At 66.0% G+C, this 115343-nt stretch carries 107 protein-coding genes (2 of these 107 cut by a window edge); 55 read left to right on the top strand and 52 right to left on the bottom strand.

The features are described 5' to 3' along the window. The 4 genes from ACE37B_RS06185 to ACE37B_RS06200 all read right to left on the bottom strand — a co-directional run. Positions 1–869 carry the 5' portion of an NAD(P)/FAD-dependent oxidoreductase gene (locus ACE37B_RS06185; protein ID WP_409922401.1) on the bottom strand. It extends 610 nt beyond the left edge of the window, so the window shows 869 of its 1479 coding nt (coding positions 1–869); the start codon lies at positions 867–869; the stop codon falls past the left edge of the window. Continuing rightward, a complete protein-coding gene (locus tag ACE37B_RS06190) occupies positions 862–996 on the bottom strand; it encodes a hypothetical protein (protein WP_409922402.1) in 135 nt (44 codons plus the stop codon). Before ACE37B_RS06190 ends, ACE37B_RS06185 begins: the two co-directional genes overlap by 8 nt. Before the next feature lie 79 nt (positions 997–1075). Then, positions 1076–1270 (bottom strand): hypothetical protein, encoded by a 195-nt coding sequence (locus tag ACE37B_RS06195; RefSeq protein ID WP_409922403.1) that lies wholly within the window; start codon positions 1268–1270, stop codon positions 1076–1078. A gap of 65 nt (positions 1271–1335) precedes the next feature. After that, positions 1336–1812 (bottom strand): Rho termination factor N-terminal domain-containing protein, encoded by a 477-nt coding sequence (locus tag ACE37B_RS06200; RefSeq protein WP_409922404.1) that lies wholly within the window; start codon positions 1810–1812, stop codon positions 1336–1338. 152 nt (positions 1813–1964) lie between these two features. On the opposite strand from ACE37B_RS06200, the gene ACE37B_RS06205 reads away from it, so the two are divergent. Then, entirely contained in the window at positions 1965–2417 is a 453-nt protein-coding gene (locus ACE37B_RS06205; protein ID WP_409922405.1) for a MarR family winged helix-turn-helix transcriptional regulator, read from the top strand. 12 nt (positions 2418–2429) lie between these two features. On the opposite strand, the gene ACE37B_RS06210 is transcribed toward ACE37B_RS06205, so the two are convergent. The 5 genes from ACE37B_RS06210 to ACE37B_RS06230 all read right to left on the bottom strand — a co-directional run bounded on the left by ACE37B_RS06210 (position 2430) and on the right by ACE37B_RS06230 (position 7041). Then, a complete protein-coding gene (locus tag ACE37B_RS06210; RefSeq protein WP_409922406.1) occupies positions 2430–3191 on the bottom strand; it encodes an SDR family NAD(P)-dependent oxidoreductase in 762 nt (253 codons plus the stop codon). Positions 3192–3208: 17 nt separating this feature from the next. Beyond that, complete coding sequence (locus ACE37B_RS06215) at positions 3209–3676, bottom strand: hypothetical protein (protein WP_409922407.1); 468 nt, start codon at positions 3674–3676, stop codon at positions 3209–3211. Further along, positions 3673–4704 carry a phosphotransferase family protein gene (locus ACE37B_RS06220; RefSeq protein ID WP_409922408.1) on the bottom strand — a complete coding sequence of 344 codons (1032 nt, stop codon included), beginning with the start codon at positions 4702–4704 and terminating at the stop codon, positions 3673–3675. Before ACE37B_RS06220 ends, ACE37B_RS06215 begins: the two co-directional genes overlap by 4 nt. 162 nt (positions 4705–4866) lie before the next feature. Beyond that, positions 4867–5604, bottom strand: a complete 738-nt coding sequence (locus ACE37B_RS06225; RefSeq protein WP_409922409.1) for a pirin family protein — start codon at positions 5602–5604, stop codon at positions 4867–4869. Positions 5605–5655: 51 nt separating this feature from the next. Further along, positions 5656–7041: an FAD-dependent oxidoreductase gene (locus ACE37B_RS06230; RefSeq protein WP_409922410.1), complete on the bottom strand. Its 1386-nt coding sequence runs from the start codon at positions 7039–7041 to the stop codon at positions 5656–5658. A gap of 92 nt (positions 7042–7133) precedes the next feature. On the opposite strand from ACE37B_RS06230, the gene ACE37B_RS06235 reads away from it, so the two are divergent. Together ACE37B_RS06235 and ACE37B_RS06240 are read left to right on the top strand one after the other, a co-directional pair. After that, positions 7134–8861 (top strand): SDR family oxidoreductase, encoded by a 1728-nt coding sequence (locus ACE37B_RS06235; RefSeq protein WP_409922411.1) that lies wholly within the window; start codon positions 7134–7136, stop codon positions 8859–8861. Positions 8862–9172: 311 nt separating this feature from the next. Beyond that, positions 9173–9760 (top strand): hypothetical protein, encoded by a 588-nt coding sequence (locus tag ACE37B_RS06240; protein ID WP_409922412.1) that lies wholly within the window; start codon positions 9173–9175, stop codon positions 9758–9760. A 39-nt stretch (positions 9761–9799) separates the two neighbouring features. On the opposite strand, the gene ACE37B_RS06245 is transcribed toward ACE37B_RS06240, so the two are convergent. Then, positions 9800–9982, bottom strand: coding sequence for a hypothetical protein (locus tag ACE37B_RS06245; RefSeq protein WP_409922413.1), 183 nt, complete (start codon positions 9980–9982; stop codon positions 9800–9802). Between ACE37B_RS06245 and ACE37B_RS06250 the strand changes: the two genes are divergently transcribed. Continuing rightward, the gene (locus ACE37B_RS06250) at positions 9981–10298 is read left to right on the top strand and encodes an STAS domain-containing protein (protein ID WP_409922414.1); all 318 of its coding nucleotides are present in this window, start codon (positions 9981–9983) and stop codon (positions 10296–10298) included. The two genes, ACE37B_RS06245 and ACE37B_RS06250, sit on opposite strands and share 2 nt — an antisense overlap. A gap of 136 nt (positions 10299–10434) precedes the next feature. Here the strand turns inward: ACE37B_RS06250 and ACE37B_RS06255 are convergent, their stop codons facing one another. Together ACE37B_RS06255 and ACE37B_RS06260 are read right to left on the bottom strand one after the other, a co-directional pair. Next, positions 10435–12192 (bottom strand): SpoIIE family protein phosphatase, encoded by a 1758-nt coding sequence (locus ACE37B_RS06255; RefSeq protein WP_409922415.1) that lies wholly within the window; start codon positions 12190–12192, stop codon positions 10435–10437. A gap of 66 nt (positions 12193–12258) precedes the next feature. Then, on the bottom strand, positions 12259–12459 hold the full coding sequence (locus ACE37B_RS06260) for a hypothetical protein (protein WP_409922416.1): 201 nt from the start codon (positions 12457–12459) through the stop codon (positions 12259–12261). 66 nt (positions 12460–12525) lie between these two features. Here ACE37B_RS06260 and ACE37B_RS06265 point away from each other — a divergent pair, with 66 nt between their 5' ends. From ACE37B_RS06265 to ACE37B_RS06290, 6 genes are all read left to right on the top strand, one after another. Then, positions 12526–12702 (top strand): hypothetical protein, encoded by a 177-nt coding sequence (locus tag ACE37B_RS06265; RefSeq protein WP_409922417.1) that lies wholly within the window; start codon positions 12526–12528, stop codon positions 12700–12702. 54 nt (positions 12703–12756) lie between these two features. Next, a complete protein-coding gene (locus ACE37B_RS06270; RefSeq protein ID WP_409922418.1) occupies positions 12757–13056 on the top strand; it encodes a hypothetical protein in 300 nt (99 codons plus the stop codon). Between the two features lie 4 nt (positions 13057–13060). After that, complete coding sequence (locus tag ACE37B_RS06275; protein WP_409922419.1) at positions 13061–14077, top strand: YihY/virulence factor BrkB family protein; 1017 nt, start codon at positions 13061–13063, stop codon at positions 14075–14077. A 122-nt stretch (positions 14078–14199) separates the two neighbouring features. Next, complete coding sequence (locus ACE37B_RS06280; protein ID WP_409922420.1) at positions 14200–15591, top strand: NAD-dependent succinate-semialdehyde dehydrogenase; 1392 nt, start codon at positions 14200–14202, stop codon at positions 15589–15591. 459 nt (positions 15592–16050) lie between these two features. Continuing rightward, positions 16051–16752 (top strand): MgtC/SapB family protein, encoded by a 702-nt coding sequence (locus ACE37B_RS06285; protein WP_409922421.1) that lies wholly within the window; start codon positions 16051–16053, stop codon positions 16750–16752. 112 nt (positions 16753–16864) lie between these two features. Beyond that, a complete protein-coding gene (locus tag ACE37B_RS06290) occupies positions 16865–19663 on the top strand; it encodes a PAS domain S-box protein (protein WP_409922422.1) in 2799 nt (932 codons plus the stop codon). A gap of 63 nt (positions 19664–19726) precedes the next feature. On the opposite strand, the gene ACE37B_RS06295 is transcribed toward ACE37B_RS06290, so the two are convergent. From ACE37B_RS06295 to ACE37B_RS06305, 3 genes are all read right to left on the bottom strand, one after another. Continuing rightward, positions 19727–21103: a trehalose-6-phosphate synthase gene (locus ACE37B_RS06295; protein WP_409922423.1), complete on the bottom strand. Its 1377-nt coding sequence runs from the start codon at positions 21101–21103 to the stop codon at positions 19727–19729. A gap of 223 nt (positions 21104–21326) precedes the next feature. Next, a complete protein-coding gene (locus ACE37B_RS06300) occupies positions 21327–21845 on the bottom strand; it encodes a DUF421 domain-containing protein (RefSeq protein ID WP_409922424.1) in 519 nt (172 codons plus the stop codon). Between the two features lie 69 nt (positions 21846–21914). Then, positions 21915–22073: a hypothetical protein gene (locus ACE37B_RS06305; protein ID WP_409922425.1), complete on the bottom strand. Its 159-nt coding sequence runs from the start codon at positions 22071–22073 to the stop codon at positions 21915–21917. 352 nt (positions 22074–22425) lie between these two features. On the opposite strand from ACE37B_RS06305, the gene treY reads away from it, so the two are divergent. Beyond that, complete coding sequence (gene treY, locus ACE37B_RS06310) at positions 22426–25083, top strand: malto-oligosyltrehalose synthase (protein WP_409922426.1); 2658 nt, start codon at positions 22426–22428, stop codon at positions 25081–25083. A gap of 131 nt (positions 25084–25214) precedes the next feature. Here treY and treZ read toward each other — a convergent pair whose 3' ends face one another. Genes treZ through glgX form a run of 6 tightly spaced genes read right to left on the bottom strand, consistent with a single transcriptional unit; the run spans position 25215 to position 38705 of the window. Further along, positions 25215–27035 (bottom strand): malto-oligosyltrehalose trehalohydrolase, encoded by a 1821-nt coding sequence (treZ, locus tag ACE37B_RS06315; protein WP_409922427.1) that lies wholly within the window; start codon positions 27033–27035, stop codon positions 25215–25217. Next, positions 27025–29019 carry a 1,4-alpha-glucan branching protein GlgB gene (gene glgB, locus ACE37B_RS06320; protein WP_409922428.1) on the bottom strand — a complete coding sequence of 665 codons (1995 nt, stop codon included), beginning with the start codon at positions 29017–29019 and terminating at the stop codon, positions 27025–27027. The genes treZ and glgB overlap by 11 nt, the downstream gene beginning before the upstream one ends. Next, entirely contained in the window at positions 29016–30830 is a 1815-nt protein-coding gene (locus ACE37B_RS06325) for a 4-alpha-glucanotransferase (RefSeq protein ID WP_409922429.1), read from the bottom strand. Before ACE37B_RS06325 ends, glgB begins: the two co-directional genes overlap by 4 nt. Next, entirely contained in the window at positions 30827–34249 is a 3423-nt protein-coding gene (gene treS, locus ACE37B_RS06330; protein ID WP_409922430.1) for a maltose alpha-D-glucosyltransferase, read from the bottom strand. The genes ACE37B_RS06325 and treS overlap by 4 nt, the downstream gene beginning before the upstream one ends. Continuing rightward, the gene (locus tag ACE37B_RS06335; protein ID WP_409922431.1) at positions 34246–36459 is read right to left on the bottom strand and encodes an alpha-1,4-glucan--maltose-1-phosphate maltosyltransferase; all 2214 of its coding nucleotides are present in this window, start codon (positions 36457–36459) and stop codon (positions 34246–34248) included. The genes treS and ACE37B_RS06335 overlap by 4 nt, the downstream gene beginning before the upstream one ends. Next, positions 36456–38705 (bottom strand): glycogen debranching protein GlgX, encoded by a 2250-nt coding sequence (gene glgX, locus ACE37B_RS06340; protein WP_409922432.1) that lies wholly within the window; start codon positions 38703–38705, stop codon positions 36456–36458. The genes ACE37B_RS06335 and glgX overlap by 4 nt, the downstream gene beginning before the upstream one ends. A gap of 202 nt (positions 38706–38907) precedes the next feature. On the opposite strand from glgX, the gene ACE37B_RS06345 reads away from it, so the two are divergent. The 3 genes from ACE37B_RS06345 to ACE37B_RS06355 are packed head-to-tail and all read left to right on the top strand — an operon-like array spanning position 38908 to position 40138. Beyond that, on the top strand, positions 38908–39111 hold the full coding sequence (locus tag ACE37B_RS06345) for a hypothetical protein (protein WP_409922433.1): 204 nt from the start codon (positions 38908–38910) through the stop codon (positions 39109–39111). Next, complete coding sequence (locus tag ACE37B_RS06350; RefSeq protein ID WP_409922434.1) at positions 39108–39686, top strand: PRC-barrel domain-containing protein; 579 nt, start codon at positions 39108–39110, stop codon at positions 39684–39686. Before ACE37B_RS06345 ends, ACE37B_RS06350 begins: the two co-directional genes overlap by 4 nt. Before the next feature lie 20 nt (positions 39687–39706). Next, positions 39707–40138 carry a PRC-barrel domain-containing protein gene (locus ACE37B_RS06355; protein WP_409922435.1) on the top strand — a complete coding sequence of 144 codons (432 nt, stop codon included), beginning with the start codon at positions 39707–39709 and terminating at the stop codon, positions 40136–40138. 138 nt (positions 40139–40276) lie between these two features. Here the strand turns inward: ACE37B_RS06355 and ACE37B_RS06360 are convergent, their stop codons facing one another. After that, the gene (locus ACE37B_RS06360) at positions 40277–41464 is read right to left on the bottom strand and encodes a phospholipase D-like domain-containing protein (RefSeq protein WP_409922436.1); all 1188 of its coding nucleotides are present in this window, start codon (positions 41462–41464) and stop codon (positions 40277–40279) included. Between the two features lie 124 nt (positions 41465–41588). Here ACE37B_RS06360 and ACE37B_RS06365 point away from each other — a divergent pair, with 124 nt between their 5' ends. Further along, positions 41589–42017, top strand: coding sequence for a hypothetical protein (locus tag ACE37B_RS06365; protein ID WP_409922437.1), 429 nt, complete (start codon positions 41589–41591; stop codon positions 42015–42017). A gap of 236 nt (positions 42018–42253) precedes the next feature. Here ACE37B_RS06365 and ACE37B_RS06370 read toward each other — a convergent pair whose 3' ends face one another. From ACE37B_RS06370 to ACE37B_RS06385, 4 genes are all read right to left on the bottom strand, one after another. Continuing rightward, a complete protein-coding gene (locus ACE37B_RS06370; RefSeq protein ID WP_409922438.1) occupies positions 42254–42427 on the bottom strand; it encodes a hypothetical protein in 174 nt (57 codons plus the stop codon). Then, entirely contained in the window at positions 42424–42870 is a 447-nt protein-coding gene (locus tag ACE37B_RS06375) for a PA2169 family four-helix-bundle protein (protein WP_409922439.1), read from the bottom strand. The genes ACE37B_RS06370 and ACE37B_RS06375 overlap by 4 nt, the downstream gene beginning before the upstream one ends. Positions 42871–42955: 85 nt before the next feature. Then, positions 42956–44107, bottom strand: coding sequence for an AI-2E family transporter (locus ACE37B_RS06380; protein ID WP_409922440.1), 1152 nt, complete (start codon positions 44105–44107; stop codon positions 42956–42958). A 160-nt stretch (positions 44108–44267) separates the two neighbouring features. Next, positions 44268–45371: a Vms1/Ankzf1 family peptidyl-tRNA hydrolase gene (locus ACE37B_RS06385; protein ID WP_409922441.1), complete on the bottom strand. Its 1104-nt coding sequence runs from the start codon at positions 45369–45371 to the stop codon at positions 44268–44270. Between the two features lie 173 nt (positions 45372–45544). Between ACE37B_RS06385 and ACE37B_RS06390 the strand changes: the two genes are divergently transcribed. From ACE37B_RS06390 to ACE37B_RS06425, 8 genes are all read left to right on the top strand, one after another. Continuing rightward, a complete protein-coding gene (locus ACE37B_RS06390) occupies positions 45545–45928 on the top strand; it encodes a hypothetical protein (RefSeq protein ID WP_409922442.1) in 384 nt (127 codons plus the stop codon). A gap of 78 nt (positions 45929–46006) precedes the next feature. After that, the gene (locus ACE37B_RS06395; RefSeq protein ID WP_409922443.1) at positions 46007–47032 is read left to right on the top strand and encodes a universal stress protein; all 1026 of its coding nucleotides are present in this window, start codon (positions 46007–46009) and stop codon (positions 47030–47032) included. Positions 47033–47037: 5 nt separating this feature from the next. Then, positions 47038–47952, top strand: a complete 915-nt coding sequence (locus ACE37B_RS06400) for a mechanosensitive ion channel family protein (protein ID WP_409922444.1) — start codon at positions 47038–47040, stop codon at positions 47950–47952. 115 nt (positions 47953–48067) lie between these two features. Next, the gene (locus ACE37B_RS06405; RefSeq protein ID WP_409922445.1) at positions 48068–48892 is read left to right on the top strand and encodes an SDR family oxidoreductase; all 825 of its coding nucleotides are present in this window, start codon (positions 48068–48070) and stop codon (positions 48890–48892) included. Positions 48893–48944: 52 nt separating this feature from the next. Continuing rightward, positions 48945–51314, top strand: coding sequence for a phosphoketolase (locus ACE37B_RS06410; RefSeq protein WP_409922446.1), 2370 nt, complete (start codon positions 48945–48947; stop codon positions 51312–51314). Positions 51315–51340: 26 nt separating this feature from the next. Then, entirely contained in the window at positions 51341–52510 is a 1170-nt protein-coding gene (locus ACE37B_RS06415) for an acetate/propionate family kinase (RefSeq protein WP_409922447.1), read from the top strand. Continuing rightward, complete coding sequence (locus ACE37B_RS06420; protein ID WP_409922448.1) at positions 52507–52911, top strand: hypothetical protein; 405 nt, start codon at positions 52507–52509, stop codon at positions 52909–52911. Before ACE37B_RS06415 ends, ACE37B_RS06420 begins: the two co-directional genes overlap by 4 nt. Before the next feature lie 68 nt (positions 52912–52979). Beyond that, on the top strand, positions 52980–53384 hold the full coding sequence (locus ACE37B_RS06425) for a hypothetical protein (RefSeq protein ID WP_409922449.1): 405 nt from the start codon (positions 52980–52982) through the stop codon (positions 53382–53384). Positions 53385–53465: 81 nt separating this feature from the next. Here the strand turns inward: ACE37B_RS06425 and ACE37B_RS06430 are convergent, their stop codons facing one another. Then, positions 53466–54395, bottom strand: coding sequence for an aldo/keto reductase (locus tag ACE37B_RS06430; RefSeq protein ID WP_409922450.1), 930 nt, complete (start codon positions 54393–54395; stop codon positions 53466–53468). A gap of 165 nt (positions 54396–54560) precedes the next feature. On the opposite strand from ACE37B_RS06430, the gene ACE37B_RS06435 reads away from it, so the two are divergent. The 3 genes from ACE37B_RS06435 (at position 54561) to ACE37B_RS06445 (ending at position 58163) form a co-directional block, all read left to right on the top strand. After that, positions 54561–54812 carry a hypothetical protein gene (locus tag ACE37B_RS06435; RefSeq protein ID WP_409922451.1) on the top strand — a complete coding sequence of 84 codons (252 nt, stop codon included), beginning with the start codon at positions 54561–54563 and terminating at the stop codon, positions 54810–54812. Between the two features lie 76 nt (positions 54813–54888). After that, on the top strand, positions 54889–56211 hold the full coding sequence (locus ACE37B_RS06440; RefSeq protein WP_409922452.1) for a hypothetical protein: 1323 nt from the start codon (positions 54889–54891) through the stop codon (positions 56209–56211). After that, a complete protein-coding gene (locus ACE37B_RS06445; RefSeq protein ID WP_409922453.1) occupies positions 56208–58163 on the top strand; it encodes a glycoside hydrolase family 15 protein in 1956 nt (651 codons plus the stop codon). Before ACE37B_RS06440 ends, ACE37B_RS06445 begins: the two co-directional genes overlap by 4 nt. A gap of 228 nt (positions 58164–58391) precedes the next feature. Here ACE37B_RS06445 and ACE37B_RS06450 read toward each other — a convergent pair whose 3' ends face one another. The 3 genes from ACE37B_RS06450 to ACE37B_RS06460 all read right to left on the bottom strand — a co-directional run bounded on the left by ACE37B_RS06450 (position 58392) and on the right by ACE37B_RS06460 (position 59309). After that, a complete protein-coding gene (locus tag ACE37B_RS06450) occupies positions 58392–58667 on the bottom strand; it encodes a hypothetical protein (protein ID WP_409922454.1) in 276 nt (91 codons plus the stop codon). Continuing rightward, positions 58667–58792: a hypothetical protein gene (locus ACE37B_RS06455; protein ID WP_409922455.1), complete on the bottom strand. Its 126-nt coding sequence runs from the start codon at positions 58790–58792 to the stop codon at positions 58667–58669. Before ACE37B_RS06455 ends, ACE37B_RS06450 begins: the two co-directional genes overlap by 1 nt. A 211-nt stretch (positions 58793–59003) precedes the next feature. Then, a complete protein-coding gene (locus tag ACE37B_RS06460) occupies positions 59004–59309 on the bottom strand; it encodes a hypothetical protein (protein WP_409922456.1) in 306 nt (101 codons plus the stop codon). Between the two features lie 451 nt (positions 59310–59760). Here ACE37B_RS06460 and ACE37B_RS06465 point away from each other — a divergent pair, with 451 nt between their 5' ends. After that, complete coding sequence (locus ACE37B_RS06465; protein ID WP_409922457.1) at positions 59761–59988, top strand: hypothetical protein; 228 nt, start codon at positions 59761–59763, stop codon at positions 59986–59988. Between the two features lie 111 nt (positions 59989–60099). Here the strand turns inward: ACE37B_RS06465 and ACE37B_RS06470 are convergent, their stop codons facing one another. Both ACE37B_RS06470 and ACE37B_RS06475 read right to left on the bottom strand, forming a co-directional pair. Then, positions 60100–61725, bottom strand: coding sequence for a PQQ-binding-like beta-propeller repeat protein (locus ACE37B_RS06470; protein ID WP_409922458.1), 1626 nt, complete (start codon positions 61723–61725; stop codon positions 60100–60102). A 174-nt stretch (positions 61726–61899) separates the two neighbouring features. Beyond that, a complete protein-coding gene (locus ACE37B_RS06475) occupies positions 61900–62889 on the bottom strand; it encodes a Ku protein (protein WP_409922459.1) in 990 nt (329 codons plus the stop codon). A 159-nt stretch (positions 62890–63048) separates the two neighbouring features. On the opposite strand from ACE37B_RS06475, the gene ACE37B_RS06480 reads away from it, so the two are divergent. Then, entirely contained in the window at positions 63049–63537 is a 489-nt protein-coding gene (locus ACE37B_RS06480; protein WP_409922460.1) for a hypothetical protein, read from the top strand. A 72-nt stretch (positions 63538–63609) separates the two neighbouring features. Continuing rightward, positions 63610–65091: a lyase family protein gene (locus ACE37B_RS06485; protein ID WP_409922461.1), complete on the top strand. Its 1482-nt coding sequence runs from the start codon at positions 63610–63612 to the stop codon at positions 65089–65091. Positions 65092–65152: 61 nt separating this feature from the next. Here ACE37B_RS06485 and ligD read toward each other — a convergent pair whose 3' ends face one another. After that, positions 65153–66070: a non-homologous end-joining DNA ligase gene (ligD, locus tag ACE37B_RS06490; RefSeq protein WP_409922462.1), complete on the bottom strand. Its 918-nt coding sequence runs from the start codon at positions 66068–66070 to the stop codon at positions 65153–65155. A 521-nt stretch (positions 66071–66591) separates the two neighbouring features. Between ligD and ACE37B_RS06495 the strand changes: the two genes are divergently transcribed. Then, positions 66592–67011: a hypothetical protein gene (locus ACE37B_RS06495; protein ID WP_409922463.1), complete on the top strand. Its 420-nt coding sequence runs from the start codon at positions 66592–66594 to the stop codon at positions 67009–67011. A 55-nt stretch (positions 67012–67066) separates the two neighbouring features. On the opposite strand, the gene ACE37B_RS06500 is transcribed toward ACE37B_RS06495, so the two are convergent. Beyond that, positions 67067–69910 carry a cation-translocating P-type ATPase gene (locus tag ACE37B_RS06500; RefSeq protein WP_409922464.1) on the bottom strand — a complete coding sequence of 948 codons (2844 nt, stop codon included), beginning with the start codon at positions 69908–69910 and terminating at the stop codon, positions 67067–67069. Positions 69911–70230: 320 nt separating this feature from the next. Here ACE37B_RS06500 and otsB point away from each other — a divergent pair, with 320 nt between their 5' ends. Both otsB and ACE37B_RS06510 read left to right on the top strand, forming a co-directional pair. Beyond that, positions 70231–71970: a trehalose-phosphatase gene (otsB, locus tag ACE37B_RS06505; protein ID WP_409922465.1), complete on the top strand. Its 1740-nt coding sequence runs from the start codon at positions 70231–70233 to the stop codon at positions 71968–71970. Further along, positions 71967–74393 (top strand): glycoside hydrolase family 65 protein, encoded by a 2427-nt coding sequence (locus ACE37B_RS06510; protein ID WP_409922466.1) that lies wholly within the window; start codon positions 71967–71969, stop codon positions 74391–74393. The genes otsB and ACE37B_RS06510 overlap by 4 nt, the downstream gene beginning before the upstream one ends. A 131-nt stretch (positions 74394–74524) precedes the next feature. On the opposite strand, the gene ACE37B_RS06515 is transcribed toward ACE37B_RS06510, so the two are convergent. Next, positions 74525–74788, bottom strand: a complete 264-nt coding sequence (locus tag ACE37B_RS06515) for an SDR family NAD(P)-dependent oxidoreductase (RefSeq protein ID WP_409922467.1) — start codon at positions 74786–74788, stop codon at positions 74525–74527. Here ACE37B_RS06515 and ACE37B_RS06520 point away from each other — a divergent pair. The 3 genes from ACE37B_RS06520 (at position 74760) to ACE37B_RS06530 (ending at position 76144) form a co-directional block, all read left to right on the top strand. Further along, on the top strand, positions 74760–75140 hold the full coding sequence (locus ACE37B_RS06520; RefSeq protein WP_409922468.1) for a pyridoxamine 5'-phosphate oxidase family protein: 381 nt from the start codon (positions 74760–74762) through the stop codon (positions 75138–75140). The genes ACE37B_RS06515 and ACE37B_RS06520 overlap by 29 nt on opposite strands. Before the next feature lie 84 nt (positions 75141–75224). After that, a complete protein-coding gene (locus ACE37B_RS06525; protein WP_409922469.1) occupies positions 75225–75806 on the top strand; it encodes a helix-turn-helix domain-containing protein in 582 nt (193 codons plus the stop codon). A gap of 38 nt (positions 75807–75844) precedes the next feature. Continuing rightward, positions 75845–76144: a helix-turn-helix domain-containing protein gene (locus ACE37B_RS06530; RefSeq protein WP_409922470.1), complete on the top strand. Its 300-nt coding sequence runs from the start codon at positions 75845–75847 to the stop codon at positions 76142–76144. Between the two features lie 4 nt (positions 76145–76148). On the opposite strand, the gene ACE37B_RS06535 is transcribed toward ACE37B_RS06530, so the two are convergent. After that, positions 76149–76472 (bottom strand): hypothetical protein, encoded by a 324-nt coding sequence (locus tag ACE37B_RS06535; RefSeq protein WP_409922471.1) that lies wholly within the window; start codon positions 76470–76472, stop codon positions 76149–76151. A gap of 126 nt (positions 76473–76598) precedes the next feature. After that, a complete protein-coding gene (locus ACE37B_RS06540) occupies positions 76599–77735 on the bottom strand; it encodes a tyrosine-type recombinase/integrase (RefSeq protein ID WP_409922472.1) in 1137 nt (378 codons plus the stop codon). A 1055-nt stretch (positions 77736–78790) separates the two neighbouring features. Between ACE37B_RS06540 and ACE37B_RS06545 the strand changes: the two genes are divergently transcribed. Then, positions 78791–80623 (top strand): peptidoglycan-binding protein, encoded by a 1833-nt coding sequence (locus ACE37B_RS06545; RefSeq protein WP_409922473.1) that lies wholly within the window; start codon positions 78791–78793, stop codon positions 80621–80623. 975 nt (positions 80624–81598) lie between these two features. On the opposite strand, the gene ACE37B_RS06550 is transcribed toward ACE37B_RS06545, so the two are convergent. Next, on the bottom strand, positions 81599–81868 hold the full coding sequence (locus ACE37B_RS06550) for an ArsR/SmtB family transcription factor (RefSeq protein WP_409922900.1): 270 nt from the start codon (positions 81866–81868) through the stop codon (positions 81599–81601). Between the two features lie 209 nt (positions 81869–82077). Between ACE37B_RS06550 and ACE37B_RS06555 the strand changes: the two genes are divergently transcribed. Further along, a complete protein-coding gene (locus ACE37B_RS06555; RefSeq protein WP_409922474.1) occupies positions 82078–82614 on the top strand; it encodes a hypothetical protein in 537 nt (178 codons plus the stop codon). Positions 82615–82687: 73 nt separating this feature from the next. On the opposite strand, the gene ACE37B_RS06560 is transcribed toward ACE37B_RS06555, so the two are convergent. Continuing rightward, complete coding sequence (locus ACE37B_RS06560) at positions 82688–83854, bottom strand: NlpC/P60 family protein (protein ID WP_409922475.1); 1167 nt, start codon at positions 83852–83854, stop codon at positions 82688–82690. A gap of 463 nt (positions 83855–84317) precedes the next feature. Here ACE37B_RS06560 and ACE37B_RS06565 point away from each other — a divergent pair, with 463 nt between their 5' ends. Continuing rightward, positions 84318–84590 carry a hypothetical protein gene (locus ACE37B_RS06565; protein WP_409922476.1) on the top strand — a complete coding sequence of 91 codons (273 nt, stop codon included), beginning with the start codon at positions 84318–84320 and terminating at the stop codon, positions 84588–84590. A 37-nt stretch (positions 84591–84627) separates the two neighbouring features. After that, positions 84628–85521 (top strand): alpha/beta fold hydrolase, encoded by an 894-nt coding sequence (locus tag ACE37B_RS06570; RefSeq protein ID WP_409922477.1) that lies wholly within the window; start codon positions 84628–84630, stop codon positions 85519–85521. 154 nt (positions 85522–85675) lie between these two features. Here the strand turns inward: ACE37B_RS06570 and ACE37B_RS06575 are convergent, their stop codons facing one another. From ACE37B_RS06575 to ACE37B_RS06590, 4 genes are all read right to left on the bottom strand, one after another. Further along, the gene (locus ACE37B_RS06575) at positions 85676–86503 is read right to left on the bottom strand and encodes a hypothetical protein (RefSeq protein ID WP_409922478.1); all 828 of its coding nucleotides are present in this window, start codon (positions 86501–86503) and stop codon (positions 85676–85678) included. A gap of 83 nt (positions 86504–86586) precedes the next feature. Further along, positions 86587–88251, bottom strand: a complete 1665-nt coding sequence (locus ACE37B_RS06580; protein WP_409922479.1) for a copper resistance CopC/CopD family protein — start codon at positions 88249–88251, stop codon at positions 86587–86589. Further along, complete coding sequence (locus ACE37B_RS06585) at positions 88248–88994, bottom strand: DUF1775 domain-containing protein (protein WP_409922480.1); 747 nt, start codon at positions 88992–88994, stop codon at positions 88248–88250. Before ACE37B_RS06585 ends, ACE37B_RS06580 begins: the two co-directional genes overlap by 4 nt. A 41-nt stretch (positions 88995–89035) precedes the next feature. Then, positions 89036–89944: a hypothetical protein gene (locus tag ACE37B_RS06590; RefSeq protein WP_409922481.1), complete on the bottom strand. Its 909-nt coding sequence runs from the start codon at positions 89942–89944 to the stop codon at positions 89036–89038. A gap of 152 nt (positions 89945–90096) precedes the next feature. On the opposite strand from ACE37B_RS06590, the gene ACE37B_RS06595 reads away from it, so the two are divergent. The 10 genes from ACE37B_RS06595 (at position 90097) to ACE37B_RS06640 (ending at position 99774) form a co-directional block, all read left to right on the top strand. Beyond that, entirely contained in the window at positions 90097–90804 is a 708-nt protein-coding gene (locus tag ACE37B_RS06595) for a DUF305 domain-containing protein (protein WP_409922482.1), read from the top strand. A 213-nt stretch (positions 90805–91017) separates the two neighbouring features. Further along, positions 91018–91656 carry a DsbA family protein gene (locus ACE37B_RS06600; protein ID WP_409922483.1) on the top strand — a complete coding sequence of 213 codons (639 nt, stop codon included), beginning with the start codon at positions 91018–91020 and terminating at the stop codon, positions 91654–91656. 43 nt (positions 91657–91699) lie between these two features. After that, entirely contained in the window at positions 91700–92332 is a 633-nt protein-coding gene (locus ACE37B_RS06605; RefSeq protein WP_409922484.1) for a vitamin K epoxide reductase family protein, read from the top strand. Beyond that, positions 92329–93186, top strand: a complete 858-nt coding sequence (locus ACE37B_RS06610) for a cytochrome c oxidase assembly protein (protein WP_409922485.1) — start codon at positions 92329–92331, stop codon at positions 93184–93186. Before ACE37B_RS06605 ends, ACE37B_RS06610 begins: the two co-directional genes overlap by 4 nt. 216 nt (positions 93187–93402) lie before the next feature. Further along, entirely contained in the window at positions 93403–94620 is a 1218-nt protein-coding gene (locus tag ACE37B_RS06615; RefSeq protein WP_409922486.1) for a peptidoglycan DD-metalloendopeptidase family protein, read from the top strand. A gap of 57 nt (positions 94621–94677) precedes the next feature. Then, a complete protein-coding gene (locus ACE37B_RS06620; protein ID WP_409922487.1) occupies positions 94678–95628 on the top strand; it encodes an undecaprenyl-diphosphate phosphatase in 951 nt (316 codons plus the stop codon). Between the two features lie 85 nt (positions 95629–95713). After that, positions 95714–96409: a CPBP family intramembrane glutamic endopeptidase gene (locus ACE37B_RS06625; protein ID WP_409922488.1), complete on the top strand. Its 696-nt coding sequence runs from the start codon at positions 95714–95716 to the stop codon at positions 96407–96409. Between the two features lie 514 nt (positions 96410–96923). Continuing rightward, the gene (locus ACE37B_RS06630; RefSeq protein ID WP_409922901.1) at positions 96924–97919 is read left to right on the top strand and encodes a zf-HC2 domain-containing protein; all 996 of its coding nucleotides are present in this window, start codon (positions 96924–96926) and stop codon (positions 97917–97919) included. Beyond that, positions 97916–99259, top strand: coding sequence for a tetratricopeptide repeat protein (locus ACE37B_RS06635; protein ID WP_409922489.1), 1344 nt, complete (start codon positions 97916–97918; stop codon positions 99257–99259). Before ACE37B_RS06630 ends, ACE37B_RS06635 begins: the two co-directional genes overlap by 4 nt. Before the next feature lie 80 nt (positions 99260–99339). Beyond that, the gene (locus ACE37B_RS06640) at positions 99340–99774 is read left to right on the top strand and encodes an FAD:protein FMN transferase (RefSeq protein ID WP_409922490.1); all 435 of its coding nucleotides are present in this window, start codon (positions 99340–99342) and stop codon (positions 99772–99774) included. 204 nt (positions 99775–99978) lie between these two features. Here ACE37B_RS06640 and ACE37B_RS06645 read toward each other — a convergent pair whose 3' ends face one another. From ACE37B_RS06645 to ACE37B_RS06670, 6 genes are all read right to left on the bottom strand, one after another. Beyond that, a complete protein-coding gene (locus ACE37B_RS06645; RefSeq protein WP_409922491.1) occupies positions 99979–100623 on the bottom strand; it encodes a cation diffusion facilitator family transporter in 645 nt (214 codons plus the stop codon). Continuing rightward, positions 100620–101552 carry a phosphatase PAP2 family protein gene (locus ACE37B_RS06650; protein WP_409922492.1) on the bottom strand — a complete coding sequence of 311 codons (933 nt, stop codon included), beginning with the start codon at positions 101550–101552 and terminating at the stop codon, positions 100620–100622. The genes ACE37B_RS06645 and ACE37B_RS06650 overlap by 4 nt, the downstream gene beginning before the upstream one ends. 35 nt (positions 101553–101587) lie before the next feature. Then, a complete protein-coding gene (locus ACE37B_RS06655; RefSeq protein ID WP_409922493.1) occupies positions 101588–104149 on the bottom strand; it encodes a heavy metal translocating P-type ATPase in 2562 nt (853 codons plus the stop codon). 72 nt (positions 104150–104221) lie between these two features. Next, positions 104222–106240: a cytochrome c oxidase subunit I gene (ctaD, locus tag ACE37B_RS06660; RefSeq protein ID WP_409922494.1), complete on the bottom strand. Its 2019-nt coding sequence runs from the start codon at positions 106238–106240 to the stop codon at positions 104222–104224. 79 nt (positions 106241–106319) lie between these two features. Beyond that, positions 106320–106556 (bottom strand): hypothetical protein, encoded by a 237-nt coding sequence (locus ACE37B_RS06665; protein WP_409922495.1) that lies wholly within the window; start codon positions 106554–106556, stop codon positions 106320–106322. Further along, positions 106556–107257, bottom strand: a complete 702-nt coding sequence (locus tag ACE37B_RS06670; RefSeq protein ID WP_409922496.1) for a zf-HC2 domain-containing protein — start codon at positions 107255–107257, stop codon at positions 106556–106558. The genes ACE37B_RS06665 and ACE37B_RS06670 overlap by 1 nt, the downstream gene beginning before the upstream one ends. Before the next feature lie 68 nt (positions 107258–107325). Here ACE37B_RS06670 and ACE37B_RS06675 point away from each other — a divergent pair, with 68 nt between their 5' ends. Together ACE37B_RS06675 and ACE37B_RS06680 are read left to right on the top strand one after the other, a co-directional pair. Further along, positions 107326–107847: a sigma-70 family RNA polymerase sigma factor gene (locus tag ACE37B_RS06675; protein ID WP_409922497.1), complete on the top strand. Its 522-nt coding sequence runs from the start codon at positions 107326–107328 to the stop codon at positions 107845–107847. 77 nt (positions 107848–107924) lie between these two features. Continuing rightward, positions 107925–109271, top strand: a complete 1347-nt coding sequence (locus tag ACE37B_RS06680; RefSeq protein WP_409922498.1) for a peptidoglycan DD-metalloendopeptidase family protein — start codon at positions 107925–107927, stop codon at positions 109269–109271. 18 nt (positions 109272–109289) lie between these two features. On the opposite strand, the gene ACE37B_RS06685 is transcribed toward ACE37B_RS06680, so the two are convergent. Continuing rightward, positions 109290–109994: a M23 family metallopeptidase gene (locus tag ACE37B_RS06685; protein WP_409922499.1), complete on the bottom strand. Its 705-nt coding sequence runs from the start codon at positions 109992–109994 to the stop codon at positions 109290–109292. Between the two features lie 326 nt (positions 109995–110320). Here ACE37B_RS06685 and ACE37B_RS06690 point away from each other — a divergent pair, with 326 nt between their 5' ends. Both ACE37B_RS06690 and ACE37B_RS06695 read left to right on the top strand, forming a co-directional pair. Continuing rightward, positions 110321–110890 carry a hypothetical protein gene (locus ACE37B_RS06690; protein WP_409922500.1) on the top strand — a complete coding sequence of 190 codons (570 nt, stop codon included), beginning with the start codon at positions 110321–110323 and terminating at the stop codon, positions 110888–110890. Positions 110891–111223: 333 nt separating this feature from the next. Next, complete coding sequence (locus ACE37B_RS06695) at positions 111224–111421, top strand: metal-sensitive transcriptional regulator (RefSeq protein WP_409922902.1); 198 nt, start codon at positions 111224–111226, stop codon at positions 111419–111421. A 62-nt stretch (positions 111422–111483) separates the two neighbouring features. On the opposite strand, the gene ACE37B_RS06700 is transcribed toward ACE37B_RS06695, so the two are convergent. Beyond that, positions 111484–112803 (bottom strand): multicopper oxidase family protein, encoded by a 1320-nt coding sequence (locus tag ACE37B_RS06700; protein ID WP_409922501.1) that lies wholly within the window; start codon positions 112801–112803, stop codon positions 111484–111486. Between the two features lie 321 nt (positions 112804–113124). Between ACE37B_RS06700 and ACE37B_RS06705 the strand changes: the two genes are divergently transcribed. Further along, positions 113125–113769, top strand: coding sequence for a DUF305 domain-containing protein (locus tag ACE37B_RS06705; RefSeq protein WP_409922502.1), 645 nt, complete (start codon positions 113125–113127; stop codon positions 113767–113769). Between the two features lie 190 nt (positions 113770–113959). Here ACE37B_RS06705 and ACE37B_RS06710 read toward each other — a convergent pair whose 3' ends face one another. Then, complete coding sequence (locus ACE37B_RS06710) at positions 113960–114592, bottom strand: methyltransferase domain-containing protein (RefSeq protein ID WP_409922503.1); 633 nt, start codon at positions 114590–114592, stop codon at positions 113960–113962. Positions 114593–114799: 207 nt separating this feature from the next. On the opposite strand from ACE37B_RS06710, the gene ACE37B_RS06715 reads away from it, so the two are divergent. Further along, positions 114800–115343, top strand: partial view of a M23 family metallopeptidase gene (locus ACE37B_RS06715; protein WP_409922504.1) — the 5' portion only. The gene runs 38 nt beyond the window's last position; the window shows 544 of its 582 coding nt (coding positions 1–544); its start codon is at positions 114800–114802; its stop codon lies off the right edge, out of view.

Here is a 115343-nt window from a genome sequence, read left to right on the forward strand (position 1 = left end):
ACCGGAACCATGTACTGCCGAATGCGCTTGAGCAGCGGTTTGTCCGCGTTGGTGCCGAGCACCGCCTGCGCGCAGCGGATGTTGCCGAGCGGCGTCGAGATCAGTACACCTCGGCCATCTTTCTCCACCGACGTCGCCTTGGTGTGTTCGTAGATCCGCACGCCGAGGTCGGTCGCGACTCGCTTGAGTTCCCAGGCCAACTTCGCCGGGTCGACGAGTGCAGCTCGACCGGGCCGCGACAACCCGCCCACGTAGGTCGGCGAGTGGATCTCGGCGCGCATCGCCTCTTGGTCCAGCCACTCGACACGCTGGCCGAGCGAGCGAAGCAGGTCGTGCTCTTCACGCAGTTCGTCGACGTACGACGAGGGGTGACGCGTGTGTGCGACGTCGATCACGCCTGTGCGTTCGTAATCGCAATCCATCTCGTAGCGCTGGATCGACGCTTCGATCTCGTTCAGGTTCGCGATGCCGAGATCTTCGAGCACGTCGATCTCGTCGGCATGTCGGGCCATGCCGTTGCCGACACCGTGGGTCAACGACGATTCCATGAAGCCACCGTTGCGACCGCTCGCCGCTCCGCCGACCTCTCCCTTGTCGATCAGGATGACATCGCGCCCGGGATCGCGTTCTTTCGCGATGACCGCCGACCACAGGCCCGTGTACCCCGCGCCCACGATGCACAGATCGCAGTGTTCGTCACGGACGAGTGTCGGATTCGACTCGGGGATCTCGACGCTCTCGGTCCAGTACGGGTACGGCTCGGCATCGGCGATCGCATCGAGCGCTCGCCGGGACAACGCGGTGTCCGACCAGCCCTCGGGACTGGCCGACGCGGGCTCGACGTCGTCAGCAGGAGTCGAGTCAGACATCGTCGGCCGCCAACGCCAGCAGGACCGACGTGTCGCCGGACGCGCTGGTCACCACGGTCATGCTGGTCGCGGTGTCGCGCCCGTGCGTACGACACACGGGCATCGGAACGCATCTGGTTGACGTCACGTTCGAGAAGGTAGCTGATCAGCAGCGGTCACGGGCTGGCGTTGCCAGCGAGCGTCCGCACCAGCGACGACGGCCGTCGTCAGTCGTCGAGGGCGGGTTGTTCGACGTCGAAGTTGAGGTTGCCCGGCTGTTCCACATTGGTATCGATGCCGTCGTCGACCGTGACGTCGAAAGGCACCTCGGGATCGGGCGGGTTCTCGACATCGGGCTCGTCGTCGGAACCGCATCCGGTGCTCACTGCGAGCGACGCCGCGATCGCGACGACGGCAGCCACCGATCGCACCGTCGAGCGAGGGGCGGTCACGGATCGGGAATCGCGCCGGTGGCAGAGACGATGATTCACGACTGCGACGCCACTGCGGCTCGGAGCTGCGACTTGTTCATCTCACTGCGACCGTCCACATCGAGTTCCTGCGCTCGTTCGTAGAGTTCAGCCTTGGTCAGCGTTGCGAGGTCGATCGGTTCGGTCGCTGCCACCGCATCGGCAACCGCGTCGTCCATCTCACTGCGCGTCGACTCCGCTGCTCGGGCACCCTGAGCGCGCGCCTGACCGATGGTTTCACTGACGCCTCGGTCTGCAGCGTCGATGGTCCGCTGCGCAGCGCTGCGCGCTTGTCCGGCTGTCGTCGACATTCCGGTCTGCGCGCTGTGCCCGGAGACACCTGCGACATCGCTCAGGCGACGTCCGACGGCGCTGGCGATGTCGTTGGTTCGATGCACGGTCGCGCGCCCGAGACGAACCAGGTTCGACGGGAGCGACGGAAGAGAGGTCTCGAGATCGTCGAGACGACGGGTGATGTCCTGTTGAACGCTCATGTGGAGGGAGTACCCCAACCGGGTAGCCGGCAATCCTCTCCGGCAATCCTCTCTATCGACGAGACCATCGACGAGACCATCGACGGAGTTGCTGCACTCGTCGCCGACTGGCTTGCCGCGCGCTGCCAGCGCCCACCGCTAGTTTCGCGTCCATGACCACGACCGACGCGGTCGCCACGTGGGAGCGGCTGGTGCGCTTCCATCGCCTCGCGACCCGAGCGATGGACGATCACCTCCGCGGCCGTTTCGGCTACTCGCTCGACGAGTACGACGTGCTCCACCAGATCGGAGCACACGGCGAACCGATCCAGATGGGCCTGCTTGCGGAGCGACTCCTCGTGGCGAACAGTTCGTGCAATCGAATCGTCGGGCGGCTGGTCGATGCCGGCCTCCTCCGGCGGCTGACCGCCGGCGACGACCGGCGACGCGTCCTGGTCGAACTGACCCCCTCCGGTCGCCGGCTCCGGACCCGGATGGCCGCGGTACACACTCGCGACATCGAGCGGTGGGTGGGCGAGCCCCTGTCGCGCGAGGCAATCGCCGGGCTGGACGAGGCGCTTCGGCGACTGGCGCCCGAGGACCCGCCAGCGACAGAGTGGGTCTGACCCACTCTGTCGTCAGAGTTGCAGGCCGGACGTGGCCCCGCCGTCGACCAGCAGGTTCGCGCCGGTGATGAAACTCGCTCGCGGGCTGGCGGTGAACACGACGAGGTCGGCGACCTCCTCGGGGGTCCCGAGCCGGCGGAACGGGTTCTCTCGCACGATCGCATCCCACAGCTTCGAGTTCTCCCGCTGCACCTGCTCCCAGGTTCCACCAGGAAAGATGATGTCGCCCGGTGACACCACGTTCGCACGGATACCTCGCCGAGCGACCTCACGCGACAGTGACTTGATCATGCTGACCGTGGCCGCCTTGACAGCTGCGTAGGCAGCGATCCGGGGAGCCGCCACGTTCGCCGCTCGCGATCCGATGCAGACGATGTTGGCGTCGACGTGATCGTCCATGTGCGCGAGTGCGGCGCGGAGGAGTTCGTTCGTGCGGACGAGGTCGAGATTGGTCGAGGCTTCCCAGTCCGGTCCGGCCATCGCCGACACGTTCGAGACGACGATGTCGAGCCCGCCCATCGACTCCGCCGCCCACGCGACGAGCGCGGTCGGCTCCCCTTCGACGGCCAGGTCCGTGGGCCGATGATGCACCACACCACCGAGCGAGAGTCCACCGAGCGAGCGCTCGGCGGCCGCCGCTGCGAGATCGTCGGCGTTGCGGGCGCAGACCGCGACGGTGGCGCCCTCGTCGACGAAGGTCTTCGCGATGGCTCGACCGATGCCCTTGCTCGCACCGGTCACCAACACGCGCTTGCCGGACAGCCCGAGATCCATTCGGCAAACGTAGGCGGTCAGCCGCGGCCGACGAGACGCCAGTTGGCGCGCACGACGAGCTCACGCTCGGAACGCCGAGTCTGCAGGATGCCGATCGCCTCGGCGAGCAGGTCGGCCCGATCGGGCTGCCCCATGCACGCTTCGATGGCGCACGACAACGCTGCCGACATGCGGTTGTAGTCGTCGCACATCGACTCGAGCGCGAGCGATCCGCTTGCTTCGTGCCGTGCTGCCCGGAGTGCCGCTGCGGTCGGTTCGTCGCCGGTCCGGTCGATCACCCGCCCGGCGAAGTCGTCGATCTCGGCGATCTCCTCGCCCATCCATGCGATCTCGTGATCGGCGCGCACCGCGCACTGTTCGAGGATGATGTCGATCTGCTCGAGCGCCACGCGGGCGGTTGCGGTGGTGACCTCGGGCGCAATCGTCTCCACCAGTTCGTGGCGCACGTCGCGCAGCAACTGGCTCGTGGTGGGTCGGACCATCATGACGGAGCTCCTCGTACCTCGAGTGCGGCCTGCAGACCGGCGATGGCGGCGAGGTTCTGCTCGTGGCCGTACATGAGCGATCCGACTTGCATCGCAGTCATCACGCCGGAGTTCTCGCCGAGCGCGAAGCGGTCGAGTTGCTCGCTGATCGTCGCACCGACCTTGACCCCGGCGAGGATCGTGAAGTAGCCGACCGTCCACTGGTTGACCTCGGCCTCACCGAAGCCGGTGGCCGCTCGGTACGCCTGCAAGAAGGCCTCGGGGTCGTGGGTATAGAGGTTCGGGCCGGCCGCCGAGGAGTAGATGTTGTACCAACCGAGGTCCTCGCGCGGGTCGCCGATCGAGGCGAACTCCCAATCAAGCAGCAGGTACTCGCCCTCGGCGTCGATCATGACGTTCGGCGCCTGCGGATCGCCGTGGGTGAGCCGCAACGGCAGCGGCGGCGGCTTGTTGGCACTCAGCCACGCAGCCGTGTAGCGCGACACCGGGTCACTGTTGACGCTGCGCTGCTCGACGGTCCGCCACATCTCGATGAGGTCGTCGATGCGCTGGTCCCAGCTCGAAGGTCGCGGCATCGCCGCTGGCAGTTGGTCGGACTCGACCGAGTGAACCAGGCCCCACAACTCCGCCAGACGGGTCGGGTGATCGCCGTAGTCGTCGCTGCGTTCCAACAGCGACTGCAACGAACCGCCCGCCACGTGATCCATCACGATCGCCTTCGTACCGAGGTGTCCTCCGGTCGCGTCGTAGTACCGAGCGGCGGGAATCGGGATCGCTCCGAGTTCGGTGAGTGCCTCGAGCACCATCCACTCGTGGTCGCGGTCGGTCTCGATCATGGCGTGGCCTGCGGGCGGGTCCCCGCGCAGCACGACCGTTTCCTCCAGCATCACCTCTCCGGATCGGTAGCGAACGCGAGCACTCGCCATCGACCGGCTGTAGCCCCCGGCCATCGGGTCGTACGAGACGACCTCGATGTCGTCGACGTCGCTTCGATGGAGCTTGAGGAACGCGGCAACGCGTTCGGGCATCAACGCTCGTTCGTGCACATCCAACCCCCGTTTCGATGTCGACCGAACCGTAGCCGAGCCGACGAGTCCTGCGCCCACTTCTCGGTCGGCAGCGACCCGGTCGATCAGTCGACGGCCACACCGCTCGAGCGCCGGCCGAGCGCAGGTGTCGAAGCCAGTCGGTCAGCCCATCGGACCGGTGGTCCAGATCAGCACTTCGGCTCCCTCGGCACCGGCCGACAAAGCCAGGCCGTCGACACCCGACAGGCGGGCGGCGTCGCCGGTGGCGAGTCGACCCGACGCTTCGAGTTCGACGTCGCCGCGGGCGACGAAGACATGCCCGAACGGTGCATCGGGAACCTGCACGCGCTCACCGGGTTGCAGCCGAGCGCCCCAGAGAACCGCATCGCGCTGACGGATCGAGATCGCCGCGTCATGTCCTTGGCCCGATGCGATCGGAACGAGCCCACCTCGGCCGAGCTCGTCGTCGATGTCGAGTTGCTGGTAGCCGGGATCGACCGCTTCGGTGTCGGGAAGCACCCACATCTGGATGAAGTGCACGTCCTGGTCCGGGCTCCCGTTCTTCTCCGAATGCCAGATGCCTCGGCCCGCGCTCATCCGCTGGGCCAACCCGGGATAGATGAGCCCGCGGTTGCCTTCGGAGTCCTTGTGTTCGAGTTCACCGTCGAGCACCCACGTGACGATTTCCATGTCGCGGTGCGGGTGCGTCTCGAAGCCGGTGCCACCCGCCACCCGATCGTCGTTGAGGACGAGGAGCTGGCCGTGGTTCGTGTTGTCCGGCGAGTGGTGCGGTCCGAAGCTGAACGAATGCTTGGAGTCGAGCCACCCGGCGCGGGTGTGGAATCGATCGGCGGACCGACGGATGTCGACGGCGGGGGTCACGGCGGGGGTCACGGTCATGTCGAGGACAACCAGCGTGGTCGGCGCTCTATTTCCGTTCGGAAATATTCGTCATTCGTTCGGGGGCGCTTCCGACAATCGCTGGTGCAGCTCGTTCCATGCCGGACCGAGAATCTCGCCGATGGTCGGGAACGGTTGCATCGAGTGTCGGAGCCGAGCAACCGGCACCCGGCCGTCGATCGCGACCACGATCGCGTGGACGATCTCGTCGAACGACGGTCCCACGCCGGCGGCTGCGATGACCTCGCGAGTGCTCCGGCGTGCGGCAACCCACAGATGCCCGTCACCGAGGCGGTCCGTCGACCACCGCGGGATGCTCGACAGGTCGACACCGACCGACACGACGTCGTCGTCACCGTCGAGTTCACTCCATGACGGTCCGACCTGGATGAAGGGCGGCGTCGTGAACATGCAGCTGCTCAACACGACGTCGTCGAAGCGCCGCGAACCGGCACCAGCACCGGCACCAGCACGGAGCCGGTCGGCGACCACGAGCGCATGGTGCGACGCAAGATGGGTGTATTCGCCTCGGCCGGCGACGTCGCCGATCGCCCAGATCGAGCCGTCCACTCGAAGCCGCCCGTGGTCATCGACCGGCAACGGCTCGTCCGGGTCGATGCCGATCGACTCCAACCCGAGATCGTGTGTGTTCGGGGTGCGCCCGACCGCGACGACGACCCGATCCGCTGCGATCGACGTCCCGTCGGAGAGTTCGACGACCACCTGATCTCGCTGCCCCTCGCGGCGCTCTGCCGGACGAAGCGCCGTTGCCTCGGTTCCCCAGCGCAGGTCGATCCCGCGCGACGTCAACGCCCCCGCGACGATGTCGCCGAGCACAGGCGGGGCGGTGGCGAGCGAGCGATCGATGGGATCGACGACGACCACGTCGGTCCCGAAGTGACGGAACATGTCCGCCGTCTCGAGACCGATCACACCGGCGCCGAGGATCACGACCCGGTCGGGCTGGATGGTCGCTCGATACACGTCCTCGCTGGTCCACACGCCGTCGAGGCGTTCGCCCCGGTCGTCGTCGATGCCGTCGATCGACGGCACCACCGCGCTGGCCCCCGTTGCCAACACGATGTGGTCGACGTGGTAGCGCTCGCCGTCGGCTTCGATCGTGTCGACATCGACGACGCTCGCCCGGGCCCGAACGAGTTCGATACCGTTCGAGCGCAACCCCTCGACGTGGCGCTCGTCGCTGAGGCCATCGGTGACCTGGCGGCGGTGTTCCACGGCGTCGTTCCAGGAGTGCCCGACTCGCCCGTCGTGCAGCATCGTCTTGCTCGGCATGCAGGCGACGAACGGGCACTCGCCACCGACGAGGTCGGACTCGAACACGATGACGTCGAACATTCCCGCCAGCTCGGCGGCCAGCGCTTCGGCTGCCGATCCGCCTCCGATGATGCCGACCCGATCGGACTGCTGTGCACCCATGGGCTCGGAGGTACCCCCGTCGCGTCGGATCTACACGAATCGGCTGAACACGTTCACGGTTGAACACAGCTCGAGGTGGGAAACCCCCGGCGATGAACCACGGAGCGCGCACCCCGTTCGAGCCCGATGACACGCACTCCCTCACCCGCCAACACGAGGCCGCGCACGATGCCGCGACAGTCGCCGACGGCGGTGACACACCGATCGGTCGTGACGGTCGTGACGGTCGTGACGGTCGGGGCACGGTGCTGGTGTTGGGTGCGTCCGGGTATGTCGGCGGTCGACTCGTCCCCGAGCTCGTGCGCGGCGGCTGGTCCGTTCGCTGCATGACGAGGTCGCCGGAACGTCTCCGGGAGGTGCCGTGGGCCAGCGACGTCGAGATCGTGGCCGGTGATCTCGACGACCCTTCGACACTCCACGCCGCATTCGCCGGTGCTCGCCAGCTGGTCTATCTCGTTCATTCACTCGGAGACGAGGACTTCGAAACAGCAGAACGAACCGCTGCGCAGCACGCGCGCCTCGCCGCGGAGCGAGCCGGGGTGCAGCACATCGTCTACCTGGGCGGGCTCGGCGACGAGTCGACCGAGCTGTCACCCCACCTGCGGTCACGACACACCGTCGGCCGTGAACTCGCAGCCGGTGCGACTCCGGTGACGGAGCTCCGAGCGGCGATCGTCATCGGCGCTGGCTCGGCGTCGTTCGAGATGATGCGCAGTCTGGTCGAGGTGCTCCCGGTGATGGTGACGCCGCGCTGGGTGTCGAGCACGCTGGTGCAACCGATCGCCATCGCCGACGTCTTGGCGTGGCTGGTCGATGGGCTGGCGCGCGACCTGTGCGACACCGATCGTCACGCCGGTGGGAGCCACGATGTCTTCGAGATCGGCGGCCCTGACATCGTGACCTATCGCGAGTTGATGGACCTCTACGCCGAGGTCGCCGGGCTTGCGAGACGGTGGGTGCTCTCGGTGCCGGTCCTCACCCCACGGTTGTCGTCGCACTGGGTCAACCTGGTCACTCCGCTTCCGGCGCAGCTGTCGCGCTCCCTGATCGGCAGTCTGTCCAACGACGTCGTCGTCACGACCGGCCAGGCTGGTCTGGCTGGTCTGGCTGACCTGGCTGGTCTGGCTGGGCGTCGGCGCCCCCTGTCGATGCGCGCGGCCATCGAGATGTCGATCGCTGCACTCGACGACCTCGACATCCCCACTCGATGGTCGGGCAGCACCCCTCGGCTTGCCTCGGCACAACCGCGTCCGTGGGACGCCGACTGGTCGGGCGGCACCGTCGTCGAAGACCGACGCGAGCGGACGACCGATGCGTCGGCAGCGACCTTGATGCGAACGGTGAAGGGCATCGGCGGCGCTCGCGGCTGGTACGGATTCGGATTCCTCTGGTCGATCCGCGGCGTGATCGACTCGCTCGTCGGCGGCGTCGGACTTCGACGCGGCCGACGCCACCCCGATGAGATCCATGTCGGCGAAGCGTTGGACTTCTGGCGGGTCGAACACGCTGATGACCGTCTGTTCCGACTGCGCGCCGAGATGCGCCTCCCGGGAATGGCATGGCTCGAATGGGAGATCCTCGACGAACCCGACGGCGAGCAGACCGGCACCCAGCACGACGAGCGGGTGCAGCGACGGATGATTCAGCGAGCGCGCTACGCGCCGGCCGGATTGCTGGGCCGGATGTACTGGTGGCTTCTCGTCCCGTTCCACCTGGTGATCTTCCCGCTCATGCTGCGACGAATCGTGTCGGCGGCCGAGGCCGCCGAGGCCTCGGCTGCTGTAGCGCCAGCGACGTTTCGCTCGCCGACACTCGGGTAGTCCTCGCTCATGAACGACCGCCTCACCCTCGACGCTTCGTGCCATGACGCTTCGCGCTTGGTCCGACGTCGGTCGGTGCGGTCGCCCCTCGTCCTCGAGACATCCCTCCCTCCCGGGGGTTCGTCTCGCTGGGCCGTCTCGGTGGCGGCGGACTCGCGCCATCCGCCGCTGCCGAGGCAACATCGACCCGCCACGACCTGATCCGACACCACGACTCGACAACACACCGCGACGACAACACCGCGACAACAACACCGCGTAAGCGCCGACGGAACGGTTTACCCCTGCGGCGATGGGGGTACGCCTCGCGCATGACACTCTTGCGCACCACCACCGACGAGCTACGGATCTCCGACGAACTCGCCGAGGCGCTCCCCCGGATTCGACGAGTCGCCGTCACCACGGGACGGGGCGACGACAAAGCAGCCCGCGTTCGCCGTATCGCCACGGAGATCGCTGCGGACCAGGGATGGGAGATCATCCTCTACGACCGCTCACAAGAACGATGGACCGATCATCCGCACCCCACCGGGCCGCTGCGCGCCGACGATCTCGACGCCGACGGATTCGACACATCGGAGTTCGACACCGACGATCTCGACCACCTGCGAGTCGAACTCCGAGACATCGAAGCAGCTGGCGTGTCGGCCGCTGCATGGATCGCCACGATCCCATCACTCACGGCGATGATCGACGTCTTCCAGGAGGTCGAGATCGACGCAGTCCTGCTTCCCGCCGATCCGGACAAACCTCGCCTCATGGAGCGGTTGCTCTCCGGCGACGACGTCGCGGAGACGGTCGAACGCGTCACGCAGAACCTCGTACCCGGCGTCAACCCCTACTTTCTCGTGGTCGACGACGACGAGATCCGCATCGAGACCTACGGGGAGGCATCGTGACGCGCACCCCGATGATCGTGAGGCACCACCAGATCGGTATCACGAGCGATGCCGTCGCCGAGGCATCCGCGCCGAGCTCGACGGCACCATCAACGGCATCGGCGACGGCACCATCGACGGCACCATCGACGGCACCATCAACGGCATCGGCGAGCGCCACATGACGCGCTCGCCGATGCGAACGCCGCGGCGCCGCTCCGACGTGACTACATTGGCGCCCATGTCGGACATGGGAACCGAACTGACGATCACGAACATCGACGGCGGATTCCGCCTCGACGGGGAAGTCGACGCGCAGACAGCGCCGTCGTTGAAGTCGTGCTTGGAGACGTACCTGAACGATTCCGATGGCGTCACGCTCGACGTCCGAGAGGTCACGTTCATGGATTCGAGCGGACTCCGGGTCCTGCTTGGCGTCACCGAGACCTGCCGGGCACAAGGAAGCGATCTCGAGCTCGTCGCCCCGACACCGACGGTGTCGCGGCTCTTCGACATCAGTGGGCTCGCCGGTCATTTCACGGTGACGCCCGCTGGCTGACGCGCAAAGTCACAGCAGTACCGCCGACCAGCGGACAGCCCCAGCTGGCACACCCGCCCTCACGCTCTGCAACATCGAACTGCAACATCGAACTGCGACATCGGCCAGAACCCGTCGACTCGCGATGTCGCAGCGATCAGATCGTGCGCTCGACCACGACGGCGACACGATCGTCGGCCGTCATCGATGAGCATTCACCGGCCTCGACGAGCCCCTCTGCCGACGGAACACCACCCAGCCGAGTGATCGCTTTCCGCACCGCCTCGTCGAAGGGCATGTCACGGCGTTCGAACACTCCGTCGGTGTACATCGCCAGCCAATCGCCCGGAGCGAGGACGAGTTCCACCTCTGCGGTGTGCCCGTCCGCGACGACCCCGAGTGGCGGACCCGGTACGAGCTCCAGTAACGAGAGGACGCCGCCTCGTGCGCAGTGCAGCGGTGGCGGGTGGCCGGCTGACACCAGCGTGACGCGCCCACTGGCTTTGTCGAGCCGTCCGACGATGACCGTCGAGAACGGGCAATCCAGACCGCACACGGCGTAGTAGAGGGAGCGGCACTCGGCCACGATGGCAGCAGGATCGCCTCGACGACTCGCAGCCACCGTTCGCAACATCGAACGGATGGCGCCCATCTGGCGCGTTGCCTCGAGCCCGTGCCCGGCCACGTCGCCGACCGTGATGATCACCCAGTCGTCGAGATCGAGCACGTCGAAGAAGTCGCCGCCGAGCCGGTCGCTTCGCTCCGCTGGCAGATACTGCGCATCGAAGCGGTAGCCGCCGACCGATGTCGCGTACTCGGGTTGCAGCGCCCGCTGCAAGATCTCGGCATTGGTTCGTTCCGCTTCGTAGCGCAGCGCACGGTCGATGGCCGAGCCCGCCAGTTCGCCGATGGCGATGGCCTGGCGCCGTGTCACACCGTCAGCGCGTTCGCTCCAGCCGATGTCGAGCCGGCGTTCACCGACCGAGAACGAGAACACGACGTCGTCGGCATTCGATGCACCCGCCTCGACGAGGTCGAGATGCACGTTGGTGTCGACGAGTTCGGCACCGAGCGCCTCGAGAACCCCCGCAGACGTTCGCAATCCGCTCAGCTGCGACGCAAGCCGTCGGAGCTGATCGATCTGAACCCGCTGCGTCACGCGGTTCGTGACGTCTTGCGCCAACCCCAGCATCCGAACGGGGGCACCATCGGGAGCCCGGAAGATCCGTCCGCGCGATTCCATGTGGCCGATCGAGCCGCCGGCACGCACGAATCGGTACGCCAAGACGAACGCGTCGTCGACCTCCAGCGACACCTCGACGCGAGCGCGAAGCGCTGACGCGTCGTGAGGATGCACCGACGTGTAGAAGTCGTCGATCGTTCCGCCGAACTCACCGGGGACCATCCCGTGCACGCGCTCCAGGGAATCGTTCCATGTGACCACTCCGGTCGGGATGTTCCAATCGAACACGCCGCTGTCACCGCTCGACAACGCCACCTCGAGACGACGAGCGAGCTCCTGGGTACGCAAGGTCGCATCGGCTGTCGCCAACAGGACCCGCTGCGACACGGGCTCGACGAGGTACGCGTCAGCCCCGCGTCGAAGACCGTCGGCCACCGACCCGTCGTCGATGGGAGCGCTCGAACGCTGGATCAACGGGATCGTCGACGTCACCGCATCGGACTTCAGCCGATCGATCAACGCGGCAGTCGACGTTTCGCCGAGCTGCGCATCGAGCAGGACGAGGTCGGGTCGGTCACGAGCGAGGCGGAAGGCAGCGTCGGCTGAGCGCGCCTCGATCACGGAGGCGCCTACATCGACGAACCAGCCGCGCAGCGACTCGCGCTGATCGTCGTCGTGGACGACGATCAGCACCGTGGCACCTTCGAGGTGATCGCGGAGATCGGTGTCCATGCTGCTTTCGGCTGCTGTTTCGGCTGCTGTTTCGGCTGCTGTTTCGGCTGCTGTTTCGGCTGGCCCTCACTGCGGAAGGTTGTGCGTTCGCTTTGACCATAACCCATCGCGCCGACCCGGCACACCAGACAAAGCGCCGGGCATGTCGCTACAGCAGCGCGTGTCGGTTGGCGGTCGGTCGGGCAGATCGACTCCATGCACGCTCGCCGGCACCATCACCATCACCATCACCAGCGCCAGCACCAGCGCCAGCACCAGCACCAGCACGGTGGCGCTCCCCGATCGTGCCAGTTCGAAGGATTGACGGCCGCTGCGAGCGGGAACCCTTGCACCATGACTGCACGACCAACCCGAACGAGCAACGAGCACGACGAGACGCACGATCCGGATCGGATGCCCGAGGCGAAAAAGGCCAACAACGAGATCACGCCCGCATCCGGCGACGACGTCGACAAGGCGCGCCGACTCGCCGACGACGTCGAGCATCCCGACGACGACATCGCCACCTGACGGATCGATCCGGCAGCACGTTTCGCACGACTCGACTCGGGGTAGCACCTGCGCATGAAATTCATCAAGGGATTCGTCATCGGAACGCTCGTCGGCATGAGCATCGGCTCCTCGCTCAGCGAACAGCAGCGAAAGCAGATCGTGCAGCGCGTGAAGAAGCAGGCCGAACCAGTCGGTCGAGCGGTATCCGACAATGTCGGCAACATCGCCGACACCGTGACCGAGCAAGCCGCCGAGACCGTCGACAAGGCGGGGAACTCGGTGGTCGACTCGATCGACGGCCGAGCCGCAGCAGGCGAGGCTGCACCGACAGCCAACGCGTCGCCGAGCAGCTCACCCCGCGCGGTGAGCTGACCCGGTGGACCTGGTACGTCGGCTCGACCGGGTCCAACGCGAACGGCCATGGCTCGCCACGCCCGTTGCGGTCATCCGACGATTCAGCGAACACGACGGCGGCCGCATGTCGGCCGCCGTCGCATTTTTCGCCTTCTTCAGCGTGTTTCCGCTGCTGCTGGTCTTCGTGAGCGTTCTCGACATCATCCTGAACGGTCGTCCCGGACTGCGCGAGGACCTGGTCGATTCCGCACTCGGGCAGCTCCCGATCATCGGTCAACAGGTGTCGGCACCGCAATCGAGTGGATCGGGCAGCATCGTCACACTGGCCGTGGGCACCGCCACCGCTTTGTGGGCTGGCCTCGCCGCCACTGCGGCCCTCGCCAGTGCCTTCGCCACGGTCTGGGATGTCGTTCCCAGCTCACGTCACAACTTCCTCCGCAAACGCGCGCAGGGTCTGGCCGCAGTGCTGTCGATCGCTGTACTGATCGCGATCTCCACGCTGGTCGGCAACATCGCAGCGCTCTTCGGCGTTTCACCAGCCACCGTCGTTCTCGGTCTGAGCCTCAACCTGGCCGTCAACATCATGGGACTGATGGCGGTGTTCCATTTCCTCAGCCCGAACACGGACCCGTGGCGCGTCCACGTTCCCGGAGCGGTCATCGGGGGCGCAGTCATTTTCGGGCTGCAACAGATCGGCGGATGGGTCGCCAGGCGCTATGTCGAGAACGCGAGCGACACCTACGGCTCGCTGGCGATCGTGATCGGTTTGCTCGTGTGGCTCCACCTGGTTTCACGAGCGATCGTCCTCGCTGCCGAGTTCAACGCTGTTCGAGTCCATGGCCTCACACCACGATCCATCCACGGTCAACCCGACTCGCTCCTCACCGAAGCCGACCGCCGAGCGATGGTGTACAACACCGAGCGGGTACGACACGACGAGCAACTCGGCGTCGTCGTCAACGCTCCAACCGAGGTACTCGACGACGCGCGCCGGCAGAACGACGACGGCCCACGTTTCCCCGCGGAGCATGACGGGTAGGGCTCGGTCGACGGTGCCCGCCTCCGCCAGGAGCCTCGTCCCTCGGCCCGGCGAGCGGTGCCGCCCCCGATCCGCACAACCAGATCCGCACAACCAGTTCCCCACTCAGATCCGGAGGCCCGATGAGCACCGCGACCAAGAACCAATCCCAGACCGTCAACCCGACCACCGGTGAGGTCCTGTCCACCTACGACGAACACACCGACACCGAGATCGCCGACATCCTCGACCGCTCGCATCAGGCCTTCCACGAGTGGCGGCGGCGCCCCCTGACGGATCGCCTCGAGATCGTCCGAGAGATCGGCCGCCTCCTGCGCACCCGGGCGGACGATCTCGCGACCCTGATGGCCGACGAGATGGGCAAGCTCGAGTCGCATGCCCGTCAGGAGGTCGAGCTGTGCGCAGCGATCTGCGATTTCACGGCCGATCACGCCGCCGACCAACTCGCCGACGACGAGCGTCCGCTCGATGGAGGCCGAGCCATCGTCAGCTACCAGCCGATCGGCGTGATCCTCGGCATCCAGCCGTTCAACTTCCCGATCTATCAGGCCATCCGGTACAGCATTCCGCAACTCGCAGCTGGCAACACGGTCCTGCTGAAGCACGCTCACAGCGTGTGGGGATGCGCCCTCGCACTGGAGGAGATCTACCACGACGCCGCCGTGCCAGCCGATGCATTCCGGGTCGTCAAGGTCGGCCAAGACCAGACGACCGAACTGATCGGCGACCCTCGAGTTCGAGGAGTCACCCTGACGGGCAGTACCACCGCCGGGAGCGCTGTCGCCGCGGAGGCAGGCCGCCACGTGAAGAAAAGCGTGCTGGAGCTCGGCAGCAACGACGCCTACCTCGTCCTGTCCGATGCCGATCTCGACGTCGCCGTCGAGGTATGCGTCAACGGCCGCGTCTACAACAACGGCGAAACCTGTGTTGCCGCCAAGCGGTTCATCGTCGTCGACTCGGTGTACGACGAGTTCCGAGCCGCTTTCGTCGACGCGATGTCGAGCGTCGAGATGGGCGATCCCCACGACGACGCGACCGGCATCGGCCCGATGGCTCGCGACGACTTGCGCGAGCAACTGGCCGACCAGGTCGACCGTTCGGTGGAGGCTGGCGCCACCGTTGCGCTCGGCGGCGAGGTTCCCGATCGTGACGGCTTCTTCTACCCCGCAACGGTCCTCGAGAACGTGGCCCCGGGCATGCCCGCCTATGACGACGAACTGTTCGGACCGGTTGCGTCGTTGATCCGCGTCGCCGACGACGCCGAGGCGATCCGCGTCGCCAACGACTCGCGCTTCGGGCTCGGCGGTGGCATCATCTCCCGCGACGTGCAGCGTGCCGTCGAACTCGCACGAGACGAGTTCGACACCGGCATGATCAACATCAACGGCTACCACCTCGCCAACCCGCAGCTTCCGTTCGGCGGCGTCAAGGACTCCGGCTACGGCCGCGAGCACGGTGGGTTCGGGATCAAGGAGTTCGTCAACGTCAAATCGATCATGGTGGTCGATGCCTGACAGGGCTGCAGCGCGGGTATCCGACGTCCCGACGGCTGACCTCCACACAGCCGTGGCGGTGCGATGATCGAACTCGACCGTCAACCATTCACCATCAACCATTCACCGTCAACCATTCACCGCCGACCATTCACCGCCGACCAGAACGGAGACGACGACCACATGCGACGAGGACCCCACCCTGGCCCTTCGGCACCACGTCGGCGAATGCGACGCGAGCACTATCTGGCCTTGGCGGTGATGGCGCTCCTGACCGTCGTCGTCGCCATCGTCGTGCTCTGAGCGTTTGCGCCACCTTGACGGACTCGACGCAAGGTCCGTGATCCGTCGCCGTATTCCATCTCGTACCCCTCGTACTCCCGAGGCAAACGGCTCGGTGCGGTTTGCTCCGCGAGCGAGCGGGAATTCCCCGGGCATCGATGCCACCACGAACCGCCCGAGCCGTCCTGCACCTGCGCGATGACTGCTGATCTCGATGTGTGGGAGGTGACGGGTCGCCTTGCGTTGGCGGCACTGGTCGCGGGGATCGTCGGACTCCAACGCGAATACGACGGCCAGGACGCCGGATTTCGGACGCACGTCCTCGTCGCGGTCGGTTCGGCGCTGTTCGGCGTCGTCTCGGTCGGAGCGTTCGATGCCTTCGTGTCGCAGCGCTCGGCGAGCAATGTCACCGTCGACGTCACGCGTATCGCGGCGTACGTCGCGCCCGGCATCGGCTTCATCGGCGGCGGCGCGATCCTCAAACACGGCGGACGGGTGTCGGGCATCACGACGGCAGCATCCCTCTGGAGCGTCGCTGCGCTGGGCGTCGCAGCCGGCGTGGGCTTCTGGCAGGCAACGCTCGTCGCCGGCGGCATCACCATCGTCGCCCTGGCGTTGTTGCGACCCGTCAGCACCTACGTCACACGTCTCGGACGCCGCCACCATGCGGTCGTCGCGCTCGAACTCGACGAATCCGCCGACGTCGGCGCGATCGTCCGGGCGATCACCGAACTCGCCGGGGACAACGTGCGGACGCTGCGTTTCGGAGTCGGTCCCGGCGGCGGCCGCATGACGGTCGAGTTATGGCGCGATCGAGACGGTCCGGAACCGGCACGTTTCCTGCGGGTACTCGCCGAGCACGACGGCATCCGATCCGCCTCCACCGCTGCCAACCTGTGACACGCGCTGCGACGGGTGTGACGGGCGTGACCGATGCACCGGCTCCGGCAATTCGATAGCGTCAGGGAGTTCTGGTCGGGAACACGTCACGACCGTTCGTTCCAGGAGACTGATGAGCGCAGGAGCGCCATTGCTACCAGGCGGGGTACTCAGAAGGCTGATCGATCGCGCCCCGGTGGGGATGTCGATCCACGATGCCGAGGGCCGCTGTCTCCTGATGAACCAGGCGCTGGCCGACATCAACGGCATCTCGATCGCCGACGCGATGGGACGCACGGTTCACGAGTTCGTCCCGACGCTCGCCGATCAGATCCAACCCCATCTCGACGAGGTGCTCGCCACCGGCGTCGAACGTCGGGCGGAGATTCGAGGCGAGACGGCCGCTGCGCCGGGCGAGCTGCGCTGGTGGCATGCGACGTTTCGAACGCTCGAGCTCGACACGATGTCGCGAGCGGTGGTGACCATCGTCGAGGACGTCACCGACAACATGCGCCAACTCGAGTCGCTGGCGGCGAGCGAGCACCAACTCCGCCGCGTCTTCGAGCACATCGATCAGGGCTTCTGCGTCTGCGAGATCGTGACCGACGACGACGGCATCCCGAGCGATTATCGCTTCATCGAGGTCAACACACTGTTCGAGGAGATGACGGGTCTCGCCGACGCTGCCGGGCACACCGCCATCGAGTTGATCCCCGACCTCGAGCCACACTGGATCGAGGCATACGGCCGAGTTGCCCTCGACGGCGAGACGATGCGATTCCAAGAGGGTTCCGACGCAATGGGTCGCTGGTTCGACGTGTTCGCCACGCCACTCGCCACGCCGGGTCGCTTCGCCATCGTGTTCCGTGACGAGACGGCGCGACACCTCGCCGAGGCAGCCGAGTCGATCATCGCCGAGCGCTACCGGGCGATGGCCGACGAACTCCCCCTGATGGTGTGGATCCACGGACCCGATGGCGAGCAGGAGTTCGTCAACCTCACCTACTGCGAATTCTTCGGAGTCGACCGCGAGCAGATGGTGGCCGACAAGTGGCAGGTGCTCGTGCACGCCGACGACATCGAACGGTACTCGGCCGCGTTCGAGCGAGCGGTCCGCGATCGCAGTGAGTTCCACGAGCAGGTCCGCGCACTCGACGCGACAGGAAGATGGCGTTGGGTCGATTCGTGGGCGACGCCTCGTGTCGACCCCTCCGGCGTGTTTCTCGGTCACGTCGGCGCCAGCGCCGACGTGACGGAGCGGGTCGAAGCCGAAAGAGCACTCGCCGCCTCGACCGCGTTTCTTCGCAACGTCCTCGACAGCTTGTTCACCTTCGTCGGCGTCCTCGAACCGGACGGCACCGTCGTACAGGCCAACCGGGCGCCGCTCGAAGCCGCCGGAATCGAACTCGCCGACGTCGTCGGCAAGAAGTTCTGGGACTGCTTCTGGTGGAGCTACGACGAACGCATCGCCGAACAACTCCGCCGCGCGGTCGAACGCTCAGCGCGCGGCGAGGCGGTCCGGTATGACGTGCCGGTCCGCATCGGGCAGCCCGAGCGACTGTGGATCGATTTCCAACTCGTGCCCCTGCGAGGCCCCGACGGTTCGATCACCCACATCATCCCGTCCGGACTCGACATCACCGACCGGCGAGCCGCCGAACGTCAGCGCGCACAGCGTCTGCGCGAAGAACGCGAGCGGCGGCATCGAGCGGAGATCCTCGAAGAGCACGCAGCCGGCCTCGCCTCAGCGATCTCCCCGACGGACATCGGTGCGCTCACCGTGGCCCACATCGAGCAACGCCTCGGCCTGCGCGTCGCGGCGCTCAACTTGCGGCGCGGCGACGGCCTCGAACTCATCGCCTCCGACACGATCCCGACCTCCCGACGACCCGACCACGTGACACTCGGCGACGACATGCCAGGGCCCGTGGCGATCGCGACGAACCACCGACTCGTCTTCGACGACCGAGACGACGCCGCTCGCCGATTCCCGGGGCTCGCCGATGCCCTCGCCTACTACGACGTCGCCAGCCTCGCCGCCCTCCCCGTTCGGGGCACCGATCGGTCGGCCATCGGTGCAATCGTGGTCGGCTCACCGAACGTCGGCGCGTTCCGCGGCGAACACCTGGAACTCCTCGAAGGGCTCGCCGCGCAAAGTGGCCTGGCGCTCGAGCGCGCCCTGCTGCACGAACAACTCGTGTTCGTGCAGAAACGCGAGCACGAGATCGCGGTTCGCTTGCAGAAGGCGCTGCTCCCCGACCGTCTGGTCGAGCATCCACGCCTCGCGATCGCCGCGCAGTACCAGGCGGCCGGCGAGCGCCTCGAGGTCGGCGGCGACTGGTACGACACGTTCGACTGGGCGTCTGGCGAAGTCGGCGTGATGGTGGGTGACGTCGCCGGGCACGACTTGGACGCTGCCGCGGCGATGGGTCGGCTGCGCGCCGCCGTCGCAGCGCTGGCGCCGACGCTCGAGCCGGATCCCTCGGCGATCCTGCGAGCGCTGCACGACGTCGCCCGGGGTCGCGACGGCACCTCGTTCATCACCGCGGCGTGCGCCGTGATCGACCCGTCGACCGGCAGTCTCCGCGTCGCATCCGCTGGCCATCCGCCGCCGCTCCTCGTCCGCCGCGCGGGAGCGGTGTGGCTACGTTGCGAACCCACGCCACCGCTCGGACTGTTGGACCTCGAGATACCTCCGGCGCGTCGGATCGAACTCCAACCCGACGATTGCGTGATCCTCTACAGCGATGGGCTCATCGAGCGCCGCGACGAGCCACTCGACGTCGGACTCGAGCGGCTGCGTGCCGCGTGCGGCCGATCGAGCGACGACGACTTGGACGTGTACTTGCGTCGGCTCGTCGACGAGCTCACGTCGTCCGACACCGACGACGACAACGTCGTGCTGGCACTTCGCTGGCAACCCGACGTCTGACGCCGACGAGCCGGTCGCGCTCCATGCGAGGGCGCCAGGCGCGGTGTCGGTTCTGGCGGCCGCTCAGGCCGGTGCTCGGGGCCGACCGATCACCCCGTGCGGCGGGGTGGACGATGTCTCGCCGGTGGGGCTGGACGCGGCACGACGGAGCACGTCGCGCGACCACGACGAGGCGGACCAGATCGCCACGCGCTGTCGGCGAGCAGCGGCCCAGCGTCGGCGGACATCGAGCGGGAGCTCGACAGCTCTGCGGAACCCGTCTGCCACCGAGTCGACATCACCGCCGTCGACCTCGATCACCCAGTCGCGGAGTTCGTCGTACGCTCCGGCGCCGACCGACAGCACCAACACCGCGACATCGCCCGCCAACGTCGAGAACTCCTTCGCGACGAGGTTCATCCCGTCTCGCAGCGGGGTCACTGCACACACGTCGGCAGCCGACAGCAGCGCGGCGACCTGTTCCGGCGAAGCGCTCTCCATCCGGAGATCGATCGGACTCGAACCATCCGGGCGTTGCCAGGTCACCATCAACTCGTGCGCCAGCCGCTCGACGTCGAGGCTGAATCGGCGGTAGCGAGCCACGGTGGTTCGCGTCGGCTGGACGACGCCGACGTACTGCGTCGTCGCCGGATCGAGCCACCCTCGGCGGAATGCGGTGTCGAGCGCCAGGAGGCGTTCCGGCACGCCTTTCGTGTAGTCGAGGCGGTCGATGCTCACGATCAAGGTGGTGTCTGCGTCGCGGCCGGCGAGCCGACGGCCAGCGACCGTCGCTGCAGCCGACGACGCTCGCTCGGTCAAGGCGACAGGATCGATCGAAACCGGTGACACCCACACCGGCGGTGTCGCGACCTGTCCCGACGGCGCGCTCGTCGCGTCCATCGAGCGAAAGAGCTGACGCAACGACGTTGCGTCGCGCTCGGTCTGGACACCGACGAGATCGGCCGCTGCGAGCCCCTCGACCAGTTCGCCAACCACCGGGAGTGACGCGATGGCATCGGCATCGATCGGTGTGTGAATCGACACCGCGATCGTGCGATCGCCAGCCAGTCGTCGCACCATCGCCGGCACGAGGAACAGGTGGTAGTCGTGGATCCAGACCACATCGCCCGGGTCGCTGTGCTCGACGATGGCCTCTGCGAACGCACGGTTGTGCTGTCGATAGTCGTCCCACGCTCCTGGCCGCCACTCGACCAGGTCGTGGAATCCGTGCAACGCCGGCCAGAGCCCCTCGTTACACACGGCATCGACCGCGCTCCGTGCCGTGTCGCTGTCGACGGCAACGAGCGGTCCGTGTTCCCACCGCGGGCGCCGGACGTCATGGACCGGGGCCGGCGGCGCCGTGCCGACCCACCCGAGCCGTTGCTCGCGCACCACGGCGTCGAGCGCCGTGACGAGCCCGCCCGGCGATCGCGACCAGCCGTGTCGATCGCTCCAGGTCACCGGGAGACGATTCGCAGCGATCCAGACGGATGGTCGAGAGGAGGTCGTCACGTCCGGGCTCTACCCGAGCGAACTCGATGCAAACCCGACACGGTTCACACGACGACTCATGCGACGAGGCGCCCCCGGCTGCCAGAACCATTCTCGGGGCCACCCTCGAGACCATTCTCGGGGCCACCCTCGTGGGAAGGGCACGACACTCGGGACGGAACCCGGCTCAGGCTCATCGGCTCATGTCGACGCCGCCGAACAGCTCCTCGTCGACGCAGTGCGAACCGTGCACGACACTGATGTCGCCGGTGGTCTCCAAGACCACGGCGTGCACGTCGCTCAACGAGCTCACGTTCGCTTCGCGGAGTTTGGCGAGCACGTCCGAACGCGTCACCCGACAGTCGTTCAGCGCCCGGTCGATGAACACGCCGTCGCGCATCAGGAGGCGAGGTGTGTTGTCGACGAGCCGTTCGAACGATGTGGAGCGACGGAGCACGGCGATCGCGGCCTGAACGGCGAGCAGTGCGGCGACGGCCACCACGCCGAGCGCTGCCGGCGTGTTCGTGACCACGGTCGTCGCCATGATCGAGCCGATCGCGACGGTCACGGTGAAGTCGAAGCTCGACATCTTCGAGAGCGATCTCAGCCCGACCAGCCGGATCGAGGTGAGGACACCGACGATGAGCACGAGCGCGCTCAGGGCAACGAGACCCGCCTCCTCCCAGGACGGCCACATCCAGTCAACGAACATCGATCGCTCCGGTCGCCGGGTCCACGCGGCGTCGATGTGTTGTCGTGGTTCGAGGGCCGAGGCGAGCGATCATCGCGTTCGCCAGTCGCGAAGTTTCCACCACCCGAGAGCGACGCCGACGATCAGCAAGATCAGGGCAGCAAGCGCAAGCCAGAGCAACCCTTCGACGATGGCGCCCAGCACTCCGAGCAGGGCGAGCAACAACACGATGATGACGAATGCAGCCATGGCCGAGGTCTACCCGCCGTGCGCAATCCGAATCCCCCAGTCCGAATCGTTGCAGTGGCTCACTCGTCGACCTCGCGGTCGAAGGAGCTCGCGTCAGCGCATCGTGCCGGAGTGAGGCGGCGGCGTTGGCGGCCGGGCGGGGCGGCGGGGTGGCAGGGTGGCGAGGTTTCGAGGCGGGGTCGGTGGGGCACTCCCGGCGCAGCACTGCCGACCGGCGGAGCACACGACGAAGACGCTGACGCACTCCAGACGATCGAAAGGGGTCCGACATGGGCTACGGCATCGGAGGAATCCTCATCACCATTCTGGTCATCTTGGCCATCATCTACTTCGCCAAGCGCGTCTGAGCGCGGTGAGATCACCTCGCGACTCGGCCCGATCGTCGAGCAACGAGTCCCGTGACGACGTCACCCGCGACGTCACGGCGAGCTATCGCTTCCAATTGACCCCCGACTTCGGCTTCGACGAGGTCGGGGGGCACCTCGACCTGCTGCGTCGTCTCGGCGTGTCGCACGTGTATCTGTCGCCGATCACCGAGGCAGTCCGGGGTAGCGCCCACGGCTACGACGTCGTCGACCACACCGCGGTCCGAACGGAGTTCGGCGGCGAGGCGGCCCTCTACCGGCTGCTCGATGCAGCCGGCGATGCTGGTCTCGGAGTGATCGTCGATCACGTCCCCAATCACGTGTCCATCGCGCAACCCGCGGCGAACCCTCGGTGGTGGTCGCTGCTCGCGGAGGGTCGCTGGTCCGACGCCGCAGCGTTCTTCGACGTCGACTGGGATGCGGCCGACGGCAAGGTCATCGTGCCGCAACTTCCTGAGCCTCTCGACGACATGATCCGAGGGCAGCGCATCGAGCTCGTCACCGGAACCGACGGGGATGAGATCCGGGTCGACGCGACGCGATATCCGCTCCGTCCCGACACGAGTGACGGCGAGGTGGCGTCGATACTCGATCGACAGCACTACCGGCTGCAGTGGTGGCGCGACCCTCGCCGAAACGTACGGCGGTTCTTCACCATCGACGATCTGGTCGGGGTTCGTGTCGAGGACCCGATGGTCGCGGCTCACGTCGACACGATCCCGGCCCAACTCGTCGAGCATCCGGCCTTCGCCGGCGTCCGTATCGATCACATCGACGGCCTCGCAGATCCGAGTGAGTATCTCGATCGACTCCGCAACCGACTCCGCAATCGACTCCGCGATGAACTCCGTGACGAACTCCGTGACGAACTCCGTGATGGCACGAGCGACCAGGCCGGCGAGCATCTGGTGCTCGTCGAGAAGATCGTGGCCCCCGGCGAGTCCCTCCCAACCAGATGGCCCGTCGACGGAACCACGGGATACGAACACATCGCGACAGCAGAACATGCACTGCTCGACCCGGCCGCTCGCCAGCCGCTCGAGCGCGCCTGGCGGCGGTTCGATTCGACCGGCCGCTCGTTTGCCGACCTCGAAGCGATCGCCCGACGCGAGGTCGTCAACGACGGTCTTCGCCCCGAACTCGAGCGCCTGGTGCGAACGATCCTCGACGCCGAACCCGCCACCGACGCCGAACCCGCCACCGGGGAGGAAGCCGCGGCTGGCGAGGTGGTACCCGACGATCGGGACGAGCAGGTCTCGACGACGACGATCACCGAGCGAGCGACGATCGAGTTGACGCTCGCTCTGGAGCGGTACCGGACGTACATTCCCGATCCCGAGTCACATGAGCCGCTGGCCGAGGTGGTACGCCGCGCGTGCGGGGCTGCCGAATTCGACGAGCTCCGCGACGAGATCGAACGTGTTGCGGGTGTCATCGAGCAGTATCCGCCGGTTGCGCAGCGGTGGCAGCAATTCACCGGTCCGGTGATGGCCAAGGGTGCCGAGGACCGTGCGTTCTACCGCTACTTTCCGCTGGCCTCCCTGTGCGAGGTCGGGGGCGCTCCGGGCGAGTTCGATCTCGCTGTCGACGAGTTCCATCGCCGACAGATCGAACGATCGCTTCGCCAACCGGGAGCGATGCTCGCTTCGACCACCCATGACACGAAACGCTCCGCAGGGGTCCGGGCTCGATCGTTGGCCCTCGCCGCCCATGCCGACGTCTGGGAGTCCACCGTCGCCGAGCACCTCGCCGGCGCCGCGAGTGCTGGCATCAGGCGCGCTGACACGGTCGACACGGTCGACACGGATTCGGCGACGCGATCTGATATCGACGCGCGATTCGTGTCGCTGGCCGCACAGACCGCGCTGACTGCACAGCCGCTCACCGTCGAACGTCTCCACGGGTTCCTCGTGAAGGCCGCACGTGAAGGCGACGAGATCACCTCGTGGACCGATCCCGACGGCGATGTCGAACACGCCCTCGAGCACCTCGCGCGTCACGCGATCTCGGCTGCGACCACCGGCGAGATGTCCGATCTGGCCGCGAAGATTCGCCGACTCGGCGCAGCGATCCAACTGCGACTCGCTGCGTTGCACCTCACGTGTCCGGGATTTCCCGATCTCTACCAGGGCAGCCCGGCGTCGCTGCGCTCGCTCGTCGATCCCGACAATCGCCGGCCGCCCTGCTGGGCCGACCTCCACGATCTCCTCGAGTCGGTGCCCTCCACCGACGTCGAGTCGGCCTTCTCCGACCGCGACGTCGACCTGGCGCTCACGGTCCTCACGGAGCGCACCCTGCGACTCCGTCGACGCCGTCGCTCGTCGTTCGACGAGACGTCGGGGTATCGACCGCTCGACGTGAGCGGGTCGGACGCGGAGCACGTGATCGCCTACGCCCGCACCGAACGCCGTGCCGGTCCCGGCACGGCATCGAACGAGGAAGTCGGCGAACCCACCGTGATCGTCGTCGTCACCCGGGCACGGGCGACACCGATCGACGCCGCAGCAACGACGATCGACCTGCCTGCGGGAACCTGGCGGAGCATCTTGCACGATGACGCACCGGTCATGGCTGGCGGTGAGACTCGCCTCGGCGAGGTGATCTCGTCAGCCGAAGTCAGCGTGCTCGAACGCACCGACGCATGACGGGACCGTGGCCGACCGAGTGATGGCATCATGCTCCCGGTCGCGGACGTCCGGCCCCGTCGCCGCACCCGTCACTCCACCCGTCACTCCACCCGTCACTCCACCCGTCACGGCACCCGTCACCGCATCCGTTACTCGGACACGGTCAGCCGCGCCGACCATGCCGCAACAGCACGGTCCGCCCACGAGTTCTCCGGTCCCGTGTCGATGATCGTGCGGTGACCCGCGACTCGTGGTGGAACGCGTTGCTCGTCGGAGAAGTTGAGCACGAGCAGCGACTCGACCGAACCCAGCGAGCGACGGACGACCACGAGGTCGTCGTCGCAGGTGACCGCCTGGACGGCGGCCGGGTCGGTGAGCACGTCGAGACGTCGCCGTGTCTCGATGAGACGTCGATACAGGTCGAGCATCGCTCGATGTGGACCGCCATGCGCGAGGTCAGGATCGAGCGCGGCGGCCGAGAACGTCTCGGGCGCCGCAGGATCGGCGACGTCGCCCGACCAATCGACATCCGCGAACTCGCGTCGGCGGCCCTCGCGGACCGCCTCGATCAACGCCGGATCGGTGTGATCGACGAAGTACGGGAACGGCGCCCGCTCGGCGTACTCCTCGCCCATGAACAGCAGGGGCGTGAACGGCGACAGCAGTGTGGCAGCGGCGGCGAGACGAAGGCGTGGATCCCCCGGTCCGGCTTCGTGCAGGAGACGGTGGCCGCTCGGGGTGTTGCCGACGTGATCGTGGTTGTGTGCGAAGACGATGAACGAGCGATGGTCGAGACCGGCGGCCTCGGCCCCGTGTCGACGACCGGCGACGACCGAATGCTGCCCGTCGTAGACCCATCGTCGCTCGAGTGCCCTCGCCACGTCGATCGCCCCTCGGTAACCCGCGTAGTACTCGTGGCGCTCGCCGGTGAGCGCGACTCGAAGTGCGTGGTGGACGTCGTCGTTCCAGACCGCGTCACATCCCCATCCGTGCTCGGCAGCGGGTCGAACGATCGCCGGGTCGTTCGCCGAACTCTCGACCGTGACCAGCACGGGGCGTCCCTGCCGATCGCCTGCGTCGTGAACGGCATCGGTGAGTTCGGCGACGAACGGTCGAGCGGTCGGGTCGACGATGGCGTGCACCGCATCGAGCCGAAGACCGTCGAGGTGGAAGTCGGTGATCCAACTCACCGCGTTCTCGATCAGATAGCGACGAACACCGTCGCTGTAGCGCTCCGACACGTTCACCGCCCCGCCCCACGGGGTCGCGTACGAGTCGGTCAGGTACGGGCCGAACCTCGTCAGCACGTTCCCCTCCGGTCCGAAATGGTTGTACACCACGTCGACAACGACACCGAGGCCGTAGGCGTGGGCGGCGTCGACGAGACGGGCCAGACCTGACGGGCCGCCGTACGACGCCTGCGTCGCGAACGGGAACACCCCGTCATACCCCCAGTTACGGCGACCGGGAAACGCCGCGACCGGCATCAGCTCGATCGTCGTGACACCGAGATCGACGAGCCGCTTCAGTTCGTCGGCGGCCGCGTCGAAGGTGCCGGCACGCGTGAATGTGCCGACGTGGAGTTCGTAGAGGATCGTGTCACGCAGCTCGACGCCCGACCAGTCGCTGTCGGTCCAGAGAAACGCATCGAGATCGACGACCTCGGAGGGCCCGTGGACTCCGGCGGGCTGCAGACGACTCGCCGGGTCCGGCAGCGGTTCACCATCGTCGAGGCGGAATCGGTACCGATCACCGGCACCGACGCCCTCGACGATCGCCGACCAGGTCGACCACGCCGATGTCGGTGCGTCGTCACCCGGCGGCGGTTCGAGCACGACGGTCCGCTCGGGACCGTGCGGCGACCCGACGACCACCGACACCGTCTCGGCGAAAGGGGCCCACACTTCGAAACGCGTGCCGCCGTCGACCGGCGTGGCGCCCAACCGCTGATCGCTGCGATCACGCGGCATCGGAGCGACCGTCCTCGGATCCGCGTGCCGACGTGCGGGCGACGTTCGTGATCCGGGCGTCACCGCGGCGACCGGCGGTGTCGTCGGGAGCGAAGAAGATCGCGCCGAGCGGCGGCACCGTCACGACGATCGACTGGTGGAATCCGTGCGCGTCGACCGGAACGGTCCGAACCGCTCCGCCGTTGCTCACGCCACTGCCTCCGAAGTCGGCAGCATCGCTGTTCACCAACTCCGACCACGTCCCGCGAGTTGGCACACCAAGTCGATAGTTCTCGACCACGGACGGGGTCGCGTTGAACACCGCCAACACCGGACGCGCCGAACCACCCGGATCGAGTCGCAACCACGCATAGACGCTGTGTTCGGCATCGCTGCCTTCGACCCAGCGCAGACCGTCGGCGTTGCTGTCGCCGCGGTGCATCGCTGCTTCGGCCGCGTACACACGATTCAGTTCGGCGAGGAAGCGACGCACGCCCGCATGCGGCGGTGAGTCGTGGAGCGACCAGTCGAGCGTGCCGTCGTGGTTCCACTCCTGCGACGTCGCCAACTCCGCACCCATGAACAGCAGCTTCTTGCCCGGCTGCGCCCACTGCATCGCGTACAGCAGGCGAAGGTTGGCGAACCGTTGCCAGTCGTCACCGGGCATCTTGTTCAGCAGCGACCCCTTGCCGTGGACCACCTCGTCGTGACTCAGCGGCAGGACGAAGTTCTCGCTCGCGGCGTAGACGGAGCGGAACGTGATCTCGCCGTGATGCCAGCCGCGATGGATCGGATCACGAGCGAAGTACGCGAGCGTGTCGTGCATCCACCCCATGTCCCACTTGTTGCCGAAGCCGAGACCGCCCACGTAGGTCGGTCGGCTCACCATCGGCCACGAGGTGGACTCCTCGGCCATCGTCGCGACATCGCTGAACTCGGTGTAGATCGCCTCGTTGAGCTCGCGCAAGAACACGATCGCGTCGAGGTTCTCGCGGCCGCCGAACTCGTTGGGGATCCACTCCCCCTCGTTGCGGCTGTAGTCGAGATACAGCATCGAGGCAACGGCGTCGACCCGCAGACCGTCGACGTGGTAGCGGTCGAGCCAGCACATCGCACTCGACGTGAGGAACGATCGCACTTCGTTGCGGCTGTAGTTGAAGATCGACGAGTTCCAATCCGGGTGATACCCCTGTCGGGGGTCGGCGTGCTCGTACAGGTGCGTGCCGTCGAACTCGTACAGTCCGTGGCTGTCGGTCGGGAAGTGCGACGGGACCCAGTCGAGGATCACGCCGACGCCACGCTGGTGCAACCGATCGATCATCGCCATCAGATCGGTCGGCGAGCCGTACCGGGCGGTCGGGGCGAAGAACCCGGTCGTCTGATACCCCCACGACCCGTAGAACGGGTGCTCCATGATCGGCAGGAACTCGACGTGGGTGAACCCGTGCGCCAGGACGTGATCGGCGACGGGGTCGGCGAGCTCGTCGTAGCGGGGGAACCGGCGGCCGTCGCTGACATGGCGACCCCACGAACCCAGGTGCATCTCGTAGATCGAGATCGGGGCGTCGAGCGCGATGCGCTCACCGCGATGACGCATCCACTCGGCGTCGTTCCAGTCGTGGTCGAGGTCGGCGATGATCGACGAGATGGCGGGTGCGTCCTCCGCCGCGGCACCGATCGGATCGGATTTCTCGACCGTGTTTCCCGCGCGGTCGGTCACGCGGTACAGGTACCGGTCACCCTGGTGGGCGCCGTCGACCCAACCGCTCCAGACGCCGGCCTCGCTGCCGTCCAGGCGGTGTTCGTGCGCCCAGCCGTCGAACGTTCCGACGGCACTGACCGCGCTGGCGTTGGGCGCCCACACGGCGAACCGCGTGCCCCCGTCGCCCGGCTGCGCGCCGAACGACCGGTGAAGGTAGCGATGCGAACCCTCGGCGAAGAGATGAAGGTCGAGCTCTCCGAGTTCCCGGCTCGTCTGCTGGCTGGTCTGGTGCTGGCTGGTCACGATGTGGTCCTTTCGAGGAGGCGGATGCGGCGTTCGACCCGTTCGTCCGCCAACGTGGCGGTCAGTGAGTGGTCGAGCCGTCGCTGCCACGTACCGGGGACCACCCGGCCGGGCAGGTTGTGGGGGCGGTGTTCGTCGAGCAGATCGTCGAGGTCGGCCACCACCGTGTGGGCGTCGCTCGCCGCGAGGCGAGCGAGCGCTGCGTCGAGCAGCGACTCGTCGGGCTCGGTACCCAACCGACCTGCGTACGCAGCGGCCGTCGACTCGTCGTCGATCGCCGCGGCGAACGGCGCCATGTCGTGAGTTCGTACGCCGGCGATCGACCGAGCAGGGATCTCGGCCAGGGTGGCCGCTCCCTCGTCGTCGGTCTCGTCGAGGTGGAACTGTTCTTCGTACATGCCGAGCATCTCCCAGCGGTCGAGTTCCCGGTCGACCTCGGGTGGGACCGTGCCCAGGTTCTCGCCGACGATCCCCACGCCAGTCGCCGCCGCCGACGCCGCGATCACGGCGAGCAACTCGCGTTGGGGATAGGTCACGTAGACCCCGCGATCGGCTGGCTGCCCAGACGGGATCCACCAGAGACGGTGCACCGCCATCACGTGGTCGAGACGCAGCATCGTCGCGTGGCGCCCGATCCGACCGATCATCTGCTGCCACAGGCGATAGCCGCTTGCACGCATGGCTCCGGGCAGCGGCGGTCGGAAACCCCAGTCCTGCCCACCGGTGAAGAACGTGTCGGGTGGCGCTCCGACGGTCATCGCGTCGGCGAACAGACCGGGGTGCGCCCAGGTCTCCCATCCGTCCGGATGCGAGCCGATCGGCAGGTCGAGGGCGAGGCCCGCAGCCGACGGGTCGGCGGCGAGCGCGCCGAGCTGCTGGTCGGCGAGATACTGGGCGAGCACGTGCGAACGCTCGACGACGAGGTCGCCGCCCGATTCGCGAGCTGCCCGGAAGCGGGCGTAGGAGCCGACGTCGGGATGCGCCGCGACGAATCGAGCCAACGCTGCGAGGAGGTCGGCGTCGGTATCGAGCGCGGCGCGGACGAGTTGCAGTCGGCGGCGGGCGCCGAGCGCCCGCCAGTCGACGTCGTCGGGCGGATGCAGCTCGGGCGGCACCGGCGCTGATGGAAGCAACCGGTCGTCGAGGTACGCCTCGTTCCAATGGAGACGGCTGATCGGCGAGTACGGGCTCGGATCGAACGGGTCGTCGAGGAACGTGGCGGAGAGCGGCAGGGTCGCCACGGTGTCGACACCATGCGTCGACGCCCAACGTGCGAGTCGTCGCAGCAATCCGAACGACGGAAGCGGTTCGTCGTCGTCCCAGAGCGCGTAGGTCGGGGCGAAGAGGCTCGACGATCGCTGTGGGCTCCCGGTCGGCATCCGTTCGGGCGCGACCACCACGATGCACTCGGTTTCGTCGCCGGGAGCTTCGCCAGGTGCCGGACCGGGAGCCTGACAGGCAGACAAATCGCCGCCAGGCGCAACGGCTTCGACGGAGAGTGTGTGGCACCCGACCGGCACGTCGTCGGGAAGCACGATGCCGTCGGACGTGATCTGAACGATCTCGACCGACCCATCGACCCGCAGGCTGGCTCGACCGACTGCGACTCCCGCAGCGACGGGTACCGGACGAGTGGTCCCCAGGTGGACCGGTGGGACGACCGGCGTCGGTCGACGATCGTCATCGTCGAGTACCTCGACGACACGCGCCACGACCTGCGGATCGGCATCGTGATGCACGCCGTCGACGTCGACATAGGTGACCTGCACGCCCAGTTCGGCGGCGCGACGGCGGAGTGCGTCGGTGATCACGAACCCCGCCCCGAACGACCGGCCGTCGCACTGGTGAGGCCTCCTCGGATCATCTCACCGACCGCCTCCAGCGGCCAACTCACCCACTCGGGCCGGTTGGCGAGTTCGTAGCGGACCTCGTACAGGCTCTTGGTGACCAGATAGACGTCGAGCAGCAACTCGAGCTCCGCATCGTCGTCGGGAACCAGATCCGCTCCGACGATCGCCGATCGGTACGTCGAGAGCAGCCGATGGTGCATCGCTGTCGTCCACGCCGTCCGCCACCGTTCCACCGCGTCGAGATCGCTCTCGCCGATCCGGCCGCGCTCCACCGCGGTGTGCACCGCGACGCGGCCCGCGTAGTCGACCGACCGGAGAAGTCCGGCGACATCGGCCAGCGGCGATCGCTTGATCGAACGCTGCCCGATCGGTTGACCGGGTTCGCCCTCGAAGTCGATGAAGACGACATCGGACCCGGTCCAGAGGATCTGTCCGAGGTGGAGGTCGCCGTGGATCCGGATGCGTTTGGCCGGGATCCTCGCCGTGACGAGCGAATCGAACCGGGCGATGAGATCGTCACCGCGCTCGATGACGAGTTCCGCCAGTTCGGCGGCACGCTCCGACAGCGGGGTCGACCCCGATGATCGGCGCCGGCGACGCAGCTCGCGCTGAGCTGCTCGAACCGAATTTCGCACGGTCTGGATGACCGAGCGCTGCCATTGGAGCGTGAACGGTTCCGGCGCGAGCGCCGGCCCCGAACCCGATGCCAGCGAGCGGTGGAGCTCTGCGGTGCGGGTACCGAGCAACTCGGCGATCGCCGTCGTCACGGTGTCGATGCCGATGTCGACCGAGTCGGCACCGAACAGCACGTCGTTGTCGATCGTCAGCGACAGGTCGTCGAGCAGATGCGCCCACAGGTCGCGTTCGTGCTCGACCGCGTCGTGCACGACGAGCAGCGTCGCTTCGTCGGTCTCGTCGGCGAGCGCGAGATCGAGCGTCGAGGCGACACCCGGCACCCGTTCGAAACCGGCGGCGACGAGATGCCGAGGGAGCACCACGTCGGGATTGGGTCCGACCTCGAGACGCCGCACCAGTTTCGCGATGAGGCGCGGGCCGTCCGGTGGGTCGACGATCGCCGAGGAGTTCGACTGTTCGACACCCAAGATGTGGACGTCGCGCCAGTCGGCCGCGACGTGAGCGATGCCGTCGCGATGGGCGTGGCCGGCGAGCCGGTGTGCGCCCTGCTCCCCGTTGAATTCGGTCGCCGCGGCCCCGATCACCTGGGCAACTCCGCGTGCGTCGGTCATCGCGTCGATCAGGAGCGCACCGTCGTCGAGACGTGCGATCACGCTCGATGCCTGCAAGTTCTCGACGGTCGTCGCGGTGTCGGCGGTGACACGCAACATCGGCACGGCGTAGCGCTGGTCGTCGCCGTCGGTGAACGAGATCAACACGCTCGTGACGAGCAGGTCGTCGCCGATCGGGATGACCGTGTCGATCTTGACCTCCCGAATCGACTTGTCCTTGCCCGCGTACCAGCGACGCTCCGGCAGCCAGCCGGTCAGCGCCCGGGTCAGCGCGGCGCGTCGACGAGCGACTTCTTCGAGGGTGCCGGGAAGGTGAGGGAGGTCGCCGCGGTCGGCGACGTGGTCGGCGTGCTCGAGCGACAACCAGAAGAAGCCGTACGGTGCGAGCGTCAGCGAGTACGGATGCTCGCCGACGGGCGCGAAACGATTGCGACCGAACACTTCGACCGGCGTGGCGCCGACGTGCTCGGAGAGATCGAGGTCCACGTGCTGTGCGAGCCGGGAGAGGTTCGCGACACACAGCATCGATGCTTCGCCCGGCATCGACCGCGAGAACGCCAGGACATGCGGATTCTCCGGGTCGTGGAACTCGATGTCGCCGCGACCGAGCACGGGATGTCGGTTGCGGAGCGCGATGAGCTGACGCATCCACGACAGCAACGACGCCGGATTCCGGCTCTGGGTTTCGACGTTGATGCTCTCGTAGTGGTACTCCTGCTCGGTGATCAGCGGCAGGTAGAGCCGGTGTGGGTTCGACGTCGAGAAACCGGCGTTTCGGTCGGCGGTCCACTGCATCGGCGTCCGCACGCCGTCGCGATCGCCGAGGTAGACGTTGTCGCCCATCCCGATCTCGTCGCCGTAGTACACGACCGGCGTGCCCGGCAGGGAGAACAGCAACACGTTGAGCAGTTCGATCTTGCGCCGGTCGTTGCCGAGCAGCGGAGCGAGCCGACGACGGATCCCGAGGTTGATCCGCATCTCGTCGTCGCGGGCATACGCCCGCAGCATCAGGTCACGCTCCTCCTCGGTGACCATCTCGAGCGTCAGTTCGTCGTGATTGCGCAGGAAGGTCGCCCACTGACACCCCGGCGGCGGCACCGGCGTCTGTTCCATGATGTCGGTGATCGGCGTGCGGTTCTCCATCTGCACCGACATGAACAGCCGGGGCATCACCGGGAAGTGGAAGTTCATGTGGCACTCGTCGTCGTCGCCGAAGTAGGCCGCAGCGTCCTCCGGCCACTGGTTGGCTTCGGCGAGCAGCATCCGGCCCTCGTACTTGGTGTCCATGTGCGCCCGGATGCGCTTGAGCGCGTCGTGCGTCTCGGGCAGGTTCTCGCAGGTCGTGCCCTCTCGTTCGTAGAGGTAGGGCACGGCGTCGAGACGGAGTCCGTCGACGCCCATGTCGAGCCAACGGTCGAGGACGTCGAGCACGGCTTGCTCGACGGCCGGGTTGTCGAAGTTGAGATCCGGCTGGTGCGAGTAGAACCGATGCCAGTAGTACTGCCCGGCGACGGGATCCCATGTCCAGTTCGAGGTCTCGAAATCCTGGAAGATGATGCGGGCGTCGGCGTAGACCTCCGGGTCGTCGGACCAGACGTAGAAGTCACGCTCGGGCGAGCCCTTCGGGGCGCGCCGTGCCCGCTCGAACCACGGGTGCTGGTCACTCGTGTGATTGATCACGAGTTCGGTGATGACCCGCAGGCCGCGTTCGTGTGCAGCGTCGAGGAACCGTTGGAACGAGCGAGTCGTGCCGTAGTCGGGGTTGACCGTGTCGTAGTCGGCGATGTCGTAGCCGTCATCACGACCGGGTGACGGGTAGAACGGCAGCATCCAGATCGCCGTGACACCGAGGTCGGCGAGATAGTCGAGGCGATCACGCAGACCGTCGAGGTCACCCACGCCGTCGCCGTTGGAATCGGCGAACGCTCGGACGTGCAGCTCGTAGATGACGGCGTCCTTGAACCAGTCGGACGGCCCCTCGATCGTCGACGGGCGAGCGCTCTCGCTGCTGCGATTCGCTGCTGTGCTGGGGTGCTTGCTCGACGTCTTGGCGCTATTGGCCTTGCCGCTGGCCTTGCCGCTGTGCTTGCCGGTGTGCTTGTCGGTCGTGGTGCTGGATGCCGTTGGGTTCATACGGTCGCCCCTTCGAAGGCTTCGGTGCGCGGATCGGCCGCTGTGCGGACGGTGAACACGTGGGCCATCGCGCCATGCGGCGACAGCTCGACGTAGTTGCGGTTGCCCGACCAGTGGTAGACGGCGCCGCCCAAGCGGTCGATCACCTCGTAGTCGCTGCCATACGGCAGACCGATCGCGGCCAGATCGATGTCGACGAACCCGTTGGCGGGTGCATGCGGGTCGACGTTGACCACCGCGATCACCGGATCTCCGCGGCCGCTCGGGTCGGTCTTGGAGTAGCAGAGGAGCTGCTCGTGATCGGTCTGATGGAAGTGGATCGATGCGAGATCGCAGACGGCCGGGTGGTCACGACGGATCTCGTTGAGGCGGGCGATCAGCGGAGCGAGACTGTCGGGCCGGTCCAGATTCCAGTGGCGGATCTGGTACTTCTCCGAGTCGAGATAGTCCTCGACCCCGAAGCGGGGTTCGGTCTCCATCAGCTCGAAGGTCGGGCCGTAGATCCCCCAACTCGGTGACAGCGTTGCGGCGAGGATCGCTCGGCTGACGAACGCCGCTCGCCCTCCGTGCTGCAGGTGCTCGGTCAAGATGTCGTGGGTGTTCGGCCAGACGTTCGGGCGCAGGTAGTCGATGGTGTCGGTGGCGAGTTCATCGAAGTACTCCGCGAGCTCGGTCGCCGAGTTCCGCCATGCGAAGTAGGTGTACGACTGATTGAACCCGAGCTTGGCGAGTCGCTGCAGCACCCGGGGTCGGGTGAACGCCTCGGACAAGAAGATGACGTCGGGATGATCGTGACGAATCGTGGCGATCGCCCACTCCCAGAACGGCAACGCCTTGGTGTGCGGGTTGTCGACGCGGAAGATGCGCACGCCCGCATCGATCCAGAAGCGGAACACGTCGGCGAGCTCGCGCCACAGCGCGCGCCAGTCGTCGGTCTCGAAGTCGAGCGGGTAGATGTCTTCGTACTTCTTCGGCGGGTTCTCGGCGAACTGGATCGACCCGTCAGGGCGCGTCGTGAACCAGTCGGGGTGCTCGCCGACCCACGGGTGGTCGGGCGAGCAGTTGAAGGCGATGTCGAGCGCGAGGTCCATGCCGCGGGCGCGACACTCCGTCGCCAACGTGGCGACGTCGTCGACGGTGCCGAGCTGTGGATCGACGCTGCGGTGGCCGCCGTCGGCTGAACCGATGGCGTACGGGCTGCCGACGTCGTCGGGCTCGGCGATGGTCGCGTTGTTCCGACCCTTCCGGTTCGTCGTGCCGATGGGATGGACCGGTGGGATGTAGACGACGTCGAAGCCGAGTGCGGCGATGTAGTCGAGGCGGTCGACGGCGTCCGCCAACGTCGCCGGCGACCGTGGCTCGTCGGCCCGGTCGACCGCGTCCGAGCTCGACGAATCGAGCGCCGGTGACCGTGGGAAGAACGAGTACCACGAGCCGACCGAGGCCAGCTTCGGGTCGACGTCGATCGACAGCGGCGCGGCGAGGCGGGCCAGCGGGTCACGGGCTTCGGTTCGCGCGAACGAATCCGCCAGCAGCGGATCATCGAGGGTCGACACGTCGCCGTCGGCCAGGCGGGCCCGCAGCGACGTCAACCGCTGGAGGTCGTCGGGCAACGAAGCCGGATGAGGACGATCGAGCATCGAATCGACGAGCCGTCGACCGATCTCGGCCTCGACCGAGGTGTCGACGCCCGCGTGCGCCTTGAGCACCGTGCCGCGGCGCCACGTCTCCGCGTGCGAGACCCAGCCGATCACGTCGTACGTCCATCGTCCGAGCCGGTCGGGAACGAAGCTCGCGGTGAACCGATCATTGCCGAGCGGCGTCATCGGCAGACGAAGTGGTGCAGCTGGAGCGTGTCCGTCGTCGTCCGGCGGCCACAGCTCCACCGACGCCACGACCACGTCGTGACCGTCGGTGAAGACATCGGCGCGGATCGACGTGACCAGTCCCTGCGCAGCCTTGGCGACGAAGGCGCCACCGTCGACGACCGGCGAGACGGGCTCGATCACGACGCGGGTGGGCCGCTCAGCAGGAAGCTCGGGCGCTTCTTGCCGCCTCGGCGACCGCGCGGACTCGAGCGACGGCCGCTCCAGTGCTCCGGCATCGGACTCCGGCTGCGCTTCGGTCGGTTGCTCGGCCGACCGCTTCGTCGCTCGCTCCTCGGCCTGCGGTTTCGTCTGCTGCTCGGATCGCTGAGGTCGAAGCTTCATGTGCTGGGTCCTTTCCGGTCGGAAGTCGGGTCGTTCGAGGCGGCGGGCTCGGCGTGGCTGACCGCTGGATGTGCGGTCGACAACCGGCGTCGCGTGCCCGGGCGAGCCGGGCCCTTCGTGGAACGCAAGACGATGAGGGACCGTCCGGTCACGTCGAGTTCGCCGGATGCCTTCGCGCCCACCGTGCGGCGGAGGCCGATACGGGTGTCGGAGGTCGAGAGGTCGATCGTCCAACGCCGACCCCACTCCGGTCCGGGCAGGCACCACGTGAGCGCGTCGTGCCCGGCGTTGAACAACACGAGGAAGCTGTCGTCGACGACCCGTTGCCCATAGGCGTCGGGTGTCAGGATCGAGGCGCCATTGAGGAAGACGCCGACCGCACGTGCGTAGCCGGTCTCCCAGTCCTCGTCGGTCATCTCCTCACCGTCGGGCCGGAACCACGCCAGGTCCTCGATCCCTCGGATCCTGCGACCCTGGAACCACCGACGGCGGCGAAACACCGGGTGCGCGCTGCGGAACTCGATCACGCGTCGACACCACGCCGCGAAGTCATCGTCGATGCCGTCGTCCCATGGGAGCCAACTCAGTTCGTTGTCCTGGCAGTAGACGTTGTTGTTGCCGAGGTGGGATTGGCCGAGTTCGTCCCCGCCGACGATCATCGGAACCCCCTGGGACAGCAGCAGCGTCGCCATCAGGTTGCGACGTTGGCGGTTGCGCAGCTCGACGATCTCCGGGTCGTCGCTCGGCCCTTCGACGCCATGGTTCCACGATCGGTTGTGCGACTCTCCGTCGTTGCCGTCTTCGAGATTGGCCTCGTTGTGCTTGTCGTTGTACGACACGAGGTCCTGCAACGTGAAGCCATCGTGGGCCGTGACGAAGTTGATCGACGCGGTGGGCCGTCGCGTGTCGGCTTCGTAGAGGTCGGAGCTGCCCGTGAAACGCGAGCCGAATTCGGCGAGCGTCGACGGCTCCCCGCGCCAGAAGTCGCGGATCGTGTCGCGGTACTGCCCGTTCCACTCCGACCACTGCGGTGGAAAATTGCCGACCTGATAGCCGCCTTCGCCGACGTCCCACGGTTCCGCGATGAGCTTCACCTGTGACACGACCGGGTCCTGCTGCACGAGATCGAAGAACGCGGACAGTCGGTCGACCTCGTGCAGTTCGCGCGCCAGCGTCGAGGCGAGGTCGAAGCGGAAGCCGTCGACGTGCATTTCGAGCACCCAGTAGCGAAGGCTGTCCATGATCAGTTGCAGCACGTGCGGGTGACGCATGTTCAAGCTGTTGCCGGTACCGGTGAAGTCGAGGTAGTAGCGCGGGTCGTCGTCGACCAGGCGGTAGTAGGCGTGGTTGTCGATGCCCCGCAACGACAACGTCGGACCGAAGTGATTTCCCTCGGCGGTGTGGTTGTAGACGACGTCGAGGATGACCTCGATCCCGGCGGCGTGCAGCGCCTTCACCATCGTCTTGAACTCTTGGATCTGGCCGAGCGCTGCCGACGAGGTGTACTCGTTGTGAGGTGAGAGGTACGCGATCGAGTTGTATCCCCAGTAGTTGCTCAACCCCTTCTCGACGAGGTGGTGATCCTGGACGAACTGGTGCACGGGCATCAGCTCGACCGCGGTGATCCCCAATGTCTGGAGGTGCTCGATGACGGCAGGGTGAGACATCCCCGAGTAGGTGCCCCGAAGTTCTGGGGGCACCGCCGGGTGGGTCATCGTCATGCCGCGGACGTGCGCCTCGTAGATCACCGTCTCGTGGAGCGGGACCGCTGGCGGACGATCGTGCCCCCAGTCGAAGAACGGGTCGCCGACGACGGCTTTCCACACGTGCGGCGCGCTGTCGTCGGTGTTCGCCCTGTCCGGGTCGTCGAACTCGTAGCCGAAACAGGCGGGGTCCCAGTCGATGCGACCGTCGATGGCGATGGCGTACGGATCGAGGAGGAGCTTGGACGGATTGCAGCGATCGCCGCGGGCGGGTTCCCATGGCCCATGGACGCGATAGCCGTAGCGCTGGCCAGGACGGACGCTCGGGAGATAGGCGTGCCAGATGTGGCCGTCGACCTCGGTCAGTTCGATGCGCTCGTCGTCGGCGTCGTCGGTGCCTTCGCCATGCAGGCAGAGCTCCACGCCGTCCGCGACGCTCGAGAACAACGAGAAGTTGGTTCCCGATCCGTCGTATCGAGCGCCGAGCGGAAACGGAGTTCCGACCCAGACGCGTCGATCGGAACCTGATGTCGGTGCTGCCACGTGAGAGTGCTTCCCAGCCCTGCGAATTCCAAACGAGCGGTCGCGTCGCGAGCAGTTCGCGGTAGCGGCGAGTCCTGACCGGTCCGTCTTCGTTTCGGTTCCGTCTTCGTGTCGATCGTCGTCACGCGTTTCGATCCGGCGTCACGGGGTACTACCGCGCTACGTCACCCAGCCAGCCACCCAGCGAAAGGAGTTGCCGTCCATGGATGCCATCTTCTGGACGATCCTCGGCCTCAGCGTGATCGCGCTCATCGCCATCGGCTTCGTCGCATTCCGAGCCAGACAACGAGCGGGAAGCGTCATTGCCTCGACCGGCACGAGCGAGCCGACGACGGACACACCAGCACGTCCGCACGACCCCGCGTCCCCCGAGACGCCCCCGCAGCACCGGAGGAGCCGGCCATGACGGAGCGACTCAACCTCATGCGAGCCCGCGACATCTCCGGCTTGCCGGTGGTGCCCATCGATGCCGGGGACGACGCCGCGGAGATCAAAGACATCGTGTTCGACATCGACGATCATCGCCTGGTCGGTTTCACCCTCAACCAGCGTGGCTGGTTCCGAGGCACCCTCTCGGCAACGCTGCCCGTCGACAACGTGGTCGGCATCGGCACCCACGCGGTGATGGTTCCCGACGAGGACTGTCTCGTCGACCGGGGCGCATCGGACGAGGCACTGTCCCGCTCGGCCTCGGGCATCGACGTCATCGGTGACCGAGTGTTCTCCAGCGCCGGTACCGAGATCGGATCCGTCGTCGACGTCATCATCGAGACCGGACCGTCACCGAAGGCGGTCGGCTACGAAGTCGAGACGTCGGACGGCACCGTGTTCATCCCGTCGTCGGCACAGATGTCGATCTCCGACGACAACCTCGTCGTCCCTGCAGAGGCCGACGACTTCACCCGCAACGACCTCGCTGGCTTCGGTGCCGCCGTGTCGTCGTTCCGCGACCTACTCGATCGAGGAGAACATCGATCATGACCGTGCACTCACTCCGATCCATGAAGGGCCACGAAGTCGTGGCCGTCGACACCGCCGACGACATCGGCAAGGTTCGCCACGTGGTCGTCTCGCAATCCGGTGACCGCATCGAACGTCTGCACATCGACGGCCGTGGGAGACGATCCGTGTTCGCCGAATGGGACGACCTCGAGTCGTTCGGCAACGACCGGGTCATGGTCAAGCGAGCCGACGAGGCGAGCGAGTCCGATGACGAACGCGATCGCTCCTCGGCACGTGGCTCACTCGACATCCTGCAGAGCCGAATTCTCGACACCGCTGGCTTCGAGCACGGTGTGGTCGACGACGTCACGTTCGACAGCGACTCCGGCGCGATCGTCGGCGTCACGTCGAGTACCGGCGTCCAGGTCTCCGCCGACGACGTGCGCAGCTTCGGCTCGTACGCGCTGGTCGTCGACGGCTCGAATCGCTGAGTCCGCGTCACCGACTCGACTCACCGAATCCGGGTCGCTCGACTCGCTCCCGAGTCGCGAGCGAAGACCTCGGCTCATGATCTCGAGGATCAAGCGTCTGGTCTCGAGGATCAGCGTTGCGGCCGACGACCGATGCGCTCAGAACCACCGACCGAAGACACCGGTGACGTGTTCGCCGATGCGCTGGACCACATTGCGATCCGCCCAACGCTGCGGATCGAGGACGACGGACTGCTCGAGGTCCTGGTCGAAGTGCCGGTCGAACACGGCGACCACCGAGGGGTCGAACACCACCAGATTGCACTCCTCGTCGTACTCCGTCGATCGCTGGTTGAAGTTCGCCGAGCCGATCGAGGCGACGGCACCGTCGACCGTGATCAGCTTGGCGTGCAGCATCGACCGTTCGTAGGTGCGCAGGTCGACACCTGCGTCGAGGACTCGCTGATACTGCCCCTCGCCTGCCATTTGGACGAACCGTTTGTCGGCGTGCTCGCCGGGCGTCAAGATCTGCACCTCCACGCCTCGCTCGACCGCACCGGACAGCGCTGCAATCATCGAGTCGTCGGGGTTGAAGTAGGCGGTCGTGATCCGCAGACGGCGACGAGCAGTCTGGATCAAGCTCAGCATCAGCCGTGCGAGTTCGGTCGCTCCGGACGTCGACGACCCGCGGAGTACCAGACACTCCGAACTGCCGGGGGCCGCGTCGGTTCGGACGATGCGTTCGTCGTTCGCATCGAATCCGTGCCCGACCTCGTCGGCCCAGTTGTCGACGAACGCAGCAGCGAGTCCGGCGACCGCAGGGCCGCGCAGCTCGACGTGGCTGTCACGCCACTCGTCTGCGTTGCGAGCGTCACCCGCCCACTCGTCGGCAATACCGACACCTCCGACGAAGCCGACGGCGGTGTCACACACCATGATCTTGCGATGAGTCCGATGGTGGACCTCGCCGATCTCCGGGATGGCCCCGTCGGCGATCTGACGAAACATCCGCACGTCGCAGCCGGCGGAGGTCATGATGTCGAGGAGATCCGTGTCGATCTTGCGGGCCCCGACAGCGTCGAGCAGCACTCGCACACGACAGCCACGACGGGCAGCTGCAGCGAGTCGTTCGGCGAACCGTCTCCCGATGTCACCGGCCCAGTAGACGAAGGTGACGATGTCGATCGTGTCAGAGGCCGCATCGATCGCGTGCAGCATCGCCGGAAAGATGCGATCGCCGTTGCGGAGCACGCGCACCTCGTTGCCGCGAGTCGGGGGGATGCCGAGGAGCGAGTGAAGCCGTTCGCTCCACGCCGCCGCCTCGGTCATCGTGCTGGAGTTGGTCATGTCGGTGTGGGCCACTCACCAGAGCTACCCGCGTGAAGGTGGTTGGAAACAGCCGCGTTCGAAGCGCAGCCCGGACGTCGCCGGCGAGCGCTTGACGGGTCGGAAACCTGGGTATGCCCTCGCCATGTCACGAGATCATCTTCGACACCAAGCTGGCGGCAACCCGGCACAAGGACCTCCGCCCGACATGGCCAACCCGACGCCCGGACCAGCAGTAGGGCACGACTTTCCCGACGCCCCCGACCAACCCGACGCGCCGGTTCAGGATCAACCCGACCGCGACGCGTTCGCCGCGCGTCTCGGAGTCACCGGCGACGGCTCGAGCTGGCGTGGTGACGCACGCGACGACCAAGGAACCGATCAGGCCACTGAGCGATCGGACGACCGGTCGGGCGGTCGCCTCGCCCTCGGCGAACGTGTCGAGGGGTTGCGACAGCGAGCAGCCGGCGTCGCCGCGTCTGGCGCAGCACGGTTGGCTGACGGTGTCGGCAACATGGCGAGTCGGTTGGAGCGACTGGCCCAGCGGCTTCGACCCGACGACCGGAGCGGCTGATCCGCCCGACAAGCGGCGCCGCCGAGCCGACCGTCCGTCGATCAACACGGGCCCACGACGAGCAGCCTGCGGGCTTCCCATGACGCGCACATGTGGACGCCGCCAGCGACGTTCGCTGATGGCGCCCACATGGCTCCCTGCCCGCAACATCAGGAACTGCCGTCGTCCGCTCGGGAGCGGACTCACTGCCGAGCGCGCTGCATCTCGTGACGCTGGAGCCGCTCCGGGCGGGCACGTCAGTCGAGCGCGACCACCGAGACGGCATAGGCCGCGAGGCCGATCACGACGACGACCGGCCACCACGTCGTCAAGACGACACCGGCGGCGTTCATCACCAGCAGACTGGCGAGCATGACGCCGAGAACGATCGCGGCGATCACCACGATCGGGGTGGTTCGCTTCGAGCTCACACCGACGATGCCGACAACGCTGCGATCGTGTCATGCGCGTTGCGAACCGGGCCGTACTGACGACTGATCACGTCACGCAGCTCCGGCGAGATCTCCGTGAGCAGCGCTTGGTCGTACTGTCCCACCGTGTGGCTCTCGCCGGTCTCGGCAGCACCCAACACGCCGTCGGCGCTCGAGCCGGAGAGCGCGTCGATCACGGTCATCCAGCCGCGGTGCATGGCGGCAACCGCGGAGCCGGACTCGTCGATGTCGTCACCGTAGGCGGCAGCAAGGGTCTCGAGTTCGGCGGCGAACTCCGCTCGCTGTGTCTCGAAGGCACGGAACGTCTCGGCCAACTTGATCTCGTCGTTCTCCATCAGTTGTTCCGCGCCCTTCGCGAATCCCTTGCGTCCGTCTTCGAGGGTCTGAATCAGGGCCTTGGTGACGGTGTAGTCGGTGCTCATCGATGTCTCCTTCGTGTCGGGTGTTCGGGGTCGGTGTGGCGCGTGATGGCGCCGTCGCCCAAGGCGTGCCCCATCGATCAGCGGGTCAAACACGACCGTCCTCGCTGGATTCGGGTTCATTCGCACCAGTCGCATCATTCGCATCAGTCGCACCAGTCGCATCAGTCGCAGCGCCGTGCTCCGCCTCGCCGCCGGGCTCCGCGTCCGTTTCCATCTCGGGGCGGACGGCGCTGATCGCCGCGGTCGTCGCTGCCGTGAGCGGCACCGACACCAGCGCGCCGACGATCCCACCGATCGCCGCACCGATGGCGAGGGCGACCAGGATGACCACAGGGTGGAGCGCCACCTGTCGATACATGATCAGCGGCAGCAACAGGTCGCCTTCGACCTGCTGCACCACGAGCACGACGATGACCACGATGATCGCCGTACCCGGACCGGAATCCGCCAGCGCGACCGCCGCCGCGAGCGCCCCGGCGACGGTCGCACCCACGATGGGAAAGAACGCTCCGAAGAAGGTGAACAGCGCCAGCGAGAGGGCGGCGGGGACGCCGAGAATCCACAACGCCGTGCCGATGATGAGACCATCGGCCACGCCGGTGATCGCCGTGCCCCGGACCCATCCCTGCAAACTCGAGACCGCGGCGCGTCCGGCGCTGTCGATCGGCTCGCGACGTTCGTCGCGCACCCGCTGGAGCAGCCAACTCCACATCTTCGGGCCGTCCTTGACGAAGAAGAAGGTCACGACCAGCGACAACAAGAACGCGCCGACGATCTCCGCGGCGAAGATCGCAGTGGAGGTCGGGTTGTCGGTGAGCCCCGACGCCGCTGAGCGGCCCGCTTCGGCGATTCGATCGAAGAGCTCATCGACCTGTCCGTCATCGAGACCGAGGGGGCCGTCGCGAAGCCACGACCTGATCCGGTCCAGCGCCGCTTGCGACCGGTCGACCAACTCGCGAGCGGAACGCACCACCGGCCCCGACGCGACCACGACGAGTCCGACCAACGACACCGCCACGGTCGCCATCACGATCCACGTCGCGAGCAGTCGCGGCATCCGCTTCGACATCCAACCCACGAGCGGCTCCAGGAGCGCGGCGATGACGAGCGACAAGAACACGGGGACGACGACGAAGCGAAGGATCGCCGCGACTCGCAACAGCACGTAGAGCGCCGCAGCGATCACCAACGCACGCCACGCCCACTGGGAACCGATGGAGAGGAATCGAGGAATCACTGCAGCGTTGGGAACGTCGCTGAGCGATCGGGCCGCTCGGGGTGACGACCCTGACGTCAGCGTGCCGGATCGCCGTTGCGCCCCGGATCGCGGTATGGCGGTCCGGGCGTGCGAGCGACGGCCATCACCACCGGCATCAACACCGGCATCACCACCGGCATCACCACCGTGGGGTCGCTGCGACACCGTTCGACAATTCGCTGACGTGGGGGATGACCACGACGTGTGCGCCGGTCGACAACGCTTCTCCGACGGCGCGATCGGCGAAGCGACGACACGGTGTCTCGACCGTTCCGACCCGCTCGCCGTCATGATCGTCGCCGTCATGATCGTCGACGTCGTGATCGTCGACGTCGTGAACGAAGAGGATGTCGACTCGGCCATCTCGCAATGCGTCGATCACCGCGTCGTCGACCAGACCGGTGCCGTTGCCGACGCGCTCGCGCAGCGTCCGGATTGCCGCACGGAGAAAGCGGGCGTGATGATCGTCCACGATGCGAACCACCTCGGTCGAGATGCCGTCCACGTCGCCGGCCTCGATGGACACGATCTCGATCCGAGCGCGGTCACGAAGCCCCGCTTCGACCATCGACTGCGCCCGCACTTCGCCCGCCACGGCGATGAACACGGGCTCGAGCTTCGACGCGAGCTCGATCGTCGCGTCGACGACATCGTCGGCGTTCTCCTCCCACGTGTTCTCGGCTCGCTGCTGGAACCGCCGCTGCGACCAACCGCCTGGATGACCGCGGTGTATGTGCAGACGTTCTCCTTCGACTTCGACGCTCGTCGTCGGCTCACCGCCGTCGAAGCCGACCACGTCGGCACCGACGCGATCGGTGACCACCACGATGTGGGGAAGTGTCCGCTGTCGGTTCTCGAGGATCGTCAGCAGCCGAGGCCACTGGTCGATCGACGTCGTCGGGTGCATCACAGCGGACACGAGCGTCTCTTCGAGGCGGGCGCCGTCGATCGACTGCACGATCACGATCGCTTCGCCGTCGCCGTGTCGCCATCCGCCGACGAGGTCATCGAGTTCGGCAAGCCGGTCGGTTGGCCAGCCAGCGGCTGCCACGGAACGACGGGCGTTCTTCCAGTGCACGGCGAGACGGTGGGCGGCATCGTGGTGCGAACTCGGGCTCGGGAGCACGACCGTCAGGAACGGGCTCGCGTGCCGCTCGAAGTCACGCAAGTCGTCGGTCGAGTACGTCGACGTCAGCGTCTGGGCCGAAAACGTCTCGGACGGAGGTGTGATCGGTTGGTTCATGGACTCGGACTACCCCAACGCCTGGGTCGCCAATCCGGTCACCGATCCGCCAGCAAGCCGGGTCGCCAGTCCGGAACACCAGTCCGGGTCATCGAATCGGAACGAAGTGCTCGTAGGCGCTCCCGGGCGAGCTGCCAGTTCGATTCACCGGCGCTGGTAGCGGGTAGAGCGTGATGGTGAGTATCGAGCGATTGCACGTCCACGACATCCGGGGGCTCGCGGATGCCCGCCGCGACCTTCGAGCGGCACTGGTCGACGACGATGTCGACGAACGTGATGCCGACGACTTCGTTCTCGCCGTGCACGAGGCAGTCGTCGCCGCGCTCGAGATCGACGGCGACCACCGCTGCCAGATCAGCGTCACCTGGGCGCGCTACGGCTCGCGCAGAATGCACCTGGTCGGCCAGATCAGCGTCGTCTCGGCACACGACATCGACTACCAGGCCGCGTCGCTGCGCAACGAGATCCTCAACAGCCTGAGCGATCGCATTCAGGTCAATCGGCTGATCGGCGGCTCGGTCACCGAGGTCCACCACATGCTCCATCCACCCGGTTGACCCGAGGGGCCGAGGGTGCCTGCGCTGAGTCGGCGCCTCGCTGGGTTGGCGGGTCGAGGATCGGGGTACCGCCGTGCCATGGCTGATCCGACCGACCGCACCGCATCGACGACCTCCGCCGTGTTTCTCACCGACGGCACGGGCGACGCACACCGCGCCGCGTCGATCGCCACCGCGCTCGTCCCGAACGCGACATGGCGAGTCGCCGCCCTGATCGCCCCGCATCCGAGCCTGCTGACCGGTGAAACCGGCTTTGCGAGTCCGATCCAGTCGCCCGACGAGATGGAGGACGAAGCGACACGTCAGCGAACCGCTGGCGCAGCTGCTGCCTCCGAGACGGCCGCGTCATTTCGTGGATCGGTGCAGGAGTCCGTCGTGCTGAGTGGCAGCGACGCCACGCCACTCGTCGACTACGCACGAGCTGAGCGCCTCGATCTCATCGTCGCGCCCTCGCCGGTCGGCCTTGCCGATCACCGAGTCCGCGGGGGCGACGATCACGACAGAGACGAAAGCGACGACCTGACCCGCGATCTGTTGACCTCGTCGAGCGTGCCGTTCCTCGCCGTGCCGGCAACCAGCGACCCGACAAGGCTGGCAGCGTCTGAGACGAGGCCGACGACGGTGCTCGTCGCCGTCGACGACTCCCAACTCGACCAGACCGTCGCGCGGGTCGTGGGACGCCTGTTCGGCGGCAACCGCGTCGAGGACCATGTTCGGTTCGTCGTCGCACACGTCGATCCCAGCACCACAGCGATCCAGTCGATACCGGTGAGCGCCGGCCTGTTCTTCGCCAACGGCGACGACGCGCTCCCCCACATCGCCGAGCAACTCGACGACAACGCCATGGAGGCCAAACGCGTCGCTGCTGGCGTCGCCGATGATGCCGACCTCGACGGCGCCGTGGCCATCGGCGAAGTCGGAGACCCAGCCGCCGGCATCCTCGCCGTCGCCAACGAGCACCATGCCGACGTGCTCGTCGTCGGTACTCGAGATCGATCGTGGTTCTCCCGGCTGTTCGAACCATCCGTCGCCCGCGCCGTCGCCGCCCGCGCCCGGCGTCCGGTTCTGATCGTCCGATCCGACGAGCAGCCGAGCCAACGGTGAACCGAGTGCCGTCGAACGTGTGGTCGGGCCTGAGCGCGCGCCTCCCGACCCCCGACCCCGAACAGACACGCCAGGCGACCGAAGGCTTTCGGGCCGACCGGTGGTTGCCTGCGGTCGTCATCGTCGTGGCCGCCGTCGTCATCGGGCTGGTGGTCAAAGAACTCTCCGAACGAACACTTCGTTCCCGCAACGAGATCGTCGCCCGGCTGATCGCCAGAACGTCACTGGCGATCACGGTGTCGATCGGCTTGTTCCACGCGCTGTCCCAACTCGGCATCCGCGTCGGTCTGTTGCTCGGTGGCCTCGGCGTCGGCGGTTTCGCGCTGGCCTTCGCACTGAAAGACACCCTCTCGAACCTGATCTCGGGCGCGATCCTGCAGCTCCGCCAACCCTTCGACTACTCCGACGCGGTACGCCTCGGAGACTTCACCGGCCGCGTCGACGACATCAACCTGCGGTCGGTGGAGATGACCACGCTCACCGGCGAGAAGGTGATCATCCCGTCGTCCGAGGTCTTGCAGAACCCGATCGTGAACTACTCGGCCAACGCGTCCAAACGCATCGACATCGCGATCGGATTCTCCTACGACGCCGACCTGGTGACCGTCAGCCATCTGCTCAGTGAGACGGCGCAGCACGTCGACGGTGTACTCGCCGACCCGCCAGCGGTGACCATCTTCGACGCGTTCGGCGGCAGCACGATCGACGTCACCCTCACCGCGTGGGCGACCTCGGATGCCAACATCTTCGACATCCAACTCCGGCTCGCCGGAGCGCTCAAGGCTGCGCTCGACGAGGCGGGCATCGACATGCCGTACCCGACACGGGCACTCGTCGATCCTGCTCGCGCCGCGGCCGAAGCGGCACGAACGCCCCGGAACCGAGCGGCGTCGACGTTTGTCCGCCGACCGACCGGGTAGGGCTGGGGCGACGTGCGAGCACCCACACAGCCGTCCGCACCGAGCCACCGTCCATCAGACCGTCCATCACACCGTCGAGCAGCGAGCAGCGAGCAACGAGCAAGAAAGAGCACCCATGAGCACCAGCGAAGCAACCACCAGCCAAGCCGATACCGACGCACCGTCACCGACGACCGACCTCACCGGCCGGACGGCCCTCATCACGGGCGCCTCATCCGGGATCGGCCGCCAGATCGCCCTGGCATTCGCGGCCAATGGCGCCGCCGTCGTCGTCACCGACATCGACGAGGACCCGCGCGACGCGGATCGGCCGACCGCGCACGAGATCGCCGAGCGCTACGACGGCGAGGCGGTCTTCGTCGAGCACGACGTCGCCGCGCTCGACCAAGCACAGCAGGCGGTGGGGGCCGCCGAACAGTTCGGCGGCGTCGACATCGTCGTGAACAACGCGGGCATCTTCCGGAGCACCCCCTTCGTCGACGTGACGCCGGAGGACTTCGACACGCTGATGAACATCAACGTGCGCGGTCTGTACTTCACGACGCAGGCCGCCGTCCGCTCGATGCTCGACGACGGCCGCCCGGGATCGATCATCAACATGTCGTCCGTCGCCGGGATCCAGGGAGCAGCGCCGTTCAGCACCTACTGCACGAGCAAGGGCGCCGTTCGGCTGCTCACCAAGACGCTTGCAGCCGAGTTGGGCCCATCGGGCATCCGTGTCAACGCGATCCACCCCGGTGTGGTCGAGACCTCGATGACCACCGACGACGTACCGATCGCATCGGGTCCGGAAGGCGAGTCGTTCGTCGAGCAGATCCCGCTCGGCCGACTCGCGACGCCGACGGACATCGCCGGGGCCGCTGTCTTCCTCGCCTCCGATCTGTCGCGCTACGTCAACGGCGAGTCGATCGTCGTCGATGGCGGACTGCTACGCATCTGAGCTGCGCCGGCGTGCCGGTTTCGGTTCGAGCCCGGTCGGGTAGGTCCGCACCATGACCGAGCTGGTCCCCCAGATCGACCGCCTCTGGCGAGCCGCGAACTATCTCTCGGTCGGCCAGATCTATCTGCTCGACAATCCGCTGTTGCGACGCCCGCTGGAACCGAGCGACATCAAGCCCCGTCTGCTCGGGCACTGGGGCACCACCCCCGGACTCAACTTCATGTACGCGCATCTCCAGCGAGCCGTGGTCGAACACGACCTGGAGATCATGTTCCTCGCCGGACCCGGCCACGGAGGACCGGCGATGCTCGCACAGACCTGGCTCGAGGGGCGCTACTCCGAGCTGTATCCGAACGTCAGCCTCGACGAACACGGAATGCACGCCCTCTTCACCCAGTTCTCGTTCCCCAGGGGTGTGCCGAGCCATGTCGCACCCGAAACGCCCGGCTCGATCCACGAAGGCGGCGAACTCGGTTACTCGCTCGCACACGCTGCGGGCGCCGTACTCGACAATCCGGAACTGATCGCCGCCGTCGCGATCGGCGACGGGGAAGCCGAAACGGCCGCGTTGTCGGCGAGCTGGCAGAGCGCGGCCTTCCTCGACCCGATCACCGACGGCGCCGTGTTGCCGATCCTGCATCTCAACGGCTACAAGATCGCCAACCCCACCGTGCTCGCCCGCCGCAGCGACGACGAGCTCACCGACTATCTGACGTCACAAGGATGGGAGCCGACGTTCGTCCACGTCGACCTCGACGACGACCTGCACGACGCGCACGGACTGCACGACGCGCACGGACGCTTCGCCGCAGCGGTCGATCAGTGCGTCGAGCGGCTCGCCGCTCGACGCACCGCGGCCGTCAACGGCTCGGAGTCGTCGATTGCTCGCCGAATTCCGATGATCGTTCTTCGCTCGCCGAAAGGATGGACCGGACCGCGCATCGTCGACGACGACCAGGTCGAGGGCACCTGGCGCTCGCATCAGGTGCCGTTGGAGGAGGTCCGCTCCGACGACGACCACCGGCGACAACTCGAAGCGTGGATGCGTTCCTACCGTCCCGACGAACTCTTCGACGACGGCGGCCGCCCCCGCGACGAGGTCGTCGGCTGGCTCCCCGACGGCAATCGACGGATCTCTGCGGTCGCCGCAGCCAACGGCGGCACCATCTTGCGGCCGCTCGAGCTGCCCGATCATCACCAGCACGGTCGCCACGTCGAGGTGCCCGCGACGACGACCTCAGAACCGACGCGGGCGCTGGGCGAGTATCTCCGCGAGGTGTTCGTGCTCAACGAGGCGACCCGTAACTTCCGCCTCTTCGGCCCGGACGAGACCGAATCCAACCGGCTCGCAGCGGTGTACGAATCGACCGACAAAGCCTGGCAGCTCGAGCGGCTCGACAGCGACCTCCACCTCGACCCGCACGGACGAGTCATGGAGGTCCTGTCGGAGCACCTCTGCCAAGGCTGGCTCGAGGGCTACCTCCTCACGGGCCGCCACGGGCTCTTCTCGTGCTACGAGGCATTCATCCACATCGTCGACTCGATGTTCAACCAGCACGCGAAGTGGCTGAAGGTGCACCGCACACTCCCTTGGCGCGCACCGATCGCGTCGCTCAACTACCTCCTGACGTCGCACGTCTGGCGCCAGGACCACAACGGCTTCTCGCATCAGGATCCCGGCTTCCTCGACCACGTGGTGAGCAAGGGATCAGATCTCGTCCGGGTGTATCTGCCGCCCGACACCAACTCGCTGCTGGCTGTCGCCTCGACGTGTCTGGCGAGCCGCGACCTGATCAATGTGATCGTGTCGGGCAAGCAACCAACGCTCGACGTCCTCAGTCCACACGATGCCGATCTCCACGCAGCGCGCGGCGTGGGGATCTGGCCGTGGGCGTCGAATGACGACGGCGATCCCGATGTCGTCCTCGCGTGCGCCGGCGACGTCCCGACGCTCGAGACGCTCGCAGCGGTGAGCATCCTTCGCGAGCGGCTCCCCGGCCTGCGGGTCCGCGTCGTGAACGTCGTCGACCTCATGCGCCTCGCCGACGAGCACGCCCACCCGCACGGGCTCTCTGACGCAGAGTTCGATTCGCTGTTCACCACCGACCGGCCGATCGTGTTCGCCTTCCACGGGTATCCGTGGCTGATCCATCGACTCGCATACCGTCGAACGAACCACCCCAACCTCCACGTGCGCGGCTACAAGGAGGAAGGGTCGACGACCACGCCGTTCGACATGGTCGTTCGCAACGACATCGACCGCTTCCGACTCGTGATCGACGTCATCGACCGAGTCCCCCACCTTCGCTCGAGCGCAGCGCAACTCCGCCAGGACATGGTCGACATGCGCACGTGGCACGTCGACTACGTCGCCGAACACGGCGAGGATCTGCCCAGCGTCCGCGACTGGACGTGGGAATGACCTCCGAACCGCCCGACCATGGACACGTGACGATCACCGTCAACGCGGGCGCTGTCACACTGGCGTTGCACGCGGTGACGACCAACGGTGACACGACCGCGACGGTGCGCCGCGATCCATGGACCCCTGCTGACCGCTCTCCGTTCGAGGAGATCGAGTCGATGCTGTCGGGGCCGGTCCGCCTCGTCGCGCACCGGGTCGTGCACGGCGGTGCCCACTTCGACAGCGCCGTGGAGATCGACGACGACGTCGTCGCATCGATCGACGCGCTCGGCGAACTGGCCCCACTTCATCACCCACGCATCGTCGAGGCGATCGAGGTCGCTCGGCGACGATGGCCCGATGCGACCCACGTGGCGGAGTTCGACACCTCGTTCCATCGGACGCTGCCGCCTGCTGCGTCCACGTATCCACTTCCACGAGACTGGACCTCGGAGTGGGGCATCCGCCGCTTCGGCTTCCACGGGCTGTCACATCAGCACGTCGCCCGAACCGCTCCCGCCATCGTCGGCGGCAGAGGACCGCTCGGCAAGATCATCAGCTGCCACGTCGGCTCGGGCGTCTCGATGTGCGCTGTGCGCGACGGAGTGTCGGTCGACACCACGATGGGCTTCACGCCGCTCGAAGGTCCGATGATGACCACCAGGTCGGGGTCGGTCGATCCCGGCTTGCTGATGTGGCTGCTGTCGAGCGGACGGATCACGATCGACGCGCTCGACCGGGCGCTGCGTGAATCGAGTGGGCTCGCCGGTGTGTCGGGAACCTCGGGCGACCTGCGCGACGTGATCGCCGCGTCGGGACGCGGTGATCCAGACGCGCAGCTGGCGCTCGACATGTACGCGCGTGGCCTCGCTCGTGGCGTCGCGGAGATGGTGGTGTCTGCGGGTGGCATCGACGTCCTCGCGTTCACCGGAGGTGTGATCGAGAACCTGCCCGACCTACGGCGCACGGTGGTCGACCAGCTGACGTTCCTCGGCCTCGACCTCGACGACGACGTCAACCCCGCGGTCATCGAGCGCGACGCACGGATCTCGTCGGCATCGTCCGATGTCGCGGTGGTGCTCGTCGCCAATGGCGAACACCTCGAACTCGCACGCGCCGCGGAAGGACTCGCGCAACGCGTGCACGCTCCGGATCTCCCCGACACGACCAGCGCCAGCACGAGCAGCATCGGCACCGTCAGGACGACGAGATGATGAACCCGCTCCGTCCCTCGACCCCTCGCCACATCGTCATCTCGGGTGGTCCGGCAAGCGGCAAGTCGACCATCGGCGTGCACCTCGCTCATCTCGTGCATCGACCATTCCTCGACCTCGACGAAGACGAGGGCAACAACGGTCCCGAACGGTTGTCGCGATTGCTCGCCGCCCGACATCCAACGGTGATCACCACGTATCCCGAATCGTTCGAGACGCTCGCCAGAGGCCACCGGCGCGGCCAGCATCCTGAGGTCGCTCTCGTCTGGCTGGCTCACCAGCCGGGAACGCGGCAGGCCAGTCGACCTCCGGAGACGGTGGACGTCGTGATCGCTGCCGACGCCACGGTGCCGGAGAGCGTCGACGTGATCGTCGAGTCGTTCGGACTCGGACCAGCGTGAACGCCGCGCTACACGTCCAGCGAGTTGCCATCGGGTTTCGGAACCGATCGACGGGGTACGTCCCCGCCATGAACGACTCGACTCCATCTGGTTCGGCCACCTCGTCACCGTCGAGCTCGCGTGCCGACGCGGGCGACCTCACGCTCGTCGACGTCCTGCAGGCGTTTGCCGACGTCGGCTACAGCGCCAACCATGGGGTGCGGCCCAACGCCGAACTCCACTGCGACGTCTGCGCATCCGTGTCGCCGGCCGAACTGGTGGAGGTGTCCGCGTTGCACCGCGTCGAAGGAGCGTCGAACCCGGCGGAGATGCAGATGGTCATCGGGAGCAGTTGCCCGCGCTGCGCCGCGCGAGGAGCGCTCGTGGTCGGTTTCGGCCCAGAGGCCAGCGACGACGATCAGACGTTCGTCATGGCGTTGCCGCTCGACCACTCCGAACGACGATTCCGCGACCCCGTCGCCGAGCGAAGCTGACCGTCCACCCGCTCGAACTCGGCCGGCCAGTGCATCAGCAACAGGTTCTGGTCGGCGGCGAGGCTCACCGGTCACCCCCGGTCACCATGGGGCGTGTTCGGGATCGACGAGGCGACGGCCTTCGTCGAGTGCGGCGATCCGATCGAGGTCGTCGTGGTCGAGCTCGATCTTCGCGGCAGCCAGATTGTCGGCGAGATGATCCGGATCCGTGGTCTTGGGGATCGTGGTCACGCGGGGAAGCGACAGCAGCCAGGCCACGGTGACCCCCGCCGCCGACGTCGAGTGCTTGTTCGCGATGTCGGCGAGCACGTCGTCGTCCATCACGTCGCCGCGAGCGAGGGGCGAGTAGGCGGTGAATGCCCAGCTGCGGGACTCGCACCAGTCGCGCAGTTCGCGCTGCTGGAGGAACGGATGACATTCACACTGGAGTACCTCCAACGGTGCGAACTCGGCGGCCTGGTCGAGTTGCTCGATGGTGAAGTTCGAGACACCGATGTGATGGGCCATTCCGGAGGCCTGGACCTGTGCGAGTGCCGACAGCGTCGCACCCACCCGTTCGAACTCGACCGGCCAGTGCATCAGCAACAGGTCGACGTGGTCGGTTTGGAGACGATCGAGACTCGCTCGCACCGACTCCACGAGCGGACCCGGCTCGTGACGATCGTTGCCGATCTTGGTCGTGATGAACACGTCGTCGCGGTCCACCGCGGAGGCCGCGACCGCCGCACCGACATCGGCTTCGTTGCCGTACGCCTGCGCCGTGTCGAGATGCCGGATGCCGAGATCGAACGCCGCGCTGACCATCCGTCTGCAGTCCTCGCCCTCGAGCTGCCACGTGCCGAGACCGAGCGCTGGCATCCGGCGACCGGACAACAACTCGACGGTCCGTTGGTCGGCGAAGCGCGTGTCGGAGTTCGCAGCGTCACCGCCCAGCGGGTGTTGGTGCGACTCACCTTCGCCGACGACGACGTGGCTGGCGCTGCTCGGGGACGGTGCTGGAGGGCGTGTCATGCGCGGAGCGTCCCCGGGCCGACGCCCACCGAAACCACCTGGCCAGCGCCAGAGCGCTGCCTCACGTCGCGCCGTCGAACGAGGTGGTCTGCTCAAGCGTGCCCGACGAGGTCGCGAACGGCGAGGTCGGGGTTTCGGATTCGGGCGACGAGGAACCCTCCCACCATGACGAATGCTCACGAGACGAACGCTCACGACACGAAACTCGAGGAAACGAATCCCGACCGGGACCACGACCAGCAACACGATCAGGGCCTGTCCGAGCGAGATCGTCCCGAGCACGATCCTCGACTCGGCGAACCTCACGGCGACGAGGGCATGCCAGCGTCGTTGCTCGACACCGACCGCAACCTGCCAGGCGATCAGCCAGTCGACTCCCGCGGACCGAACAAGTCCGAGTTGGAAGGCAACTCCTGACTCGCGCTCCGACCGAGTGTCACGAGTGTCACGAGCGTCACGATTGAGCGGCCCAGCAACTGGGCAGCGTTGCGGCATGGATGCATCCACGAGCCCTCGCGGCGACGCGCTCATCATGTTCGGCCTCACCGGCGACCTCGGGCGGTCGAAGATCATTCCGGCGCTCGCCGAACTCCGTGGCGACCAACGCCTCGAAGACATTCCGCTCGTCGGCGTCGGTCGAACGGAGCGCACCGATGGCGATCTCCGAGCGCTGGTGCGTGACGCACTCCCCACTTCGGCCGACGTCGTACGGAGCGACCTCGCTGCCCGACTTCGCTACGTGCAAGGCGACGCCACCGAGGTCGCGACGTTCGACGCGCTCGCCGATCGACTCGATGACGCCCGCAACCCGGTCGTGTACGCCGCGGTACCGCCAGCTGTGTTCGGCGAGGTCGCGCACGCCATCGAGGCGAGCCGGCTTCCCGAGGGCACCAGAATCGTCGTCGAGAAGCCCTTCGGCTCCGACGCTGCGTCAGCCCGCGCCTTGTTCGACGACATGATGGACGCCGTAGGAGCGGAGCGGGTGTTCATCGTCGACCACTTTCTGGCGAAAGCGGCCGTCGAGAATCTGCTGACGGTCCGAACGACGAACGCGCTGCTCGACACCGTGCTGCATCGGCGTGCGGTGAAGGCGATCCGGGTCGAGATGCTCGAACGCGAGGACGTGGCTGGACGCGGATCGTTCTACGAACAGGTCGGCGTCGTCGACGACGTCGTCCAGAACCACCTGGTCCAGTTGGCTGCGCTCGCGCTGATGGAACGCCCCGCCGACGACAGCGACGAGTCGTACCATGCCGCTCGGTCGGCGACGATCCGGGCGATGTCGATCGACCCCGATTCCGTCGTCCTCGGGCAGTACGTCGGCTACGGCGATCACGACGACGTCGACGCCGATTCCGACACGCCGACGTTCTGCTCGTTCACCCTGTCGGTCGATGCCGACCGGTGGCGTGGCGTGCCGATCGAGGTGGTCGGCGGCAAGGCCCTCGACACCGACAGCACGGCGGTCGTGTTCGAACTGGTCGAGCCCGGCGACAACACGATCCGGTTCGGCGTGAAACCCGATGCGACCATCGCCGTCGACATCCAGCTCCTCGACTCGACCACCGACCACCACGCCAGCGCGTCGACATCGACTCGGCGGTCGCAAGCCACGCTGTGCGGGCCGAACGAACACGGTCGACTCGGCGACTACGCCACGTTGCTCGACGATGCGCTCGACGGAACGAAGCGTCACTTCGCGCACATCGACGACGTCGTGCACGGCTGGGAACTGGTCGCCACGATCAGCGGGCCCGGTCACGACGAACGAGGCACCGTGCGCCGGTACGACCCGGGCACGGCGGGTCCGTCGTGACCCCATCGGAACCGAGTGCCACTGCGTCGACTCGATCAGCCGAAGACCAACCGTCGCCAGCGCTCGAAGGGTTCGGTCTCGTCGGCGACACCGAGACCGTGGCGATCATCCATCAGACCGGCTCGATCGACTGGATGTGCTGGCCTCGCTTCGATTCGCCGTCGGTCTTCGGGCGGCTCCTCGACCCCGATGGCGGCCACTGGTCGATCGGCCCCACGCCGAGCCGTCGTTCCCGTCACGACATCATCGACGACGCCCGTCACGACATCATCGACGACGCCGTCGACGATGGTCGGGGCGTCGAGTCGAAGCAGGTCTACCTCTCGGGGACGAACGTGTTGCTGACGCGATTCCATACGCCGACGGGCACGTTCGAGGTCGAGGATTTCATGTCGATCGACACCGTCGACGACCACCCGAGGCATCTGATGCGGGTGGTGCGCTGTCGCAAAGGTTCCGTCGAGGTCACCTCGACCTTGCGCCTCCGGCCGGATTACGGGCGCGCCGACGCCACCGTCGAGCGGCGCACCGACCAGGGTCGCCGCGCCGACCGCGCCGTCTCGGCGGTGGCACTCCATTCCCCGGGAGCGACGAACGAAGCGGGTGCGCACGAGCCCGACCTCACCCTGTCGTCATCGGTCGATCTCGAGGTCGACCAGGACGCGACGGTCACCAGCACCTTCACGCTCGCCGAGGACGACACCGCGTACTTCGCCCTCGGCGACGGAGATGTCAGCGATGCTGCGTGCCAACAGTCCTACCGACGCACGCTCGCGTACTGGAGGACCTGGTCGGCCGCGAGCACCTACACCGGCCGATGGCGCGAGCACGTCGAGCGTTCCGCCTTGACGCTCAAGCTCCTGACCCATCGTCCGTCGGGTGGGATCATCGCAGCCGCCACCACCAGCATCCCCGAGGTGCGCGGCGGCGAACGCAACTGGGACTACCGATACGTCTGGATCCGCGACGCGGCGTTCACGCTGTACGCGTTCATCGAACTCGGATACCTCGCCGAGGCCGACGCCTTCACGAGTTGGCTCGTCGAGCGCGTCCGCACCTGCGACGAGTCCGGCGACCGGCCGCCACTGTCGCCGATGTACGACCTCGACGGTGCAGAGCGGGTGGACGAGGTCGAACTCGATCACTGGCAGGGGTACGCCCACAGCTCCCCGGTGCGCGTCGGCAACGCTGCCGGTGCGCAGCTCCAACTCGACATCTACGGCGAGATGATCGACGCGCTGTACCTCGCTGACAAACACGGTGACGGGCTCAGCATCGAGACCTGGAGGCACATCGGTGTGCTCGTCGAGTGGGTGATCGACAACTGGACACGGCCCGACGAAGGCATCTGGGAGACGCGGGGCGGTGAGCAACATCACACATCCTCCCGGCTGATGTGCTGGGTCGCCCTCGAGCGCGCGCTGCGCATGGCGCGCCGCCGCGGCCGCCCGGCACCCGTCGACCGGTGGCGTACGGCGCGCGATGCCATCCACGCCTGCATCGTCGAGGACGGATGGAATGACGAGCTCGCTGCGTTCACGCAGACGCTCGGCGGATCGACGCTCGACGCCTCGATGCTGCTGATGCCACTCGTGAAGTTCATCTCGCCGACCGACGAGCGATGGCTGTCGACACTCGACGCCATCGGCGAACGATTGTCGCACGGGCCGCTCGTCGACCGATACGACGTCGCCGACACCGACGACGGGCTCGAGGGTGACGAAGGTTCGTTCACGATCTGTTCGTTCTGGTACGCCGAGGCACTCGCTCGCTCCGGACGCGTCGACGAGGCACGCTCGTTGTTCGACCGTCTGCTCTCGTACGGAAGTCCGACCGGGGTGTTCAGCGAAGAGATCGGACCGGACGGCCGGATGATCGGCAATTTCCCGCAGGCGTTCACGCACCTGTCGCTGATCAGCGCAGCGGTGCACCTCGACGAACTACTCCCATGACCGGGCGCCGCGACACTACGTTGTCATGGCGCGCTCCCGACGCGCTCCCGACGCGCTCCCGACGCGCGGTGACGGCGCGCGGTCACGGCGCTCTGTCGAGTGCGTGAGCTTGGCGCGGCAGCGATGGTCGGCTCGGCGATCCCCCTCGACGAATGGCGAGTTGGGGCGAGGATGCCGCGCCGACCGTCGGCCGGGGGTGATCTGGTTCGGCCGATCGCGTGTGCGTGATCAGGAGTCGACGTCGACCTCGACCGCTGGCACGTCGAGATCGAGGTTGCCGTCGTCGTCTTCGTCGGAGACGGCGAGGAACACCACGGCGGAGATCGCGCCCGCGACGAGCGCTGCCACGAAACCGATCAGGAACCAGCCGAAGCGATTGCCGCCCTGGGAGGTCTCCTCCACGTGGCGGCGGAGCTGATCGGCCGCTTCGTCGGAGATCTGAGTGATGCGAGCGTCGACGATTCCCACGTTCGTGGGTGCCGCCGGCGCGACAGGCGCCGCCATCACGGTGCCGGGACGATCGCCAGAGCCGCGGCGGTCGTCATCATGACCGCGATGCTCGCGGTCATGGTCGCGGTCATGGTCATGGTCATGGTCATGGTCGCGGTCATGGTCATGGTCGCGGTCACTCATGGCGATCTCCTTGCGCTACGTGGGGGGCGCACCCAGATGGCGCGTTCCCGATGATGTGTGAATATCCCATCTGACTTCCTTTGCTCTGGTTGCTCTTTCTCTGTGTGCTCTTTCTCTGTTGGCTCTTTCTCTGATGGCTCGTCCGCTGTGTGCAATGCATCGGTCTCACGTCCGGGCACGTGGTGGTGTCGACGTACGTCACGGGCGTCACGGCCCGCCGCTTCCGTCCATGTCGAACTCTTCTTGGTACTCCTGGTCGGCGACATCAGGGTCGAGGTTGTCGACCGGTACCCCGCCACCGATACCGACGTCCTCGGGCGGGATGACCGTGCCCTCGTTCACCGGGGGATCGGTCGGTTCGGGGTCGGATCCGTCGTCTGATCCACACGCAGCGCCCGCCAGAGTGAGCGCCATGAGGGCGGGAACGAGCCGACGGCGGCGGCGCGTGAGCGCATCCGGCCGAGCGCGTCGGAAGGTGTCGAGACGAGCACTCTGGAGCGTGTCGTTGGGCATGGATGAGCGGTACCCGGTGTCACGCTCGTGAAACCGACGAGCTCGAGGGAGCGCCGTCGAGTGCGACGTCAGCGTCGCCGCGGCCGAGGTGGTACGCGACCTGCGACCACACGACCGGCTCGATCACGGGGCGCAAGGGGTTCTGTTCTGGCGTCGGCATCGTCGACCGCTTCTCACGAGCCTTCCGACCCAGGACGTTCGTGGGCGACGCCACGATCGCGCGACGCGCCCACGACCTGCACCTGCGACAACATTGCGGCGAGCGAGAACTCGCCGCGATCGCCGCCACCGACAGTTCCACGGTCGTTCAGGTCTGATCGACGTCGCGTCTCGATCTTCGCGCCGCCGATCTGGTCGAGTCCGCTCCGCGACGTCCGTCCACACTGGCGAGCTGGCGAGACCCGGCCCCGACGGCCGGTTGATTCGCTGGCGCGTTGGGTACTCGTTGCGCATGTGGACGATCATCACCATCATCAGCGTCGTCGCTGCGATCATCGTCATCGGCATCCGCCTGGTGGCCGCACGCCCGTCGGAGCACGATCCTCACGAGCAGCCGACGACGGTCGATCCCGACACGGCCGAGTTCCCCGACCCCGGCTCGCACCTCAGTCCGCAGCGGCCCGACGGGTCTCCGGTGCCCGGATCCGAAGCGGACCGCAATCGCCACGGCAAGCCCTGACGACGCGGGCGATCACCGCAACGCGGGCGCGGCCGAACGGTGAGAGCTACCGCGACCACGCAGAACCGGCCCCGGTCGCATGGCGGCGCTGACAGCGCGCCAGCCCGAGTGTCAGCGCACCGCGCTGAGCACCCCGTCGACGCTCCAGAAGTAGACCTGCTGGTCGTCCCATCCCGGTAGGCCGTCGATCTCGCCGACCGGCGCCGCGCCGGACACGCCGAGCACGGTGTCGGTGTCGGCGATCACGGCCACGAACGGACCGCGGGCGACAGGACGGCTGCCAGGCCCGAGCGTCCCGGAAGCGATGACGCTCCCGGACGCGGCGTCGTAGCGGGTCCAGACGTCCCCGCCGCGCTCGACGATGCCCGGAGTCCCGACGACGGCGGGGTCGGCACTGACCGAACCCGACGATCCCAAACCGGTCGACGAGAGCGCTGCCTCACCAGCCGACACGCTCCAGATGGTCGATCCGTCGAGCATCGACGACACCGTGACGTCCCCGAACGGCGCTCCTGACGGCTCGCACGACGCAGGTGTCACCTGGCTCGAAGTCGTGAGCACGGCACCGTCGACGTAGCCGACGACCGCGCTGCCCTCGAACCCCCGGCCGGTCGGCTCGATCTGCTTGCTCCAGCGCAACGTTCCGTCGGCGAGGTCGAAGCCTCCGATGACGATCGAGCCGTCGACGATGCCGCAGACCATGGCCACACCCGACGGGTCGGACCGCAACGTGAACTCGACCGAGTCGTCTCCGAGCTCGTCGGACGTCCAGCGAATCTCGCCCGTCGCCAGGTCGACGCCAGCGAGGACACCGTCACGGGGGACCGCGACGACATCATTCGATGCGTCGGGCAGCACGTCGGTCACGTCGACGCGTGGCGGCTCGGAGATCGGGAGCTGCCAGCGTTCGGCACCGTCGAGGCCGAGACCGACCAGGGAGGCGTCGCCATCGACCAGTGCGAGCAGCACCAACCCGCTGTTGCGCACGACCACCAGGCGCAGCGCGACCCTCGGCTCGCCGGGTTCGGCTCCGGACGGTAGATACGCCCACCGTTCGTCACCGGTAGCGGGATCGAGCGCCACGATGCGGCGCCCGCTGAACGCGAGGATGGTGCCATCGACCACCAGCCAGGGTGCGAACGCGTCGATGCCCCCAGCCGACCAGACCTCCTCGCCCGTCGCGAGGTCGAGCGCGGTCAGCTGTACTGGGTCACCGGGTCCTGCATCGGGCAGGGCTGCCTCGTCGACGACGACGATCGTGTCGTCCAGCACCGTCTCGACCGTCGAGCTCGCCGGCGCACGGTCGTAGGTCCAGCGCACTTCGCCGGTCGACCGGTCGACTCCCACGGCGGTGACGGGCTGGAGCGGGCCAGCGAACGTCGACAACGCCACGGTCTCCGCGCCGATGCCGACCACGAAGGGTGACCCCGAGGAAATGGGACGCTCGATCGACCACACCAGTTCGCCGGCGAACTCCGAGACGACGCCCGTCGATGGAGCGACGGGAACATCGGGCGTCGCAGCGTCGCTGGCCGGCGGACTCGGTGCCTCCGTCGTCACCGGATCGGTCGCCGACGGATCGGTCGCCGGCGGATCCGTCGCGGGCGGATCCGTTGCCGGCGGATCCGTTGCCGGCGGATCGACCGACACGTTGGTCGTGGGCGGATTCTCCGGATCGTCGGTGGCATCGTTCGACGTGTCACCGCCGCAACCAGCAGCGACGAGAGCGGCCACCACCAGCGTCACCGCCCCGCGGCGGCGAGCGCCTTCGTTTGGCGACCGAGACACAAACCGAGACACAAGAGGATCGTGGGGCATCTCGCAATCCAACCAGGCCCCCATCAGCGTTGCGTGAACCGGGTCGCATCGTCCGACCCGTCACGGTTCGTGTCAGACACCAACCGTGACGGGTCAGGACGCTCTCGGCGTGGCACGTTCGACGGAGATCGCGTTGGCGAGTTCTTGCTTGTCCATCGACGATCGGCCAGCGATGTCGAGTTCCTGCGCCAGGTCGTACAGCTCCGATTTCGACAATCCCCGGAGATCCGCAACGACGGGAGCGTCGTCGGAGACGTCGCCGGCTGGCCGAACCGGCTGCGCCTGGTGGGCGTTGCCCGGTCGCCGATTCCTCGCCGCCTCGACCGACTTTTCCAACGCGGACATCAACTCGATGACCTCGGCGCCTTCGGCTTCGGGTGCAGCGACGACCTCGTCGCCTTCCTGCTTTGCGTGGATCAGCTCCAGCACCCGCTCGCGATACGTGTCGCGATAGTTGGACGGTTCCCACTCCGTGGTCATCGCGTCGATCAGCGTCGTCGCTGCGCTGAGGTCTCGTTGGCTCAGCTCGATCGCGGTCGGCAGGCTCTCGATCTCCTGCTGCGGGTCTCGGACCTCCTCGTCGAAGAACAGCGTCTCGAGCGCCAACACGTCGCCGACCGGTCGGATCGCCGCCAGGTACTGCTTCGAACGCATCACCATCGTCGCCACGGCGGTGCGCTCGGTGTGCGACATCGCACGCACCAACAATTGGTACGCCCGAGCAGCGGTCTCATCACGGGGAGCGAGGTAGTAGGTCTTTCGGTAGTAGATGGGGTCGATCTCCGCCGCGTCGACGAAATCGGTGATCTCGATGGTTCGGGATCGACCCGGCTCGACCGCTTCGAGTTCCTCTGACGTCACCATCACGTAGTCACCGCTGTCGAGCCCGTAGCCCTTCACGATGTCATGCAGCGGCACTTCCTCGTCGGTGTCCTCGTTCACCCGGCGATAACGGATGCGCGATGACGTTCCCTGCTGGAACTGATGGAACTGGATCGAGCGGTCCTGCGTGGCCGTGAACAACCGAACCGGAACGTTGACCAGCCCGAACGCCACCGAGCCGGTCCAGATCGGCCGCGCCATCACGCGACTCCGGTCGTCGATCGGTCGGCGGAAGGGCCAGGGGTCATGTGGTCGGGCGAACGCACACGTACGGAATTCCCCGCCCGCCCATCCGCAAACCGGCCGAGCGCAGTCGACGCTGCGAGGTTTGCGACGCCAACGGTGGGAAACGCTCGGAGCATGAGCGATCGAGGTGCCGAGACCACGTGGAAGCCGAGCGAACCCGCCCCCGACTGGCTCGAAGAAAACCGGCGGCCCGAGGGGGTCGACGACGCCACCGTCGAGGCGTTGGGCAAGCTCGGCGAGGCCGTGGAACGTCTGGAACGCGCCCGCGGTCACCTCTACACATTTCATCAGATGTGCGGCACCGTCGACCTGATGTTCGGCGACGCCGCCGACCTGCTCCGAACGGCCGGACATCTCGATCACGCCGATGCGCTGGAACGGCACATCGTCGGCCGAAACGTGCTCGACGGACGCTGGAGCTTCCAGATCGTCGAGGAGTATGACGCGACGTATTGGAGCGTGGTTCGCGACTTCGCCGAACAGGCTCGTCACACGCTGCTCGACGGGGCGAACCACGTCTACGAGTCGGAGATGAAAGAACGTCGCCGCTCCCACGGGCTCCGCCACCACGAGTCACGACCGCCCGATCGCCGATCGGATTGAACGATCGGCAACGGGGGTACGCATCCGGCGAGGGTCGGAACGGCCGACCTCCCAGGCCCGACCGGAGTACAGATGCCGAACGAACTGAACGGAAAACACATCGCCTTCCTCACCGCCAACGAAGGAGTCGAACAGGTCGAGCTGACCTCACCCCGATCAGCCCTCGAAGCCGCTGGCGCCGAGACGACCCTGATCGCTCCTCCGCGCTCACCGCCGGACGGGCACCTGTGGGGTCCGGAGACCGACAAGGCGATCGACAACTTCCCGATGTCCGGCGAGCCAGTTCCGGCCCGGGTGATCCACTGGTTGGGACGGATCAAGAGCGCCGCCGCCACCGCAAACGCCGACCTCGCACTCCTCGACTCCGACCTCGCGGCCCGGATCGCTGACGCCGCGAACGCGATCGCCGCCGGCGAGCACGACGACCAGTTCCCGGTCGACGTGTTCCAGACCGGTTCCGGAACCTCGACGAACATGAACGCCAACGAGGTGATCAGCTCGCTGTGTGCTGGCGACGCTCACCCGAACGATCACGTCAACCTCGGGCAGAGTTCGAACGACGTGTTTCCGTCAGCCGTTCACCTGGCCGCGCTGGAGGCGACGGCTGATTCGCTCCTGCCCGCGCTCGACGGACTCGCCGCCGCGCTCGATCGGCGCGCCGCAGCCTTCGCCGATGTCGTGAAAGCGGGGCGCACCCACCTGATGGACGCCGTCCCCGTCACGCTCGGCCAGGAATTCTCGGGATACGCCGAGCAGGTCCGCAGCGCCCGAGACCACGTCGGCGCGACGCTGCCGTTCGTCGGTGAGATTCCACTCGGCGGAACCGCCGTCGGATCCGGACTGAACACACATCCCGACTTCGCGCAACGAGTGGTCGACCGTCTGCGGAAGTCGACGAGCAGCGGCGTCGCCGAACACCTCTCGCTGCCGCGAGACCGCTTCGCAGCGCAGGGGGCGCGAGACGGGCTCGTCGCCCTGTCGGGCGCGCTGCAGGTCGCCGCTGTCGCGCTCACGAAGATCTGCAACGACCTGCGCTGGATGGCGAGCGGGCCTCGCGCCGGGCTCGGCGAGATCACGCTGCCAGCACTCCAGAAGGGCTCGTCGATCATGCCGGGCAAGGTGAATCCGGTCATTCCCGAGGCCGTCCTGCAGGTCTGCGCGCAGGCGATCGGCAACGACGCCGCCGTCACCGTTGCAGCGATGCAGGGGAACTTCGAGCTGAACGTGATGGTCCCTGTCCTCGCTCGCAACGTGATCCAGTCGATCGAACTGCTCGCCTCGGGCGCTGACGTACTGGCATCGAAATGCGTCGACGGGATCGAGGCGAACGTCGAACGCTGCGCTGAATCGGCTGCGATGACGCTGGCGTCAGCGACCGCGCTGAACCCGGTGATCGGCTACGACGCCGCGGGCGAGATCGTTCGAGAGGCGCACCGCTCGGGGCGTTCGCTGCGCGACGTCGCCGCGGAGCACGGGGTCAGCAACGAACTACTCGACTCGGCGCTCGACCTGCGTCGGATCGCTGCCGGCAATCGATTCGACGATCGAGCCTGACCGCGGCGCCGAGGCTGCGGCCCCACTTCGGACGATCGGCGCCAGGCCGCAGGTCGCGACGTCAGGGTGCGGCGTCGTCGAGCGCGGCGAGCGCCTCGGTGATCGTGTGCGTCGGCGCCGGCCGATCGGCCCACGGATCAGCCTTCTGGGCGAGTCGGCGAAACACGTTGTCGATGGTGATCCGCTGCGGGTGAAACGACGCATCGAGCGCCTCGTTCCAATCGAGTGGGATCGCGATCGGCGCCGCCGGCAACGGACGCAACGAGTACGGCGCGACCGCATGACTCGATGACGTGTTGCGGAGCACATCGAGGAAGAGTCGGCCTCTGCGCCGGGCCTTGCGGTGCTCGAGGGTGTACGGGCCGCGACGCTCGATCGACTCGGCGACACGACGAGCGAAGGTGCGGGTCAGTTCGAAATCGGCGTCGTCATCGAGCACGTCGACGATCACGTGCAGGCCACGCGACCCCGAGGTCTTCACCCGAGGGGCGAGGTCGAGCGCATTCAGCACGTCACGCAGTTCTCGTGCCGCCGACCGGACCGGGTCGAGGTCGTCACTCGACGGATCGAGATCGAAGATCACCTCGACCGGCCGCGCCGGTTGATCCGCGTCGCACAGCAGGGTGTGGAACACGAGCGCGCCCTGGTTGGCGAGGTAGACGAGACCCGCTGCGTCGTCGACGACGCTGTAGGTGGTGGTTCCCCCGTCCGAGGTGTCGATCGCGACCCGACGGATCCAATCGGGGACGTGAGCCGGCGTGTTCTTCTGATAGAAACCGGCCGCGTCGATGCCCTCGGGAAACCGTTGCATCACCAGCGGGCGACGCGCGACGTGCGGCAGCATCAGCTCGGCGATGCGCTCGTAGTAGTCGACGACGTCGCCTTTCGTCACCCCGGCCTCGGCGAAGTACGGCTTGTCGAGATGGCTGAGCGAGATGGTTCGCTCCCCCACGTGCCGCTCGACCGATTTCGAGCTCACGACGTCATCTCCAGTCGCTTGCTCACGGCGTCACGCGAGCGAGGCAACGAGTCGACGCATTCGTCATCGTGCTGTTCCTCCAAGTGTCCGGCTGCGCGCGCTGGGTTCGTGTCGTGGGTGGCATACCCCCGTCCGATCAGCGCATGCACGCCACTGGAGATACGACGTCGACCAGGCGAAATCCGCCGCGCACCGACCTGGTCATGCGTGTGCGGGAGCGGGTGCAGCCGGTTCCCGACCCGGCCACCATCCCAGCTATCCCACCAGCCACTGACCCCACCAGCCCATTCATCACCGTGCCACTCGCCGCCATCCCACTCGCTGTGCCAGGTTCCCGCCGTTGGCTCCGGATCAGGGGTCTGTTCGCCTGACAGCACGGGGTCGATCCAGCCCGCGCATGCTGGCGCCTCGGCAGGGGCGCCCCGCACCGAGGTGCCGCACTCGGTGCCCCAACTCACGACTCCGGCAAGCTTGGCCACACCCGCCGAGTCGAACACGACCAGCGGGTCACCGCGGCCGGGATGCGAGACTCACCCATGAGCTTCGGTCAAGCATCCGGTCCGCCCGCACCCGCCAACAAGGTGCGAGAACTGTTGGCGCTGCTGCAGGAGGCCGGCCACACCGACTTCCGAGATGCTCGGGGCCCGATGGGGTTCACACAGCGTCAGGCCGGCGGGAAGTTCACCCGCGACGAGGTCGACGCATTCATCGAACGACTCGAAGCCGAAGTCGACGGATCCGGCGACGACGTTGCCGACGAGCCGCCGCCCCGTGCGTCCGCACCCATCGCTCGTTCGCCCCGACCCACCACAGGCGGGGCCTCACTGCCGGGGGCCTCACGGGACGGGGTCTCACGGGACGGGGTCTCACTGGACGGGGTCTCGTCGGCGGCCCTCGCCGCGGAGCTCCAACGACGCGGCTGGATCGTCGCCGAACCCTGACGAGCGCGTGCCTGCGCCATCGGGGTGTCGAACCCGGTGGGAACGGTCTCGATGATCACCGGCTGGCCGACGCCGTCGTGATCGGTCTCGGGCGGCGTCGCTTGTGGCCTTCGTTGACGATGATGACCGACGCGGCAACGCCGATCGCGACGAGCCACGTGACCGCTGACAGCGGCTCGAGACTGAGCAACTCCTGGGTCCACGGAACGTACATCGCAGCGATGTGCACCGCTGAGGAGACCAGGCTGAAGAGCAGAACCTTGTTCGTCAGCAGGTGCTTTCGGAACACCGACACGTCCTCGCTTCGGCAGTTGAAGACGTGCACCGTTTGGAACAGCACCAGCGTGGTCAGTGCTGCCGTTCGAGCGACGGCGAGCTCTTCGCCGTTGACGCTCCACAGCCAATAGAAGAGACCGAGCGTCCCGGCTGCCAGCCAGATCGCGACGATCACGAGCCGTTCGAGCAGGCGCCGGTCGAGTACGCCTTCGTCGATCGGCCGGGGCCGGCGTGTGAACAACGATTTCTCTCCGGGCTCGAACGCCAATGCGATGTCGGCGATCCCGTTGGTGACGACGTTCAGCCACAGGATCTGCGCGGGCAGCAGCGGCAACGGCCAATCGAGGCCGAGTGCCACGAGGATCAGCACCACCTCGGCCGCACCGGTGGAGAGCAGGAAGAACGTGGCCATCCGGATGTTGCGGAACGCCGTGCGCCCTTCCTCGACTGCGGCGTACACGCTCGCGAAGTCGTCGTCGGTGATGACGAGTTCGCTGACCTCCTTGGCCACATCGGTGCCGCTGCCCATGGCCGCTCCGATGTGCGCTGACTGGAGTGCCGGCGCGTCGTTCACGCCGTCGCCGGTCACGGCCACCACCTCGTCGCGTTCTTTCAGACGATCGACGAGCCGCTTCTTCTGCGTTGGTGCCACTCGGCTGTAGATGCTCGTCGATGCCAAGACATCGTCGAGTTCTTCGTCGGACAGCACCGCAATGTCCTGCCCCGTACGCACCGACGGTTGCTCACCGGCACCATCATCATCACCGGCACCATCACCGGCACCGGCACCGATGTGGACCTGTGTACCGATGGCTGCTGCGGTCGCGGCGTGGTCACCGGTGACCATCAACACTCGGATTCCGGCCTCGTGGCAGTTGCGAACCGCCTCGATGGCGCTGTCACGGGGCGGATCGAGCAACCCGTGCATGCCGACGAACACCAGACCGGAGGGCTCCTCGGTGTGCACCGAGTCGGCGGCCTCGTCGCCGCAGCCGACGGCCATGGCAAGCACTCGCAACCCTGCTGCCGCGAGCGATTCACTGAGCTCGAGCACGGCGTCTCCGTCGAGTGGTTCCTCGCCACCGTCGCCGGTTCGCTGTCGCTCGCACATCTCGACGATCCGCTCGGGGGCACCCTTCACGAGTACCAGCGGACCATCACCTTCGTCGTCGGGATCGTTGATCGTGGCCATGAACCGCTGTTCGGTCCGGAACGGCACCTTGTCCCGTTGACGATGGCGCTCGTCGAGATCGCGTCGCTCCAGACCGACCTGACGCCCAGCTCGGAGCAGAGCAATCTCCATCGGATCGCCCGAGTCGCCGTCGGTTTCGTCATCCCGCCCGCGCTGCTCGCTGCTGAGCGTGGCCTCGTTGTGGAGCGTGGCATCGCTGCAGAGCACACCGACGAGGAGGGCCTCGCGCAACGCCGGATGCTCGTCCAGCTCCACGTCGCGCCCGGCCGTGTGGCCATCGTCGCCGACCAGCCGGAGTCGATCGGCGTCGTCGCCCTCGCCGAACTCGAAGCGTTTCCCGCCCGCCGTCACCGCTCGGACCGTCATCCGGTTCTGAGTGAGCGTCCCGGTCTTGTCGGACAGCATCGTCGTGCAGCTGCCGAGCGTGTCGACCGCGTCCAGCTGGCGGATCAGCGCATTGCGATCGGCCATCCGCTTCACACCGATGGCCAACGCGACCGTGACCACGACCGGCAGACCGGCAGGGATCGCCGACACCGCCAACGCCACCGCCAACAGCAGCATCTCGTCGACGCTGCGACCGATCAACAAGCCCATCCCGAACGCCACCGCTGCCACTGCGAAGATTCCGACCGTGATCCACTTCGCCAGTCGCTCGATGCGCATCTCCAGCGGCGTGTCGGTGCCACCGCCCTCTTCGATCTGCTCGGAGATCTGGCCCATCTCGGTGTCGGTGCCGGTCGTCACGACGACGCCGACGGCCTCGCCGGAGGTGACACCGGTTCCCATGAACGCGATGTTGCGCTGGTCGGCGGGAGCCAGATGCCGCTCATCGAGGAGCTCGGTGTCCTTGTCGGCGGGCACCGATTCTCCGGTGAGCGTCGACTCGTCGATCCGGAGGCCACGCGTCTCGACGAGGCGGGCATCTGCGGGAACGATCGCGCCTTGTCGGAGCACGACGACGTCGCCCGGCACGATGTCTTCGGCGTCGATCTGCCGCTCGTCGCCACCGCGCCGAACGACCGCGTGCGGCGACACCATCTCCATCAGCGACTGCACAGCGGTCTCCGCCCGGTACTCCTGGAAGAATCCGATGGTGCTGTTCAGAACGAGCACGACCGCGACGACGATCGCGTCGCTGTAGCTCCGGATGGCGATCGTGACGACCAGCGCACCGACGAGGACGTACACCAGCGGGCTGGTGAACTGATCGAACAGGATGCGCCACGCGCTGACGGTCGTCTGCTCACGCAGCCGGTTCGGTCCGTGCTCTCGCAGACGCCGGCTGACTTCGTCGTCGGAGAGGCCCGAGTCGTCGACATCGAGTGTCTCGAACACCTCGCCGACGGATCGTCGATACCACGCCGCGGACCGGGCGTCCGCGGTCTCCTGGCCATCGATGGTTCGGGTGTCGGAATCGCTCGTGCTCATGAGATGTCGGGTCGGGTACCGACACGGAGTTCCTCGTCGTGGTGACGGTGAAACATCTCTGTGCTCGGGCGTCATGTCCCGGCTCCGACGGCGGCTCCGTTTCGTCGGTCCGGGCAGGGGGTACCTGCACATTGGTTACCTGCACGTTGGTGAGGGCATACCTGCACGTTGAGGGAAGGGATGACGGAACGGATGAGACAGCAGCAGCGAGTTGGGTCCCCCTGTCACGGGCACACGAACGCCGAGGAGCGTGTGGAAGCGGAGCCCCTGGCGACGGGCGTCCTCGTTGCCGTCGGCCGATTTCTCGCGGCGGGATCCTCATGACCACGAAGCGATTGCGCCTGCAGGAGACTCGCGGGGTCATCTTCGACCTCGATGGTGTGGTGACCGATACCGCTGGACTCCACGCTGACGCCTGGAAGCAACTCTTCGACGAGTACCTGTCACAGCGATCGGAGCGGGGCGACGAAGACCATCGACCTTTCACGATGGAGGACTATCGGCGCGACGTCGACGGCAAGGCGCGCAACGACGGCGTGGCGTCGTTCCTGTCGTCGCGCGGCATCGATCTGCCCGATGGTGAGGCCTCGGATCCACCCGGCCGTGAAACGATCTGCGGCCTCGGCAACCGCAAGAATGGGTACTTCCGAGAACGCTTGGAACTCGATGGCGCGCGCGTGTTCGGCGACGCGCTCGCGTTGGTCGAACAGCTCCACGATCTCCACGTGCCGACGGCGATCATCTCGGCGAGCCGCAACTGCGAGCTCGTCTTGCGTACCGCCGACATCGACCACCTCTTCGACGTCCGCGTCGACGGCGTGGTCGCCGACGAGCTCGGCTTGCCCGGCAAGCCCGATCCGGCCATCCTGCTCGAGGCAGCATCACGCCTCGATGTCCCCGCCGATGACGCCGTGATCATCGAGGACGCGCTCGCCGGCGTCGAGGCAGGTCACCGCGGCGGCTTCGGGCTCGTGATCGGTGTCGATCGCGACGCGCACGGCGGGCTCACCGGAGCCGGCGCCGACATCGCGGTGACCGACCTGTCGGCAGTGGAGGTCGTGCCTTTCGGTGACGGGGCTTGCCAGCCTGCCGACGCCGGTACGACCGGTGAGGTCGGTGCCATGCCCGTCGAGGTGCGCCTGGAGGCAAGCGTCGAGGCAAGCGTCGAGGTGTCTGACATCGACGAGGTGCCCGACGCCGTCGAGCACTGGCCCGCCCTGATGGAGCGGATGGGAGCCAGGCGTCCGGTGCTCTTCCTCGACTTCGACGGCACGCTGTCGCCGATCGTCGAGCACCCCGGCGACGTACGCCTGCCTGACGATGCCGCGACGGCGATCCGGCGGGTGGCCGAGTTGACGTTCGTGGCAGTGGTCAGCGGCCGCGATCTCCGAGACGTCCGACGGCAGATCCACCTCGACTCGATCTGGTACGCGGGGAGTCATGGATTCGAGATCGGTGGGCCCGACGGCGAGCACCACGAGATCGACGGCGCCGTCGACGCACTGCCGGATCTCGACCAGGCCCAGCGCGACATCGAGTCGTCGATCGGTGACATCCCCGGCGCGGAGGTCGACCGCAAGCGCTTCTCGATCGCCACCCACTACCGCAACGTCGCGAACGACCGCATCGACGAGGTCGTCGCAGCGGCCGAGGAGGCAGCCGAGCGCTCCGGCCTTCGATCGTCGCGGGGCCGCAAGGTCGTCGAGGTGCAACCCGACGTCGACTGGCACAAAGGACGAGCGGTGGACTATTTGATGAACGGGTCGATGAACGGGTCGATGAACGGGTCGATGAACGGGTCGATGAACGAGCTCGACCTCGACGCACAGCCAGTCGTTCCCGTCTTCATCGGCGATGGCACCACCGACGAAGACGCATTCGAGAGCATCGCCGGGAGCGGCATCGGCATCGTGGTGCGTCACGACGAACGCTCGCTGCCGTCGACGGCAGCAACCTTCGCCGTCGACGGCCCGGGCAGTGTGCCGGCACTGCTCGATCGTTTCGCCGAGCTGCTGGCCTCCACGACAGGTGCGCCGGCGAACGGCGGGGATTTGGCATGACGGGATGGAACTGGGTGTACGAGGGCTACGAGCCCGGCGAGGAGAAGCTCCGCGAAGCGCTGTGCGGGCTCGGCAACGGCTACCTCGGAAGCAGGGCAGCAGCTCCCGAATCCACCGCCGGCGAGGTGCACTATCCCGGCACCTACGTGGCCGGGCTGTTCAACCGGCGCACCAGCGAGGTCGCCGGGCGAAACGTGGAGAACGAGAGCATGGTGAACGTCGCGAACTGGCTGTCGTTGACGTTCCGCATCGACGGCGGCGACTGGTTCGACATCGACGACACCGAACTCGTCGAGTTCTATCAATCGGTCGATCTGCGCCGCGCCGTGTTGACGCGCCGATTCCGCTGCCGCGACGACCAGGGACGCACCACCACGGTCACGCAGCGACGGTTGGTTCACATGAGGCACCATCACGTATGTGCACTCGAGACCACGATCCAAGCCGACGACTGGGACGGGACGCTCGAGGTCCGCACCGGGATCGACGCCAATGTGAAGAACACCCTGGTCGCGCGTTACCGCGACCTCGCCAGCGATCACCTCGAGCTGTTGCAGATGATGGAGACCGACGATGACTCCGTCGTGGTCGAGACGATGACCAACCAGTCGCACGTCCATCTGGCGGTCGGCGCGCGAAGCACCATTCGTCGAACCGACGACAACCGCCGGGTCGATCGCGAACTCGTCGAATCAGACCGTTGGATCGGCCACGATCTGCGCACCGAGATCCGCCGAGACGAAGTGGTGACCATCGACAAGGTCGTCACGATCTTCACGAGCCGCGACGACGCCGTCACGCAACCGGCCGAAGAGGCGACGCGCTGGCTGGGACGACTCGGAACCTTCGACGAACTCCTCGACAGCCACGTCACGGCATGGCGACACCTCTGGAACCGGTTCCACGTCGTCGTCGACGACGAGCGAACGACGACCATCGTCCGGCTCCACCTGTTCCACGTGTTGCAAACGCTGTCGCCGAACACGGCCGAGATCGACGCCGGGGTGCCCGCACGGGGTCTGTACGGCGAGGCCTACCGCGGCCACGTCTTCTGGGACGAGATCTTCGTGCTGCCGATCCTCAACCTGCGCATCCCGGCGCTCACCCGCTCACTGCTCATGTACCGCTACCGCCGCCTCCCCGAAGCTCGCGAGGCTGCCCGCGCCGCCGGTTTCGCCGGAGCGATGTTCCCCTGGCAGTCCGGCAGCGACGGACGCGAAGAAAGCCAACAGCTTCACCTCAACCCGGAATCCGGACGTTGGAACCCCGACGCGACACACCGCCAACGCCACATCGGCATCGCCATCGCCTACAACGTGTGGCAGTACATCCAGGCCACCGACGACCGCGAGTTCCTCGACCACCACGGCGCGGAGATGCTGGTCGACATCGCCCGCTTCTTCTCGAGCATCGCCGAGTACGAGCCGTCACGCGACCGCTACGTCATCTGCAACGTGGTGGGACCCGACGAGTTCCACACCAGCTACCCGGGTGACGACGAGGAGCACGGCGTCGACAACAACGCCTACACCAACGTGATGACGGTGTGGGTGCTCGCACGGGCCATGGACGCGCTCGACCGACTGACACCGCACGACCACGACGAACTCCTCGAGACGCTCAGCATCGAGCCGAGCGAACTCGACCGGTGGCGGGACATCACCGAGAAGATGTTCGTGCCGTTCCACGGAGACGGCATCATCAGCCAGTTCGAGGGCTACGAAGATCTGGAAGAGCTGGATTGGGACGGCTACCGGCGGCGCTACGACGACATCCACCGACTCGACCGCATCCTCGAAGCAGAGAACGACGACGTCAACCGGTACCAGGTGTCCAAACAGGCCGATGCCTTGATGCTCTTCTATCTGCTGTCGGTCGACGAGCTTCGTGGGCTGTTCGAACGGCTGGGCTACCGGCTCGACCCCGACACGATGCCGCGGGTCATCGACCACTACCTGGCTCGCACCTCGCATGGTTCGACGCTCAGCGCCGTCGTGCACTCGTGGGTGCTCACCCGCGCTCGACGCGAGCGCGGTATGGAGTTGTTCTTCCGGGCGCTTCGCTCCGACGTCGTCGACATCCAGGGCGGCACCACCCACGAGGGCATCCATCTCGCCGCGATGGCTGGCAGCGTCGACCTGTTGCAGCGGTGCTTCGCCGGTGTCGAGACCAGAGACGAGCGGCTGATCCTGAACCCCAATTGGCCCGACGAGTTGGGCATGCTCGAGTTCAACCTGCGCTATCGCGAACACCTGCTGACCGTGCAGATCACCGACGGCGAAGTGCACCTGTCGAGCGCCTCCGGTGCGCCCGCCCCCATCGCCGTGTCGTGTCGGGGCGACGACACCACGCTCGAGTCGGGGAACTCGGTGACGTTCCCTCTCTCGGATCGCGACCACCCCACCGAGGCGAATCGACCCTGACCGACCACGTTGCCGCGACCGCGCCCGACACCGACGCCGTCACGCCGGCCTTCGACATCGCGTCGGCACTCAGTTGGTCGCACGGGAACGTCGACGCAGTGGATCCGGTGAGCACGATCGCAGCGACCCGATCAGATCATCTCCCGCGCCACCATCCGGGTGACATTGAATGCTCCAGTGAGGTCCACACACAGGTGACGCTGCCAGACCTTCGGGTCCAGGTCGACGAAGGCCCCGAGTTGCCCGTACCCGGAGTTGCTCACACAAATGTCGATCGCACCGTGCCGGTCCAGAACGGAAGCGATCGACGACCCACCGGTTCCCGCCGTCAGATCGACGCTGATCGTGGCGACGAAGTGTCTGTCCGTGACGACAACGAAGGGAATCGAGAACATGCCCGACCTGGTGACCGCGAAATCGTTTCCCGCCAGCGAACACGGCCTCGCCGTCGTGAGCACGACGCAGTCCGACGGACGCGTACTGTCGAGCGTGGTCAACTGCGGCGTCATCGACCATCCGGTCAGCGGTGCGCCGCGGGTCGCGCTGGTGTCGACCGGTCGGGCCGCACGGATCGGCCACATCCGCCAGGGCTCCCACGTCACCGTGCTCGTCCGGCGTGATTGGAAGTGGGTGTCGGTGACCGGTCCCGCCGAGTTGATCGGACCCTCCGATCCCGCCGACGGCGTCGACCCCGACGCGCCGCGGGTGGCACCCACGACGACGGGGACGAGTACGACCGCGCCATGACCGACGACGAGCGCGTGGTCGTACTCGTCACCCCCGAACGTATTCTCGGGGTGGCCCCGTGACCCTGGCGAAGGAGAGCACCTCATGCTCGCAGTCGTAGGCAGCGGCGAGTACCTCCCCGCAATGGGCGATGTCGATCGCCAACTGATCGAACTGTTCGACACGCCTCCCACAGTGGTCTGCCTCCCGACTGCGGCAGGGACCGAAGGTGACGCACTGATCGACTCGTGGATGCAACGCGGCGTCGACCACTTCACCTCGCTCGGCGGGGCGACCACCCCAGTCCGAGTGTGGGACCGCGACGCCGCGAACGACCCGACGAACTTCACCGCACCGCCACAGCCGCAGCGTATTGGCAGCCACCGCACGCCGACCCTCAGGCTGCCACACGCACACACAAACGCACACGTCTTCGGTGTGAGTGGCGGACCCGTGCGGGTGTGTGGTCGAGTGAGCGGCCAGGCGGACGGTACGAACATGAGCAAGCTGAACGAACAGCACCGAGCCACCCTCACCGTCGTCGAGACCGCCACCATCCTCGGCATCTCGCGAACCACCGCGTACGAATCCGTGCGACGCGGTGAGATCCCGGCGCGTCGATTCGATCGACGCGTCGGCGTGCTTCGCCACGAACTCGAACGACTCCTCGCTTCGCCGACGAGATAGTCGAGCATGAGCGTAACTTTCATGTTGCGCTCATCTCCATGGCAACCGGAGCCGACAAGTACTTCGAACGCCGATCGACCGAGCCGGGCTATGCGGAGGCGTACGACGCGGCCCGCCGCAAGATCGACCAGATCGATCGGCTGGTTCGCGCCCTCGACTCACGCCGCGAGACGCTCGGCATGACGAAGGCCGAACTCGCTCGTCGCGCCGATCTCACGCCCGAAGTGGTTCGCCGGCTGTTCAGCGCCGACTCACCGAACCCGACGATCGGAACTCTCACGGCGCTCGCCGACTCACTCGGCCTCGAACTCGTGCCGCAGGAACAGCACGCCGGCTGACCGCTCACTCGAGAACCGTTCGGCGGCATTCCCACTCCGCACGCATCGTAAGAGCACCTCGGTAGTCCTTCGGCTTCGCCGCTGATCGCTTCGGCGTGAACAAGCCGTCGATCACCACGATCGACGGGCCGCCGAGATCGGCGGCGTCCCGCTCGAGCACACAGAACACTCGATGATTCTTGCCGTCGCCCCGAACCCGCACCTCGAAGAACCCGGACATGTCGCCGTGCATCGCCTCCCACTTGCCGCCACCAGAGCACGACGGAGGCGGCGCGTGGGCCACGGCATCGAGCACCGCCTGCACCTCGGCGACCAGCTTCGACGACAACGTGTCGAAGAAGTCGATCGCTGGGACGGACCTATCCGGATCGTCGCCAGCGTGTCGTTGGAAGAAGTAGGTCAGCCACGGAGTTGCCCCACCTACACCGCCCGACCGTGGTGCCAGTCGTCGCCATCACTGAGGATGCGGGACGCGACGACTTCGGCGGCGTCTCGTGCGATCGAGGGCGTGACGTGTGAGGAGAGATCGAGCGTGACGCCGACCGTGGCGTGCCCCCAATCTCTCGGACACGACCTTCGGACGCACGCCGGCTTTCAGCGCGAGCGTGGCGTAGGAGTGGCGGAGGTCGTGCAGGCGGATCGTCGGCAGGTCGGCCTCGGCGACATGACGGCGGAACGCACGAGAGCACGCATCCGGATGGACAGGCTCGCCGAGTTCGTCAGTGACCACGTAGTCGACTGAGCCGTTCCATGCCGGGCCGACCGGCAGGCGCTCGTCGTTCTGCCGGCGACGATGCTCTCGGAGCACTGCAAGGGTTCCTTCGTCGAGGAAGATCTGGCGGCGACTGCGCGACGTCTTCGGCGGGCCGGTCACCAGTCCGGTGCCGACCGTCGTGAGCGTGTTCGACACCGCCAGGTCTCCCCCATCGAAATCGAGATCGCCCCAGCGGAGCCCGAGCAATTCGCCTCGACGCATGCCGGTCGTCGCCAGCAGCACGAAGGCAGCGTGCAGGCGATCGGTGCGGATCGAATCGAGGAACTTCCGCAGCGCGTCGGACGACCATGTCGACTGCTCGACGCAAACATCTGATGGCGGCTCGGCCGCTGCGGCCGGGTTGCTGCCGACGAAGCCAAGGCGTTCGGCATCGGCGAGTGCTTTGCGCAGCACCGTGTGCGTCTTGCGCACCGTCTTCGGCGACAGCGGCTTGCCGGTGCGGCCACCCGACCCCAGCTGTTCGGCGTAGAAGTGTTCGAGCTGCAGCGGAGCGAGGGCTTGCAGCTTCGATCGACCGAGGCCCGACTTGGTGCGCGTCACCGCGTGGCCATAGCTGTGCCACGTGGTCGGCCGCAACCGATCGCGCTGCAACTCCAGCCACTCGTCGAGGAAGTCACCGAGCGTGCGCACGGAACGAGTCGGCACAACGCCGTCGCGCATCGATGAGGTCACGTCGCGCAGTGCCGTTTCCGCTGCGCGCTTCGTTGCGAAGCCCTGGCGAGACGCCTGGCGGCGCTTGCCGGTGGCCGGGTCGGTGCCGAGATCGATCCGGTATCCCCAGCCGCCAGCGTGTTTGCGAACCGACCCTCTGGCCATGAGTCGCCGCTACCCCTTGTGCAGGATCCGTGCAGGAATCGAGTTTCGGCATTGGTACCGCCACAAGCTGAACCGATAAGACACCAGGTTCTGAGTGCCCGGGGCGGGACTCGAACCCGCACTCCACGTGAGTGGAAGGGGGGTTTAAGCCCTCGGTTTTGCGTCCGTATGCTGCGGTTTCGTCCGGATGTTCACGTTCTGTACGGCGGGAGCGTCCGGCCAGTTCGTCGAGTTGCGGCGAATCCGGCCTGTGCCGGGAAATCCTGTGAACATCTTGGGATCATCCGACGGGACCAGAAATTCGGTCGATGCAGTGCTGCGTCCCGAACAGTGACGTTGAACTCCGACCGACTGGCAGGGGCCTGTCAGGCATTCTGTGGGTTAGTCGTGATCTGGTGGCTGCAGCGGGACTGCTGCGCAGGCGGGATCACCTTCATGGACAACACAGATGACAACGTAGACGCAAGTCGGGCACCGCCGACGGGACCCGTGGTGGTACCCGATCTGGCTGATGTCGCCGGTCAGCTCGTTGCTCCAGCAAGAGCGAACGGCGTGAACTGACGGGGCCGGTCACCCCGGTCATGAGCATCGAGGCAGAGGCTCAGGCGGCAAGGTCCGCAACGGCAGCTCAGCCAAGACGGTGACGACACTGCCGCACGGGGCCCGGTGGGAGAAGACCTCGAAGCCGGTCGACAAACCCACTGATGCGATCGGTCGTCGACGGGCGACGCTAGCCGAGTTCTGTTCTCGACCATGCCCGCTCGCTCATTGATCTGACCTCGATGTCGTCCTTGTTATGTCAACTCGACGCAACAAGATGCACATGTTGTTCCGCTCTCGCTGCTCTCATTCTCGTCTCGTTTCAGCCTGTGCTCATTGAGGCATTCGGATTAGACGCCGTCGAAAGTTGTCGATGCCGATCTTGCTCAAGCCTCAACCTGCGGTAGACAGTTCAAGTTGCAAACCCGATCGACCGATGGGTCTGTGATACAGGAGGCACGTTGTCCATGACATCTTTTTCGAGTTCCGATCCTCGTCGTGGAATACGACGTCGCGTGCGTCGCTCTGCGGGGGCGTGCAGTATCGCCGCCCTTGCGTGGAGTGGCATCGGCACCACTGCGTCAGCTGCGCCGGTGCCGGCCGTCGAGGCGCCGCTCGTTGCCGCTTCTCTGATCGGGCTGCGGGCCGGGAGCCAAGGCACCGACGTAAAGGCGCTCCAACAAGCTTTGCTCGATGCTGGGATCCGTGTCCCCGGTGGCGCCGACGGCGTCTACGGTCCGGCCACCCGACAGGCGGTAGTCGATTTCCAGAACGCACGCGGTCTAGCCCCAACAGGTGAGGTCGACCAGGCAACTTCGGCGGCGTTGACCGCCGGTACATCGGGCACGCAAGGATCGTCCGGGCTGTCCATGGGATCGCAGGGCTCTGACGTCGCTGCGTTGCAAGAGCAGCTAATCGCCAGCGGAATTTTCCTGGCCGGCGGCGCAGACGGAGTGTTCGGCACTGCCACCGAGCGTGCCGTGACGCAATTCCAGCGGTGGAACGGCCTGGAGGCCACCGGCGTCGTGAACACCGCCACGGCAAAGCGCCTCGACGCCGCAGCCGGCGGGGCCGCTGCCAAACCTGATGCAGTCTCGACGGCGACGTCCTCGTCGAGCGATGGCACCTACGTCGGGCTGGGACGAGGCGCCAAGGGCGCGCTCGTGAAGCAACTCCAACAGGCACTGCAATCTACTGGACTGGTCGTACGCGGCGGAGCCGACGGCGTGTTTGGGACAGCGACCGAATCGGCGCTCAAGGCATTCCAGCGCGTCAACTCGTTCTCTCAGACCGGCGTGGTCAGCGAGCGCGACGCCGAGGTGCTCGGGCTCGGCGGTGGGTCGACCACCGCTGCAACGTCAACGAGCCCGTACCTCGGCTTGAAGATCGGCGCCTCCGGCAATCTCGTCAAGGACACGCAGCAGGCGCTCATCGCTGCCGGAGTCACCGTTCGTGGCGGCGCCGACGGGGCCTTCGGCAACGCGACCAAGACCGCGCTCACCGCATATCAGAAGGCACTGGGCATCGCTGCGGACGGCACGGTGAGCCAGGCGACGATCGACAAGCTCGCTCTGGGCAACAGCCAGGCACCTACGCCGATGCCCAGCAGCGGATCCTCGACCCCGGCGACCGCCTCGGACAATCCCTATGTCGGCCTACGGGTCGGCTCGAGCGGTGCGCTCGTGCGGGAACTCCAACAGGCGCTCCAGAACACCGGCCTCGTCGTGCGCGGTGGCGCCGACGGATCGTTCGGTAGTGCGACCAAGTCGGCGCTCGTTGCGTTCCAATCGGTGAACGGCATCTCCCAAACCGGCATCGTGAGCGAGCGAGGAGCGAGCATCTTGCAACTCGGATCAGGCACCGTCGGCATCGTCAACCCGAACACGAATGGCGGGTCCGCTCAGATGGAACGCTTCCCGGTCCAGGGCCTCTGCTTCTACGGCGACACCTGGGGTGCCGCCCGCGGCGGTGGCCGTCGCCACCAAGGCGTCGACATCATCGCCGCCGAAGGCAAACTGCTGTATGCAGTGGCCGACGGTGAGATCTCCAAGATGTACTGGGATCAGCCCGGCTCGCTCCCCGGCAACGGTCTCCGCGTCGCTCAACCAAACGGAACCTACTTCACGTACCTCCACATGTTCGGATTCGCTCCAGGGATCGAGGTCGGCACGAAGGTCAAGGCCGGCGACGTGATCGGCTTCGTCGGCAACACCGGCTCGAGCTCAACGGCACACGTGCACCTCGAGGCTCGCCCGAACGGTGGCGCTGCGGTCAACCCGTACCCGCTCGTGAAGGCAATCGATGGGTGCAGCAACACCAAGCCGCAGTACCAGTCCAGCTTCAGCTGAGCCGGGCGTAGAAGTCGGCGAGGACCGCGAACGCGAGTCGCGTGAGAGAACCTCGGACATCACGGTGGTTCCGACGTAAATGCGAATGCACCGCTCGTGAAAATCTTGGGATCAGGACGAGGTCTCCGGGCGGCAACCCCAGGGTCGCAGTTGGCGAGCCATCGCCGAGCTCAGCGCGCCTCGCCGATTTCCGACGGAGCCGTCTTCAAGATCGGGCAGCGCCTGACCAGCGAACGGCGTTGCTGAACCAACTCACGGTGTCGTCCAACCTGATTCGTCCAAGCCGGGGCACGAGGCGCCCGGCGCGATGCATACGAGCGATACTCGTCGCCGTGAAGACGCCGAAGGTGCGGCTCCTCGACGGAACGGACCTGCAACTCGACGGCGACGACGAGGGGTGCGGTCGAGGAAAACGACACCAGATTCGGCACCATCATCGCGAGGCCGATTGCCGCGACGATCATGGCCGTGGGCGAGGAATTCCGCGACGATGCCAATTGCTGCCACGGCGAGACCGACACGGTTGAGCCACGAGTTCGCAGTCGTCGGTTCGAAACCGAGGATCTCAGCGATCGGTGCCACAAACCCGGCGATCAGTGCGAGAACAAAGATCCACCCTGCCCACCACTCGACCGATCCCGCTGCGGAGCGCAATCCGTCTGCACGAATTCCGCTGTCGCCGGTGGACCGCCTGTGCTGACCGATCGGGCAACGAAAGCGACGAGGATCCACGCCACGAACCTGATCCATGCAACGACCGCGTCTTCGAGTTGTTGCCAGGCGTTGGGCGTGTTGCCGTTCCGTCGAGCGTGGCTCGCGTCCGCGAGGAGTTCGCCGATTCGATACCGAATCGCGTCAGAAAGAGGTTGACGGATCGCCATCAGGCGGGGGTCCCGATCGGACTGCTGCAGCGGCTACTCGCCACGCCAAGTCCGGAGGCTCGAAGGATCGACTCGATGCGGAGCCCGACCACGGTCATGAGTTCTCCGAGACGGTGTGCGCGAGGTGTTCGCGCGACAGGTCGAGCAGCATTCGTACGTGGGCATCGTCGAGGCGGTAGAAGACGTTGCGTCCATCGCGTCGATTCCGAACGGCCCCGGCGCTACGCAAGAGGCGCATCGCCTGGGAGACTTTCGTTTCGTTCGTGTCGACCACGGCTGCGATGTCGCAGACGCACAACTCTCCAGCCTCCAAGAGCGCATACAAGATGCGGACACGTGTGGGGTCGCCCAGCAACCTGAACATCTCAGCGAGGTCCACGGCCTCATCGACGCTGACGAGACTTGCGGCGACGGCCACGACTCTCCCCTCGTCGATCCGCGTCTCGACACATCGATCAATTCCGGACACTGAAGAAACCTGCACAGACATGAAGATATACTCGTCGACGTGTTGACGCAACTCACGGACACGGCCATTGCGCTCCGCCGACGCACGACACGTTTGACACCGTCGTGAGCCTGTTGGCCCATGGCGGTACCGGCCTGATCAATACGTGGGGTTTCGCCTACGTGGGCGGAATCATTGGCCTGTTCAGCCTCTCGTTGCTCTATGTGAAGGGCAAAGTCAGCGAGCACTCGAGTTCCGCAGGTCAGTCACCGAGACGGTCCGCACTTGCTGCGCTGGGTCCCGGAGTCATCGTCGTTGGAGGTGTGTGCGGTTTGTCCTTCGGACTCGGCGCTGCGGGTGTCCTCGAGCGCCAGTTCGTCGATGACATCGAGCCGGCTGAAGTCGTCGCCCGGCTGTGCCGTTCGGATTCGGACGCCGGAGCGGAGACCGAAGTGCTGCATGATGACATCGAACACGTCATCGATGACCTGGAGGCGGTCGCGGCATCGGGTGTCCACGCCGAACTCCACGACGAGCGTTTGCGTGCGCCGGACCGCGCACTGCTCATCGACCGTCTCGTCACCGAACTCACCGACGCGGACCGGAGCCGTGTTGCCTCTTGCGATGAGTTCGCCCGCGTTGGGAACGACGACGATTCTTGACCCGCAACTCGGATCTGCGTAGATCGTGCGAGACGGCGTGCAACCCGTCCTCGTTCGAGTCGACCGAGCTTGCCTAGCCGGGGCGGCCGACGCCAGAGACTTTGCCCCAGTTGACGTTGGCAACATTCACGACGCTGCCGGTGTTCGGTGCGTGTACGAGTTTTCCACCGCCGAGGTAGATGCCGACGTGGCTGATCGGGCTGTAGTAGAAGAGCAGGTCGCCTGGCTGGGCCGCACTCTTGTCGACGTGGGGGATCGAGGCGTATTGCTGACGAGATTGGTGCGGAAGGTAGACACCGGCCTGGGCCCATGCGTAGGCGGTGAGACCCGAGCAGTCGAACGAGACACCCGGATTCGACGTTGCGTACTTGTACGGCACACCCAGCTGGCCCATTGCCGCATTGATCGCGGCACTCGAACGAGAGCTGGGAGCCGGCGCCGGAGGGGCCGACGTGGGGGCGGGAGCTGGAGCGGTAGATCCGCCGCCGCCACCGGAATTGGAATTGGAATTGCCGCCGGAATCGTTGTTGCCACCGGAGTTCGAGCTACCGCTGGAGTTCGAGTTCGAACTGCTCTGCTGGGGAGCTTCGGCCTGAGCTGCCGCTTGTGCAGCCTCGAGCTCGGCCTGGACACGGATGGCGGACTCGGCGGCACGCCGTGCCTCCTCCTCGGCAATCAACTCACCGAGTTCGGCCTCGGCTTCGATCCGCGCCTGCTCGTACTCGCGGGTCTTCTGATCGGTCTGCTCCTGGGCGGCGGTGAGCGAGTCGGCGAGATCTTCGGCCTCGGCAACCTTGTCCTCGAGCGACGCACGATCGTCCTCGAGATCGGCGACCAGAGCATCGAGATCGTCGGTGCTGATGTCTGCGGCGCTCAGTGCCACTCGGGCGAACTGATCGCGCTGCAGCCGGTGGTTAACGTCGCCGACGTCCTCGAACAGCGGTCCGAGCGAGGTGGTGCCCGAGCCGACGAACGAACGAACGGCCATGTCGCCCAGCTCGGAGCGCAGCGCGGTCAGCTCGGCCTCCTTGACGGTGATATAGGCGTCGAGGTCGACGATCTCCTCGTCGAGCTCGGCCTTGCGTTCGATTGCCTCGACGAAGTCCTCACCGAGCTGGCTGGCCTGTTCCTCGAGGCGTTCGAGCCCGTCGACGATGCTCTCGACTCGGGCCCTCTGCTGATCGACCGGGCTTGCTGAGGCCAAATGCGGCGACACGGCTGGAATGACCAAGGAAAGCATGACAGCGATCGGAGCGACTCGAAGGAAGTGCTTCACGGGCGCCGACTGTACCGAATATGACGACTTCGTTACGACACTGCGTCGAAAACTCCGTGAAACGCGCGTCACAGCTGGAACCGCTCGGCGATCAACCCGAAGTTCGTCATAGCTCGCCGTCGGGCTGCTGGCCAGCGAGTCCACGCTCGGGGCGGCGTCCGGAGCGATCACAGGTGAGTCGTCGGCACAGCCGACCAGGGCGGCGGCGAGCAGCAGGAACGAGATCCGAAACCGTCCGGCCTTCAGCTCGGATGTGCGTCGCCCCTCCAGGCGCATTGTTGTGCGATCGGCTTGCTGTCCGCATCGATCGATGGACCAACGCTGCCGACTGAAGTTGCGCCGCGTGAATTGGTCGCTGGCAAGGTGGGTGAATGTCGCATGGAACCAACAGTGACTCTGAGAGCACTCGTTGGATATGGACTGCAGATTGTCGCGCCGAACGCAGCCGCTTGCGTTCCCCGAGTTTGGCTCCTTCGACGAGTTCGCCGGCGCACCCTTGGGCAAGATCTTGCTGATCCAGACCAGAGCCGTCAGCCTCCCATTCATCGTTGGCGTCTACGAACACTTCCGATTCCTCCCCGCGCTCAAAGCCGATCACGATTCACCCGATTTGCTTGGCGAGTGGCGCTCAACGGTCCTCGCCAGATCGATCATGCTGTTCTTCGACGTACCCGCATGGCTCGTCGCAGCATCATCCTGACGACTTCGTTGCCATGCTCGTCGTCATGATCGTGGGAATGATCGCCGTCATCGCAGCGACGGTTGTGGCCTGGCAGATCGCTCACCGCACCTCACCACTCGTACGTCGATGGAACCCTTCATCGTTCCCACGGCACACAGCCGCACCGCTGAGCGTGCTCGACAGCGGCCCGACCGGGCGCACTGATGAAGAGGTTGTCCTACTACTACACGGTCTGGGAGCAACCGGCGACTACTTCGGAGCTTTCTACGACGGGCTCAGCCGTAAACGACGAATCTTGATCGTCGACCTCCTCGGCTTCGGACGCTCACGTAATGAGGCCAGAGAAGTGTTCAACATCGATGCGCACGCAACGGCAATCGACCAAGCGCTCGAGTCGCTCGCACTGGATCGCTCTCAGATCGTGCTCGCTGCTCATTCCATGTCCAGCGCCATTGCGCTGACATGGGCCGACCGCCATCGGGACCGAACGCGACACGTATACCTCTGGGGGCCACCGATTTACCCACACAACAGCGCGGGGCGATCCATCAGCAAGGAGTACGGCACCATGGCACGTCTCTTCGCCCTCAATCCAAAATGGGCACGACAAGCCTGCCGCGCCAACTGCGCCAATCGAGATCTCAGCAGCCGGGTCATGGCAGCGCTGGCACCCCGGTGGCCGTCCCCAGTCAGCATGAGCGCCTCGCGCCACACCTGGGAGGCCTACCGCGGCTCCCTCGGCGCCTTGATCCTCGACTTCGATTGGACAAGTGTCCTGCCGTCGAGTGTCCCCGTCACGATATTCCACGGCACCGACGATCCGATCGGCGACCAAGCTCACATCGCGAGACGCTCTGGCAGCGCCACGATCGTCAACGTCCCAGACTCGGGCCACCACCTCGCGCTCGAACACCCTGAGCTGCTCTTCGACGCTCTCGACAACCTCTAGCAGGCCTGTAGGGGCCAACGACGCACCGCTGCGGGACGTCGACGGAGAGATCGAGCTGGCAACCACACCTGTTCAAGCCACTTCCTGGAACGCGTCAACGCCGAAGGCGCGGCCACCGAGAAAGAGCGGCGAGCATCGACGGGTTCCGCTTGCTTCAGGATCCGAGCGTGCACGAGGCGTCGGGGCGTGGATAGCCGGCGATGTCGAGGTCAATGCGGGTCCGACTCGAATCGTCCGGCAGTTCGAGTGGTTCGAGTTGGTCGTAGGTTGCAGTGATGACGTACCGGTCTCGGTGCTCGACAACAGCGGCATCGTCCCCGGCCGCAGGAGGGTCGACAACGAGGCCGGTCACCCGTCCGAGCGGGTCGACCACGGCGGTGATCGTCGGGATCCGGTTGCGGTCCTCATCCGTGACGGTGACACCGCCGGCTGCAAGTTCATCGAGGTAGCGGTCGGGGTTGATCGTGATCTCGATCGCGTCGCCCGGGAGCCCGAACGGAGCAGGTGTGGTGTCGACCGACGTCGCGATGTCGATTGCCGCAAGGACGGTGGTTTTCAGGTCGGGCGCCTTGACTCCGGTCACGATGTAGCCAGCGAGGGCTTCGCCGAAGAGTCCGACGAGGCGCGATTCATCCCCACTCGGGCCGAGAGGTATCTCCAGCCACGAGTTGGGCTGATTCGGCTCAGCAATCAGGAGCGATGTTCCGGTGACGATCAGCGCTGGGGCATCACGTTCGGGGGCGAGGCGCAGCATTCCAACGTTCACGTCGATCGAACCCGAAACTTCGTCCAGGCCGTTCAGGCAGGCAACGTAGGGAGATGCACTGTCGGGTTGGTAAGAAAAGTTCCACCGCTGCGGCGTGGGGCTGGCGGTGAGGCGTTCCACGATCGGTGCCGCCTCGTCGGACGAGATCGAGGGGGAGTCACCTGCACACGCAGCGAGCGTCGCCGCGATCGCCACGAGGGTCACGACCCGTGTCATCAGCGCGATGAACAGTCGGTGAGAGCGCCGTGAGACTTGAGTCCGGCGCGCAGTGAGATCAAGAGACCACATGACAAGTCCTGTCAGGTCTCGACTGGGACGTCGACCTTGAAGACAATTTGGTCGAATTCGCCGTAGCGGGCGGTGATCTCGATGGTCCAGAGCCCGGGAACGGGAAAGTTGGCATTGTCAGCGATGACGTGGTTCGGGCTGGCGGGGATGGTTTCGATCTCGATGGGTCCGATTTGATCGGCGGCGAGCACCGCATTGACGGTGATTTCGTCGGCGCGATCGAGGCCTCCTCGTGGCGAGGTGATGGTGACGTGCATGACGGTGCCGCCTGTGACGGCAGGTTCGAGTTCGACCTGAGCGATGCGGTCGCCCTGGACGGCTGACACGGTTTCGTTGGTGGGCTCGTCGAGTTCCGGAGGCGGGGAGTTGACGAGGCCCGATGTTGCGGCGATGACGAACACGATGCCGACGAGTTCGGCGAAGACACTCGTGCGTGTCGCCGTCGAGATGTTTGACCCTGAATTCGTGGCGGTCGGCCCCGGAGCGGCGCTGAGCGCAGGTGCTGACGCCGTGGAGCCGACATCGCCTCGGCTGAGGAGGCGTCTCGTGATCGCTGCGGATGCGACGACGCCGGCGACGAGTGCGATCTTGATGATCAGCCATCGGCCGTAGCTGGAGTCGGTGACGCCGGCGACGCTGCCGATCTGGCGCCAGCCGTTGACGGTGCCGCTGATCGCGAGAACCGCCACCGATCCGAGCGCCCAGGGTGAGAAGCGGTTGGCCGTCTCCCAGAACTGATTCCGGGGAAGTCCGATGGCCAGCAGCGTCAGTCCACCGACCCAAATGGTCATGGCTGCGAGGTGGGCGACGGTGGCGGCGTAGGCGAGCGGCACCCACCGACCGGTGACGGCGTGGCCGCCGGCGCTCACGATCGCCAGGAGCGCGAGACCGGCGACAGCCATGACTGCTCCACCGATTCGCGAAGGCAGTCGGTGGCGCCACACGACGAGCGGCACGAAGGCGAGGATCGCACCCAGACGCAGAACCCACCACTGCCCTGACTGGGTCCCTGCAACAGCTGACCAGTCGAGTGCCGACGAGCCGATCAGGTTGGCTTGTGCCGAGATCATTGCCGCAGTTCCGAGACCAGCAGTCGCGACGCCGGCCACGAGGAGTCGACCAACTCGGCGCGTCCGGAGCTGCGGTCGTGCGAGCACCGTTGCGGCGAACAATCCTCCGAGCAGTACAGCGATGCCTGCGTAGCTGCCGAATCGGCCGATTGCGAGCGGGACGGAACCGCCCGGTGATTCGCTGCTGGTGGCGAACAACTCGTCAACGAGCCCGGATCGCGTGGCGGACGCTTCGCCGACGGAGAACGTGAACGCGCCGCGGATGTTGTGGGAGTCCGCCGACAGCGCCTGCCATGCGACGACGTAGGTCCCGTCGGCGAGTTCGACATCGACAACGACTCCGAGTGTGTTGGACCCACGTGATTGGTCGGCCGAGCCCAGGTCGATCTCGTTGCCGTCGGCATCGACGACGCGTACGCCAGGTTCAACCGGGTCGATTGCCTCGCTGAACGTGAGCACGATCTTGGGCGGCGACTGGTCGAGTACGACCTGATTGCCCGGTGCGGTCTCCACGAGGTCGGCGTGCGCGTTCACCGGGCTCGACCAACTCAACGCAGCCACCAAGATGGTGACCACTGCGACGAGTCGACGCCACGACGCACTCACGATGATTGCCGGCGGAGGAAGTACACGGAGCCGCCGACGGCGCCAATGACGGCGAGGCCCACGCCGATCGCGGCGAGCAGCCCGGCCCCGCCGTCGCTACTGTCGTTCGCATCGACGGTGAGGTCGACGACCGTTGTGGAGGCGTCAGCGCCGACGGTGGCGGCGGGTGCTTCGGTGACGACGGGTGCGTTCGTGGTGGTGGTCGATGGTGTTGTGGAACTCGTCGTTGTCGTTTCGGGCGCGAGCGTCGTCGTGGTCTCCGGTGCCGTCGTCGTGGCGACCGGTCCGAACAGGGCCATGGCGGGCGCTGGTTCGGCCAGTTCGTCGCCGGAGCCGTCGCTGGGCACACCGATCCATCTGATTTCACCGACTTCACAGCGCTGTACGAACGGATAGTAGACGGTGGTGTCCGGTGTCGCCGGCAGGGTCAGCGCGACGTTGAACGTCAGCTCCTGATCGTCGGGAAGGGGGCCGCCGACGAAGGTGACGACGTTGTCGGCCACGGAGCCTTCCCATCCCTGCGGTGGTTCGGGCGTGGCGTCAGTGATTCCGTCGGGGAGGCGCATGTCCAGCGAGGTCGTGGGTGAGCCGTCGCAGCCGTGCTCGACGGTGAATCCAACGGACAGTCGGCTCCCCGCTTGTGCTTCGGTGGGGTCGGGATCGATGTGCGCAAGCGCTGGTGATGCGACCAGAAGAGTGCTCGCGGTGGCGAGGAGAACAATGGCGGCGTGGCGGATGCGCATGTCGATCGTGTCGGGGTCGGATTCGAATGGAGTGATGTTCGTTAGGCGATCAAGGCGATGCGTTCGCGGAGTTCGCTGACGTCGACGACGACGTCGAGTCGTTCGACGACGACGCCATCGGCACCGACGAGGAACATTGCTGGCTCGAAGGTCAGGCCGGAAGCGTCGACGGCGGGCGCAGTCGTCGTTGCGGTGTTGTCGGTGAACACTTCGCTGTGAAGGAACGTCATGTCGTCGAAGTCGCCGGAGACTTCCATCAGCAGTTCGAGGATCGGGCCGCAGGTCCCGGTCTGGCAAAAGGCCGGTGTGCCGATCAGGTAGACGACCGGCTTCCCAAGGGCAAGCGCTTCGGTCAATGTCACGCCGTGGAATGGACAGCCTGGCTCGCGTGTACAGATCGGGTCGACGCCGCGAGCGTCGGTCGTGGTTGGTGTGTCGAAGGGCTCGAGTCGATCGCCCGGACCGGGGAAGGGCAGCGCACCAGCTTCGATGACGGTGAACGACGCGTCAGCTCTGCCCCCGTCGACATCGACCCGCAGCGTGTAGAGGGCAGGCTCGGCGACGTCGACTCGGAATTCGTAGTAGGGCAGTGCAACGGATTCTGTCCGTCGCTGGCCGACGACCTCGACGATGAGATCACCGTTTTCGTCGAGGAGCCCGGCGCGCAGTTCGTCGGGCCCGTCGGGGCGGAGTGTGCCGTCGATGTCGGCGACGCCGAGCGCAAGACGCCGGTCGAGGCCGGCCGTGATGCTGGGATCGGCGAAGTAGCGGATCAAAGCGAAGTCATCACCGTCACTGTTCGAGGCGTCGCCGTTGCTGGCGGCACTGGATTCGGTTGCGTCTTGTGGGGCAGACGTGTCGTTGCTGGACCCGCACGCTGCGAGCAAGGCTCCGCCGGTGCTGGCGAGGAAGAGCCGGCGGCTGATCGATCGGTGCGTGCTGAGGTTCACGTTGCCGAATCGTAGGTGTTCGCCGCGCCGACACGGCGTCGGTGTCGTCGTACAATCGGGTTCGTGATCGACGTCACCGTCCCGGGCGAACGCCGCCACGGCTCCAGCGCTCAAACTTTTGGACGAGATTCGCACAGCAATGGAGAGGCTCGATGACGCTCACCGATCGGACCGACCCGCCGATGGTTGCCGACCGCGACAGCTCCTCATCGGGCCCCGCAGCCGATTTGGGTGGAGGCGTGTCTGATGCGGCTGTTGAACGCTTGTATCGCATCCTGCTGGTTGCCCTCGTCGGCGCCGTGTTGACCGCGGCGTTCGCCGCAGCTGCGGTGTGGGCAGTGCGAGCCGACGACCCAGCACCACAGCCGATGAACGCGGTCGATGTCGGGTTCCTTCGCGACATGCTCGACCACCATGAACAGGCGCTCCTGATTGCGAACACCTACCTCGACGAACGATCCAATGTCGGAGCTTCTGCGTATGCGAGTGAGGTTCTGCTGTACCAGCAGATCGAGATCGGATGGATGAAGGGTTGGCTGGCCGAGGAGGGTTACAGCATCGGCGAACCGGACCGCACTGCGATGGAATGGATGGACGAGCCGGTCCCGGTCGCTGAGATGCCCGGGATGCAGTCGCAGGAACGGCTGGACGAACTCGACGCGGCGACGGGCGAGGACGCCGACCGTCTGTTCTTCCAGTTGATGGCTGACCATCACCTTGGCGCCATTCACATGGGCGATCACGCCAAGCTGAACGGAGCGCGCAAGGAGATCACAGACTTCGCAGCCAACGTGTCTCGCAATCAGGCGGTCGAGATCGTCGAGTATCAGGCGGCGTGGGATCGCCTCGGGCTCGGCTGATCACAGCCTTCTACCCTGCCCGTTTCACCTGCGCTTCGAAGCAGCGTGTGACATACGCCAGGTCGTTTGTTGGGCGGGGAACCAATCCGAGGTCTGGCGCCACTGGTCTGGTATGGAGTGCAGTCTGTCGACATCGAACCCCCGCTCGTGTATCGGGCGGCGATGGAACGGGATCGTCGGGTCGCCGGGTGTTGGCATCGTGGGAACGCGACGATGAGCCGCAACCTGAGATTCTCGGGTGGGCTGGCCGCCGTAGCGATCGTCGCTGTCGTCGTCGCGCTGCTGGTCGGGGGCGACGGGCCCGCCGCTGCGCCGACGGCCGACGGCGACGATCGCCTGGTGCGCTCCGACAGCCAGGTGCTGTCGCTCGGTGACACCGACACGACGTTCGTCGAGTTCTTGGACTTCGAGTGCGAGGCGTGCCGTGCTGCTCACCCGGCGATCGAGGAACTCCGCGACCTGTACGGAGATCGGGTCACATTCGTGGTTCGCAACTTCCCGCTCCACGAGAACTCCGAAGGGGCAGCCCGCGCTGCCGAAGCGGCAGCTGCACAAGGCGAGTTCGAAGCGATGTACGACCTGCTGTTCGAAACCCAGCCCGAGTGGGGGGAGAAGTCATCGTCACAACGAGAGGTCTTCTTCGGCTTGGCCGAAGACCTCGAACTCGACATGGCCGCGTTCGCTGCCGTCTACGACGCAGATGCGACCATCGAGTTGATCCGGCGCGACAAGGCCGATGGCATCGAACTGGGTGTGTCAGGAACGCCGACCTTCTTCCTCGACGGCGAGCAGATCCAGCCGTCTTCGTTCGAGGAACTGATCGCACAAGTCGATGCCGCCCTCGCCAGCTGAAACACTCGCCCGCGCCCGAAGCGAGCGGCGTCGCGCGGGTGAGATGCACGTCGGGATCTCCGGGCTCGAGCAGAGTCAGGAACGCCCGGTTGCCCCTGTGCGCGGTATGGCATTCGGGTGGCTGTTGTTGACATTGGGTTCGCTCGGTGTCGCTATGGCCGCAGTGCTGCTGGTCGAGAAGGTCCGGATCCTCCAGGATCCGTCATACGTGCCGAGTTGCAGCATCAACCCCATTTTGAGTTGCGGTTCGATCATGAACACCCCTCAGGCCGAGGCGTTCGGCTTTCCCAACCCGATCATCGGTCTCGCCGGCTTTGCGGTGGTCGCGACCGCCGGTGCGGCCGTCATTGCCGGAGCGCAGTTCGCTCGCTGGTTCTGGCGCGCATTGCTCGCGGGAAGCGCAGCGGGCGTCGTCTTCGTGCACTGGTTGATATTCCAGAGCCTGTATCGGATCGGAGCGTTGTGCCCGTACTGCATGGTGGTCTGGGCGGTCACAATCGCCGTGTTCTGGTACACGTTGCTCCATGTCCTCGCGTCGGTCACAAGTGACACGACGACACCTCGCTGGTATCGGTGGACTGTCAGCTATCACGGCGTCGTTCTGACCGGCTGGTTCCTCGCCGTTGGCGGCCTGATCACGGTGCGATTCTGGTACTACTGGGCCACGCTCGCATGATCGTCTCGGTTGCCGACGTCGCTCGACCGGCGTCGCCGTGGGGTTGGGAGCCCAGGCCGGAGGTGTGGATCCTGGTGGCGGGTCTCGCCCTCGCCTACTGGTGGTCGCTCGTGAAGCTCCGACCTCGGCTTGCCGACGCCCCACCGATGCCGGGCGTCGCCCAGCGAAGCCGGTTCACATTCGGAGTCGTCATGCTCTGGATCGCCGTGGATTGGCCGTTGGACAGGCTCGGAGACGATTTTCTGTTCAGCGCGCACATCGTGCAGTTCCTGCTGATCACGATGATCTCTGCACCGTTGCTCGTCACCGGGCTTCCCTCCTGGCTGCTGTGTGAGCTGACTCACCCTGTTCGCGGAGTGTTCCGAGTGGTGTACAGCGCTCCGGTGGCGCTGATTTTCTTTCAGGCTGTGCTCGTTGGCACCCATCTTCCCAGCGTTGTCGCCCTCTACTCGTCAAACTCTGTCGTTCACTTCACGCTGCACGCTCTCTGGGTCGTGGCCGGTGGAGTGTTCTGGCTCCCGATCCTCGGCAGCGAGCCGTTCATCAAGCCCTTGCAACCGCCCGCGAAAATCGCTTATCTGATTGCTGCGACGATCGCACCAACAGTGCCCGCTTCGTTCTTGACGTGGACCGAGACGGCGTTCTACCCGTCCTACGCTGACGCACCGCGGTTGTGGGGGATCTCGCCGGTGCTCGATCTCCAGATCGCGGGAGCGTTGATGAAAATCGGTGGCGGAATCATCCTGTGGAGCTTCATCATCGGGATTTTCGCTCGATGGGCGACGAACGAACGAAACACGATCGACTCAGAACCGAGCGTCCGGCGCGCGATGGAACCGTCTCATGACACATGATCAGCTGTCGTCGTGCCTCGGTGGCGCTCGGTGGCTTCAGAGGCGAGCTGAGTTCCCCAGACCTTCTGCTGATATGTCACCGTTGAATTGTCATCTGATCGCAATACAACTGTTATCTTTTCGACCCATATGAAGCACCCTGAGCAAACACGGACGTGTCGATCCCGTCTGCGCAAGACAGGTGCCGCCATCGCGTCGGTCATGTTGTTCCTCGGCGTGACGTCCTCAGTCGCCAACGCCGATCATGGCGGTTCGGCAGCCCAAGACGCCGCTGCTGAGATCCAGGCAGCTCGAGACCGGGCCGACGCTGCGGCGCAGGCCTTCTTCGACAAGGAATCCGAGATCGATGCGCTGCAGATCGCCATTGCTGCAGCCGAGGTCGACCTCGCGCAGGTCGAAAGCGAAGCGGAAGCGATGCGGGAAGGTCTCGAGTTCCAGGCGATACGCCGGTTTGTCGGTGGCGGTCCGAGTGACTTCCCGCTCCTGATCGACCTCGACGATGCCACGAGTTCGCTGACTGCGCGCGTCTACAGCTCCGTCGCGAGTGACACGGCCAACGTCGACCTCGATGACTTCGACGCAGCGATGAAGGAGATCAACGAGCAGCGCGACGCGCTGGATTCTCAGCGCAGCGACGCCCGCGAAGCCGCCGAGTCCTATGTCGCGCTCCAACTGGCGGCCGAGGAAGAGGTCGTGCGGCTGGGCGAGATCGAAGCGCAGCGCCTGCAGGACGAAGCCGTCCAGCACGAGCTCGATGCGCAGCGCCGTGAACGCGAAGAACGCGAGCGCCTCGACCGCGAGGCCGCCGAGCGTGAGGCTGCTGCCCAGCGTGCAGTCGCACCCGCCGCTCCGGTTGCCGCGCAGGCAGTAACTCCGGATCAGCCCGCAACAACCGGTCCCGACCCGACTCCCGAGGCCGCCTCGCAGCCGACCGACCAGTCACCTTCGGCAACAACCGACCCGCCCGCAGCTGCACCAGCTCCTGCGCCCGAACCCGCTCCCGCGCCGGAACCAGCGCCGCCGACTCCACCGTCCACTGACACCGGCAGCAACCTGGCCTGCCCGATTGCCGGGCCGCGTTCGTTCGCCGACACCTGGGGCGCTCCACGATCTGGTGGTCGCAGCCACGAAGGTGTCGACATGATGTCGCCAGGCGGCACCCCGTTGGTCGCTATGGAGGCTGGTCGAGTCGAGTTCAAGACGAACGGTCTCGGCGGCAACACTGTGCGCCTGTACGGAGCGAGCGGTACGCGCTACTACTACGCACACCTCAGCAGCTGGGAAGGGTCGAGCCGTACTGTGTCGAAGGGTGAGGTGATCGGCTACGTCGGCAAGACCGGCAACACGTCGGCAAACCATCTACATCTCCAAGTGCACCCCGGCGGTGGTCAAGCCGTGAACCCATACCCGTACGCACGCCGTGCCTGCGGATAGCCGTACGAGCGGTCCGCAATCAGGCGACGTCACGAAGCCGACTCGGCGCACTACTCAATGATCGCCGACACCGAACACGGCGCGGCCGACAACCACACTCGCCGCACCAGGTTGCTCTCTTCTCTTGCCGTCGTCATCGTGGCGATGGTGGTCGTGGCCGCCGTGACCAGTGCTGGCGACAACAAGTTGTCGCTCGGTGAGGCAATCCTGCTCGGCATCGTTGAGGGCGTCACCGAGTATCTGCCGGTCAGCTCGACCGCTCACCTCGCCGTCGTGCAAGACGCCCTCGGCCTCACGTCGTCCAACGACGGACAACGAGCGGCGGATGCCTACGCAATTGTCATCCAGATCGGAGCGATCGCAGCCGTTGCCGGCCTGTACCGCAACCGTCTCGTGTCGCTGTCCACATCACTTCTGCGACGTCGTCGTGCGGGCAACTCCGCCGCGTTTGCGCTGGTTGCTGCGTTCACGCCCGCCGCTGTCATCGGGCTGGTGTTCGGCGATCTCATCAAGGACCGCTTGTTCTCGACGTGGCCGATCGTCGCTGCATGGGTCGTCGGCGCATTCGCCCTGCTCTGGCCGCGCCTCACGACGCCATCGGGCCACCGGCCTTTCGAGTCCCTGACCATGCGCGATGGGCTGATCATCGGACTCGCTCAGACGCTGGCACTGTGGCCAGGCACGAGTCGGAGTCTCGTCACGATTCTTGCTGCGCTTGCTGTTGGCTTGACTCTGTCTGCAGCCGTGGAATTCAGCTTTCTGCTCGGTCTCATCACCCTCGGCGCGGCCACCGCATACCAACTGTTCGTGGACGGTGAGGTGATCCTCCAACAGTTCGGACTCCTCAGCACTCTTGCCGGGGTCACAACCGCTGCCGCCACCGCCTGGGCGGCAGTCAGGTGGATGGTCGGGTATCTGGAGAAGCACCCTCTGGCCGTCTTCGGCTACTACCGGCTGTGTATCGCTGCGCTCGTCACGGTCGTCGCCGTGGTGACGTCCGCTGGGTGACAATGGTGCCCGTATCTGGCCGGAGTGGGTCGAGCCCAAAGTCGCCCAGCGGTTGTGTCGGGGCAATCGAGCGGGCGCTGCGACCGTGAGCGCCGAGAAGTCGGACGGGGCGCAGCTGGCGGTCGGCTACTGGGCAATCGGATGGGTGATTGCACAGTTCGCGTCGCTGCTCGTGATCAGCGCAGCCGGGTCCGGGAGCGACGCAACCGACATCCCGATTCCGCTGCTCGGGGTAGCGACGCTTGCGTCGTGGAGTGTGCTGATCGTGATGCTGGTGGTCTTCTCGCGTCGGGTCGGCACGGACAGCTTCCTGGCCGACTTTCAAGTCTCCGCCAAGGTCGGCGATGCGCTGTTCATCCCGGTCGGAGTGTTCATCCAACTGGTTGCGGTGCCAATTCTGTACGCGCCATTGAGATCGATCTGGCCCGACACGTTCTCCGACGCGCGGATTCAGGACAACGCACGAAACCTCGTCGATCGTGCAGGTGGATTCTCGACAATCGTCCTGGTCTTGATGGTCGTGATCGGAGCCCCGGTCGTCGAGGAACTCGTGTATCGGGGTTTCCTTCAACGCTGGCTCACCACACGGTTCACTCGCGTCGCCAGTTGGCTGGTCGTGGCAGGACTGTTCACCGCCATCCACCTGCGTCCCGTCGAGTATCCCGGCCTCGCCCTGTTCGCACTGGCGGTCGGCGCTGCGATGCTTGTCACAGGGCGGATCGGAGCACCGATCGCTCTCCATGTCGGCTTCAACGCCGCCGGGCTGCTCCTCGCATTCTGATCGCTCAGAGATCGGCGTCGGTAGGTACCCGAAAGCGACCCCGACGTCATTTTCGATTACTGACCTCAGCGATCGTGTCTCAGCAGCCAGCGGCACCCAACAGGGCTGACTGCAGGCTCGGCTACGGCGTCGGTGCGACGAACGGTTCGGCGGCGGATGTCTCGGCGGCAGACGTTGCGGGTGGCGCCGAGGACCCACGTCGGCATCGGGCTGCGGTTCCCAGTGGTGCAAGTTCGTGATCACGCGAAACATCGCTTCCTGGGCGAGGTCGTCGCTGCCCTCGGGGCGGGTGAGGTATGTGGCGAACCGCCAGACGTCGGTCTGGACCTCGCGGACGAACCGGTCGAGCGCCACGTCATCGCCGTCGCGACCCGCACGAGCAGTTGCGTCACGGTCGAACATTCGGGCTCGGTGTGCCGGTAGCGGTCGCAAATGCCACGCAGGACAACAATCGTGGAATCAAAACGTCGGCGACGAGATGGAACTGAACGGGCATCTGGGGCCACTCGTGGCCATGGAGTGCAACACGGCGAGTGAGACTCTGTCCGCGCAGCTCGATCAGGAAGCCGATGCCGGCGAGGCGGCGAACGCTAACCGTCACCTTGAGCAGTGCTCGGAATGCTCGCGTCGGTGGGCGTCGGTCGGCTTGGCGACACGCACCGTGAGGGTGCGTGTCGGCGAGACGGTTCCCGACATCGCGACTGTGGCTGTGGCCCGCAGCCGCAACGTGCCTCGATGGCCGTGCCAGTCCGCCCGCCTCAGCCTGGCGGTTCTGGCTGCAGTCGAGCTGGTCTTCGCGTTGACCGGCGTGCTGGCCGGCCGTGACGCGTCGCCGATCCACGACACCCAACACCTCGGTGCCTTTGGTGCAGCGTTCGCTGTCGCGGTGCTGCTTGCGGCGTGGCGGCCCGGGCTCGCACGTGGGTTACTGCCCGTTGCGCTCGCACTCGGCATTGCGATCCCGGTCTTTGCGATGATCGACGTCGTCAACGAGAACTTGACGACGGGCGGTGGGATCCATCACGTTTCGCAGATGATCGGTTTGGCGCTCGTGTGGGCCGTCTCCCGCCCCGTCGCGCCATCAGCGCTGCCGTCGCCACGAGCCAGCCGACTCCGGCGTCGACAACGAAGGTCGTGTCGGTCGGTCGGCCGCAGCAATCATGCGGCTCCAGGAGAGTCAACCATCGTTGGAGTTGATCGAGCGTCTCGGCCACGACGGGCTCCTGGAGAATCAGCTATCGGAGCTCGGCGTGCCTGGCCAGCGGTACACCCCGAGTTCCCTGGCATTGTTCGCCATCATGGACCTGGTGCATGGCCACGCGCGCACGTTCGAGAAGCCCCAAATCCTCAGAAGCCTGGCGTAAGGGCCCGATCAGGCATAGGAGAGCGTGGCTTGAATGCACGATGGACGAATGACGACAGACTTGCGCTCCCCGGAGCGGGTTCGTCGCCTATCCTGCCGCGAGATTTGGTGATCCAGAGTCAGCCCCGAACCGAGCTGCTCTCATGAAACGTCGCACCCGCATGATCGTCACAGCGAGCGTCCTGGCTGTCGCACTGATCGCCGTCGGAGCGTTTGCTGCGTCGAAGTCCTCGGAGTCGGATTCCGACGAGATCGAGACGGCCGCCGATGCCGAGGTGCTCGCACCGAACGTGGTCGCCGGCCCGCCGGCCGCCACGCTCGACGGCCTCGTCGAACAACTTCGCGTTCGCGTCGAAGCCGTCCCGGGTGACCACGTCGCTTGGGCCACGCTCGGTATCGCTTACGTGCAACAGGCTCGTGTCGTCGCCGACCCGTCGCTGTATCCGCGTGCTGAGCGTGCCCTCGACGAGTCGTTCGCCGTCGAGCCCAACGACAACTTCCTCGCCTACGCCGGGCGCTCGGTGCTCGCATCGGCCCGCCACAGGTTCGCCGACGCAAAGACCGAAGCCGAGCGCGGCCTGGAGATCAACTCGTTCAACCCAATCCTGTGGGGTGCGTTGAGCGATGCTCAAATCCAGCTCGGCGAATACGACGAGGCAGCGGCCTCGGTCAACCGGATGATCGAACTGTCGCCCGACACCTCGTCGTTCAGCCGGGCGTCCTACATCGCCGAACTGAACGATGACGTCAATTACGCCACCACGCTGATGCAACAAGCGCTCGAAGGCGCCGCCTCTCCCACCGATCGCGCCTTCGCGCTCACGATCCTCGGTCATCTGGCCTTCAACGCAGGCGAACCCGGTGACGCCTTGACCCTCTACAACCAGGCTCGCGACTCCGCTCCCGACGATGCCGCAGCGCTGTACGGCAAGGCTCGGGCCGAGGCGGCGCTCGGGCAGAACCAGACGGCGCTCGACCACTACGCCGAACTCGTCGAGGCGTCGCCCGAACCGTCGTACCTCGTTGCCTACGGCGAACTGCTCGAGTCACTCGGGCGCACGGAAGAGGCCGAACAGCAGTATGCGGTGGTCGACGCGGTGCTCGCGCTGTTCGAGGAGAACGGCGTGGAGAACGACGCTGCACCGGTGCTCTTCCTCGCCGACCACGACGAACCCGAACGCGCACTGCGCGAAGCCGAGCGGGCCATTGCGGTGCGACCGTTCCTTGCGATGCACGACGCCCATGCGTGGGCGCTCTACTCCAACGGTCGCTACGACGACGCCCTCGAGGCCAGTGAACAGGCGTTGCAGTTAGGCACCCCGAACGCGCAGTTCCATTTCCATGCCGGGATGATCAAGCTCGCCCTCGGCGACGAGGACGGCGCACGCACCGACCTGGAACGCGCGCTCGAGATCAACCCGTTCTTCGACCCACTTGACGTGCCGATCGCCAAATCCGCTCTGGCCCAACTCGGCGCAGCGACGTGAGCGGCTCGCAGCTCGCCGTCGACCTCGCACCAGCGGGTGCATCGATGCGGTCGAGCGGCAACTGACCAGCAACGCCCGGCATGTCTGACGTCTCGCCGGATTCGGCAACCCGCCTCTTTGCACACGTCGCAGAGAGCATCTCGGTCGATGTCGGGGCCAGCGACGCTGCGAACGCCGTGCGCGCCGCCGAGATGATCCGCTGTGAGATTTCCCGGCTCGAGCAGATGTTCAGCCTCAGCAACGACGCGAGCATGCTGAATCGTTGGATCGCCGATCCGTCGACGAACACGACCGACAAATTCGATCGCCTCCTCGCCGCCGGCATTGGATGGCAGCGAGTGAGCCGGGGCGCGTACAACATCAGCATGCGCCGGCTTCGAGATCTCTGGGACCTTGCCGCCGCTGCCGGCTGCCAGCCCAGCCCGGCGAACTGCACGAAGCGGTCGAGGACATCGCCGATGCGCCGTACCGCTTCGAGGCCGACGCGCTGCGACAACTCCGTGACTGCAGTGTGATCGACCTCGATGCGATCGTTCCTGGTTTCGTGATCGACATCGCCGTCGACAAGGCAATGCGCGCGCTCGATCTTGGCGCCGTGACGGTCAGGGCAGACGCGGGTCGAACACCATCTCGGTCGCCGTCACCGCTCCAGACGCCGTCACCGCAGATGCCGTTGCGGCCTCGCCGTGCTGATCTGGCGAGCTCGTGTCCAGGCCCTGTCAGGCCGTGACGTGTGTCGACTCCTCGTCAGCTTGCGCCAACTCGGCGCGAGCGTCGCGGATCACATCTCGAGCTGTTCGGAGGAACAAGACCGAGATCGCAACGCCGACCACCACGTCCGGCCAGACACTGTCGAATTGCCAGACCGCCACCGCAGCTGCGAGCACCGCCGCATTGGCGATCAAGTCATTGCGCGAACACAGCCACGTCGACGTCATGTTGATGTCGTCGGAGCGATGCCGCCACAGAAGCGCGAACGCCCACGTGTTGCCGGCGAGCGCGACGAGCCCCATCAGCGCCATCGCGTCTGCGAACGGTGGCGTACCGTCCACGGCACGCCACGCCGCCTGTCCCAGCACGACGAGACCGAACGCGAGCTGTACGACACCTTTGGACAACGCTGCCCGCGCACGCCACCTCATACCGCGGTGCAGCACCCACAGGCTGAATGCGTAGACGAACGCGTCGCCGAGCATGTCGAGCGAATCGGCGAGCAGCGCCGTCGAGCGTGCCCACCAGCCGACGACGAACTCCACCACGAAGAGCACCGCATTGATCCCGAGGACGGTCCACAGCACCGTCCGCTGGCGGTCGCGCAGCGCAACGAGTGCGTCGTCGTCAGCATCACAGCACCCAGCACTCATCGAGATGAGTCTCTCATCGTCGGATGCCTTCGACTACCTGTACCCGGCGTTCGGATCTCGCTGCGATCGATTTTCGCTGCGATCGTGATCTGCTCGTCGTTACGCATGCGGGCCGCTCCGAACACGAGGGTGCAGATGGCGAACCAGGCCCAGCCGATGATTGCACCGATGATGACATCAGTCGTCCAGTGGACACCCAGTGCGACGCGCGTGCCGGCGACGATGACTCCGATCGACGCGGCGAGACCGTACAGAACCGCCCGCAAGGCTTTCGAGCGTCGGCGGCCGAGCAGGAAGGCCACACACGCCCACGCAGCAGCCCCGGCAACGGCGTGTCCGGACGGGAACGAGGTGCCGGAGAAGCCCGTGAGGTTCGCCAGATCGGGTCGAGCGCGCTCGACGATCCACTTGATCGAGTTCGACACGAGGAACTGGCCGATCATCGTGGCGACCACGTACAACGGGACCGCCCACCGACGATCCCGACTCACTGCGATCGCGGTGACGACGACGCCACCGATCAGGACGTACTCGGTGCCACCGAACTTGCTCAGCTCTCGCATCAACGTCGCGCCCGAATCGGTTGCGTTCGTTGCTGCCCACTCGGCGATCGGCGTGTCCGCGCGGACGAGTCCGATCTCGTTTCGGACCATCACCAAGAAGATCCCGACCAGGGTGCCGACGAACACGACGATCACAAACGCGATCGCAAGAGCTTCGACCGCTGCGGGCGCAGTGTCTCGCGGGGCGAGACGGGTGAGGCGAAGAACGACCGGGTGCTCGGCGAGATACCGCCGAATCACTGCCCGATCGAGATCGACAGGGTCGTCGCCGGGCAACCCTCGAACAGCGACGAGCATTGCGACGAGTAGTCCGGCGGCGACACCGACGCCGACGACGGTGAACGCAACAGCTCCGATTTCAGACAACTCGCCCCTTACCAATCAAAGTGGGCCGCACCGACTCAAGCCGAAGTGCTTGCGCTGATTGATTCGTTGCGGCGATACGCGAGTAGTCGCAGCGCGTTGGCGACGACGACGAGCGTCGATCCCTCGTGGAACACGACTGCGGGCCCGATGCCGACGTACCCGACAAGGGTTGCGGGGATGAGAAACGCAACCATTCCGAGACTCATGTACAGGTTCTGTTTGATGATCCGGCTCGCCTTCCGACTGAGGCCGATGATCACGGGAAGTTTTGCGAGTTCGTCACCCATCAACGCGACATCAGCAGTTTCGAGCGCGACGTCGGACCCGGCTGCTCCCATCGCGATCCCGACCGTCGCGTTCGCCATCGCCGGCGCGTCGTTGACGCCGTCGCCGACCATCGCAACCTTGCCTTCTTCGCCTCTCAAACGCTCGATCGCTGAGACCTTGTCGTCGGGCATGAGGTCACCCCAAGCGTTGGTGAGCCCGACCTCGGCGGCGATCGACTCGGCAACGAGTTGGTTGTCGCCCGAGATCATGATCGCCCGTTCGATCCCGAGTGCTCGGAGGTCGTCGATCATCTTCTTCGCGGCGGGCCGGGGGGTGTCGCGCAGCCCGAGCGTTCCGAGGAACCGGTCGCCGTGTTTGACGACCATGATCGTTCGCCCTCGACCAAGCAGGTCGTTTGCTGCTGCTCGGACGGATTCGTCGATGCCGCCGTTTTCTTCGAACAGTTTGATGTTTCCGATGAGGACCGCTTGGTTCTCGGAGACTGCTTGCACGCCGCGTCCGGTGATCGACTCGACATTGCTGACGGTCGGGATCGATCGGCTCCGGACACGTGCGGTGCCGTCGCGGACGATGGCTGCGGCCAGGGGGTGATCGCTTCGGTTCTCGACCGCTATGGCGACGGCGAGCAGTTCGGCCTCGGCGATCCCGTCCGCTGCGACGACGTCAGTGAGGCGAGGTTTGCCTTCCGTCAATGTGCCGGTCTTGTCGAATGCGATCGCGTTCAACGTGCCGAGGTTCTCGAGCGGGCCGCCTCCCTTGACGAGCACACCGACTTGGCCGGCGCGTGCAACCGCTGCGAGCACGGCGCTCGGCGTCGCGATCGCGAGCGCGCACGGACTGGCGGCGACGAGGACCGACATTGCTCGATAGAACGAGTCGGACAGTGACGATCCGAGTGCAGGCCCGGCGACCATCACCACGACGACGAGGACGAGGACGGCGGGAACGAAGATGCGTTCGAACTTGTTGGTGAACTGCTGTGTCGGTGACGCCTGCGTCTCGGCCTCGCGAACCATCGTCGCCAGCTTCGACAGCGACGAGTCCTTCGCCAGTCGAGTGACGTACAGGTCGATCTGGCCGCTGCCGTTGATGGTCCCGGCAAACAGCTTCGATTCGCCAGAAACCTCGGTGGGGGCGTTCGCTGCGACAGCAACGTCGTCGACGGGTGACTTGTCGACGGGGATGCTCTCGCCGGTCAGCGGCGCCTGATTGACACTGCTGGTACCGGACACGACGAACCCGTCGGCTGCGATGCGCTCGTTCGGCTTGACCACCACGGTGTCGCCGACGACCAGTTGTTCGACTGGCACTTCGGACTCGGTGTCGTTGCGGCGCACGACAGCCGTTGGTGGCGCAAGGTCGGCGAGTGCTTCGATGGCTTGGCGGGCGCGGCCCATCGCGTATCCCTCGAGCGCATGTCCGAGGCTGAAGAGCGCAAGAAGCAGTGCGCCTTCTTCCCATTTGCCGAGAATCGCTGCGCCGGCCGCGGCGACGAGCATCAAGAAATCGATCTCGAATCGCTTGTTGCGGATCCCGTCGATTGCTTCGCGAAGCGTGAAGTAGCCGCCGAAGAACCCCGACACGATGAACACTGCAGTCAGGACCGAGTCGTCGAGCCAGCCGGCGAGCTCCGCGACGAATCCGCCGACCCACAGCACCGACGACGTGATCGCGAAGATCACTTCGCTGCGTTCACCGAACGGCCCGCCGTGGACGTGCTCGCCCGATCCATGATCGTGGCCGTCATCCCCTTCGTGCGCGTCACGCCCGGTTGCGGCGTCGGGCGCCGTTGACGGCGTGTCGACCAATCCCCCAGCCCGGGACGCGTTCGCTGGCGCATCGGCTGTAGGCGTACCTCGGGTGCCTGGTTTGACGCCGACGCCGTGATGCGCCAGAGCGATTCGAATGTCTTCTTCGGAAGTCGCGCGACGGTCGAACTCGACACGAACGAAACCCGGTGACACTTCAGCCTCAGCGACACCGTCGATCTGTCGGAGGCGTTCCGAGACAGATCGTGCCTTGCGAGTGTGTGTCACTCCGGTGACGTCCCAGAAGATGTGGGCGAACTGATTGGTAATCTCCGCGCCCGATGCGCGAGCGAGGCTTCGGATCCGCGCCACGCTCGTCGCCGACGAATCGAAGTGCAGACACAACTGACTCGGGCCGTCCCCGTCGGCTGCGACGACGTGTACGTCGGACACTCCTGTGCTCTTCGACAAGATCGCCGTGAGCCTGTCGACGCAGCCGTCGTCGTCTCCCGGGACGTGAGGCAGTAGCACCGGAATGTCGAGCTGCACCGTCTCGGTCACGCCGGCCAACTCTCAGCGTTCGAATGTCCATCGCTCGTCACTCGCCGCAACATCTGCACAACTATACAGGTATCAAGAGGTGGATTCTTGTATCGAGGATGCGTCGTCGGCGACGAGCGCGGACGATGGTGTCGTGTCGGGTGGGTCGAAGTCGTCGGCGCTGGCGTCGGCTGGCTCAAGTGCCCACCCGAACATCGCCATGACCACGATCAGCGCACCCGCAGCGATCAGCAGAGTGCTGTAGATCACTCCATAGGCCATGACTGGAAGACCCGCAGCGAGCACGATGGGCCAGTACGACGGCGCGGGGAGGTGGATGTGCGCATCTGCGTTGGCTTCTTCCTCAGCGAGGACTTCTTCGAGGGTTGCTCGGCGAACGTAGTCGTGGTGACCGTTCTCGCCGACGTCTTTGTACTTGCGATGGAACACCTCGTCGAGCGCGTGCACGGAGGGGGTGCGATCGAAGTTGTGTGGCTTGGGCGGGCTCGTGGTGAGCCATTCGAGCGACCGCGCATCCCACGGGTCGAGCGGAGCGGACGGATGCTTGCGGCTCACCCAGATATTGACCAGGAACAGCAAGATCCCGATCGCCAGGACGAAGGTTCCAATCGTGGCCACGAGGTTCCAGAAGCCGAGGTTGAAGAATCCCTCACCAGCGCGGGCCTCGGTCCAGACGTACATGCGACGGGGCTGGCCTTGCAGACCGATGATGTGCATCGGGCCAAAGGTCATGTTCATCCCGACGATCATGACCCAGAAGTTCCATTTGCCGAGCCGCTCGCTGAGCAACTTGCCGAACACCTTCGGCCACCAGTAGTAGAATCCGGCGAACAGCCCGAGCACGGCGCCACCGAAGATCACGTAGTGCAGGTGAGCAACGATGTAGTAGGTGTCAGTCTGTTGCGTGTCCGACGGTGCCACGGCGTGGGTGACCCCCGAAAGACCGCCGATCGTGAACTGTACGATGAGGCCAACGGCGAACAACATGGCCGTCGTGAACCGCAGCTTGCCACCCCACATTGTGAGGGTCCAGTTGATAATCTTCACGCCCGTCGGCACCGCAATGGCCATCGTCGCTACCGAGAAGACCGCCACGGATATCGGGCCGAGACCAGAGGCGAACATGTGGTGCGCCCACACGCCCCACCCGACGAAACCGATCGCGGCGCCAGAGAACACGACGAACGGGTAACCGAACAGCGGCTTCTTCGAGAAGACAGGCAGGATCTCTGAGACAATGCCGAAGCTCGGCAACACGAGGATATAGACCTCGGGGTGACCGAAGATCCAGAACAGGTGCTGCCAGAGCAGTGGGTCAGCACCTGCTTCGACATTGAAGAACGTCGCGCCGAAGCTCCGCTGAAACATCAGCAGGAACAACGCCACGGTGATGACAGGAATGGCGAACAAGAGCAGGAACTGCGTGATGAGAGCCATCCAGGTGAAAATCGGCATCTTCATCATGGACATCCCCGGGGCTCGCATGTTGAGCACTGTGACGATCAGGTTGATCGCACCCACGAGGGAGGCGATACCGGTGATCTGCAAGCCGAGTCCCCAGAAATCGATGCCGTTGCCCGGCGAGAAGGGGACGGAGCTGTTTGGGGCGTACATGAACCAGCCGCCGTCGGCGGCACCGCCGAGGAACCACGACGAGTTGAGGAACAGGCCCCCGGCGAGGAACACCCAGAACGACAGTGCGTTCAGTCGCGGAAACGCGACGTCGCGGGCGCCGATCTGAAGCGGGATCAGGTAGTTGGCAAACGCTGCAGCCATCGGCATCACGAAGAGGAACACCATGGTCGTGGCGTGCATCGTGAACATCTGGTTGTACTTGTCAGCCGACAAGATGGTGCCATCCGGCCGAGCGAGTTGCAGGCGGATCAGCCCGGCCTCGATTCCCCCGACGAGGAAGAAGGTCATGGCGACAACGCCATACATGATCCCAATCTTCTTGTGGTCGACAGTGAACGCCCATGACCGCCAACCCCGTGTTTGAACTGGGCGGCGCAGGTAACCGAACGAAGTCGACGCCGTCACGATCTCCTCGGGCGGCGGGGCTACTTGGATGTCGTGTTCAATGATGGCCATGAAGTGGGGGATTCCTGAGTCGGGGGGTTTCGGCAAAACGCTGGCGATGTCGGGGTGAGGGACTTTTGGCGCTGATCGGTCACCAACGGCGGTTCTTGCGTACCTTCCAAGTGACGATCGCTCCAATGACCAACACGGCCGCAACGCTGAGCACGAACATGGCCGAGCCAGCGGTGCTGTTCACTCCGGGATCGTCGACGGTCTTCACCGGCGACAACGGCGGGGCCGCGGCCGATGTGCGATCAAATGACATGATCAACAGGACGACGAAGAAACTCGCCGCCAGTTGGTTCAAGCGGCGCCGCAACACACGCATCACTGGTGCGACCGGACAGCGGCAACCGCTCGGGGTGCGGGTTGCTGCATCGGTAGCGCGGTGATGGGCTGCGGTGGCGCGGTCAATGCGGAGGGTCGTGCGGCCACCACCCAGACCAGTGCGAGTCCGACCATCTGCACAACGTGATGGATGCCGCCACCTGTGGTCAGGTTCTCGTTGAACAGGTCGACGATTGCAAAGATCGGAATCGCAATCGCCAAGGTGAACACGATGGGCATCAGGCCCCGAGCACGACTCGGCCGCCACGCAACGAACATGACGGCGGCAGCGATCGCTGCACCGAACGCTCCGAGGTGCTGGCTGTCGTGGATCGGCGATGAATCCCGGCCGGCGATCACGCCCGTCATGGCGAACACCAACTCGACTGCGGCAAGGATCGCCAAGCTGGCGCGGGCCGACTGGTACGGCCATTGACGTTCGCTGCGGCTCCGAGCCAGTGCTGCGGTTGCGATGTCTGGGATTGGTTCGGCTGGACGCACTCGAAGAGTGCGTGTCACCTTGCCGACCGACGTCCACCATCGAGAGCATTCGGCGCATTGTCCGAGGTGTCGATTCGCCGGCGCGGCTTCGTCGGTGTCGGTCTCCTGGTCGAGTTGCGCGGACAAGAGCTCTCGCGCTGTGGTGCACTCCATGTCCATGAGTGGCATCAGACGCCATGTCAGTTCCGCGTCGTCGCCCATCTTTTTGCATCGTGCTCTTCTCTTGCCGATGCCAGCGCTTCGCTGTTGCGTCCTGGCACACTGTGTTCATGTTCGATGTCGACGCAGCTGCTCGAGCCGGTCGCGACGGGGATCCGGTGGCGCTCGAACGGTTCGTGCGTGGGATTCAAGGCGACGTGTGGCGATTCGCTGCCCATCTCACGCGTCCCGAAGACAGCGACGACCTTGCGCAGGAAGCGCTGTTCCGAGTGATCAAGAATCTCCACCGTTGGGAACGCGGCCCGGTGCTGACGTGGGCGCTCGGCGTCACGCGCAACGTGTGTCGAGAGGACATTCGTCGGCGGACTGTTCGACGAACCGATCCTGTCGCCGAACCTGAAGTTGGGCATTCGCCTGACACGACCGATGCGGTCGCCACGATGCAGCTTCTGCGAGCGCTTCCCGAGGACCAGCGCGAGGCGATCGTGCTGACCCAGCTGATTGGTCTTCCTTACGCGGATGCGGCGCGTGTGGCAGGTTGCCCAATCGGAACGATCCGCTCGCGCGTTGCACGTGGTCGCACCGCTCTGGCCGAGGCGCTTGACGATGACTCGATCCGCGGCCTCGCCTGACCGAGACACCGCAGCGCGACGACGCCTGAAAGACGCCTTGCTCAAGTCTTGAGTTCCTCGTGCCGAAGTCTTGAAAGATGTCCTCCGCAGTTCTCACCAATATCAGACAGCGTTTCGCAGGTCTTCCGGACAGTCATCGCAGTCGTCGCTGGACCACCATCGTTCTCGCCGGTTTACTCCTTCTTGCTCCGTCGTCTGTTTCGGCGGGGTCTGAGCCGGTCTCTGCCGAGGAGGCCGCTCGGGAGATCCAGGCGGCACGCGATCGCGCCAACGACGCAGCAGATGCGTACTTCGAGGCGCAGAGCGATCTTGTCCAGCTCGAAGAAGACTTGGCCCGCCTCGAGGAGCGGACAACAGAGATCCAACGGTCAGTCGATCTCATGGAACGCCGGGTCGCGAGCGCTGCAGTTCAGCGCTTCGTCGAAGCCGGATCGCACGGAATTCCGATCCTGACCGACCTCGAAGAACCCGCCGATCACCTGCAGGCGAACGTCCTCTTCGGGGTCGTCGCAAACGACAGTCGGGCTGAGATCGACGAGTTCGAGCAACTCGTCCGGGACCTCGACGCAAACGAGGCCGACATTGCTGATCAACGACGTGCGATCGAGGACCGACAGGACGAACTCGTCGAACTGCAGGCCGCAGCCGAAGCCGAAGTCGAACGACTCCGCGACATCGAACTCGTGCGTTTGACAAACGTGGCGGTACAACGCGCACTCCAAGCCCAGCAGAGTGCCGAACAAGCTCGGATCGACGAACAGGCCCGTCGAGAAGCCGAAGCCGCCGCCAATGCAATACCGGACCCGGCGTTCACTGACACCGCCACCACGACCAGTACGACCGTTCCGCAAACCACGCAGGAGGTCGACGGCGAGACGCCTCAGCTCGCGATTGTCGACGACACCCCTGCCGAGACCGCACCCCCGACGACCGTCTTGCCGACCAACGACGGCGCGTCAGGCGGAACGAGTGGTGGACGCACCGGCACCGGTGGGCCGGGCAGCAAGCCTGCTGGATACGACACCGCTGCTGGCTACGTGGACATCATCACGTGTCCGATCCTCGGATCCGGATACGGCGACACCTGGGGGGCTGCACGTTCCGGTGGCCGCCGCCACCAAGGTGTCGACATGATCGCTCCCGCGGGAGTCCCGATCTACGCTGTGACTTCGGGATACGTGACGTTCAAGCAGAACCGGCTGGGCGGAAACGCTGCGTCGCTCATGGGCGACAACGGAAACCGCTACTACTTCGCTCACTTCTCCCGATACGAAGGCAGTAGTCGCCGAGTCGCAGCTGGCGACATCATCGGCTACAACGGCAAGACCGGCAACACAACCACGAACCACCTGCACTTCGAGCTACGACCCGGAGCGGGACTCAACGTCAACCCGTACCCGTCCGTGAAGACCGCCGGCTGCTGAACGACCTCGACTCCTGTGTCAGGACGCAAACCTGACGTCAGGATCGCGCTGGAACAGATGAAACGGGTCGGCCGGCACGTTGTTCGGGCGATACTCGAAGTGAAGATGGTAGTTCGTGCCGGTCAACACCCCCGACGTACCGGTGTTGCCGACATAGCCGATGATCTGGCCCTGCACGACGTAGTCGCCCACTTCGAGACCCTCCTCGTGACTGCCCATGTGGAAGTACTTACACGTGAGCTGGGTTGACTCGTCGAACAAGGTCCAACCGTCTCCAGCGCCGTACGTCTTGCCGGTGTCGACGTAGCGCTTGACCAAACGGCCATCGACGGTCGCACGAATCGGGAGGCCCTTGTCGGCCATGATGTCGACGCCCTCGTGTGAGCGACTGCAGTTCGAGCCGCGACAGTCGCCGAAGCTGTCGCTGGCGTAGCAGTAGTCGTCCGGTCCGACCACGATCGGAAACAGGATCTCGCCCGGAGCAAGCGGTTCGAACGGCGTGGACGATGGCAGACGCTCGGCCGGGGCGAGCGCAGTGGCGGGTTGACCCAAGGACGCGGCACCGGATACTCCAGTGGTTTGTGCGAGCACGTGGTCGGCGTGGGTCAAACTGTAGACCCCAAGGGCGCTGGCAATGGTCAAGAAGCGTCTCCTCGACAGGCTCGCCGCTGGCTTCGGTCGGGCCGGTGTCGTGATCGAGTTCGCTTCGTGCTGTTCGGTCATGTGAGCTTCCAGATCGTTCTCTTCGCTGTCGCGGACAGCCGAGCCATCGCAAAATGTTGCAGTTCAGTGTCGATTGCGTGTCGAGTCGACATGTTGGCACGGTTTTCAATCCGACACAACGTCGTACGTCCGGGTTTCGATCCTCACCGTCTGACGGGGTGGGCCGAAACGATGCTCAGAACGTAAGAAAGAGCCCGGCCGCGTTGAAGCCGACATGCAACGCAATGCAAGCGCCGACCCGTCAGTGGGCGAGATCGCAAGCGTTGTCCTGGCCGTCGGGCACGGCGCGTTTCTACCAACGTGACCACGCCATAGCGTCAGCCATTGTGGTATCACTCGACGACCAGACGGACCCGCGTATCGATGAGAACGGTCACTATCGCCGCACCGAACGCAAGCCAGGCATCACCCCGTTCAAGGTGTTGTTCCCGATCGGCGCCGTCCTGTTCGTCGCCTTCTGGACCTGGGCGCTGTTCTTCTCGTCGAAGGACTCGGTGAACCGGATTGAGGATCGTGTCTGGGCGGAACGGGCCGAGGCGACCTGTGCTCCCGTGAAGGCCGAACTCAAACGGCTCGAGACGCTTGCCGACCCCGACCTCGATGTCCGCGCCGATCTCGTCGTCCGGTCGACAGACTTGCTGTCCCGGATGCTCGACGACCTGATGGCGACGCCGCCGACGGACGACAAAGGGATGGCGATCGTCCCCGACTGGATCAGCGACTACCGCACGCTCCTGCAGGATCGCTACAACTACGCCGAACGGCTCCGGGCCGGCAACAACGTCCCGTTCACGGAGTCCGGAGTGAGCAACGTGCCGATCACCGAACGCATCGAGAAGTTCACGATCGACAACGAGATGACCAGCTGCGCTCCGCCCATCGCTGGCGTCCTCTAAATTCGCCCTGCGCGCCGAACGCACTCAGAGTCGTCGTAAGACTTTGGCGGGTGCCCCTGCAGCCACGACGGCTGGTTGGACGAGCCAACGGCGGGATGGTCGTGCACCTCGGCGTCACCATGATCGCCGTAGCGCTCGCCACGTCGAACAGCTTCACGCACTCGGCGACTCTTGGACTCCACCTCGCCACCTCCACCAAGTCTTGGGAACGAGACTCGGTGCCGGCCAGTCAGAGAAGGGACGCCCGTGATGCCTGGCTACTCACGTGATCGAGACGACCACCAGAAACGGCTCGCACGCATCGAGGGACAAGTGCGGGCCTCGCCCGCGTGAATCGACGAAGACCGCAGTCGCATCGACGTGCTCACGCCGATCTCATCGGTGACGAGCGCGCTGCGCGGAGTCGGGCTCGGGCTTCTCGATCAGCATCTTCGCACTTGCGTTCGCGATGCCACGACCGATGACGCGGATCAGGGCGACGACGAGATAGCGGAGGCTGTGACCACCGTCGAGCGGCTTCTTCGGCGCTGATCAGGAAGGTGTGCGGTCGTCCGCATCGATCGCATCGAAGAGCAGTCCGGGTTGTTCGGCAGTCACTGGACATAGGACAGCACAGTCGCCATCCCAGCTTCGAGATGGTAAGCGTTGTGGCAATGGATCATCCACTCGCCTGGGTTGTCCGCTTGAAAGACCATCTCGACGGTCTGGGACGGCAGCACGTTCACAGTGTCCTTTCGTGGCCCACCGCGAGCGCGACCGATCTGTGGGGTGTGACCGTGCAGGTGCATCGGGTGCCACATTCCAGAGACGTTTTCGAACGCGAGGCTGACCCATTCATCGGCACGCACCTCGATCGGTTCGTGGTTGGCGTACGGAACCCCGTTGATGCCCCAGTCGTACTGCATCATCCCACCGGTCAGTCGAAGGGGAATCGGCCGGATGTCGCCGTCGGCGGGCAGGTCGAGCACCACAGCCTCGGCGGCTCGGAGATCGGCATATCGCAGCCACGTTCCATCGAGTTCGGTGAGCGCCGCCGTCAGATCTGGTGTGGACGTCGCCGCGGCGTCACGCGTTCTCAGCACTGCGGCCGCCCGCTGGTCCTTGCCCTCGGCGAGCGCAACGACCGGCCATACCCCTGACTGGACGGTCAGGGTGACGTCGTACCGCTCGCCCATCCCGACGAGGATCGCGTCAACCTCGACCGGTTCGACGGCGAACCCGTCGGTGTGCGTCACCGTCATCGAGTGCCCGCCAACTGCAAAGCGGTAGGCGGTGTCTCCGGCGCCGTTGATGATACGCAGTCGCACGCGGTCACCCGATCGCGGTTCGGGTGCGAACGTCAGGGGGTCCTCGAACGGTCGACCGTTGATCAGATGGTACGGATACGAGACGTCACCGGCGTCGCCGCCGAGCAGTGGTGACGTCGCCATCACCATCGAACCCATGTTGCCCATGTCCATGCTCTGCAACGCCAGCAGTTCGTCGTCCGGCGTCGTGTCGACGCCGTCGAGCCAGTCGTCGAGCATCACGACGTAGTCGACGTCTGCGTCGACACCGTCGTCGGGGTCGTCGATGATCAGCGGTGCGAGCAGACCCCGGTCGAGCTGGAGGCCGTGATGCGGATGGAACCAGTAGGTCCCGCCGTCGGGCACCACGAAGCGGTACGTGAACTCGGTACCCGGCTCGATGTCCCCCTGCGTCAGCGCTGGCACCCCGTCCATTCCGTTCACGATCGACAGCCCATGCCAGTGGATCGACGTCGCCTCGGGGAGGTCGTTCGCGACGGTGACCTCGACGAGGTCACCGACCGACGCGCGCAGCACTTTGCCCGGCACCACGCCGTCATACGCCCAGGTTCGAGCGGTGCGGCCGGCCAACTCGAATTCGGTCGGTGCGGCACGGAGCGACGCCACCACCTCGGGGCGTCGCGCTGGGTCCGCAGTGATGCTCGCCAAACGGGCATCCGCGACGCTCGATCGGCTAGATCCCGACCCGCAACCCGCCAGGAGTGCGGCGCTGGCCTGCTGCGGAGGCAAGAAAGCGGCGCCGTGAAAAGTGAGGATCCATCTCCGACAGTCTGTCGTAGTACAACCGGATCTCAACGCCAGATCGAACACTTCAAGCGGGTGACATGCACCATCGCGACCCTGACCGAACAAGTCGAAGTCGGGCTACTACATTGCGTCGCACTCGCACTTGCGACACTCCCAAAACACCCGAAAAAGGAACCACCCGTGAACACTGCCCCCCGTTCGATTCTCGTCGCACTCACCGCCGGCACGCTCGTCTTGACAGCCTGCGGTGGCGGGAGCGACACCGCCACGCCCGAATCTCTCCCCGCCGTTGCCGAAGCAGGATCGGCAACCTTCAACGACGCCGACGTGCTGTTCGCCCAAGGAATGGTCCCCCACCACCGCGAAGCCGTCGCGATGGCCGACATGGCGCTCGCTCCCGAGGCCGGCGCCAATGCCGAGATCGTCGCCCTTGCCACGCAAATTCAAGGCGCACAAGACCCCGAGATCGAGCAGATGACTGCGCTGCTCGAATCGTGGGGCCAGCCGCTCGACATGCCCGGCATGGAAGGCGGCGAGGTCATGGAAGGAATGGAGGACGGCGAAGTCATGGAGGGCATGGAACCCATGGAAGGCATGGACGGCATGATGTCCGCTGAAGAGATGATGGCGCTCGCAGCGCTGAGCGGCGCCGAGTTCGACACTGCGTGGGCCAACGCCATGATCGTCCACCACGAGGGCGCCGTATCGATGTCTCAGACGGTCAAGGCCTCGGGCTCGAATCCAGAGGTTCTCGCACTCGCTGATGCGATCATCGCCGGCCAACAAGCCGAGATCGACCAGATGAAGGCGCTCGTCGGCGGCTGATCCGACTCACCCGCCGCGGACCGGTCCGCAAATGCAGCCACTTGTCTCCACTCGTGAAGTCGGCGTGCGTCGACGACATCACGCGTCCAGGTCGCCGTCGACTCCCTCGCCGCAGTCGTGGCGCTCACCACCGCCGGCTTCGTCCGAAGACGCTCTGATTGGCAACGTCCGAATCTGCCCGATCAACTATTCACAGCTCGGCGAGCTTCGCCCCTTGACGATCACCGACGGTGATCACCGCCAACGCCTGGAGGGTTGCCGGTGCTCCCGGACCGTGCGGGACCATCTCGATCTCGAACTCAGGATGGTCTTCGAAGACCGCGAGGTGCTTGCAATTCAGATACACGACCCGGACGCAGCGATCGGCCGCGTGCGCCAGTTCGAGGACGGCCGTCGCGAACCGGCGCGTTGTCGACTCATCGAACGGATTGAACAGAAAAAACACGGTTCCGTCCGCCGGAAGATTCGAAATCGCGTCTCCGATCACGATCGAGACATCCTGGCGCCGACGAAGTCGGAACTTGGTGATCGCACCCATCCGCTCGTCGATCTCCAAACCGTAGATGTGGCTGCCGACGCCCGAACGAAGCCAATGATTGATGACGCGGCCCGCCCCGCACCCGACGTCGACGAGTACGTCGGCTTCGTCGAGCCGACCGCTGAATGCGTGCTCGAGTTCTCGGTAATCACAATTCGACTGTGCTCGATCGCGCAGATACACAACGGCCAATGGAGGACCGAACCGCATGTCGATCAACGCATTGCGAACGACCCTCCGCACCTTGCGGGAGACACTTTCACCGACTTGAACAGGCTGCATCATTGCCGCACGCTACTACGTTGTGTCGTAATTGGCTCCGCGGTGGGGTACGTCGAGGGAGCAGGCGGCACCCATGCCGCCGCAGCATCGCAGTCGATGTCCTCGCTGCGACGGCGTCCGCCACGCAGGCTGCGTCCAGCGGTGCGCACACCCCGCGCGTTCCCGACATGAGATTGTTGCAATATCGACATCCAACTGTAACGTCGTCGCATGTCGATCCGGAAAATCGCCCTCCGAGGCCACCTCCTTGCTGCCGCAGGCCTATTGACGTCGTTGGCTGCGTTCCCGTCGCAGGCAAGCGCGCACAGCGAGTCTCTGGTCACGTCGTCGGCGCCCGAGACAGCGAACATCGCCTGCCCCGTCGACGGCGACAGCGACTTCTTCGACGACTGGGGTGACCCGCGTTCGGGAGGCCGACGACACCAAGGTGTCGACATGGTCGCTCCGCACGGAACGCCGATTCTCGCCGCGGCCGCTGGGTATGCGGAAATGACCACGAGCAACCTCGCAGGCAATGCGATCTGGCTCACGACAGCTGCTGGCGACAAGTTCTACTACGCCCATCTCGATGCGTGGGAGGGCGAGAGCCGGAATGTCGACGCAGGCGAGGTGGTCGGGTACGTCGGCAGCACCGGAAACGCCGGTGGACCACACCTGCACTTTGAAACACACCCGGACGCCATCGCCGAGAACCCGTTTCCTGTCGTCGACGCTGCATGCAGAGTTCCCGCGACCGACGACGTCGAAGCCGCTA

The sequence above is a fragment of the Ilumatobacter sp. genome, assembly GCF_046290335.1.
Classification (GTDB): domain Bacteria; phylum Actinomycetota; class Acidimicrobiia; order Acidimicrobiales; family Ilumatobacteraceae; genus Ilumatobacter_A.

Bases quoted from the DNA above. Each gene is read 5' to 3' on its own strand.
- ACE37B_RS06200 (WP_409922404.1), bottom strand. From the start codon at position 1,812: ATGAGCGTTCAACAGGACATCACCCGTCGTCTCGACGATCTCGAGACC.
- ACE37B_RS06205 (WP_409922405.1), top strand. From the start codon at position 1,965: ATGACCACGACCGACGCGGTCGCCACGTGGGAGCGGCTGGTGCGCTTC.
- ACE37B_RS06210 (WP_409922406.1), bottom strand. From the start codon at position 3,191: ATGGATCTCGGGCTGTCCGGCAAGCGCGTGTTGGTGACCGGTGCGAGC.
- ACE37B_RS06215 (WP_409922407.1), bottom strand. From the start codon at position 3,676: ATGATGGTCCGACCCACCACGAGCCAGTTGCTGCGCGACGTGCGCCAC.
- ACE37B_RS06220 (WP_409922408.1), bottom strand. From the start codon at position 4,704: ATGCCCGAACGCGTTGCCGCGTTCCTCAAGCTCCATCGAAGCGACGTC.
- ACE37B_RS06225 (WP_409922409.1), bottom strand. From the start codon at position 5,604: ATGACCGTGACCCCCGCCGTGACCCCCGCCGTCGACATCCGTCGGTCC.
- ACE37B_RS06230 (WP_409922410.1), bottom strand. From the start codon at position 7,041: ATGGGTGCACAGCAGTCCGATCGGGTCGGCATCATCGGAGGCGGATCG.
- ACE37B_RS06235 (WP_409922411.1), top strand. From the start codon at position 7,134: ATGAACCACGGAGCGCGCACCCCGTTCGAGCCCGATGACACGCACTCC.
- ACE37B_RS06240 (WP_409922412.1), top strand. From the start codon at position 9,173: ATGACACTCTTGCGCACCACCACCGACGAGCTACGGATCTCCGACGAA.
- ACE37B_RS06250 (WP_409922414.1), top strand. From the start codon at position 9,981: ATGTCGGACATGGGAACCGAACTGACGATCACGAACATCGACGGCGGA.
- ACE37B_RS06245 (WP_409922413.1), bottom strand. From the start codon at position 9,982: ATGGGCGCCAATGTAGTCACGTCGGAGCGGCGCCGCGGCGTTCGCATC.
- ACE37B_RS06255 (WP_409922415.1), bottom strand. From the start codon at position 12,192: ATGGACACCGATCTCCGCGATCACCTCGAAGGTGCCACGGTGCTGATC.
- ACE37B_RS06265 (WP_409922417.1), top strand. From the start codon at position 12,526: ATGACTGCACGACCAACCCGAACGAGCAACGAGCACGACGAGACGCAC.
- ACE37B_RS06270 (WP_409922418.1), top strand. From the start codon at position 12,757: ATGAAATTCATCAAGGGATTCGTCATCGGAACGCTCGTCGGCATGAGC.
- ACE37B_RS06280 (WP_409922420.1), top strand. From the start codon at position 14,200: ATGAGCACCGCGACCAAGAACCAATCCCAGACCGTCAACCCGACCACC.
- ACE37B_RS06285 (WP_409922421.1), top strand. From the start codon at position 16,051: ATGACTGCTGATCTCGATGTGTGGGAGGTGACGGGTCGCCTTGCGTTG.
- ACE37B_RS06290 (WP_409922422.1), top strand. From the start codon at position 16,865: ATGAGCGCAGGAGCGCCATTGCTACCAGGCGGGGTACTCAGAAGGCTG.
- ACE37B_RS06300 (WP_409922424.1), bottom strand. From the start codon at position 21,845: ATGTTCGTTGACTGGATGTGGCCGTCCTGGGAGGAGGCGGGTCTCGTT.
- ACE37B_RS06305 (WP_409922425.1), bottom strand. From the start codon at position 22,073: ATGGCTGCATTCGTCATCATCGTGTTGTTGCTCGCCCTGCTCGGAGTG.
- treZ (WP_409922427.1), bottom strand. From the start codon at position 27,035: ATGCCGCGTGATCGCAGCGATCAGCGGTTGGGCGCCACGCCGGTCGAC.
- treS (WP_409922430.1), bottom strand. From the start codon at position 34,249: ATGAACCCAACGGCATCCAGCACCACGACCGACAAGCACACCGGCAAG.
- ACE37B_RS06335 (WP_409922431.1), bottom strand. From the start codon at position 36,459: ATGAAGCTTCGACCTCAGCGATCCGAGCAGCAGACGAAACCGCAGGCC.
- ACE37B_RS06345 (WP_409922433.1), top strand. From the start codon at position 38,908: ATGGATGCCATCTTCTGGACGATCCTCGGCCTCAGCGTGATCGCGCTC.
- ACE37B_RS06350 (WP_409922434.1), top strand. From the start codon at position 39,108: ATGACGGAGCGACTCAACCTCATGCGAGCCCGCGACATCTCCGGCTTG.
- ACE37B_RS06355 (WP_409922435.1), top strand. From the start codon at position 39,707: ATGAAGGGCCACGAAGTCGTGGCCGTCGACACCGCCGACGACATCGGC.
- ACE37B_RS06360 (WP_409922436.1), bottom strand. From the start codon at position 41,464: ATGACCAACTCCAGCACGATGACCGAGGCGGCGGCGTGGAGCGAACGG.
- ACE37B_RS06365 (WP_409922437.1), top strand. From the start codon at position 41,589: ATGTCACGAGATCATCTTCGACACCAAGCTGGCGGCAACCCGGCACAA.
- ACE37B_RS06375 (WP_409922439.1), bottom strand. From the start codon at position 42,870: ATGAGCACCGACTACACCGTCACCAAGGCCCTGATTCAGACCCTCGAA.
- ACE37B_RS06385 (WP_409922441.1), bottom strand. From the start codon at position 45,371: ATGAACCAACCGATCACACCTCCGTCCGAGACGTTTTCGGCCCAGACG.
- ACE37B_RS06390 (WP_409922442.1), top strand. From the start codon at position 45,545: ATGGTGAGTATCGAGCGATTGCACGTCCACGACATCCGGGGGCTCGCG.
- ACE37B_RS06395 (WP_409922443.1), top strand. From the start codon at position 46,007: ATGGCTGATCCGACCGACCGCACCGCATCGACGACCTCCGCCGTGTTT.
- ACE37B_RS06405 (WP_409922445.1), top strand. From the start codon at position 48,068: ATGAGCACCAGCGAAGCAACCACCAGCCAAGCCGATACCGACGCACCG.
- ACE37B_RS06410 (WP_409922446.1), top strand. From the start codon at position 48,945: ATGACCGAGCTGGTCCCCCAGATCGACCGCCTCTGGCGAGCCGCGAAC.
- ACE37B_RS06420 (WP_409922448.1), top strand. From the start codon at position 52,507: ATGATGAACCCGCTCCGTCCCTCGACCCCTCGCCACATCGTCATCTCG.
- ACE37B_RS06425 (WP_409922449.1), top strand. From the start codon at position 52,980: ATGAACGACTCGACTCCATCTGGTTCGGCCACCTCGTCACCGTCGAGC.
- ACE37B_RS06430 (WP_409922450.1), bottom strand. From the start codon at position 54,395: ATGACACGCCCTCCAGCACCGTCCCCGAGCAGCGCCAGCCACGTCGTC.
- ACE37B_RS06435 (WP_409922451.1), top strand. From the start codon at position 54,561: ATGACGAATGCTCACGAGACGAACGCTCACGACACGAAACTCGAGGAA.
- ACE37B_RS06440 (WP_409922452.1), top strand. From the start codon at position 54,889: ATGGATGCATCCACGAGCCCTCGCGGCGACGCGCTCATCATGTTCGGC.
- ACE37B_RS06450 (WP_409922454.1), bottom strand. From the start codon at position 58,667: ATGGCGGCGCCTGTCGCGCCGGCGGCACCCACGAACGTGGGAATCGTC.
- ACE37B_RS06460 (WP_409922456.1), bottom strand. From the start codon at position 59,309: ATGCCCAACGACACGCTCCAGAGTGCTCGTCTCGACACCTTCCGACGC.
- ACE37B_RS06465 (WP_409922457.1), top strand. From the start codon at position 59,761: ATGTGGACGATCATCACCATCATCAGCGTCGTCGCTGCGATCATCGTC.
- ACE37B_RS06475 (WP_409922459.1), bottom strand. From the start codon at position 62,889: ATGGCGCGGCCGATCTGGACCGGCTCGGTGGCGTTCGGGCTGGTCAAC.
- ACE37B_RS06480 (WP_409922460.1), top strand. From the start codon at position 63,049: ATGAGCGATCGAGGTGCCGAGACCACGTGGAAGCCGAGCGAACCCGCC.
- ACE37B_RS06485 (WP_409922461.1), top strand. From the start codon at position 63,610: ATGCCGAACGAACTGAACGGAAAACACATCGCCTTCCTCACCGCCAAC.
- ACE37B_RS06495 (WP_409922463.1), top strand. From the start codon at position 66,592: ATGCGAGACTCACCCATGAGCTTCGGTCAAGCATCCGGTCCGCCCGCA.
- ACE37B_RS06500 (WP_409922464.1), bottom strand. From the start codon at position 69,910: ATGAGCACGAGCGATTCCGACACCCGAACCATCGATGGCCAGGAGACC.
- otsB (WP_409922465.1), top strand. From the start codon at position 70,231: ATGACCACGAAGCGATTGCGCCTGCAGGAGACTCGCGGGGTCATCTTC.
- ACE37B_RS06510 (WP_409922466.1), top strand. From the start codon at position 71,967: ATGACGGGATGGAACTGGGTGTACGAGGGCTACGAGCCCGGCGAGGAG.
- ACE37B_RS06515 (WP_409922467.1), bottom strand. From the start codon at position 74,788: ATGTTCTCGATTCCCTTCGTTGTCGTCACGGACAGACACTTCGTCGCC.
- ACE37B_RS06525 (WP_409922469.1), top strand. From the start codon at position 75,225: ATGCTCGCAGTCGTAGGCAGCGGCGAGTACCTCCCCGCAATGGGCGAT.
- ACE37B_RS06530 (WP_409922470.1), top strand. From the start codon at position 75,845: ATGGCAACCGGAGCCGACAAGTACTTCGAACGCCGATCGACCGAGCCG.
- ACE37B_RS06540 (WP_409922472.1), bottom strand. From the start codon at position 77,735: ATGGCCAGAGGGTCGGTTCGCAAACACGCTGGCGGCTGGGGATACCGG.
- ACE37B_RS06550 (WP_409922900.1), bottom strand. From the start codon at position 81,868: ATGTTCAGGTTGCTGGGCGACCCCACACGTGTCCGCATCTTGTATGCG.
- ACE37B_RS06560 (WP_409922475.1), bottom strand. From the start codon at position 83,854: ATGCTTTCCTTGGTCATTCCAGCCGTGTCGCCGCATTTGGCCTCAGCA.
- ACE37B_RS06570 (WP_409922477.1), top strand. From the start codon at position 84,628: ATGATCGCCGTCATCGCAGCGACGGTTGTGGCCTGGCAGATCGCTCAC.
- ACE37B_RS06575 (WP_409922478.1), bottom strand. From the start codon at position 86,503: ATGACACGGGTCGTGACCCTCGTGGCGATCGCGGCGACGCTCGCTGCG.
- ACE37B_RS06585 (WP_409922480.1), bottom strand. From the start codon at position 88,994: ATGCGCATCCGCCACGCCGCCATTGTTCTCCTCGCCACCGCGAGCACT.
- ACE37B_RS06595 (WP_409922482.1), top strand. From the start codon at position 90,097: ATGACGCTCACCGATCGGACCGACCCGCCGATGGTTGCCGACCGCGAC.
- ACE37B_RS06600 (WP_409922483.1), top strand. From the start codon at position 91,018: ATGAGCCGCAACCTGAGATTCTCGGGTGGGCTGGCCGCCGTAGCGATC.
- ACE37B_RS06605 (WP_409922484.1), top strand. From the start codon at position 91,700: ATGCACGTCGGGATCTCCGGGCTCGAGCAGAGTCAGGAACGCCCGGTT.
- ACE37B_RS06610 (WP_409922485.1), top strand. From the start codon at position 92,329: ATGATCGTCTCGGTTGCCGACGTCGCTCGACCGGCGTCGCCGTGGGGT.
- ACE37B_RS06620 (WP_409922487.1), top strand. From the start codon at position 94,678: ATGATCGCCGACACCGAACACGGCGCGGCCGACAACCACACTCGCCGC.
- ACE37B_RS06630 (WP_409922901.1), top strand. From the start codon at position 96,924: ATGGAGTGCAACACGGCGAGTGAGACTCTGTCCGCGCAGCTCGATCAG.
- ACE37B_RS06635 (WP_409922489.1), top strand. From the start codon at position 97,916: ATGAAACGTCGCACCCGCATGATCGTCACAGCGAGCGTCCTGGCTGTC.
- ACE37B_RS06640 (WP_409922490.1), top strand. From the start codon at position 99,340: ATGTCTGACGTCTCGCCGGATTCGGCAACCCGCCTCTTTGCACACGTC.
- ACE37B_RS06645 (WP_409922491.1), bottom strand. From the start codon at position 100,623: ATGAGTGCTGGGTGCTGTGATGCTGACGACGACGCACTCGTTGCGCTG.
- ctaD (WP_409922494.1), bottom strand. From the start codon at position 106,240: ATGGCCATCATTGAACACGACATCCAAGTAGCCCCGCCGCCCGAGGAG.
- ACE37B_RS06665 (WP_409922495.1), bottom strand. From the start codon at position 106,556: ATGCGTGTGTTGCGGCGCCGCTTGAACCAACTGGCGGCGAGTTTCTTC.
- ACE37B_RS06670 (WP_409922496.1), bottom strand. From the start codon at position 107,257: ATGGGCGACGACGCGGAACTGACATGGCGTCTGATGCCACTCATGGAC.
- ACE37B_RS06675 (WP_409922497.1), top strand. From the start codon at position 107,326: ATGTTCGATGTCGACGCAGCTGCTCGAGCCGGTCGCGACGGGGATCCG.
- ACE37B_RS06680 (WP_409922498.1), top strand. From the start codon at position 107,925: ATGTCCTCCGCAGTTCTCACCAATATCAGACAGCGTTTCGCAGGTCTT.
- ACE37B_RS06685 (WP_409922499.1), bottom strand. From the start codon at position 109,994: ATGACCGAACAGCACGAAGCGAACTCGATCACGACACCGGCCCGACCG.
- ACE37B_RS06710 (WP_409922503.1), bottom strand. From the start codon at position 114,592: ATGATGCAGCCTGTTCAAGTCGGTGAAAGTGTCTCCCGCAAGGTGCGG.